Here is a 103,083-nt window from a genome sequence, read left to right as displayed (position 1 = left end):
CCATGGTATCGGCGGCATCCTGGGCGGCGTGCTCACGGGCCTGTTCTGCGTGCCGGAGCTCTCGTGGACCGGTAAGGGCGGCCTGTTCTACACGTCAGGAGCTTCACGAAATCAATCAGATCGGTCATGGGCATCACCTCCCGTCGCATGGAGGGCGCTGCCCGGCACATGGAACTGCCGTCAACAACTGCCATTCTATCAAAGCGCGGTCATAAATACGAATATATGTTCGATAATAACAGCAACGTGATTCCCTCGAATAGCAGCCTTTCGTAAGGGCGGCAGAAGACGGCGCTGGGCGATTGGGGCTAGACGCGCAGGTCTTCGTCACCGAAAGCCCGTTTGATTAACCAGCCCTCTGTAGGTACACTGCATATTGATGGGCCCGGGATGACCGCTGATTCAAGTCACCGGGCCTAAATCTTTTTCATGCATTTGAATAGAGCGGGCGACTCCCTTGGTGCCGTCTGTGTGGCGAGTGCCTGGCGCATGGCATTGCGTCCCGCTTTCATGTCCGCACGGGCGCCTATCTTTACGGCAATGTAGCCGCCTATGTAGCAAGCGGCAAGCAACGGAGAAAGGCCCTAACCGTGTCAGCTGAAAAGATGCCGGGTATCTCGGCTATCGATACGACGAACTTTGCGCGCCAGATTGTGCTGGACTTTGAGTTTGCGCCGGTGCCAAAGCAGCGCCAGCGCCGTGGACTGCGCAATGAGATTATCGAGGTCGGCGCCGTCAAACTCGATTACCACGGCAACGTTATGGGCGAGTTCTCGCAGTTTGTGCAGACGGAATTTACCGAAGGCGTTGCGTTTCCCGTCCGCGAGCTCACAGGGATATCGGCCGTGGACACCGCGATGGCCGATCCACTCTATGTGGTGATCAAAAGGCTCAGTGATTGGATCGGTCGCTACTCCGCCCAGGTGGTCTGTTGGAGCGGGGCGGACCGTCGACAGCTTTTGACCGAGTGCCAGGCAAAGCACATCGACCTTTCCGCATTTCCTGCGGATTGGGCCGACCTGCAGGCGTTTTACACCTCGATCATGGACGTGGGTAGCCACGGGCGCGTCTCGCTGGGCGACGCGGCAACGTGGTTTGGCATCGAGTTCGACGAGTCGACGGGCCACGCCCACAGCGCCCTTGCCGATGCGCGCGTGACCGCCAAGCTTCTCAAGCAGATGATGGAGGGGAACTATCACGTGAGTCCGCACGCCCAGGAGATCCGCCAACGATGGGGGATGGGCGAGCGACCCCAGACGCGTCTTTCCAGCAAGTGCCCCGAGCTGGGCGACCTGCTGCTGAAGCTGAAGGCGGAGGGGAGGTAGGGGGCGTTCAGTTGGTAGCCGAGGCAGTTGGGACGGTCGAGGTCGCGCTAACGAAAATCCATTTGTTAAACCTGCTAGCCCTGGGTACACTGCATATCGATGGGCCCGGGATGACCGCTGATTCAAGTCACCGGTCCTAAATTCATATCTATAGGTTTAACCGAATGGCTGACAAGCCTACGGGACCTAAGATTCCATGGCATCGCGAATGGGCAGAACGTTGACTCTCGACTTCCCCTTCTATCTGCGTCAGATGGTCATTGGCTTCTGTTCCTTTGCTAGAATCAGAAGCACATTTGTATTGCATCATGCAATCGCGGGGGTTGCCAATGAAATACGCCGAGCTTGTCGACGGAGAGGCCAAGACAGGCGAGCTCAAGAGCTTTCTTGTGGATGGCGAGAACGTTGCCGTGACCATCCGCATACCTAAAAACATGCGTGATGCGGCGAAGGACGCCGCTGCGCTTTCTGGCATCAGCTTTACCTCGCTGGTAAAGATGAGCCTCATCGAATATCTGACCAAGAAGGAGAAATAGCAGTGGCGGATAGCGACGATCTTATCAAGGCCGTTGGCGCCAATATTCAAGAGAAGGCATCTCTCATTTGGAGTGCCGCCGATACCCTGCGTGGCCCCTACAAGCCTCATGAGTACGGCCTGGTCATCCTTCCTATGACCGTTATCAAACGCTTCCACGACTGCCTTGAGCCCACGCACGATGCCGTTCTCGCCGCAGCTGAGAAATACAAAGCCTTTTCCGTGAAGGACGGCTTTTTGCGCGATGCCTCCGGCTACCCCTTCTACAACACCTCTAAGTTCACCTTCGAGACGCTCAAGGCCGACCCGGAGAACATCGAGGACAACTTCAAGGACTACATCAACGGGTTCTCGGACAACGTGCAGGACATCTTGGCACGCATGAAGTTCGCCGACCAGATCGAACGCCTCTCCGACCCAGACGCCCCGCTGCTCTACCAGGTCGTCTGCGACTTCTGCAAGCCGCAGGCCGACATGTCGCCCGACAAGATCAAAGCTGTGGACATGGGCTACATCTTCGAGAACCTCATTCAGCGCTTCTCCGAGTCCTACGACGAGGACGCCGGCGCTCACTTCACGAGCCGCGACATCGTGTACCTCATGACCGACCTGCTCATTCAGGCGGACCCGCACGTCTTCGACGGCGACCGCATCACGAAGACCGTCTACGACCAGACCATGGGAACCTCGCAGATGCTCGGCTGCACCGAGGAGCGCCTGCGCCAGCTCGACGCCGAGGCCCGTGTAACCTGCTACGGTCAGGAGTTCAATCCCTTCACTTTCGGCATCGCGAAGGCGAGTGCGCTAATTCGTGGCGAGGACGACGCCAACATGCGCTTCGGAGATACCCTCTCCGCCGATAAGTTCGATGGCTTCAAGTTCGACTACTGCATTTCCAATCCACCCTTCGGTGACCCGTGGAATCCTCAGGCCCCCTCGGTGGAGAAGGAATTCAAGACTGCCGGCGGTGGACGCTTCCCCGTTGAGAAGCTTCCCGCCAAGGGCGATGGTCAGATGCTCTTCGTGCTCAACGGCCTGTCTAAGCTCAAGGACGACGGCGTGATGGCGATTGTCCAGGACGCGAGTCCGCTCTACAAGGGCAAGCCCGGCAGCGGCGAGGACAGCATCCGCCGATACGTGTTGGAGAACGACTGGCTCGACGCGATCGTGCAGCTGCCCTGCGACTCGTTCTACAACACCGGCATCGCCACCTACGTTTGGCTCTTCAGCAAGGCGAAGGCACCGGAGCATCGCGACCACGTGCTGCTCATCGACGCCTCCCGGTGCTTCGAGAAGCGCCGCAAGGGCATTGGCGACAAGAAGAACGACATCACCAAGTCCTGCCGCGACCTTATCGTCCAGGCGTACTCCGAGTATCGCGACGGCACTTGGACGGGCGCCGGGTCCAACGGACTAGAGGTCTCCGTCGAGGCGCGCCTGATGGAGACGGTCGAGTTTGGCTTCAACCGCGTTGCCGTGGAGAGCCCCGTCGTCGACGAGGACGGAGAACCCGTCCTTAACAAACGCGGGAAAATGCAGGCGGACAAGGCCAAGGAGGACACCGAGGACATCCCGCTCACTCAGGACATTGACGCCTATATCGAGCGCGAGGTACGCCCGTACAACAAGTACGCCTGGGTGGACAAGAAGAAGACCAAGGTGGGCTACACCGTCCCGTTCACGCGCGTGTTCTACAAGTACGCCGAGCTGGAGCCAGCTGACGAGATCGCCAAGCGCATCCTCGAGCACGAGAAGACGCTCGAGAAGAGCCTCAAGGCCCTCTTCGGAGAGGTGCGTTAGCAATGCGGGAGATGAAGGACAGTGGCGTCGAGTGGCTCGGCGAGGTCCCCTCGAGGTGGAAATTGCATAGGGCTAAGCGCCTGTTTAAACTCACCAACGACAGGGGCAACGATGACCTTACGCTTTTGGCAGCGACCCAGAAGCATGGCATGTGGCCTCAGGATAGGCTTGAAGGTGTTGTTCGCGTTAAGGACGATACCGACCTAAGTAGATTCCGTACGGTTCACAGGAATGATTTTGTAATCAGCCTGCGCAGCTTCCAGGGCGGCTTCGAGCGCTCCGACTTCGAAGGGGTCTGTTCGCCTGCTTACCAAACGTTTCGCTCAATAAAGCCAATCGACTATCAGTTCTATAAGTACTTGTTTAAGTCGCCGTCGTTTATTGACCATATGAATTCACTAACGTTGGGCATCCGCGAAGGCAAAACAATCAAGTTCGAGGACTTTGCAGCCCAAGTGCTACCCATGCCTCCCCTCGATGAGCAGCGCCGCATCGCGGAATACCTGGACGATAAGTGCGCCGAAATCGACCGCGCCGTCTCCACCGCCGAGCAGTCTATTGAAGAGTACAGGGCGTATCAAAACGATGTGGTTAAACGAGCCATTGTTTACGGTACGTGTAACGCTTTCAAAGTGAAAGAAAGCGGAGTCCCGGCGATAGGAAAAATGAATGCGAACTGGGGCCTCGTGATGGTGAAGCGTCTCGCTGTATTTCTCAACGGAGATAGAAGTGACAGCTACCCTTCAGGCGACGACATTCAAGAGGCTGGAATTCCGTTTATTACGTCTGGCGACCTCAATGGTCGTTATCTTCCCGACGTCTTTTCGAAGTACATTTCGCAAGATAAGTACGATTCACTTAAGGGTGTGAAGCTACGGCGCGGTGATGTCGTCTTTTGTTTGCGCGGAAGCGTTGGCAAATGCTCGTTGAACCGAACGGAGAACTGCGGCACGGTTGCTTCTTCGCTGACTGTCGCTAGACCCATTTGCTGCGCTCCCGAGTGGCTTAGCTATGCGCTTACGTGCTCATCTACCACCAATCAAGCCATGGCTACTGCCATTGGTGCAACGAGCGCAAATCTTGCCGCTAACGTATTGGCTCGGGCGTTTGTGCCATTGCCCCCTCTCTCCGAACAGCGTCTCATTGCGGACTACTTGGACGAGAAGTGCACCCAGATCGATGCCGATATCGCTGCCAAGCAGGCTATCATCACCGACCTCAAAGCGTACAAGCAGTCGCTCATCTACGAGACCGTCACCGGAAAGCGGGAGGTGTAGCCAATGGGCGATTCCTATCGTCTTCCGGGCATCGTGCTGGAGGCGTCGTCGTCGAAAACGTGGGATATTGCCGTTTCCGAATGGCACGTGGTGGGGTGCCATGACAATGGGAACACCTCCGGAGAGTGTCTTTGCGGGCATGAGGGCATCAGGTATGAGTTCACAATCAAAAATTCCGTCAACGGGAAAGAGCTCTCGCCAATAGGCTCCACCTGCATCCTTAAGTTTGAAAATGATGAGCTCAAGAACGAGGTTGAGGGCTGGAAGGCAGCGATCAAGCTGCTGGAAGCCCTTGAGGCGAGGAAGCCGGGCGTGCGACTCGATGGCATGAACAGGGATCTGTTTTCTCGACGCCTCTACGCTTTCCTTTACGAGAGGGGCGCCTTTCCGGCCAATAGGTACAACGGTTATGACGGTCGAAACGATTACGAGTTCATGGTGGATATGTTCAACAAGAGGACGGCACCGACGGAAAAGCAGCGCGCGAAGATGTACATGGTGCTAAACAAGAGCATATTTCCGTGGCTCGCTCTCTTTGGTCGCGAGTTGAGAGAGATGAGGTTGTAGCATGCCTGCGCAGACAAAGGAAAAGAACCTCGAAGAGGACATCGAGTCGTTTCTCTGCTCGCCTGAGGGCGGTTTCTTCAAGTGCGACGACAGGCATTCGCTCCTCTACGTCGAGGACGGCACCTATCAGATGGTCGGCGGCGGCTACATGGAGCATCGTGACCGTGCGCTCGACGCCGCCACCCTGGTCAACTTCATCCAGACGACGCAGCCCAAGGCGTGGGATCGCTTCGAGCGCATGTGCAACTCCGATTCCACGGCGAAGTTCGCCAAGGTCTTCAACGACGCCGTCGACCGCCTGGGTATGGTCGCGGTGCTCAAACACGGCTTCAAGCACCGAGGAATTCCTTTCAAGGTCGTATTCTTCAAGCCGGAGAGCGGGCTTAACGAAAGCGCCGCCGACCGCTATGCCAAGAACGTCTGCCGCTGCATCCGCCAGTTCCACTTCGCCGAGACGGGCAACCAGACCATCGACATGGTCCTGGACGTGAACGGCATCCCCCTGGTGAGCATAGAGCTCAAGGACCAGTTCACCGGCCAAGACGTTGAGAATGCCATGCGCCAGTGGCGCGAGGACCGCGACCCGAGGTGTCGCTGTCTCAAGTTCAACACGCGCATGGTGGCCTTTTTCGCCGTCGATCTCGAAAATGTCTACATGACCACCAAGCTGGAGGGCGCGAAGACCTTCTTCCTGCCGTTCAACCAGGGCTCCGCCGGGGCGGGAAACGACGGCGGCGCCGGCAACCCCGCAAATCCCGACGGTTATGCCACGAGCCACTTGTGGGAGGTCGCCCTGCAGAAGGACAGCCTGCTCGATATCGTCAACAAGTTCCTCCACCTGGAGGTCAAGGAAGAGACAGAGCTCGATGCGCGCGGCAACGAGGTGAAGCGCAAGAAGGAGCGCATCATCTTCCCCCGTTACCACCAGCTCGACTCCGTGCGTAAGGTCATCGCCGACGTGCGCGCGAACGGGACGGGCAAGAACTACCTCGTGCAGCATTCGGCGGGGTCGGGCAAGTCGAACAGCATCGCCTGGACGGCCTATCGCCTTGCATCCCTCTTTGTGGATGACACCCCGCTGTTCGACTCCGTGGTCGTCGTCACCGACCGCCGAGTGCTCGACAGCCAGCTGCAGGAGACCATCTCGGGCTTCGATCACGCCATCGGCTCGGTCGTGACCATCGGCAAGGACAAGACCTCGGCCGACCTGCGGGACGCCATCAACGGCGGCGCTCGTCTCATCGTCTCGACCCTTCAGAAGTTCCCCGTGATCTACGAGCAGGTCGAGAGCAAGGGTAAGCGCTTCGCCATCATCGTCGACGAGGCACATTCGTCCCAGACGGGAACGAGCGCGCTCAAGCTCAAGAGCGCCCTTGCCGACAAGCGCGACGCGCTCGAGGAGTACGCTGAGATCGAGGCGGAAGCCGAGGACGCCGCAGCCGATTGGGAGGACCAGCTCGCCGACGAGCTCGCGAGCCACGGCCGTCACAAGAACCTGACCTTCGTTGCCTTTACCGCCACGCCAAAGGAACAGACGCTCGAGATCTTCGGCGATGAGTGGCCTGACGGGTCCTTCCACCCGTTCCACGTCTACTCGATGCGCCAGGCGATAGAGGAGGGCTTCATTATGGACCCCCTCGCCAACTACGTGAGTTATTCGGAGGCCGTCGAGCTCGCACGCACGGTCCCCGACAATCCCGACGTACCGAGCAGCCCCACGCTCAAGCTGCTCCGCAAGTATAAGGAGCTGCACCCCTATGCCCTCGGCCAGAAAGCCGAGATCATCGTGGAGACATTCCGCAATGTGACACGCACCAAAATCCGCGGCAAGGGCAAGATGATGGTGGTCACGGCCTCGCGCCTCGCGACGGTTCGCTACTACCACGAGATCAAGCGCTACATGCAGAAGAAGGGCTACGATGATATCGAGGTGCTGGTGGCGTTCTCGGGCGCCATTAGCGACCCGGCTGACGGCCCCGACGGTCCCGAGTACACCGAGCCGGTCATCAACGTCGGCCACGATGGACAACGCGTCGCCGAGAGCCAAACGAAGGCCGAGTTCCACAACTATGGGGACGTGCTTGTTGTTGCCGAGAAGTACCAGACGGGCTTTGACGAGCCGCTGCTGCACACGCTGGTGGTGGACAAGAAGCTCAAGGACGTGAAGGCCGTCCAGACGCTCTGCCGCGTCAACCGCATCCACCCGGACAAGGAGGACACCTACATCCTCGACTTCGTGAACAAGCCCGAGGACATCCAGAAGGCTTTCGAACGCTTCTACACCGAGACGTCGCTTTCCGAGCAGATTAACACCGACCTCCTCTATCAGGTGCAGACCGATATTCGCGGTTACGGGCTCTATGACGAGTCTGACATTGAGGCCGCTGCCGAGATAGTCTTCACCGATGGCAAGGGTAAATCGCAGAGCAACGTGCAGGGTAAGCTCGCGGCCGTTTTGAAGCCGGCGGTCGCGCGTTATAACGAGTTGAACGACGATGAACGCTATCAGGTTCGTCGCAAGGTGCGTAGCTTCTGCAAGTGGTACACCTACATCACCCAGATCGTGCGCATGTTTGACCGAGACCTGCATAAGGAATACGTGTATTTAAGCTATCTGCGCCACCTCCTCAAGGTCGAGAAGATCCCCGTCGAGGCTGTGGACGACAAGGTCGAGATGCGCTTCTACAAGCTCAAGCAGGAGTTCGAGGGCAGCATTTCGCTTGAGCCTGGCGGCGGCGTGCTCGATCCCGGTGGCGCGGCCAAGACCGTGACGCCCGATAAGAAGCGCGACCCGCTGCAGGTGCTCGTGGATAAGTTCAACGAGCAGTGGGCTGGCAACTTCACCGAGGGAGATCGTGTGGTTATCGACACGCTGTGGAAGCGTATCGCCGAAAACCCGCAGGTCGCCGACACCATCCGTCGCGACGGCAGACAGGTCTTCGAATCAAGCCTGCTGCCCAAGGTGTTCGATGAGGAGGCTCGCCGCGCCTATGTGGAGAACACGGACTCCTTTACCAGCCTCTTTGAGGACAGTGAGAAGTATCGCGCCATGATGAGCGCCATCGGGCAGCTGCTGGTTGAGAAATTCAAGTAGGATTCCTGAGATTGATGTTGGAAAAAGGGGCAACCGCAAATGAAAGCAACCGAGGCAAATCTACTCGACCTTATGGGCGTGGCGAAGATGCAGTTTGTCATTCCCGTGTACCAGCGAGTTTACTCGTGGAGTGTAAAAGAGTGCGAGGTGCTTTGGGATGACGTCATGCGAGCGGGTCGTGATGGCGTATCGCACTTCGTGGGGTCAATGCTTTATATCCCCGAGTCCGAGAGCTCTGCCACGAGCATTTCGCGCGTGCTTCTGATTGACGGACAGCAGCGCATGACGACGTTTTCGTTGATGATTGCAGCTTTGGCTGACTATTTGGAGAGCAACCCCGACAAGGCTGGCTTCCTTGGCGACCTCAAAATCTCGGCGCTGAGGAAAAATTACCTCTTTAACGATGACGACTACAACGGTCTGGCACGCTACAAGCTGGTGCTCTCGCAGGACGATAAAGAGACGCTGTTCTCCATCGTGTCTGGGGCTCCCGTGCCAGATGAAAAATCGGATCGGATTGTCGAGAACCATGCGTTCTTCCGCGAGAAGATGCGTGGTAAATCATTTGACCCGGCAAGGCTTTGGGCGGGGCTAAACCGCGTGCAGGTCATCGACACTAAGCTCACCGCTGGCGTTGATAATGCCCAGCTCATATTTGAGTCCATGAACTCCAAGGGCAAGCCGCTCACGCCCATTGACCTCATCCGTAACTACGTTCTAATGTCGCTTCCCAACGACGAACAGACCAAGCTTTATGAGGGTTATTGGCATCCACTCGAGTGCTTGTTCGGAAAAGGCGGCGAGGACGAGTTCAATGCATTTATCTGGTACTGGCTGTGGCTTAAAGTTCCCAATAGGATGCCGAAGGAGAACGAGGCCTACTACGAGTTTAAGCGCTATTTCGCCGACGACTACGATGGTGACACCGAGGGCCTGCTTAAGGAGCTGCGCGGGTATGCACATAGATACGCCAGTCTGTTCCTTGGTAAGGAGAAGGACGACGGACTGCGCCGAGTGTTCGGCAGAATCGTAAGCCTCGACGTGAAGCAGATAAGGCCCCTCTTAATGTTGCTTTATTCGGTTTACGAGGGGAATGGACTAGACCGCAATGCGTTTTTACGTATCTGCGAGACTATCGAGTCGTTTCTGTTCAGGCGAGCGGTTTGCGGCAGACTTACCACGGGCCTAAATAATTTCTTTGCCGGCATGTATCGCAATCTCGAGCAGCAGGACGATATCGAGGAGTACGTTACGGCGATGCTCCTTATCCACAGCAGCGGTATGACCGCATACTTTCCGACAGACGAGCATTTTGTCGAGGAGTTTAAGGCGCGTGACTGCTACAACCGCTTCTCTAAAAAGCGCTATTACCTGGAACGCATGGAGAACTGGCACCACCCGAAGGAGTCCATCTCAGCCGACGATTACCAGACCGAGCACATCATGCCCCAGACGATTGATGATGAGCACGGCTGGAAGGAATCGCTTGGTGAGAACTGGGAAGACGTCCACGACAGGCTGTGCAACAACTTGGGAAATCTTACGCTGACGGGCTACAACCAGGAGTACTCAAACCGGTCGTTCTCGGACAAGCTCAATCTGCCTGACGTCGGATTTAAGTGCAGCCCGCTCTACCTAAACAAATCGATTGTCTCGCATGAAAAATGGGGTGAGGAAGAGATTGGGCAGCGCGCGGACGAGCTGGCGAAAGAAGCGTGCGAGATATGGAAGTATCCCGACCTTCCGGCAGACGTCGTCGACAAGTACCGTCCTTCTCGTGGGGAGCCTGACGAGGCTCCTGTCTGGACTCTGCATGAGAACCACCCCACCTTTGCCGAAGGTGGGCTCAACCAGAAGCTTTTCGATGAGGTGCGCGAGTCCGTTCTGAGTGGTAACCCTTCGTGGGAGTCCTACATAGCCAAGTACTATGTAGGCTTCAGGTCGGGCAAGCGAAAACTGCATGCCGTGTTAGAAGGTAGGACCAGCAACGGTGGCTGGATTGCCGTCGGCCTGGCAAAGAGCGTGGATGACCTAATTGATCCAGAGGACATGTGCCAGGACAAACGTACGCAGGGTGGATTTGGCCCAGGCCTACCGACCTATGTTGCTCTTCGTAATGCCGATGACATTCCCGCGGTGCTCGATCTTATAAAGTAGTGCTAGGTTAAAGGCCGGGAATCTAATTCCCGGCCCTTGCCATCTCGGAATTGCCGATGGCTTATCTGCCCACCTACACCCCCGCAATCCCGCGCGCCGCGCTCAGCAGCTCGTACTCCCTCTGGCTCCACTGGTGCAGCTCGGCCGCGTGCACGGCGTCGCGACACAGGTCCAGGAACACCTCGGCGCCCTCGCAGAAGCACTCGCGGGCAAAGGCGCCGGATCCGTCCGCAACGCACGCACCGTCGGCAAAAAGCTTCCAGCTGGACGGCTCGCGCGAGCCGTCTCCGAGCAGCTTGATCTGCAGAACATGTGGGCCGCCAGCGGCACATGGCCCTTCTTCCAACGCCTGCACCGTAAAGCGCATCTGGAGGGACAGAGTATAAAATCCGGAAAAGTGTCGAAATAGGCACCTTAAAACTTCGGAAAAGTGTAGCTGGATGACAAAACAGCACTAAGAAGCTGGTGCTGGATGCGGGATCCTGTGGCCGCCTTCAGCCCTCGCTACTCGTCGTCCCCGTCGTTGGGGTCGCCCTTGAGGGTGTTGATGTCCAGGTACTGGTTATCGTCCTCTTTTTGCTGGGTCTCCGACTCCGCTTGGGTGGGGCCGCGGAACAGCTGGAATCCCTCAAATGCAATGACACCGAGCAGGGCAATGATAATGGCGATAAAGGCAACCTTGACTGCCTGCGGAAATTCCGAGAAACGCAGTGCCTTTTCCTCGGCGTAATAATCGGCGAAGCGCTCTTCGCCCGTGCTTTTGGTATACGCCGGCGCGGACGCGGCCTCCGGGTCATATTCCGGTGCGGGCGTGGCAGCGTACGGATCGTTGGGATAATCGCTCGACGCGGTGCCATAGTCCTCGGTCTCGATGCGACTGTTGCCAGCATAGCCATCGGAATAATCGGAATATGCCGTACCGCCCTCATAGTCTGCGGCGCTCGTGTTGGCGGCAAAAAGCGGGTTAACTGGAACGTCGAGCGCCGGCATGCCGGTAGAGGTCTCATCCAGATCGGTTGCAGCCCAGGAATCGTAGGCAACCTGATGGGCAACGGGCTCATCGAGCCTTGCGACCGGAGGCTTGCGTGCCGCAGGAACAGGCAACTGCTGGGCGCTGTACATAACAGTGCTGTCGGCCGATTTGCCCTGCGTCGCTGCTGCGAGAAATGCCGCCGTCTCGGATGGGTCACTTGCGGGGCGGGGAGCGGGCGTGGGCGCCGAAGTGGGTGCGGGTGTAGGCGCGGGCGTCGAAACAGCCGACTGCGCAGGAGTCGGCGCAGATGCGGTCTTAGGCGCAAGTGCGGGATTGGGGCTTGACGGGCGAGCCGCGCCGCCGCCCATGAGTTCGTCGGCGGTCCACGGGCGATCATCCATCACATCGCCAAGGCTCAGCGAAAACAGGTCGTCTTCACCCTCATCGAACATGCGGTGCACATGTCCACCAATTGCCGGAATCAATCCGCGACCGGTGCATGATGCCTTGCTCAACGCCATTCTGTTCCATCCTTTCGAAATACTAATGACATCGATTATATGGAACTTCCCAAGTGGCTCGGTCTTGGATTCGTGCTTTCCAGAACTCGCGCCCAAAAGGGGAGGGGCAATCCAGGCGAGCGCCTACTTGTCGCCGGCCGCCGCCTTGGCCTCATTGAGGTAGCTATAAAAACTGTACTTGGAGATGCCAAAGAACTCGCAGGCGCGCTCGCTCGACTTGGAAATGAGGAAGGCGCCGCGACGGTCGAGGTAGCCAATGGCACGAATGCGCTCGTCTTTGGTCATGAGTGCCGCGGGCTTGCCCACAAACTGCTCGCACTCGTGCAGCAGGTCCTCGAGCAGGTCGCCGATGTTCTTGGTAATGGGCTCGGGCTCGGTATAGCCCGTGCCGCCGGTGCCGGTAAAGGCGTCGAGCGAACGCTCAAAAGCCTTCATGAGCGTAATGTCAAAGTTAATGCCCAAAATGCCGACGGGCTTGCCTTCGTCGTTGCGGATAAAGATCGTCGACGATTTGAGCAGCTTGCCATCGGTGGTTTTGGTGAGGTATGGCTCGCGGTCGTGCACGTCGGTGGTGCCCTCGTGCATGGACTCAAACACGATATGGCTGGGGCCGTCACCCAGTTTGCGCCCGCTGACGTGGCCGTTTTCGATCACTACGATGGAGTGGTCCACGTCCTCGGTTTCCAGATCGTGGACGACGACTTCGCAGTTGGGGCCAAATTGGAGCGCCAGGCCGTGTGCTAGGCGCTTGTAAAACTCAATCTGTGCGGGGGTCATGGGTGCCTTCCTAAAAATTAGTTTGGGCACACTTTGCCATAAACCACACTTGACCGCAAACAAATCCATCAACAAGGCAATTCATGACCGTTCGGCGGCGAAAAAGTACCGATTACGGCAACAAACAATTCGTTAGGTACGCCAATCAAAAAGTGTGATAGAACATTACTAACAAACTTTTTGTTTGGCATCCACATAAAAGTTCAGCCGTGTGAATGGGATCGGGCTGAAACGCGTATGCGGGGGCCGGCAAGAGAGGACTTAAGGAGTTCACCGTATGGCCGATAAGATCCAGTGGGCGGGCAACACGATGCCCAAGAGCGATGACAAGCACTTGGGAATCATGAGCCTCGACCACGTGAAGAAGGCCCGTGCCTTCCACCAGTCGTTCCCTCAATATACCGTCACTCCGCTTGCCCGTCTGGACGGTCAGGCTGCGCGCCTGGGCCTGTCCAACCTGTGCGTTAAGGACGAGAGCTATCGCTTTGGCCTCAACGCCTTTAAGGTTCTGGGCGGCTCGTTTGCCATGGCCAACTACATTGCCGATGAGACCGGCAAGGACGTTGCCGACTGCACCTTCGATTACCTGACTTCCGATCAGCTTGCCAAGGACTTTGGCCAGGCCACCTTCTTTACCGCCACCGACGGCAACCATGGCCGCGGCGTGGCATGGGCTGCCAACAAGCTGGGTCAGAAGGCCGTCGTGCACATGCCCAAGGGTTCCACCAAGCCCCGCTTCGACAACATCGCCGCTGAGGGCGCCACGGTGACCATCGAAGAGGTCAACTACGACGAGTGCGTGCGCATGGCCGCCGCCGAGGCCGACGCCTGCGAGCGCGGCGTCATCGTTCAGGACACCGCCTGGGAGGGCTACGAGAAGATCCCGTCTTGGATTATGGAGGGCTACGGCACCATGGCTTCCGAGGCTGCCGAGCAGCTGCGCGAGATGGCCATCAACCGCCCGACGCACGTCTTTGTCCAGGCCGGTGTAGGCTCGCTCGCCGGCGCCGTGGTGGGCTACTTCACCAACCTGTATCCCGATAACCCGCCCACCTTCGTCGTGGTTGAGTGCGCGCCTGCCGCCTGCCTGTACAAGGGCGCTGCCGCCGGCGACGGTGACCCGCGCATCGTGGACGGCGACATGCCCTCCATCATGGCCGGTCTGTGCTGCGGTGAGCCCAACATCCTGGGCTGGGATATCCTGCGCAACCACGCCACCGCCTTCGTGTCCTGCCCCGACTGGGTCACCGCTCGCGGCATGCGCACCCTGGGCGCTCCCGAGAAGGGCGACCCGCGCGTCATCTCCGGCGAGTCCGGCGCTGTGACCACCGGTCTGGTCGAGACTCTCATGCTCGATCCCGAGTACGCCGAGCTCAAGGAACTCATCGGCCTGGACAAGACGAGCTCCGTGCTCTGCTTCTCCACCGAGGGCGATACGGATCCCGACCAGTATCGCCGCATTGTTTGGGAAGGCGAATATCCCACTTGCTAATCGTTGGGGCGGAGTAAATAGGTATCGCTCCGCCACCTCAAAGGTAGATTCCTTCGTTTGAAAGGTTATGAACAATGGCTAAAGAACTCGATTTCGACGCTATCAAGGCTGCTGCTGAGTCTCATCGTGCTGATATGACTCGCTTCCTGCGCGCTATGATCTCCCATCCCTCTGAGTCCTGCGAGGAGGGTGAGGTTGTTGCTTGCATCAAGGCCGAGATGGAGAACCTTGGCTATGACGAGGTCAAGGTCGACGGCCTGGGCAACGTTATGGGCTTTATGGGCGAGGGCGACAAGATCATCGCCATCGACTCCCACATCGACACCGTCGGCATCGGCAACATCGAGAACTGGGATGCCGATCCCTACGAGGGCTACGAGACCGATGAGATCATCTACGGCCGCGGCGGCTCCGACCAGGAGGGCGGCATGGCTTCTGCTACCTACGCTGCCAAGATGATGAAGGACATGGGCCTCATCCCCGAGGGCTACAAGATCATGGTCGTCGGCACCGTCCAGGAAGAGGACTGCGACGGCATGTGCTGGCAGTACATCTACAACAAGGACGGCATTAAGCCCGAGTTCGTCATTTCCACCGAGCCCACCGACGGCGGCATCTACCGCGGTCACCGCGGCCGCATGGAGATCCGCGTCGACGTTCACGGCACCTCCTGCCACGGCTCCGCTCCCGACCGCGGCGACAACGCCATCTACAAGATGGCCGACATCATCGCCGACGTCCGCGCCCTCAACAACAACGGCTGCGACGAGTCGACCGACATCAAGGGTCTCGTCAAGATGCTCGACCCCAAGTACAATCCCGAGCACTTCGAGGATGCCCGCTTCCTGGGCCGCGGCACCTGCACCGTCAGCCAGATCTTCTACACCAGCCCCAGCCGTTGCGCCGTGGCCGACTCCTGCGCCATCTCCATCGACCGTCGCATGACCGCCGGTGAAACCTGGGAGTCCTGCCTGGACGAGATCCGCAACCTGCCGGCTGCCAAGAAGTACGGCGACGACGTGAAGGTCTCCATGTACATGTACGACCGTCCGTCCTGGACCGGCGAGGTCTACGAGACCGAGGCTTACTTCCCCACGTGGATCAACAAGGAGACCGCTCCGCACGTCAAGGCTCTCGTCGACGCCCACAAGGCCATGTTCGGTGACGAGCGCATCGGCTGCGAGCCCAGCATGGACAAGCGCACCGGTCGCCCGCTGTGCGACAAGTGGACCTTTTCCACGAACTGCGTTTCCATCCAGGGCCGCTACGGCATCCCCTGCGTGGGCTTTGGCCCGGGTGCCGAGTCTCAGGCTCACGCTCCCAACGAGGTCACCTACAAGGACGACCTGGTCACCGCTGCTGCCATGTACGTGGCTGCCCTGAACCTCTACGATCCGAGCAAGGCCGATGGCGACGCCACCGTGTTCCGCGCCGGTCTGACCAACAACAAGATTGATTAGTCCCATTCCTCGATTTTGTTGAGCCGGGGGCTGCTCGTGTCCCCGGCACCCCCTGTTGACTTGGGGCCCGCGGTCGTTATCTCCCATGCTTCCTCAACGGTGGCGGGTCCTCGTCATGGTGCTCTGCATGTTCTAGCCACACGCGCATGCCGGAGCACATCTACTCATTGCGATCGTTTCATCTTTAGAAAGGACATTTCCATGGACGCTAAGTTTACCGAGCTCGTCGAGCAGCTGAACGGCCTCGATTTTAAGGGTATGTACGGCAGCGACTTCCTGCACACCTGGGACAAGACTACCGATGAGCTCAAGGCTCTCTACATCGTCGCCGACGCCCTGCGCGAGCTGCGCGAGAACAACGTCTCGTCCAAGATCTTCGACTCGGGTCTGGCCGTCTCCCTGTTCCGCGACAACTCCACCCGTACGCGCTTCTCCTTCTCTAAGGCCGCCAACCTGCTCGGCCTTGAGCTGCAGGACCTGGACGAGAAGAAGTCCCAGATCGCTCACGGCGAGACCGTCCGCGAGACCGCTACCATGATCTCCTTCATGGCCGACGTCATCGGCATCCGCGATGACATGTACATCGGCAAGGGCGACGCCTACATGACCGAGGTCTCTGAGTCCGTGCAGCAGGCCTACGAGGACGGCGTTCTGGATCACCGTCCCACGCTCATCTCCCTGCAGTCCGATTCCGACCACCCCACGCAGTCCTCTGCCGACATGCTCTACCTCATCAACGAGTTTGGCGGCCTCGAGAACCTCAAGGGCAAGAAGGTTGCCGTCACCTGGGCCTATTCGCCCTCTTACGGCAAGCCGCTGTCCTGCCCGCAGTCGCTGATCAGCCTGCTGCCCCGCTTTGGCATGGACGTCACCCTGGCTCACCCCGAGGGCTATGACCTCATGCCCGAGGTCGTCGAGCGCGCCAAGGGCTACGCCGCCGAGTCCGGCACCACCTTTAAGCAGGTCAACACCATGGCCGAGGCCTTCGAGGGCGCCGACATCGTGATCCCCAAGAGCTGGGCTCCGTTTGCCGCCATGGAGAAGCGCACCAACCTGTACGCCGAGGGCGACGACGCCGGCATCGCAGCGCTCGAGAAGGAGCTGCTCGCCCAGAACGCCACCCATCAGGACTGGTGCTCCACGACCGAGCTCATGGAGAAGACTGCCAACGGCCAAGACACCATCTTTATGCACCCGCTGCCCGCCGACATCTCCGGTGTTTCCTGTGAGCACGGCGAGGTTAACGCCGACGTCTTCGACATGCACCGCGTGGGCATGTACAAGGAGGCCAGCTACAAGCCGTACGCCATCGCTGCCATGATGTTCCTGCAGAAGGTTGCCGATCCCGCCGCTACCCTCAAGGCCCTCGACGAGCGCAACACCGCCCGTTGGCTCCAGGCCTAAAGCCGGGTTGAGGTAAGCCATGTAAAGGGGGCGCTCTGCCAACCGGCGGGGTGCCCTTTTTTGCATCGCGGGCGTGCGGGATAAGCGCTTTCGATGTGGATGCCCGCGGCGCGAGTTATGGGTACGATGGTTTCGGGGGAGGTATCACCATGAGACTTGGATGCGTCATTATGGCTTCGGGCGAGGGCAAGCGGTTTGGCTCTAACAAGATGCTTGCCGATATCTATGGCGAGCCGCTGATTGCCCGGGCCATCGATTCGGTTCCCCGGGGCTTTGACGTCGTGGTTTCGACGCGTTGGCCCGAGGTCGCTCAGATTTGCGAGGACAAGCATTGCCCGTGCGTTCTGCACGATGGCGAGCTGCGCAGCGAAAGCGTCCGTGCGGGCCTTTCGTGGGGAGTCGAACGCAACTGGAAAGGTTGCCTCTTTTTGCCGGGCGACCAGCCGCTTGTGAGCACGGACTCTTTTGAGGCCATGGTTCGCGCGTTTGACGAGCGTGGCCGCAAACATCCGGTGCGCTTGGCGTGCAACGGTGAGCCTTCGAGCCCGGTGCTCTTTCCGGCGGAACTATTCGATGCACTCATGCGTCTTGAGGGCAAGGACGGCGGGGGCTCGATTCTCAAGGACCGTACCGACGTGGTGCTGGTCGAGGCGCGTGCCTACGAGCTGTGGGATGTCGATACCGCAGAGGGACAGCGACGCATAACGGAGCATATCGCGGCCTGCTCGTATTTTGATCGCGTGGCCAACTGTATTAATCAATAAGGAGCAACATGATCATCATCAAAAACGGCGCGCTCGTGACGCCCCAGGGGCTTCGCCGCGCCGATCTTGCCATGGAGGGCGACAAGATTGTGCGGATTGCCGCGGCGATTGAGCCGGCCGAGGGCGATACCGTCGAGGACGCCGCGGGCTGCTGGGTGTTTCCCGGCTTTATCGACGGCCACACGCACATGCAGTGCTGGACTGGCATGGATTGGACAGCCGATAGCTTTGAAACCGGCACGCGTGCGGCTGCCTGCGGCGGTACGACGACCATCGTGGACTACGCGACGGCTGATCGCGGCGTGACCATGCCCGATGCCTTGGCCGAGTGGCATCGCCGTGCCGACGGAACCTGCACGGCCAACTACGCCTTTCATATGGCACTCGCCGAGTGGAATGAACGCAACCGCGCCGATCTTTCGGCTATGCGCGAGGCGGGCGTATCGTCGTTTAAGACCTACTTTGCCTACGATCATTTGCGCCTGGACGATGCCGAGACGCTCGAGGTGCTCGAGGAGCTCAAGCGTATTGGCGGCATACTGTGCGTGCATTGCGAGAACGGTACGCTGGTGAATGAGCTGCAGAAGCGCGTGTACGAGCAGGGGATTCATGGGCCCGAGGGGCATGCGCTCAGCCGCCCGGACGTGTGTGAGGCCGAAGCCGTGAGCCGCCTGCTGTATCTGGCGCACCTGGCCGGCGACGCCCCAGTCAACGTGGTGCACCTTTCGACCAAGTTGGGGCTCGGGGCCATTCGTGCTGCCAAAGCGCGCGGGCAGAAGAATATCTATGTCGAGACCTGCCCCCAATATCTGATGCTTGACGACACCTGCTATCTGGAGCAGGGCGAGGACGGCTTTGCGGGCGCCAAGTACGTGATGAGCCCGCCGCTGCGCCATGCCGGTGACCGTGCGGCACTGCGCGAGGCGCTTGTGGCCGGCGAGATCGATACGATTGCGACCGATCATTGCAGCTTTAACCTGCACGGGCAAAAGGACCGCGGGCGCGACGATTTCCGCGCGATTCCCAACGGCGGGCCCGGCGTGGAGCATCGTCCCGTCGCGATTGCCACGAGCTTTGAGGGACAGCTGGGACCCGAGGACCTCTGCCGCTTGATGAGCGAGAACCCGGCGCGCGTGTTTGGCATGTACCCGCGCAAGGGCTGTCTTGCCGAGGGTGCCGATGCCGACGTGTGCGTGTGGGATCCTTGCGCGCGTTGGACGATCAGCGCCGCGACACAGCATCAGGCCGTGGACTACACGCCGCTCGAGGGCTTTGAGGCACATGGCCGCGCCAAGGCCGTGTTTGTGAACGGCGTGCTGGCGGCACGCGACGGCGAGCCCACCGGAGCCCAGCCCGGCCGCTACGTCCCCCGCTAGCAGCAAAGATGCCGTGTCCCCTCCTCAGTTGCGGTGAAATACGGACTGTTTGCGGCCGTCGGGCGGCCAAACAGTCCGTATTTCACCGCAACTGAGGAGATGGGGCCGGCTACTTGAGGCTGCTGGCGACGACGGGGTGGTCGAGAGCTGCCTCGAAGCGGTCGGCCATCGTGGGGTCGCTGAGCGTGTCGACTTGGTTGAGCATGATGCGGGCATTGTTGAGGTTCAGCATCCGCAGCTCGGCATTGAGCACCTGGGCGACGCGCTCTGGGGTGGCAGTGTCGGTGAGCTCGCAGCCGCAACGCTCGCAAAAGAGCTCGGGGCGGTGGACAACCTCGGCGACGGGTTTGCCCAGTCCCGAGGTGCCGACGACCCAGACAACGTTTGCCGTGGCGGCGGGAATTACCGGCTCCCAGGCGGCATGCGCCTTGAGCGGGAGTCGCTTGCTACCGTCTGCCTCGGCCAACACATAGTCAAAGCGCTGTGCCAGCTCGCCGAGTGGCTCGGCGGGGGCGGAGAGCTTGCCTGTCTCCGGGTCCAAGATGCCTGCCTGGCAGATGCCTCCGCGTGCAAGCCCCGCGCAGGCCTCGCAGGTGCAGCCTGGGGCGTGTGGGGCACCTGGCTTCCAAGGCGCGGCGTCCAGGCGACGATTCGACCCGTCCCATGGCACGCCGGCAACGGGAAGCATATGCGTGGTGGTGCAGAGGAGCACGCGGCCGCCAGCGCGCATGAGCTCAAGACCCAGCGTTTTGAGCAACGTCGACTTGCCGCCGCTGCCGATAATCGCGGTAATGCCCGGCTCGATCCTGAGCGCCGAGGCAAGATTGCCGCTAACCGTTTCCATCTGTTCACCGCCGTATAATACTGTGATAATAAATAATCATCAGAGTAGCGGTCGAACCGCTTTTGCTCTGCTCAAACCGTAGCACAGGGAGGTGCCCCGGGAATGCTCGTTTATGTTCGCGGCGCCGGCGATATCGCCACGGGTGTCGCCGCTCGCTTGGTGCGCGCCGGCGTGTCGGTCGTTATGGCCGATATCGCGGTTCCCACGTGCATCCGCCGCACAATCAGTTTTTGCGAGGCTATTCGCCTGGGCGAGGTCCAGGTCGAGGGCATTCGCGCTCGCTTGGCGCAGACGCCGGCAGAGGCGCTCGAGATTACCCAAGCGGGGGATGTTGCCGTCGTGGTGGACCCTCAGGCCAAGATGCTCGATGAGCTTAAACCCGCGGCTGTGGTCGACGCGATTCTGGCCAAGCGCAACCTGGGCACCACGCGCGACATGGCGCCTACCGTCATCGCCGTGGGGCCGGGCTTTACCGCGCCGGTCGATTGCGACGCCGTGGTCGAGACCATGCGCGGGCATTTCCTGGGCCGTGTCATTACCCAAGGTTCACCCCAGCCCAACACGGGCGTGCCGGGCATTATCGCTGGCTATGGCAAAGAGCGTGTTATCCACAGCCCCGCCGCCGGCGTGTTTCGGTCCGACCGCGCAATCGGCGACATCGTGCGCGCCGGAGACGTGATTGGCTACGCGGGCGATACGCCCATGCGCACGCAGATCGATGGCTGTCTGCGCGGGCTTTTGGCGAACGGCGTGCAGGTGACCGAGGGCTTTAAATGCGCCGATGTCGATCCGCGCGGCGATGCCAGCTATATCAACTACATTTCGGACAAGGCGACGTCGGTCGGCGGCGGCGTGCTCGAGGCACTCGCTATGCTCACCGATATCTTTAGAGGATAGAAGGCGGCAATGGAAAAGCTCGATGTTGTGAATGCGGCGCTTGCCGCCCTGCGTGCTGGCGAGACGTGCGAGCTCGTGGTCGTGGCCGGCACGGCGGGGTCGTCGCCGCGCGGCGTGGGCGCCTGGATGGCCGTCTTTGCCGACGGCAGCCAGGCGGGCACTATCGGCGGCGGCAAGATTGAGCTCTTTGCGCTGGATGAGGCGCGCGAACTCCTGAGCGCGGGACAGTCGCGTCTGGTCCGCTACACCATGGGCGGCGAGAACTCCGATACCGGCATGATCTGCGGCGGAGCCATTTGCCTGTGCTATCTGCATCTGGATGCGACCCAGGCACCGTTGTTCCAGGAAATTGCCGACGTCTTGGTCTATCGGCGCATCGGCGACTTCGTCATCGACTTTGAGCCGTTTATCGCGAGCGCGCTCGAGGGCGATGTGGCCGAGTACCATGGCGAGGCATCGCGCCATACCATTGCGGGCTGCCCCGGGCTTTCACTGGTGGAGGAGGGGGGTAACGTCACCTACACTAACGCCGCCTCCGAGATTCCCGCGGCGCACGTCGAGACGCTCTGCCCCGAGGGCCTGACCTACATCTTTGGCTGCGGACACGTGGGCGCCGCGACGGCGCGCGTGCTCACGGCGGCGGGCTTTGCCGTCGTGGCCTGCGATGACCGCCCCGGCACGTTGACGCCCGAATGGGTGCCCGGTGTCTACGATCGTCGCCTGGTCGATTACAAGAACCTGAGCGAGCTGTGTCCCATCGGTCCGCGCGACTTGGTGGTCGTCGCCACGGCGGGTCACAAGTCCGATATCGACGTGGTGATTCAGGCCATGCGTGCCAAGCCTGCCTACCTGGGCTGTCTGGGTTCGCGCCGCAAGACGGCCTTTGTGCGCGCCCGCCTGGAGCAGGAAGGCTTTACGCAGGACCAGATCGACGAGCTGCACCTTCCGATCGGCGTTGCCATCGAGGCCGAGGACCCCGAGGAGATCGCCATCTCCATCGCCGCCGAGATGATCCACCTGCGCCGCACCAAACTCGTCCCCCGCAAGCGCTAATCGCATCCCCACCAATAAGTTGCGGTGAAATACGGATTGTTTAAGCCTGTTAGGCCGCCAAACAGTCCCTATTTCACCGCAACAGCTTTTTGGGACCCATTTGTGCGGGGGAGTTGTGGAGTTGTGCAGGCAGACGAGGTTTTTCTGGAAATACACTCCCGATGCGCGTATAGTACCGATTGTTTTGTCGGCTCCTGCTGTGTCGAGTCCAAACCGCAAAATGCCATGAGCGGCGCGGATGCAGCCAGGAGGCACGAGGACAACCCATCGTGGCCACGCCCCGTGCTTAAAACCCCAAGAAGGAGTGAACAATGGCAGAAGAGAAGTATGTGCCGCGTCTGAAGACCAAGTACAACAACGAGGTCAAGCAGCGGCTTCAGGACAAGTTCCAGTACGAGAACGTCATGATGATCCCCAAGTTTGAGAAGATTGTCGTGAACATGGGTGTCGGCGAGGCCGCTACCGATTCCAAGGCCATCGACGGTGCCGTGCGCGACCTGCGCGCCATCACCGGCCAGCAGCCGATGATCACCCGTGCCCGCAAGTCCATCGCTACCTTCCGCCTGCGCGCTGGTATGCCGATCGGCTGCAAGGTTACCCTGCGTGGCGACCGTATGTGGGAGTTCTTCGATCGTCTGACCTCCGTCGCGATCCCCCGTATCCGCGACTTCCGCGGCATCTCCGCCAAGAGCTTCGACGGCCGTGGTAACTTCTCCATGGGCGTCACCGAGCAGCTCATCTTCCCCGAGATCGACTTCGACTCCGTCGATCACCAGCGCGGTATGGACATCACTTTCGTGACCACCGCCAATACCGATGAGGAGGCCAAGGCCCTTCTGGACGCCTTCGGTTTCCCGTTCAAGAAATAGGTTCACCTGCCCTATAAGCGCCGTTCCCACAAGGGGGCGGCGCTTGGGGCGAACAATACTCTATGTGAGGAGGATATAAGTGGCTAAGACATCGATGATCGTCAAGTGCAATCGCAAGCAGAAGTTCTCTACTCGTGAGTACACGCGCTGCCAGCGCTGCGGCCGTCCGCACTCTGTGTACCGCAAGTTCGGCCTGTGCCGTGTCTGCTTCCGCGAGCTTGCACTCAAGGGCGAGCTTCCCGGCGTTAAGAAGGCCAGCTGGTAAGTCACTACCAGCGTTTCAAGCATCAGTTTGGAACAGGGAAAACGCGCTAAAAAGGCTTTGCCGTTAAGGGCGGCGAAGAACCAAGAGCGCGTGTTCATCAAGAACGAAGGAGAATCTGTATGAACCTTACAGACCCGATCGCAGATATGCTTACGCGCATCCGTAACGCTAACTCTGTGAACAAGGCCACGGTCTCCATGCCGAGCAGCAAGAAGCTCGTCGAGATCGCTCGTGTTCTGCACGAGGAGGGCTACATCGAGGGCTACGATGTCGAGGACACCGTTCCCCAGAAGACTCTGCACATCACGCTTAAGTATGGTCCCAAGAAGGCTAAGGTCATCAACGGCATCCGCCGCATTTCCAAGCCGGGCCTGCGTAAGTACACCGGCGTTGCCGACATGCCCCGCGTCCGCGGTGGCCTTGGTACCGCCATTATTTCCACCAGCCATGGCGTCATGACCGACCGCGATGCTCGCAAGCACAACGTCGGCGGCGAGATCATCGCTTACGTCTGGTAATTCGCTCGGTAGGTAGAAGGAAAGGAGATCACCGTGTCTCGTATCGGTAATAAGCCTGTCCAGATTCCCGCCGGAGTCGAAGTGGCAGTCAACGGCAACAACGTTGTCGTCAAGGGCCCCAAGGGCCAGCTCGAGCTCGATGTCTTTGAGAAGCTCGCTATCAACGTCGAGGACAACGTCCTCACCGTTTCCCGTCCCGACGACGAGCGTGAGACCCGTGCCCGCCACGGCCTCACCCGCGCCCTCATCCACAACATGGTTGTTGGCGTTTCCGAGGGCTTCGAGAAGAAGCTCGAGCTCGCCGGCGTCGGTTACCGCGTGCAGCAGAAGGGCAAGAACCTCGAGTTCTCCCTGGGCTTCTCGCACCCCGTGATCGTCGAGGCTCCCGAGGGCATCACCTTCGAGGTTCCCGACAACACCCACGTGAACGTCAAGGGTATCAACAAGCAGCAGGTCGGTCAGATCGCCGCTGAGATCCGCGGCCATCGTCCTCCCGAGCCTTACAAGGGCAAGGGTATCCACTACGTTGGCGAGCACATCCGCCGCAAGCTGGGTAAGGCCGCCAAGTAGTCGTAACCGACTCACTCGCATAAGACCAGCACCCCGTCAGGTGCTGGCAAGATCAACCTTTTTAGGAGTTTACGTATGAACAAGCATAAGGCGAAGCTGGAAGGCCTCAAGCGTCGTCAGCGTCGTGTTCGCGGCAAGGTCTCGGGTACCTCCGAGCGTCCGCGTCTTCGCGTGACCCGTACTAACGCCAACATCTATGCCCAGATCATCGACGACAGCAAGGGCTCCAGCCTGACGCTCGTCTCTGCCTCGACCCTCGAGGCCGAGTTCAAGGGCACCCACACCTCGAACAAGGAGGCTGCGGAGAAGGTCGGTCAGCTCGTTGGCAAGCGCGCCATCGAGGCCGGCATCACCAAGGTCGCCTTCGATCGCGGTGGCCGTATCTACCATGGCCGCGTCAAGGCCCTCGCCGACGGTGCTCGTGCCGCCGGTCTCGAGTTCTAGGAGGTATGTAGCACATGGCTCGTAATCAGAAGCAGCAGCGCGAGGCCTCCGAGTTCGAGGAGCGCGTCGTTTACATCAACCGCGTGTCGAAGACCGTCAAGGGTGGTCGTCGCATGAGCCTCGTCGCTCTCGTCGTCGTTGGCGACGGCAAGGGCAACGTCGGCGTTGGCATGGGCAAGTCCGCTGAGGTGCCCATGGCCATCTCCAAGGCGTCTCTCGATGCCAAGAAGAACATGTTCCACGTGCCGGTGACCGAGCAGGGCACCATCCCGCACGAGGTTCTCGGCCACTTTGGTGCCGGCCGCATCATCATCAAGCCCGCTGTCGAGGGTACCGGCGTTATCGCCGGCGGCGCTGTGCGTCCCCTCTTTGAGCTTGCTGGCATCAAGAACGTCCTGTCCAAGTCCCTCGGTACCGACAACGGCCTCAACATCATCAAGGCTGCCGTCGAGGGCCTCAAGGAGCTCTCCAGCCCTGAGGACGTCGCGGCTCGCCGTGGCCTGACGGTCTCCGAGATGTTCGTCGGTAAGGAGAACTAAGCATGGCTGACACCATCAAGATCAAGCAGGTCCGCAGCACCAATGGTTGCAAGCAGGACCAGGTCCGTACTGTCCGTGCCCTCGGTCTCCACAGGATCCGCGAGGTTCGCGAGATTGCTGACAACGAGTCCGTCCGCGGCATGATCTTCAAGGTCAAGCACCTTGTCGAGATTGTAGAGGAGTAGCAAATGCAGCTTCACGATCTTACTCCCGCGCCCGGTTCCACCAAGAACCGTAAGCGCGTCGGCTGTGGCAATTCTTCGGGTCACGGCACCACTTCTGGCCGCGGCCAGAAGGGCCAGGGTTCCCGCTCTGGCGGCACCAAGGGTGCCGGCTTCGAGGGTGGCCAGACTCCGCTGGCTATGCGCCTGCCCAAGCTTCCGGGCTTCCGCAACCCCCGTCGTATCGAGTACACCGCCGTTAACGTTGAGCGTCTCGAGCGTAAGTTCGAGGACGGCGCTGTGATCGACGGTGCCGCTCTTAAGGCCGCTCGCATCACCAAGAGCGAGTTCGAGCCCGTCAAGGTGCTCGGCAATGGTGAGCTCACCAAGAAGTTCACGGTCAAGGTCGACAAGGTCAGCGCTTCTGCGCAGGCCAAGATCGAGGCCGCCGGCGGAAAGGTCGAGCTGCCGTGCTAAATGGTCTTAAGAATGCTTTCCGCATCAAAGAATTGCGCGAAAAGATTCTTTTTACCATAGCTATGCTCGTCGTGTACCGCATTGGTGCGCACGTTCCTGTGCCCGGCATTCCCTTCCAGGGGATGCTGGGCCTTTTCTCGACCGATAACAATTCGGTCGCCGCAGGTGCTATGGCCCTCCTGAATCTTTTCTCTGGCGGCGCGTTGAGCTATGTGTCGGTGTTTTCGCTGGGCATCATGCCTTACATCACCAGCTCGATCATCCTCCAGATGCTCCAGGCCGTTGTGCCTTCCCTGCATGAGCTTGCCCGCGAGGGCGAGGTCGGTCAGACCAAGATCACGCAGTATTCGCGTTACCTCACCCTGGCTCTGGCAATCCTCAACTCCGTGGGTTACCTCTTCCTCTTTAAGAGCTTCGGCATCAGCTTCAATGGCGCCGGCGCTCCCGAGATCATCTTCGACCTCATGATCGTCGGCACGCTCACTGCGGGCGCCATGCTGATCATGTGGATTGGTGAGCTCATCACCCAGCGCGGTATCGGCAATGGCATGTCGCTGATCATCTTCGCGAACATCATGGCCGGTCTGCCGCAGGCTATCTTCTCCAGCACCGAGGGCAATGCCGGTTGCATCATCACCATGGTGATCATCTGCGCCATCATCCTGCTGGTTATCCCGTTGATTGTTTTCCTTGAGCGCGGCCAGCGCCGCATCCCGGTCTCCTACGCTAAGCGCGTCGTGGGCCGTCGCATGATGGGTGGCCAGACCACCTACCTGCCCATCAAGGTCAACACCGCGGGTGTCGTGCCGATCATCTTCGCTTCGGCGCTGCTGTACTTCCCGGCTCAGATTGCCGTGTTCTTCCCCGGCATCGGCTGGATCCAGGCAGTTGCCTCTGCGCTTTCGCGCGGCTGGCTCAACTGGGTGCTTAACGTTGTCCTCATCGTGTTTTTCGCGTACTTCTACACGTCCATGGTGTTCAACCCCGATGACACGGCCGACAACCTTAAGAAGCAGGGCGGCTTTATTCCGGGCGTGCGTCCGGGTAGGGCTACCGCGGCCTACATCAAGAACGCGCTCAACAAGATTACGCTTCCCAGCGCTGTCTTTTTGGCGCTCATCGCCATCGTGCCTTCGATCATCTTCTCCTTTACGGGTAACCAGCTAATCCAGGCATTTGGCGGCACGTCCATCCTCATCATGGTCGGCGTCGTGCTCGACACGGTCGATAAGCTCGAAGGCCAGATCAAGATGTATGATTACGATGGATTCTTTAAATAGGCTAGAGGAGGATTGCTCATGAACCTCGTATTGCTCGGAGCTCCGGGTGCCGGTAAGGGTACCGTCGCACAGGAGCTCGTCGCCGAGTTTGGCGTCGCTCACATTTCCACGGGCGACCTGCTGCGTGCTGCCGTCAAGGGTGGCACCGAGCTTGGTATTCAGGCTAAGAAGTACATGGACGCTGGCGAGCTCGTCCCCGATCAGCTCGTGATCGACCTTGTCAAGGAGCGCCTTGCCGCCGATGACGCCCAGCAGGGCTTCATCCTCGACGGCTTCCCGCGCAACACCGCCCAGGCCGTGACGCTCGATTCCGAGCTCTCCGCCATGGGTCGCGAGATCGACTGCGCCCTTCTGGTCGATGTGGCCCCCGAGGTCATTATCGATCGTCTGTCTTCGCGTCGCACCTGCCGCGCCTGCGGTTACACCGGCACCGCTGCCGATGCTACCTGCCCCAAGTGTGGCGGCGAGATGTATCAGCGCGACGACGACAAGCCCGAGACCATCAAGAACCGTCTCGACGTCTACGAGAAGTCCACGAGCCCGCTCGTCGACTACTATCGTGGCCAGGGTCTGCTCAAGTCGGTCAACGGTGACCAGGCTCGCGAGACCGTGTACGGGGATGTCAAAGAGGCTCTCGGTCTATGATCAAGATTAAGTCTGCAACGCAAATCGAGCAGATGAAGAAGGCAGGAGCGCTATCTAAGATGGCGCTCCGCCACGTTGGAGCCATGGTGCGCCCCGGCGTTTCGACTTTTGAGCTCGATCAGCTCGCGGAGCAGATTATCCGCATGCATGGTGGCACCCCAGCCTTTAAGGGTTACGGCGGGTTTCCCGGAACCATTTGCGCATCGATTAACGATGCCGTGGTACACGGTATTCCCAACCCCGACATGATCCTGCGCGATGGCGATATCATCTCCATCGATACGGGAGCCGTTGTCGACGGTTGGGTCGGCGATAACGCTTGGACGTTTTTCGTCGGCACCCCCACGCCCGAAGCCAAGGCTTTGTGCGAGATCACGCGCGATTGCCTTAAGGCTGCCATCGAGCAGGCTGTTCCCGGTAACCATATCGGGGACGTCGGTTATGCCGTTCAGTCCCTCGCCGAGTCTCACGGTTACGGCGTGCTTCGCGATTATGTGGGCCATGGCATTGGCCGCGCGATGCACGAGGACCCCAACGTTCCTAACTATGGAAAGAAGGGGAGGGGCGTTCGCCTCCAGGCCGGCATGGTCATTGCCATCGAGCCGATGGTTACGATGGGTTCCAACCATGTGAGCACGGGCTCCGACGGTTGGATCGTCACGACCAACGACCACCTGCCCGCCGCGCACTACGAGAACACCGTCGCCATTACCAATGACGGCCCGGTGATTCTCACCACGGATGCGCAAGGTGCTTGGTGTTCGCTCCAAGGCGGAGAAATGTAAAAGTCGCCGCCTCCTGATGCCCAACCTCGCCTTTCAATTTCGAAGGCATGACCCCAAGGTCTATGCCTTCTCATTTCAAGGCGATCTTGGGCATCAGGGAACGGCTTTGTTTTACATTTCAAATGTAACAAGTTCCACTTAGTTGTGGAGCCATTACGAAGTTATTACGATGCGTACATACGTGTTGTAGAATACTCAATCGCTGTCGTTTTCTAGAGAAAGATGATTGCTTGTGAAGAAGGAAGACGCAATTGAGCTCGAGGGTACGGTAAAAGAGCCGCTGCCCAACGCCATGTTTAAGGTCGAGCTCGAGAACGGTCATTCGGTTCTGTGCAACATTTCTGGCAAGATCCGAATGAATTACATCCGCATTCTCCCCGGTGACAGGGTTGTCGTGGAGCTTTCCCCGTACGACCTGACCCGCGGCCGCATCACCTATCGCTATAAATAGCGGCACGCATACACGCTCTTTTCCGACTGCAGGCTTAGCTCAACCTACGGTCGGTTTGCGTGTGAAGACCAGCCATAGTTTTAAACGCCTGCGGCTGGGCGAGTAGATAGTAGGGAAGTAGTTTGAGCGCTACCGAAAGGAAGAACGATGAAGGTACGTCCTTCGGTCAAGAAGATGTGCGATAAGTGCAAAATCATTAGGCGCCATGGCAAGGTCCTCGTCATTTGCGAGAATCCCCGTCATAAGCAGCGTCAGGGTTAAGAGAGGAGACTACGTTGGCCCGTATTAATGGTGTCGACCTCCCGCGTGAGAAGCGCGTTGAGATCGGTCTGACCTACATTTACGGCATCGGCCGCACCACTGCGACGAAGATTTGCGTCGAGTGCAACGTTAACGTGGATACGCGCGTTAAGGACCTCACCGAGGATGAGGTTAACGCCATCCGCGATTATATCGATAAGAACCAGATCATGGTTGAGGGCGACCTCCGCCGTGAGCGCAACCAGAACGTCAAGCGCCTTATGGACATCGGCTGCAACCGCGGCCTTCGTCACCGCAAGGGCCTCCCGGTCCGCGGCCAGCGCACCCACACTAACGCTCGTACCCGCAAGGGTCCGAAGCGTCAGATCGGTGCTAAGAAGAAGAAATAAGGAGCGCTAGATAGATGGCTACTGCTAAGAAGAACGTTCGCGCTGCCCGTCTGAAGCGCGCGGACCGTAAGAACATTTCCGTGGGCCAGGCTCACATTCGTTCTACGTTCAACAACACTATCGTTTCGATCACCGATCCCCAGGGCAACGTCATTTCCTGGAAGTCGGCTGGCCAGGTGGGCTTCAAGGGCTCCCGTAAGTCCACGCCGTTCGCTGCCCAGATGGCTGCCGAGGCTGCTGCCAAGCAGGCCATGGAGCACGGTATGAAGAAGGTTTCCGTCTTCGTCAAGGGCCCCGGCTCCGGTCGTGAGACCGCCATCCGCTCCCTCCAGGCTGCTGGCCTCGAGGTCTCGAGCATCCAGGACAAGACCCCCATTCCGCACAACGGCTGCCGCCCCAAGAAGCGTCGCCGCGTGTAACTGAAAGGATCGTATCAATATGGCAATCGACAGGACTCCTGTTCTTAAGCGCTGCCGTCAGCTCGGGATCGATCCCGCTGAGCTCGGTTACAGCAGCAAGAAGGAATCTATCCGTCAGCCCAAGCGCCGTCGCAAGGAATCTGAGTACGGCATGCAGCTGCGCGAGAAGCAGAAGGTCAAGTTCATCTATGGCGTTCTGGAGAAGCAGTTCCACGGCTACTTCAACAAGGCCCGTAAGATGAACGGCGTCACCGGTGAGAACCTCATGATCATTCTTGAGTCTCGCCTCGACAACGTCGTCTTCCGTCTTGGCTTCGCCCGCACCCGCAAAGAGGCTCGTCAGTCCGTCCGTCACGGTCACTTCACCGTGAACGGCAAGCGCGTGGACATCCCGTCCTACCGCGTCAAGGCCGGCGACGTCGTCGCTGTCGGCGAGAAGTTCCGTGACCTCCTCCCCATCAAGGAGGCTCTGATTTCCTCCGAGCGCTTTGAGGTCCCTGGCTGGCTCGAGGTCGATATCGAGAAGCTGTCTGGTAACGTGCTCGCTCTGCCGACGCGTGAGCAGATCAGCGGTGATATCAACGAGCAGCTCATCGTCGAGCTCTACTCTAAGTAGTCCATCCGGGCTGCTGAGGCTGGAGGTAATACATGTCAGAATTCATTAGGCCTCAGGTTCAGGTCGAAGAGATCAACGAGACGTCTGCTCGTGTCTCCGTCGAGCCGCTCGAGCGTGGCTACGGCGATACGCTGGGTAACTCCCTTCGTCGCGTTCTTCTGTCCTCGCTCGAGGGTGCCGCCGTCGAGGCTATTCAGATCGATGGTGCGCAGCACGAGTTCATGACCATCCCTAACATGGTCGAGGATGTCACCGACATCGTCCTGAATGTCAAGGGTCTTGTCTTCAGGGCTCTCGGCACGACCGACGAGGCGACCGCCACCATTTCGGTTGACGGCCCCTGCGAGGTCACCGGTGCGGACTTCTTTATTCCGTCCGAGTTTGAGCTGGTCAACCCCGAGCAGCACATCGCTACGCTCACCGAGGGTGGCCATCTCACCATGAGCATGCGCATCGGCTATGGCCGCGGCTATGTTTCTGGCGAGGCCAACAAGCGCGATAACGATCCCATCGGTGTGATCCACGTCGACTCGCTGTACTCGCCGGTTTCCCGTTGCGCCAAGCTCGTTGAGGCTTGCCGTGTCGGTCAGCACACCGACTACGACCGCCTTGTCCTCGAGATCGAGACCAACGGCTCCATCGCCCCGCGCGACGCCGTGGTCCAGGCTGCCAATATCATTAACCAGCATATGGCTGCCTTTATGAACCTTGCCGAGACCCCCGAGGTCGAGGAGGAGGCTTCGATCTTCGCTCCCGAGGTCACCAACGACAACGCTGAGCTGGACAAGCAAATCGAGGATCTGGACCTTTCCGTCCGTTCTTACAACTGCCTTAAGCGCGCCAGCATTCACTCGGTCCGTCAGCTCGTTGAGTTCTCGGAGAACGATCTGCTCAACATCCGTAACTTCGGTGTTAAGTCGATCGAGGAAGTGAAGGACAAGCTTGAGTCCATGGGCCTGAGCCTGAAGGCTTAATGCTTCGCATATTTGAGGAGAAACTAGACCATGCGTCATAACGTTAAGAAGGGCCTGAAGCTCGGCACCGATGCGAGCCACACCAAGGCCATGAAGAAGAGCCTTGCTAAGGCCCTCTTCGAGAACGACCGCATCAAGACCACCGAGACCCGCGCTAAGGCGCTGCGTTCGGTCGTCGATCCGATCATCACCTGGGCCAAGAAGGGCGACCTGCACTCTCGTCGTCTGGCTATCGCCAAGCTCGGCGATAAGCAGCTCGTTGCCGAGATCTTCGACAAGGCTGCTCAGGGCATGTGGCAGGACCGCAACGGCGGTTACACCCGCATCATGAAGCTCGGTAACCGCAAGGGCGACAACGCTCCCATCGTTATCATGGAGCTCGTCACCGAGCCTTGCACGCCTAAGGCTAAGAAGGCTGCTCCGGCCCCCAAGAAGGCCGCTGCTCCCAAGAAGGTCGAGGCTGCCGAGGAGGCTCCTGCTGAGGAGACCGCTGAGTAGACAATCCGTCTGCATAGGCTATATTCGAGGGGTACGTTCGCGTGCCCCTCTTTTTTTGTCGCGATACCGTTGCTTGTTTGTTGGGAGCGCCCATGACTGCGCCGTCTGATTTCAATTCGATTTCCGAGCTTGACGCCACGCTCGTATTTCGCGTGGCCTATGATGGCTCGTCGTATAGCGGATTTGCCGAGCAGCCGGGACAGACGACGGTTGCGGGTGAGCTACGTCGAGCTATTGAGACGCTCCTGCGCCGTCCGATCGACCTGACGTGTGCGGGACGTACCGATGCCGGCGTGCATGCGGTGGCACAGTTTATCAGCGTGCCCGTAACGGACGCTGAGTTGGCTTTGACGCGCCGTAGGTGGCTGAGGGCTATGGATGCCCTCCTGCCCAAAGATATCGCCATAAACGAGGTCTACAAGGCCCGTAAAGGCTTTTCTGCACGCTTTGATGCGCGTTCCCGTACGTATACGTACCGTATTGCCGATCGCGACGCGCGCCCTGTGCTTTCGCGCGGTGCGGTGTGGTGGCATCGCTACCCATTGGATGTTGAGGCGATGTCTGCGGCCTGTCCCGCGCTGCTGGGCGAGCAGGACTTCAAGAGCTTTTGCAAGGTGGCGTCTGCCGTGGGCAAGCCCACGCACCGCTGCGTGATGCGTGCCGAGTTTGGCCATGAGGTTGCGTTTGGCGAGGACATCCTGACGTTTACCATCGAGGGCAATGCGTTTCTGCATTCGATGGTCCGCACGATCGTGGGCACGCTTGTCGAGATTGGCATGCATCGCCGTGAACCCGAGTGGATGCGCGAGGTCATCGATGCTTGCGACCGTACCGCTGCGGGCCCCACGGCTCCTGCCTGCGGCCTTACGTTTATGGGCGTGGATTACGATCCCGCCGAGCTTGTCGTGCTCGACTAGGGGAGGGCTCGGCGCGTCGTGCGTCGGCACCTGTCATCTGTGGGCTGCGCGTGTGCAACATCTGTTCTTGGCGTGCAATACAACCGGTGTCTCATTGCTTTTATTGCCGGGGTGTACCATGAACGACAGTTTGATTCACTGCTGTCGAGAGGACGGATAACTTGGTTCGACGTGTCTCGCATCCGCGACTTTCGGTGATCCTTGTGGTAGAAGGTTCGCCCAGCTATGCGATGCGTGCGCTCGAGAGTATCCAGAACCAAGACCTCTACGATTTGCAGATTGTCGTTGTCTGCCGCGATGCTGCGCCCGGTGTGCGCCATTCGCTTCAAGTTGCTGCCGACAGGGACATCCATATTGATTTGATTGACGTCGAGGACGCGAAGCGCGGCGCTTGTCTTCGTGCCGGTTTTGCTGCCTCGCGCGGCTCTCAAATCATCGCTATGAACGCCGATGAGTGGTTTGCTCCGCAGTCCCTTTCCAAGATGGTCAATATCGCGTGCGATACTACGGCAGACATAGTGCTCCCCACGGTGTCGCTCGACCGCTATGATGCACATCGAGAGCGCCATTCGCGCGTCTTGGATGCTGCTCATATTTCCATTGATAGCAAATCTTCGATGGTGGCCGGGCTGCCTCAGTTGATTTTAGGCGGCCTAGTCGTTCAGACCTCTGGTGTGATGTACAGCCGCTCGCTGTTTGAGGCATGCCTTTTGTGCGACAAGGTGTTTCGCACAGTTGGGTTTATGGCATGCGCGCTTTCGCAGACACGATGCGTGTCCGGCTGCGGCGATGCTTGTTTCCACACGGCGGCACCTAAACTTACAGATGCCTTTGATCCCACCATGTATGCCAAGGTATCCGATGACACTCGAGCGCTCGACGAGCTTGCGGACTCACTCTCGGAAGCAGACAGCGGTGGTCGGCTCAAGCTGGCAAGCCAAAAGTTCTACTTTGCCGGACTGGTCGCCTGCATCGAGAATTTGTGTCTGAGCCCGCATGGGGTGTCGTCAATCGAGCGTTCCGCCCGCATGCGTGATATGCTCGATGCGCCTCGAACCCGTCAGATGGTCGCCGCGCTCAAGGATAACCATCGGGGGCTCGGTCTGTTGTTTGGGCCGATCGCCAGCGCCAAGCCCGCGCGCTGCGTGATGTGTACGCATCTGGCAGCTTTTCTTAACCGGACGGGCGCAAAAACCGCCTAAACGGCTCATTTCGAAACAAACTTGCATAGAATTGTTTCGAAATGCGTTCTTATACACAAAAGCCTTCAAATAGCGTTAAACTATTCAATCACTGATTGATTGTCTCCGCCATCTTTTGGAGAGAGGGTTTGTATGGCTAAAAAACGCAATGGGCGCCAGGATGCCATTAGAGATATTGTGCGCAATAAGGACGTCCGCACGCAGCGCGTGCTGGTCGATGAGCTCCGCGCTATGGGCTTTGATTGCACGCAGGCGACTGTCTCTCGCGATATTGCCGACATGGGGCTGCGTAAGCTCCCTGAGGGCATCTATGTTCTGGCAGAGGACCTGCACCTGCAGCGTATGGTTTCCGAGCTTGTAACGGGCGTTCTGCGTACCGATAATCTGGTTATGATCAAGGCTCAGCCTGGCACGGCTTCCGGCATCGCCGCCGCCGTTGATGCGGCAGAGTTGCCCGATGTGCTTGGCTCGCTTGCCGGCAACGATACGATTTTGGTTATTGCCCAGACGGCCGAGGACGGCGAGCGTCTTGAGGCGCTGATCAATAAGCTGAGCAATTCTCGCAAGTAGGCGTGCGGGTCGTGCGCTCGGCACTGTGCGCGTGACATGGTGGCTTGTAAGGGGTATCGACGTTGGTCGGTACCCCCCCCTTTTTTTGTTTGCCGGTATAAAGACCGTCCACCAGGTCACTTTAAATTAAAAGGCCCCCGAGCACTTTAATAAGCTGCTCGGGGGCCTTGTTGCTTATGGCCGGATGATTTCTAGCCGACCGTATCGTCAGGCGTGGGCGAGGGGTCGGGAGTAGGCGTAGGCGTAGGCGTAGGCGTGCCGCCATCGCCGCCGGTCGAACCACCAGTTGAGCCGCCCGTCGAGCCACCGGTCGTACCGGTGCCGCCGGTGGTGTCGCCACCCGTGGTCTCGGTGGTCGTGGTCGTCGTGGTAGTCGTTGTGGTAGTTTCCTCTTCGTCCTCGTTCTCGTCCTTGTCGTCGTTCTCCGTCTTCTTGGCGTTGTTGGTGCCGTAGAACTTCCAGACGCTGTTGTTCTTGTAGGTGGGCGCCGTTCCGGTCGCAAACTCCTCGCGCTCGGTACCGGTCAGAACGGTGTTCATAAACCGCTTAAAGACAGGCAGGTTGGTGCTGTCGCCCAGCAGGTCCGTGCCGTATTTTTGGATGGGGATCTCACCTGCGGAATAGCCGGTCCACAGGGCGCACGCCAGCTGCGGGGTATAGCCGCAGAACCACAGGTTGGTGGTGTTGTCGGTGGTGCCCGTTTTGCCGGCATAGGGCTGGTTGACGCTCAAGGCGCCGGCAGCACCCGTACCGCTGCCCTGCATGACGCCGGACAGAACATCGGTGACCGCGGCGGCCTCGCCCTCGGTAAGCACCTGTGAGGGATTGTCCGTGTGCTGGTACAGCACCGAACCGGTACGAGAGTCAATCTCGGTGATGGCGATCGGCTGGCGATAGTAGCCGCCGTTGGCAAACGTCGCGTAGGCGGCGGCCATCTCGAGCGGCGAGATCGAGCCGGTGCCGAGCGTCATGACGGGAACGTCCTCGATGTTGTCCTTGGCGGGATCGATGCCGAGCTTTTTGACGAGCGAGATGATCTTGCTGTTGCCGACGGCTTCCGCCACCTGGATGTAGCCGGTGTTGGAGGAGTATGCCGTCGCCTGCTTAAGCGTGATGTTGCCATAGCTATGGTTGGCGTAGTTTTGGACCTCGGTCGTGGTGCCCTTGGCCTTGAGCGGCGAGTTGCAGTTGAGGGTGACGTTGGGGTTCATGCCGTTTTGGATGGCAGTTGCCAGCGTAAAGGCCTTAAAGGTGGAGCCGACGGGACGCTTGGCCGTGGCATGGTTTACGTGGTTCTCGTCGGCGTTGTAGTCATAGCCGCCCACCATGCACTTGATGTAGCCGGTCTTGGGGTCGACGACGACCATGCCCATGTCCAGGCCGTCGAGCGAGAGCGTGTCGAGCTGCTCGCGGACGGCATTCTCTGCCACCTGCTGCATCGTGGGGTCGATGGTGGTCTTGACGGTCAAGCCGCCCTTAAAGAGCACGTCGGTCGAGAACTCCTGCTCCAGCAGCTGCTTAACATAGGCGACAAAGTAGGGCTGCGAGTATACGTCGACGCCGCTGCCCGAGATTTCGGTCACGTTGAGGGTGATGGGCTCGGCCTGTGCGGCATCGTGCTCCTCCTGCGTGATGTGGCCCAGGCGCAACATGTTGTCAAGGACCTTGTTGCGACGGGACAGCGCCAGGTCGGGGTTGACCGTGGGGTCGTACTGCGAGGGCGAGTTGGGAAGGCCGATCAACAGTGCGGCCTCGCTCAGGGTGAGGTCGGCGGCGCTCTTGGACAGATAGGTCTCGGCTGCGGCCTCGATGCCGTAGGCGCCGTGGCCGTAGTAGATGGTGTTGAGGTACATCATGAGGATCTCGTCTTTGGAGTACATGTCCTCCATCTTGACGGCGATGTAGGCCTCGCGCACTTTACGCTCGATGGTCGAGTCGAACTGCTCCTCCTGCAGGATGGTGTTGCGCACCAGCTGCTGGGTGATAGTCGAGGCGCCTTCGTGACCGCCGCCGAGGGTTGCCACCGCAGCGCGCGCGATACCCCACAGGTCGATACCGCCGTGCTCGTAGAAGCGCTCGTCCTCGACGTCAACGGTGCCCTGCAGCACGTAGGGGGAGACCTCGTCCTTGGTGATGGACTTGCGGTTTTGCGTGTAGAAGCTTGCGATCTTGTTGCCGTTGCAGTCGACGATCTCGGTGGGCTCGCTCACCAGATACGCGTTGGCGTCGGTGTAGTCGGGCAGATCGGACAGCCAGCGGTTGACGTTGCCGACCATGCCGATGCCAAATGCCACGCCCGCGATAAGCAAAAAGCCCAAAAACGAGAGCAGGATTATGGGCAGAGCATGCGTCTTTGAACGGCTGCGTCCCTGTCGTTGGCGAGGACCCATATATTGACCTCCAGGTATGTCGTGCCGGACGGTGGATGTGCCGTCGGGGCAGGATGGACATAAGTTATTACACGATAAACCAAACGGGGCGCGCGAGGCCTCGTGTATGCTGGAAGATGGCATTTTTCAGAGTGAATGCATACCTTGGTAAGGAGTTTGTCGATGGCGATTCGGGCGATGAGGCCGAGCGGACAACACGAGACTGGATTGGATGCTGTCGGTGCGGCGCTGCCCGAGCTGCTGGCGCCGGCGGGCGGACTCGACCAGATGCTTGCGGCCATCGCCGCGGGCGCCGATGCCATCTATGCGGGGTTGGGCGGCTTTAACGCCCGTGTGAGTGCGCACGGTTTTAGCGATAACGAGTTTGCGCGCGGCTGCGCCGTGGCGCATGCCCATGGCGTGCGTGTGTACGTGACGCTCAACGTGTTCGTGTTTGACGATGAGTTGTCCGACGCGGTGGCGTTGGGAGCTCATGCACTGGAGCTGGGCGCCGATGCTCTGATTGTCGCCGATGCCGGGTTGGCCTGCGCGCTGCGCGCGGCGATTCCCGGGGTCGAGATTCACCTGTCCACGCAGGCGGGCGTTCATAGCGAAGGCGCCGTGCGGCTTGCCGCCGATGAGCTGGGGGTCGAGCGCGTGACGACGGCACGCGAGCTGACGGTCGACGAGATTGCGGCGCTATGTGCCACGGGCGTGCCCATCGAGGTATTCTGCCACGGTGCGATTTGCATCGGCTATTCGGGGGCGTGCGAGTTCTCGGCCCTGCGGCGTGGGCGCTCGGCGATGCGCGGCGACTGCACACAGCCGTGCCGTCTGGCGTACGACTTAGTGGACGAGGCGGGGCAGAGTGTTGTTGCTGTCGAAGGGGACCGTCTGCTTTGTCCGCGTGACTATCTGGGTATTGCGCATCTGCCCGAGCTTGTAGATGTCGGGGTGGCGTCGCTCAAGATCGAGGGGCGCATGAAGAACCCCGATTACGTATTCAATGTGGTGCGGGTGTGGCGCCGGGCACTCGATATACTGTGCGACGGCGCGTGGGACCCCGGTGCCGTGGAAGAGCTTGAGCGCGAGCTGGGAAGGTCGTTTAACCGTGGGTTTACCGATGCGTACCTGCGAGGGCGTTCGGGTGCCGAGCTGATGAGCTTTGAGCGCGCAATTAACCAGGGCGTGCGCGTGGGGCGCTTGGTCGCTGTGGGCCACGAAGAGGTGACCGTTGAGCTCGATGCCGCCGTGGCGGCGGGTGACACGCTCGAGATTCGGTTCTATCCGGGTGCCGACGCGCGTCCCGATGTGCCCAAGCGCTGGCCGCAGGTGCCTTGCCCGGTGGATGCCGCAGCGGGGAAGCGCGTCGTCGTGCATTGCAAGCGTAAGGTGGACACGGGCTGCGAGGTGTACCTGATTCGCAGTGCCGGCGTGTTGGATCAGACGGCGGCGGTGTTGGAGCGCATGCGGGCCGAGGCGAATGCGATTGCGCCCGTTGCGCGTGCTGTTGAGGTGCTGCCCTTTGAGGACGTTGCGGTGGATGGCGGTGCGTCGACGGAGTTGGTGGAGCGCGCGGTTCCCGCTCGCATGGTTTTTGCTTGGCAGCTGATGGATGACGACCCGCGCGGAGAACTCGATTTGTCCGACGCCGTTGTGGTGCTTGACGAGGCGTGCCGCACGGGTGACGTTGACCGGACCCGCTCACTGATGCAGCGTGCCGGGCGCGTCGTCTGCCGCAACCTGGGACAGGTGGTGATCGCTCGCGAGCTGGGCGTGACGTTTGACGTGGCGGCGCCGGTGTTCTGCGCGAATCGGGCCACGCTTGCCTGGCTGCGGGGCCTTGGGGCGGGGCGGGTATACTTGCCTGCCGAGTTGCTCAGCAATGATAAGGGACGTATTGCCGAGCTGGCTGCTGAACCCGGCGTCTTGGGTCCGGTCGACGCTGACCGTCCCGAGCTTATGGTGTGCGAGCACTGCCTACTGACCGCCGAGGGCGTCTGCACCACCGATGCGACGGGGCAGGTCAGTTGTCGCGACTGCTTGCGTCGTCGGCAGGTGCGCTATCTGGTCGAGCGTGACGGTACACGTCTGCCAGTTGCCATCGACGCGTGCGGCAGGACGAGGATTTTCCTGTCGTAGGTGCCGCGTCGCGTCAGTTTGTTATCATAAGAGAGTTTATGGACTTCCAGCACCGCCGTTTTCGGCGAGGGTGCTATAGCAAAAGGAGGATACCCAATGCTGTCTGTTGACGAGCAAATGCGTATCATCACCTCGGGCGCCGCGCAGATCGTTCCCGAGGCCGATCTTCGCAAGAAGCTTGAGAAGGGCGAGCCCCTCAACATCAAGCTCGGCGTCGACCCTACCAGCCCCGACCTGCACTTGGGCCACGCCGTGCCGCTGCGCAAGATGCGTCAGTTCCAGGACCTGGGCCACAACGTCACCCTCATCATCGGCAACGGTACCGCGCTGATTGGCGATCCCTCGGGCAAGAACTCCACCCGTCCGCAGCTTTCGCAGGAGCAGATCGAGGCCAATGCCGAAACCTACGTGAGCCAGGCCATGAAGATCTTGGATCCCGAGAAGACCACCATCGTGCACAACGGCGATTGGATCCTTTCGATGGACCTTGCCGGCCTGCTGCAGGTGTGCTCCAAGTTCACCGTCGCCCGTATTCTCGAGCGCGACGACTTTACCAAGCGCTACCAGTCTCAGACGCCGATCGCCCTGCATGAGTTCCTGTATCCCGTGATGCAGGCTTTCGACTCCGTGCAGATCAAGGCTGACGTGGAGATGGGCGGCACCGATCAGCTCTTCAACCTGCTCGCCGGCCGTGAGCTCATGGAGAAGATGGGCATGGAGCCGCAGATTGCGCTCACCATGCCGCTGCTCGAGGGCACCGATGGCGTCCGTAAGATGTCCAAGTCCTACGGTAACTACATCGGCCTGACCGACGCGCCCAAGGATATGTTCGGCAAGACCATGTCCATCCCCGACGAGATGATTGGCAAGTACTACCGCCTGGCGAGCTCGCTCACCCCGGCCGAGGTCGACAAGATCGACGCTGCTCTGGCCGACGGCTCTGCCGATCCCTATGAGCTCAAGCGCGCTCTGGGCCGCGACCTGTGCGACACCTACCACGGCGCCGGTGCCGGCGACGAGGCCCAGGCCGAGTTCGACCGCGTGTTCAAGGAGGGCCAGCTCGCCGACTTCCCCGAGAAGCATGTTGAGCTGACCGTCAACGACGAGGGCCAGATCTACCTCGCCGGCCTGCTCAAGGACCTGGGCCTTTCGGCCAGCGCCGGTCAGGCCCGCCGCGACATCGACGGCGGCGGCGTCAAGATCAACGGCAAGGCCGTGGCTCCCAAGAGCTACAACATCGACCCCAGCGCCCTCAAACTGGGCGACACCCTCTCCGTAGGCAAGCGCAAGGGCTTTAAGTTGATTTAGTTCCGCCGTTCTAACGAACGGCGGACCGGCCGACGCTGCGCGGGCCGCATTTGGACAATCTGACGTTCAACTTCAAGGGCGCGACCAGAAGGTCAGCGCCCTTTCGTTTCACGTCACCTTGTCTCAAATGCGGCCCGCTCGCTGGCGTTGCCAAAACATCGGCGCTTCCGTTGTTGGCACTTGGGGACGTTCCTTTTGTGCCGGCACTTTGGGACACTCCTTGTCATTGGTGCAAAGCAACCTGTCCCCATTGCACCAAGTGGCGGATGCCGTTAAACGGAGGGCCGTATTGCTGACCCATCGTTTGGGCATACAATGGCTGTTGGCTTGCTGCGGTGAAGGCTCGTCCGCTCCGCAGTTATTTCTACAGTTAAAGGAGTATGTATGTCCGTTGAGGTCATGAGGTCTGTGATCGATGCTGCCGAGGGGCGCGTGCCCGTCGACACGCTGTTTACCAATGCACAGATTGTCGACGTATATGGCCAGCGCGTGGCACCCGGTAGCGTTGCCGTCAAGGACGGTGTAATCGTCGGCGTGCTCTACGATGGTCGCGACGATGCCGCTGGCACCTACGAGGCAACTGAGGTCATTGACTGCCAGGGTCGCTATATCGCCCCCGGCTTTATCGACGGACATCTGCACATCGAGTCTTCGAACATCCGTCCCGCCGAGTATGCTCGCATGGCCGCGACGCGCGGTACCACCACCGCCATTGCCGACAGCCACGAGATTGCCAATGTCGCCGGTCTCGACGGCTTGCGCTTTATGATTGAGGACGGCCGCCGCGCACCCATCTCCATCAAGTACATGATGCCTTCGTGCGTGCCCGCGCTGCCCGACGAGCAGGCCGGTGCCGTTATTTCGGCTGCCGATATGCAGGCGTTTTTTGCCGAGCATCCAGGCGATGTCTTTGGTCTGGGCGAAATGATGAACCTGCCGGGCGTCTTTATGGCCGACCCCGAGACCTGTGCTCGCATCGATGCTGCCAACCAGACGCCGTCCAAGCAGGTCGACGGCCATGCGCCGCTCGTTGCCGGTAAGGACCTCAACGCCTATGCCGCAGCGGGCATTATCGCCGACCACGAGTCGACGATTCCTGAGGAGGCGCTCGACAAGCTGTCTCGCGGCATGTACGTGATGCTGCGCGAAGGTACGTGCAGCCATGACCTGGCCAACCTGTCTCCGATGCTGCTGGAGAATCCTGCCCGTGCCCGCCGCTGCTGCTTTGCGACCGACGACCGCGCTCCTTCCGATGCGCTTGCGACCGGCATGATCGACAACGCCTGCCGCGTGGCTATCGAGGCCGGCATCGACCCGGTGGTCGCCATCTCTATGGCGTCCCTTTCCACGGCTGAGGCATTTGGCCTGGACCACGGCTGTCGCGACCCGCATGAGCTCCGTGGCGCGATCGCCCCGGGCAAACGCGCCGACCTGCTGTTGCTCGATGACCTGACGTTTGCCAAGGCTCCGCATCGTGTCTATGCCGCCGGTGCTCTGGTGGCGCAGGACGGCACCTTTGTGGGCGAGATTGCACCCGAGATGGCCGAGGTTGCGGCCCTTGCCGATGAGCTGCGCGCTTCCGTTAAACTGCCGAAGCTATCGCTCGACGTGTTCGACTATGCCTTTAAGCCGGGCGAGGCCGTGATCGACGTGGTGCCGGGTAAGGCCATCACGGGTATGGCTCGCCCCGAGAGTGCCGAGGGCCTGCGCCGCATTATGCTGATCGAGCGCCACGGCCGCGGCGTGTCGCTGCAGGCCGAGGGCGCCGATGGCGACGGCCCCGCTGGCCTGGGCCTGGTCGGCAAGCATATCGGTCGCGGCTGGGTGCGCGGCTTTACCATCACGGGCGGTGCCATCGCCTCGACGATCGGCCACGACTCGCACAACGTGTGCGTGGTGGGCGACAGCGCGGCTGATATGATGGCTGCCGTCGAGGCCGTGGGCCAGGGCGGCCACGTGCTGGTGCGCAACGGCAAGGTCGTGGCGCGTATTCCGCTGGCGCTCGGTGGCCTTATGAGCGAAGGCACGGCCGAGGACGTTGCTGCGCAGCACGACGACTTTATGGTCAAGGCGCGCGCCATGGGTATTGAGCCGCCGCTCGACCCCATCATGGGCATCATCTTCCTGCCCCTGCCGGTCATCCCGACGCTCCGCATCCGCCCCGAGGGCATGTTCGACGTCACAACCTTCACCTACGCCGACTAGTCATCGGGGACGTTCTTAAACGACTAGTCATCGGGGACACTCTTTGGCGGGCTGCCTGACGCCGCGACCGTAGGACCTCTGGCATGTGTGAGCTATTTGCCAGGTCCTTGTAACGTTTACGCCCGCGGAGTCTTATTTGAGCTCCCTTTGGGTACGTTGGAATCGGATACGCGTTTGATTCCAACAAGCCCGAAGGGAGCTTTTCTATGTTTAAACTGATTGCATCCGATATGGACGGCACACTGCTTGACGAAAACGGCCAGGTGCCTCCTGAGACCTACGAACTGATTCTGGCGCTACACGAGCATGGCGTGCATTTCGCCGCATCGTCAGGTCGTCGCTACGATCGCCTGTGCGAGTTCTTTGCGCCCGTTCGCGACAAGATGGACTTTGTCGCCGCTAACGGCGCCCAGGTCTACGCCGACGGTAAGATGGTAGACCGTGAGGTGTATTCCCACCTGGCGATTCGAAGGCTCGCCCAGGCCGTCAGGACGTTTCCCAATCTGCATCTTGCGCTCTTTGACCGAACCAAGTCCTTCCTGCTCGATGACGAGTGCAAGTTCGTGCGTGAGGTCGATAAGGACCTTCCCAATGCCGAGCGCATTTGGGAGCTGCCCGATCCCAACGTAAATATCATCAAAGCGAGTATCTTTTGCGACGACAGTGCGGTTATGGACAGTGCGTACGTGCTACAGCGCGAACTTGGTCAGCTCTTTACTTTTGCGCCTTCGGGCAACGCGTGGATCGATGCCATGCAGCCTGGTGTGTCGAAGGCCTCGGGTATCGCGCAGCTCGCGGAGCATTACGGCATTGGACGCGACGAGGTCATGGCGTTTGGTGACTCGATGAACGACTACGAGATTATTCGCTTTGTCGGCACGGGCTGCGCGATGGAAAACGCGCGCCCCGCGCTCAAGGCGGTGGCCGATCGCGTCGTAGGCTGCAACCGCGACCACGCCGTTCAGCATGAGCTCCGTCGCGTGCTGGAGAGTCTCTCCTAATCCGGCAGATGGGGACGTTCCTTTTCTGCCGACAGTGGGGGACAGTCCTTGCAGCTTTTTGCGAAGAGTGTCCCCAGTGACTAGTCGTTTAAGAATGTCCCCAATGATTGATCAATGACTAGGCGAGGGCGGCCATGATGGTGCGGGCGACGCCGTCGTGGTCGTTGTCGTATTCGGTGATGGCGTCGGCGGCCTCGCGATCTTCGGGCTCGGCGTTGATCATGGCCATGCCGTGGCCCGCTGCCTGCAGCATGGGGATGTCGTTGATGTTGTCGCCGAACGCCCAGGCGTCGGCGAGACGCTCGCCCAAGTGCTCGCATAGCCACGTGAGGGCCGTCCCCTTGGTGGCGCCCTCGCCCATGACCTCGATATTCATGGCGTACGAACGCGTGACCTCAATGCCTTCGAGCGTGTCGAGCGCCGCCGCGATGGCGTCGCGATCGGCCGGGTCGTGCCAGTACATGGCGATGCGTTCGAGCGTCTCGACCTCGTCGATCTTGCTGTCGATATCCATGTCGATCGGTGTTCGTGTGCGCTTGAGCGAAGCCGCGATGTGGGGGTCGCCGCCACAGAACTCATCCAGACGCCCGTATAGCGAGCGGGGGAGGAAGCACTGCCCATCCGCGAAGATATCGAAGGTCACATCGTGGCCGGCGGCAATGCGATGGATGCGGTGGGCAATGCCACGGTCGAGCGGACGGCTCAAGATGCACGTGGCGCGCGAGGCGTCGATGGGCGTACCGGCGTCGAGCTGCCAGACGCTGGCACCGTTGGCGCAGACCGCGTAGTGTACGGCGGGGTGGGCGAGGATGGGCTCAAAGATGCCTGACAGCGGGCGCCCCGTGCAGGGCACAAACTCAACACCGCGGCGCGCAAGCTCGTCGAGCATCGCCCAGGTGGCGTCGCTCATCTGCTTATCACTCGTCAGCAGCGTTCCATCCATATCGGAAAACACAATCATTCGATGCAGCCCTTTCTACTGGCATAAAAAGCGTGGCCGAGGGCGGTGATGCCCTGACCACGCTCGAGTTCTATAACGGTCCGCGTCCTAGCGGTCGGCGAGCGGCTTGTACTCCAGCGGCTCGATCACCGGACGATAGGCGGGGCGGATGATACGGTGCGCGCAGAAGAGCTCTTCCATGCGGTGCGCCGACCAGCCGGCCATGCGGGCGACGGCGAATAGCGGCGTAAAGAGCGTCTCGGGCACGCCGAGCATCTTGTAGATAAAGCCCGTGTACAGGTCGATGTTGGCGCAGATGGGCTTGGTCATGCCGTGGTCGCGCATCACCTGCGGTGCCAGGCGCTCGATGCGCTCGATGAGCGCGAACTCCTCGCCCAGGTCCTTCTTGGCGGCAAGCGTGCGCGCGTAACGACGGCACACCTCGGCACGCGGGTCGCTCAGCGTGTAGACGGCGTGGCCCATACCGTAGATGAGACCCGTGCCGTCGAAGGCCTGCCTGTCGAGGATCTTGCCCAGGTAGGCCGCGACCTCGTCCTCGTCCTCCCAATTGGAGACATGCGCGCGGATGTCCTCGTGCATAGACACGACCTTGGCATTGGCGCCGCCGTGGCGCGGGCCCTTGAGCGAGCCGATAGCCGCGGCGTAGGCGGAATACGGGTCGGTGGCCGATGAGGACAGCACGCGGCAGGCGAACGTGGAGTTGTTGCCGCCGCCGTGCTCGGCATGCAGCATGAGCATCACGTCGAGCAGCATGGCTTCGTCGCGGGTGAATGCCATGCCGCCGCGCAACACCTGCAGGATGGTCTCGGCGGTGGAGAGGCCGGGTGTGGGGTGCGGTACATGAACCTCGGAGCCGCGGCGCTTGGCGACCGAGGCCATATGCGCGAAGGCGGCGATGCGGGGGAGACGGGCGAGCATGGAGATGGCGACGTCGATTTCGTGCTCGGGTGTAATGGCGTCGGGCTCGGCGTCGAAGGCGTAGAGCAGCAGCACGGCGCGCTGAAGCACATTCATGATGCTCGACGACACCGTGGTCATGGGGAACTCGCGGACGTATTCGTCGCTCAGATGTCTAAAGGCACCTAGGCGCTCGCAGAAGCCGTCGAGCTCTTCCTTGTTGGGCAGCGAACCCGTGATAAGCAGATAGGCGACTTCTTCGTAGCCGTAGCGATTCTCCGCCTGGGCATTGTTGACCAGATCCTCGATGCTGTAGCCGCGAAGCGTGAGCTTGCCCTGATCGGGCACGACCTTTCCGTCGACCTTGTTGTAGCCGTGCACATCCGAGATACGAGTGAGGCCCGCGACCACGCCCGAGCCGTCGGCATTGCGCAGGCCGCGCTTGACATTGTGCTCGACAAACAGGTCCTCGTCATAAGGGTCGGTCGGCAGGCCGTGGTAGAGGCTTTCACTCTCAGACGAAATCTGGCGGCTTGCTTCGTAATCCAGAACCAGTCGGCTCAAGTGGTCATCGAAGCGGTAATAGATTTTCTTGGCGTCGTAGGCCATGCGCGCTCCTCTCCGGGCCGCATCGGGGTGGCTTGCATTGGCATGCGCGCGTCAGGCTATCCCCAGCGGCTTGTTCGCTACAGGCGGTACATAAAGTTAAAGACGTCCTCGCGCTGGATGGACACGTTGACGCCCGAAAGCTCGCCGGCCTCGGCCAGGGCCTTCTGCAGCTCAGCGAAGTCGAGCTTGGACTCGGCGGTATCGGCCAGCATGGTCATGGTGAAGATGTCCTCGATAATGGACTGCGTGATGTCGCGGATGTCGACGTTGGCCTCGCCCAGGACACGGGTGACGCCGGCGACGATGCCGGGGCGGTTCTTGCCAAGGACGGTGATGACGATACGGGAGGACGAGATCTCGGCCATGGGAAACCCTTTCGCGTGGTTGCGGCGCGCGCGGGCGCTCCGCTACGGTACAGTGTTCATCATTGTACCTGTCTGGCGCCAAAAGGGGTGTGCTTACTGCGGCGTTACACGTCTGCAACATGGGAGAAGGGGCAACAGGGTGCGTGTCCGCTGCGGTTGGCCACGCCGTGTTGCACAAAGACCGTGAACCTTTTGTGGGACGCGCGGCGCTGTGGTACCATAGCCGAGTTTGTTGTCTTGGTCGGAAACCAAGACGCCTTATGCGCTGATCGGTAACCAGCGCCTGACCAATAAGGAGTCCTACCATGAAGCAGGGTATCCATCCCCAGTATGTCGAGTGCACGGTGACGTGCTCCTGCGGCAACACCTTCAAGACGCACGCTACCGTGTCCGAGATGAAGGTTGAGCTTTGCAACGAGTGCCACCCGTTCTACACCGGCCAGCAGAAGTTCGTCGACACCGGTGGACGCGTCCAGCGCTTCGCCGACAAGTTCGGTGGCGCCGCTGCCGCCCAGCTCAAGAAGGCCGAGGAGGCCAAGGCTGCCAAGGCTGCCAAGGCTGCTGAGGCCGAGGCCGCTCGCAAGGCCGCCGCTGAGGCTAAGGCTGCCGAGAAGGCCAAGCGTGCTGCTAAGTTTGCCGAGGAGGCTGCCAAGCAGGCCGCCGAGGCTCCCGCAGAGGCTCCCGTCGAGGAGGCCGCTGCCGAGGCCGAGACTACCGAGGCTGCTGAGTAAATAGCTCGCCGCGGAATCACTCGCATTCATGGCATAAGGGCCGCGCATCCGTTTGGGTGCGCGGCCCTTTTCTTTTTATTGGTGCAGGCTAACCCGTTCCCATTGCACCAGATTGGTGCGAAGGGGACGGGTTGGTTTGCACCAAATGGCAGAGTGACGGCGTTTTCCCAGATAAAACCTGCCAAAATAAACCAGTCCCTTTTTGGCAGGTCGGTCGGGTCGTAGTTATTACGTGGCGGTCGAGGTCGACCGTATAGGCCGCGCCTTGTTTGGCTAAAGTACAATCATCTGTGTTTAACTCGCCCGCAGCTGCACGGCGTGGGCGATGGCCAAAAAGGAAAACCACATGGGATTCATGTCAAAGCTGCTGTCCTTTGGATCCGATAAGGACCTTAAGCGCTACTACAAGATCGTCGACCAGATCAACGGTCTTGAGCCCCAGTTTGAGAAGATGACCGAGGAGGAACTCCGCGCCCAGACCGATAAGTTCCGCGAGCGTTACGCCAACGGCGAGTCGCTCGACGACATGCTTCCCGAGGCCTTTGCCACCGTGCGCGAGGCTTCCAAGCGCATCACGGGCATGCGCCACTTTGACGTACAGCTCATCGGCGCCATGGCGCTTCATGAGGGTCATATTGCCGAGATGAAGACCGGCGAGGGCAAGACGCTCGTCTCCACCTTGGCCGGCTACCTCAACGCTATCGCCGGCAAGGGCGTGCATGTCGTTACCGTCAACGATTACCTGGCAAAGCGCGACTCCGAGTGGATGGGCCGCATCTACAAGTACCTGGGCATGACCGTCGGTCTGCTCCAGAACAACATGCCGCTCGAGCTCAAGCGCCCGGCCTACCAGGCAGACGTCACTTACGGCACCAACTCCGAGTTCGGTTTCGACTACCTGCGCGACAACATGGTCACCCGTCCCGAGCAGCGCGTGCAGCGCGGCCACCATTACGCCATCGTCGACGAGGTCGACTCCATCCTGATCGATGAGGCCAGAACGCCGCTCATCATCTCGGGTGCCGGCACCAAGTCCGCCAGCACCTACAAGGACTTCGCGCGTGCCGTGCGCGGCCTTGAGCGCGGCGAGGACGTGTCGCACGACATGCTCACCGCCACCGAGGACGTGGAGCCCACGGGCGACTATGTCATGGACGAGGCCAAGCACACCATTGCCGCCACCGAGCGCGGCCTTAAGAAGATCGAGCGCCGCCTGGGTATCGAGGACATCTATGCCGACCTTTCGGGCCAGCTGGTCAACCACCTGCAGCAGGCGCTGAAGGCCCAGTACATGTTCCATCGCGACAAGCAGTACGTGGTCACCAACGGCGAGGTCAAGATCGTCGACGAGTTCACCGGCCGCATCATGGAGGGCCGCCGCTATTCTGAGGGCCTGCACCAGGCCATCGAGGCCAAAGAGGGCGTGCTCGTACGCGAGGAGAACCAGACCCTGGCCACCATCACCCTGCAGAACTACTTCCGTCTGTATGACAAGCTTTCCGGTATGACCGGCACGGCACTTACCGAGGATGCCGAGTTCCGCGAGATCTACAAGCTGCCCGTCGAGGTCATCCCCTCCAACAAGCCCGTGCAGCGCGTGGACCACGAGGACCTGGTATATCGTACCATCCAGGCCAAGTACAACGCCGTTGCCGACGACGTCGAGCGACGTCACGCCAAGGGACAGCCGGTCCTGGTGGGCACCGTCTCCATCGAAAGCTCCGAGAAGCTGTCCGCCGCCCTTACCAAGCGCGGCATCGCGCACGAGGTTCTCAACGCCAAGCATCACGAGCGCGAGGCCCACATTGTTGCCCAGGCCGGACGCTACGGCGCCGTGACCATCGCTACTAACATGGCCGGTCGTGGTACCGACATCCTGCTGGGCGGCAACCCCGACGAGCTGGTGCGCGAGCGCCTTGAGTACGAGGGCCTGACCATGGAGGACGTGACGCCCGAGCAGCTCGAGCAGTTTAACGCCGAGGCCAAGGAGACCTGCAAGGCCGAGCGCGAGCGCGTGCTTGCCGCCGGCGGCCTGACCGTTATCGGAACCGAGCGCCACGAGTCCCGTCGTATCGACAACCAGCTGCGCGGCCGCTCCGGTCGTCAGGGCGATCCGGGCGAGACCCAGTTCTACCTGTCGCTCGAGGACGACCTCATGCGCCTGTTCGGCGGCGACAAGATGGACCGCGTCTCCAAGATGATGGTCACGGCCGACATGGGCGACGACATGCCCATCCAGCACAAGATCATCTCCAAGGCCGTCGAGAGCGCCCAGCACAAGGTCGAGAGCATCAACTTCTCCATGCGTAAGAGCGTCCTTGAGTACGACGACGTCATGAACAAGCAGCGCCAGGTCATCTACGCCGAGCGCAATAAGATTCTGGACGGCAAGGACCTGACCGACCACATCACCGAAGTCATGCACGACACCGTGTACCGCTGCGTGCAGGAGTTCTGCACCAAGGACAGTCACGATGGCGAGCGCGACCTGGAGGGCCTGCGCAAGTGGGTTGTGGAGCTCACCGGCCACATCGATACGCCGAAGTTCCCCGACGAGGATTATGAGGCCCTGGCTGCCGATGTCCTGGCTTACGTAGAGAAGTGCTACAACATGAAGGCCGAGCGCTTGGGCGAGGACCTGATGCGCGAGCTCAACACCCAGGTCATGCTGCGCGTCATCGATACCCGCTGGATGAACTACCTGCAGGAGATGGACTACCTCAAGACCGGCATCGGCCTGCGCGGCTTTGGCCAGCGCGACCCGCTGGTTGAGTACAAGACCGAGGCCTACGGCGCGTTCCAGATACTCGTCGATACCATGTACGAGGATTACCTGCGTACGGTTCTGCGCATCGAGATCAAGGCTGCCCCGCGTGCCGTGGAGCACAAGGAGGAGCCCGCGCTCGAGGGTGCGCACTTCTCCGGTCCTGCCGAGGTCGATGGTGACAACGGCGGCTCGGTGCTGCGCAAGCAGGCGCAGGTGCAGGCCCGCACAGCTGTCCAGGGTGGTCCGGCTGCCGTCAACAACGGTGGCAAGGTGACCACCTATCGCAAGTCCGAGAGCGACGATCCGTACGTCAACGTGGGCCGCAACGACCCGTGCCCCTGCGGTAGCGGCAAGAAGTTTAAGTACTGCCACGGCAGGAATCGTTAATGGCTGAGGCTTTAGAGGTAACGCCCGCCGAGCTGGACGCGTTTGCGGACCGGCTCGGTGAGGTCGAGTCGTATCTCCACCTGGACGAGAAGCGTACCCGCGTGTTCGAGCTCGAGGCCAAAAGTGTTGCCCCTGGCTTTTGGGATGACGCCGACGCCGCCCGTGCCACCATGGAGGAGATCGCGCGCACCAAGGAAGATATCGCTGCCGTGGACACCGCGCGCGGCGAGCTTTCCGATGCCCGCGCCGCGCTGGAGCTTGCCGAGGAGATGGGGGATGACCCCGACGCCGCCGCCCTTCGCGAGGAGGCTGCAGCCACGGCTGAGCGCCTGGCCCGTGCCATCGATGAGCTTGAGCTTTCGAGCTGGTTTACCGGTGAGTTCGATCACGGCGATGCCATTGTGACCATCAAGCCCGGACAGGGTGGTCTGGAGGCCCAGGACTGGACCTTCATGCTCTTTAAGATGTACATGAAGTACTGCCAGCGTCGCGGCTGGAAGGTCACCATCAACGACTGTCCCGCGGCCGAGGTCATCGGCATTGACCGTGCGACCTTTACCGTCGAGGGCAAGGACGCATTTGGCATGCTGCGCGCCGAGGCCGGCGTCCACCGCTTGGTTCGCATTAGCCCCACCGACGACAAGAAGCGCCGCCAGACCACGTTTGCCGGCGTCGAGGTCATCCCCGTGCTACCCGATGATATCGACATCGAGATCAGTCCCGATGACATCCGCGTGGACGTGTACCACGCGAGCGGCCCGGGCGGTCAGGGCGTCAACACCACCGACTCCGCCGTGCGCGTGACGCATTTTCCCAGCGGCATTGTGGTCACCTGCCAAAACGAGCGCAGCCAGATTCAGAACAAGGCCGCGTGCATGCAGATCCTCAAGGCTCGCCTGTACGAGATTGAGCTCGAGAAGCGCGCCGAGGCGCTCGATGAGATCCGCGGACCCAAGACCACGATTGGTTTTGGCAACCAGATTCGCAGCTACGTGCTCTACCCGTACCAGATGGTCAAGGACTTACGCACGGGCGTGGAGACCAGCAATGTCGAGGCCGTCCTTGACGATGGCGACCTGGACCCGTTTGTTATTGGCTACCATCGCTGGGCTACCGGCAACGCCGATGCAGAAGGCTCGGAGGTCTAAAACATCGGGTGGCTTCAAGCCGATGCCAAGCCCAACGGTTGGACGGGTTTGTATCCAGAATAAACCCTGCGCAGGGGTGGTTTTTGTCCGGCGGATCGGTAGAATCGAATACAAGAAGAAGTTCAAAGCGCATCCGTTTGGGTGCGCTTTTTTGAGGGAGGTAGCATGGCATATCGTCTGGACATCAAGCGCATTCTATCGATGAACTTCTTTCACGACCTGCCCCAGATTATGTTGGGGTGCGCTCTGGCCGCTATTGCGACCGACCTGTTTTTGATTCCCAACGGCCTTGCTGCCGGTGGTGTTACGGGCCTTGCCACCATTATCCAGGCGGTCGGCGCATCGCGCGGCATATCGCTTCCCGTTGGTATTCAGACGATCGTGATGAACGCCTTGCTGTTGCTGGTCGTTATGCGCGAGGGCGGCATGTTCTACGTGGTGCAGACCGCGACGGGCTTTGTGCTGCTGGGCTTCTTTACCGATCTGTTCGCCCCGTTTGTAGCACCTCTGGCGGATGCGGACCTGATGCTCCCTGCCATGTGGGGCGGCATTATTACAGGCATCGGTTACGGCATGGTGCTGCGCGCCGGCGCCAACACCGGCGGCTCGGACACGATTGGCCAAATCATCTCGCGTAATACCTCGCTGCCCGTGGGCTCGACCGTCATGGCGATCGATGTTGCCGTATGCGCGCTGTCGGCTCCGGTCTTTTCAATCGAAAATGCACTATATGCAGGCCTTTCGATGGTCATTAGCGGCTACGTGATCGATGCCGTGGTCGATGGTGGCAACAAACGCCGTATGGTACTCATCATCTCGGACAAGTTCCCTGATATCGCTGCCGATATCATGTATGGCCTGGGTCGTGGTTGTACCAAGTTTAAGGCGACTGGCATGTATTCGGGTGCCGAGAAGCCGGTGATCATGGTCATCGTGAACCGTCGAGAGCTCAATACCCTCAAGACGATCGTGCGCGAGCGCGATCCTCACGCCATTGTGACGGTCGCCGACGTTACGGAAGCTTTCGGCGAGGGATTCAAGGACATTAGCGCGTAGGGCCGACCGCGTCCCATCCAAAAGACGTTCACATTGATAAACCGTTTCATCAGCGGTTCTGCCTGCTAAATTGTTCAAATAATGATAAAAACTCTGGTAAAGCCATCAGTTTCCAGCATAATGAATGACGTACGTGCATTGCGGCTGTGTTGGGATTACCTTCGGTGCCGTGCGCATTTTGTCTAATGAGGATGAAAGGAAGGCACAATGAGCGACGAAGAGCTCAAAAAGGTTGCCAACGAGGTAAGGAAGGGCATCGTCACCGGCGTGCACGCTGCCAAGTCCGGCCATCCGGGCGGTTCGCTCGGCGCTGCCGACATCATGACCTATCTGTACTTTGAGGAAATGAACGTCGACCCGGCCCATCCCCGCAAGGCCGACCGCGATCGCTTTGTGCTTTCCAAGGGCCACTGTGCACCTGGTCTGTACGCTGTGCTCGCCGAGCGTGGGTTCTTCCCCAAGGAGGATCTTGAGACGCTGCGCCACATCGGCAGCCACCTGCAGGGTCATCCCAACATGAACGACACTCCGGGCGTTGACATGTCCACCGGTTCGCTCGGCCAGGGCATCTCCGCCGCCGTGGGCATGGCCGTTGCCGCCAAGCACTGGGGCGATACTTATCGCACGTACGCCCTGCTGGGCGATGGCGAGAGCGAGGAGGGCCAGGTCTGGGAGGCCGCCATGTTTGCCGGCAACCAGCAGCTCGATAACCTCTGTGTGATCGTCGACCACAACGGCCTGCAGATCGACGGTCCCGTCGAGGAGGTCAACGACCCCATGCCGCTCGCCGACAAGTTCCGCGCCTTTAAGTTCCACGTGGTGGAGCTTGCCGACGGCAACGATTTCGATCAGATCCGCGCCGCCTTTGCCGAGGCTCGCGCCACCAAGGGCCAGCCGACCGCCATTATCGCCGAGACCCTGAAGGGCAAGGGCGTGTCCTTTATGGAGAACCAGGTTGGTTGGCACGGCAAGGCCCCCAATGATGAACAGTTTGAGCAGGCCATGGCAGAGCTCACGGCCGCCGGAGAGGAGCTCTAGGATGGCAGACGTCAAGAAAATCGCCACGCGCGTAAGCTACGGCGAGGCCCTCGTCGAGCTCGCCAACGAGCACGATGACTTTGTGGTCCTCGACGCCGACCTGGCCGCCGCCACGCAGACCGGTAAGTTTAAGGCCGCCTGCCCCGACCGTTTCTTCGATGTGGGTATCGCCGAGAGCAACCTGATGGGTGTTGCCGCCGGTATCGCAACCACCGGTCGCGTTGCCTTCGCGAGCACCTTTGCCATGTTCGCCGCCGGCCGCGCCTTTGAGCAGGTCCGTAACTCCATCGGCTACCCGCACCTCAACGTTAAGATCGGTGCCACGCACGCCGGTATCTCGGTGGGCGAGGACGGTGCTACGCATCAGTGCTGCGAGGATATCGCCCTGATGCGCGTCATCCCCGGCATGACCGTTATCGTTCCGGCCGACGATGTCGAGGCCCGCGCCGTGACGCGCGCCGCCTACGAGTGCGACGGCCCCGTGTACATGCGCTTTGCCCGTCTGGCCTCGCCGGTTATCAACGACCCCGAGACCTACAAGTTCGAGTTGGGTAAGGGCATTGTCATGCGCGAGGGCGCCGATGTGACCATCATCGCCTGCGGCCTGATGGTCGGCGAGGCTCTCGAGGCCGCCGAGCAGCTTGCTGCCGAGGGCATCGATGCCGAGGTCATCAACATGCACACCATCAAGCCCATCGATGCCGACCTGATCGTCAAGAGCGCCACCAAGACCGGCCACGTCGTGACCGTCGAGGAGCACTCTGTGATCGGTGGCCTGGGCAGCGCCGTTGCCGACGTCCTGTGCGAGCAGTGCCCGACGCCGCTCAAGAAGATCGGTGTCAACGACACCTTCGGCGAGTCCGGCCCGGGTGCCGAGCTCCTGCACAAGTACGGCCTGGACGCCGCCAACATCGTGGCGACCACCAAGGAGTTCTTGGCATAAGGCAAGACGAGGCAAAGTATCGTCTCAACAACCACATCCAAGCCAGAACAGGGGTATCCCCAAAGAGGGCGCCCCTGTTTTTGTTGAATTTAAATTAGAGTCCTGCCAAGCAAAGGTCCCATGGGGAAACGGGCCCATCCCAACAAAGTGCAATTCAGACCCTTCCAACTTTGTATGCGCAGCATCTCAAGTTGGTGCGTCGGCCCCATAGTAGCCGCAGGCCGGGCGCAGGGTTACCTCCCAAATCTTTCCGCAGCGCATGGCCGGCGTTTGTCCGCAGCTCCGCAGGAGCAGGACAAATGCCGGCCATGCGCGAGGACGATTTGGGAGGTAACCCTGCGCCCGGTCGGTGAGACCCAAACCCCGCCATGCTTCTTATGTGCAGCAAAGCTAATGCTGCTAAAATACAAAGCGCTCATGTAGTTTAAACGCACGACGATAAGGAGCACCAGTGGGTAACCACTTCCGTACCTCCGGTGCGGGCGATGATGCCCCCAAGACGCAGACAGGCGTCCAGGGCAGTCGTTTCGCCACTCCGGATTCAGAGGGCCAGCCTGTTGCTCAGGCCCCCGCTCAGCCGGCAGATCAGGCACAGCCGGCATCCGATCCCTTTGCCTACAATCCCACCAGCGATGTCGCGCTTTCCGGCACGGCGGGTTTTGAGCCCGTTCAGGCCGTGACCGCTCGCGTGGAGCAGCCTCAGGCTGGCGCCGCCACGCCGCAGCCTACCATGGCCGGCATTCCCGACCCCATGGCCCCTGCGACGCCGGTTCCTCAGCCTGCGCAGTCCGGTCTCTTTGCCGCTATTCCCGATCCCACGCAGCCTGCTGCCCCGGTGGTCGAGAGCGATCAGGCCGCCGAGGTCGCAAGCCTCGATAACGCGCTCAACAACCCCGATTTTACGTCGGTGTTTGCGCCCATCGATCCGCAAGCCAGCCGCAAGAAGATGGCCAAGCAGGCCGGTGTCGAGCCCGTCATCCTTATGGAGCATGTCACCAAGATCTATCCGGCACAGCCCAACAAGCCTGCACTCGACGACATCAACATCGAGATCTATCCGGGCGAGTTCGTCTTCCTGGTCGGTCATTCCGGCTCGGGTAAGACCACGCTGCTGTCGACGCTCAACCGCGACGTCAAGCCGACGAGCGGCCGCATCTTGGTTGCCGGTCAGGACCTCATGAAGATCAAGAACCGCAAGGTTCCGTTCCTGCGCCGTCAGATTGGCGCCGTGTTCCAGGACTTTAAGCTTCTGCCTCAAAAATCCGCCTACGAAAACGTGGCGTTTGCCCTGCAGTGCATCGGCAAGCCCAAGGGTGTCATTCGCAGCCAGGTTCCCGAGGTGCTGCGTCTGGTCGGCCTGGCCGATCAGATGGACTCGCTGCCCGATCAGCTTTCCGGTGGCGAGCAGCAGCGCGTTGCCGTTGCCCGCGCCATGGTCAACCGCCCGCCGCTGCTTATCTGCGACGAGCCCACGGGCAACCTCGACCCGGCGATCTCGCTGGGCATCATGAAGCTGCTCGAGCGTATTAACCGCACCGGCACCACCGTGATCGTCGCCACGCACGACCGCGAGATGGTCGATAGCATGCACCGTCGCGTGATCGCCCTCGAGGGCGGCCACGTTATCCGCGACCAGGAGAGGGGAGGTTACGGCAACTATGGCACCAACTAACGTGGGCTACTCCTTCAAAGAGGCAATCAGTCACTTCTTCCGTAACTGGACTACCTCGCTCGGCGCCGTCATCACGATCTTCCTTTCGCTGTTTATCATCGGCCTGTTCATCATGGGCTCCGCGATGCTGAACTCCGTGATCGGCACCGTCGAGGATCAGGTCGTCATCAACGCCTTTATTAGCGATGACGCCGATCAGGCCGATGTTCAGGCTTTTGAGGCTGAGCTCAAGACGTGGAGCAACGTCAAGTCCGTGACGTACAAGGACAAGGACGACGCGCTGGCCGAGTATACGAGCAAGATGTCGGGCAACGCCGACGCCACCATGAGCGCGCTCGATGGCCAGAACCCGCTGCCGGCTTCGTTTGCAATTGAGATGGACGATCCGTCCAAGGTCGAGAGCACGGCCCAGAAGCTCAAGAAGAACGCCGACTTCCAGAAGATCGCGGATGACGGCGACGTCAACGCGAGCGTGCTGTACGGCCAAGAGGAAGTGAGCCGCCTGTTCCAGGTGACCAACTACATCCGCATCGCCGCCGTGGTGCTCGTTGGCCTTTTGACCTTTATCGCATTCATCTTCATCAACAACACGATTCGCCTGTCCATCACGGCGCGTCGTCGTGAGATTGCGATTATGCGTCTGGTCGGCGCCAGCAACGGCTTCATTCGCGGCCCGTTTATCACCGAGGGCGTACTGCAGGCCATTTTGGGCTCGCTGCTTTCCATCGGCGTTCTGGAGCTGCTGCGCAATCTGATGATTCCGCGTTTGCAGGAGAGCATCGGCTGGATGTCGTTTGCCCTGCCGATGCAGTACTACCTGGTGACCTATGCTGCGCTGATTCTGGTCGGTGTGATTATCGGTCTCTTTGGTTCTGCCATAGCCATGCGCCGCTACCTGCGCGTGTAGGCATGCCTGGAATTCATCCCTTCCAACGGGTCGTCTCTTATGGGGCGGCCCGTTTTTTGATCTCTAGGGGACGGCAGGAAAGCGAATCATTTGGGTAGACTCTTTGGAGTTCGTCATCGATAGCAAGGAGGCGCCATGGGGCGCAATAACAAGCATAAGCGCGGTGCTCGCAATAAGCGTGGGCCGGTGCGCAGCGAACGCCGTCCGAGCCTGACCGGGCGCGTGCAGCTCCATGAGCATGGCGCCTATGTCATAACCGAGAGCGGCGACTACAAGGTTATGGGCCGCGGTAAGCGCGAGATCATGGACGGCGACACCGTTGCCGTGAGCATTAAGAACAGCCCGCACGGTGAGCGGCGCGCCGTGATCGAAGGCGTGGTTGAGCGCGCAGCCATAAGCGTGGTGGGTACGTACCAGACCGCTGGTCCGCTCGGTGTGATCGAGCCGCTCGATTCGCGCCTGAAGGCCGACTTCTTCATTCTGCCCGAGGATACCTCGGCGGATCGTCTGGGCGTCCACCCGGGTGATGCCGTTGTCGCGCGCATTTTGACCTACCCGACGCGCCTGGAATCGGGCACCGTGACGATCGAACGCCGCATTGGCGGAGATGACGCGCCCGATTTGGGCGTTCAATACGTGATGGCGCGTTACGGCTATACCGATAGCTATCCCGAGGCCGCGCTGGACGAGGCCGAGGGGCTTTCGCTCGATGTGTCCGCGGCGCTTAAGGACCCGCTCCGCCGCGATCTGCGCGACCGCTTTGTCATCACGATCGACCCGGTCGACGCGCGCGACTTTGACGATGCCATTTCGCTTGAGCGCACGCCCGAGGGTGGCTACAAGCTGGGTGTGCATATCGCTGACGTTTCTCACTATGTGGCTTGGGACGGGCATATCGATCTTGAGGCTCGCCATCGTACGACATCGGTGTATCTGGCCGATCGCGTGCTTCCCATGCTGCCCGAACGCCTGTCCTGTGACCTATGCTCTCTTCGCCCTGACGAGGACCGTCTTGCGTTTACCGTTGACATTGAGCTCGATGCGCAGGGTCGCGTGCGGCATTACGATCCGTACCCCAGCGTGATTCGCTCGCGTGTGCGTATGGACTATGACGGCGCCGAGGCGCTGCTGGTGCGTGCCGACGCTGTTGAGTATTCGGTGCTGGAAGGCGCCGCTGAGGATGTTGCGGCTGCTGAGGCCTCGCGCGAGGAGGCGCTTGAGCGCGGTCTTGCGTGCGAGGAAACTGCTCGCGGCTATAACGTCGACCTCGGCGATTTCCTTGTCGCCGCCAACGAACTCGCCGAACTTCGCCGTCGTATTCGTCGTGCCCGCGGCTCAGTCGATTTTGACACGGCCGAGATTCGCGCTCTATTGGATGAGGACGGAGTGCCCGTGCAGATTGTGGCGCGCGAGCGTTCGTGTGCCACGTCGCTTATCGAGGAAGCCATGCTACTCGCCAACGAGTGCGTTGCAGAGTGGCTGGCAGACCGTGATATCGAGGCCTGCTATCGCGTGCATGAGGATCCGAGCCCCGATAGCCTGCACGGTGCCGCCGTTGCGCTGGCGCAGCTAGGCATCATCGACGATCGCCGTGCTGCCGGTATCGCCCTGGGGAGTCCCGATGAGCTACAGGCTGCAGTCGATGCTGCCGCCGGTACGGCCAACGCACCGCTCGTCAACACGCTGCTTCTGCGCAGCATGCAGCGCGCACTGTACAAGCCGCGCAACGAGGGTCACTTTGCGCTCGCCGCGCCGTGCTACTGTCACTTTACGAGTCCCATCCGTCGCTACCCCGATCTGGTGGTGCACCGCGTGCTCAAACTGCAGTTGGCCTATGAACAGCTCGGCGGCAAGGACGCCCTGGTCCGTACGCCGCGGCTGATCGGCAAGGGGCGCGAGTCGCTGCCGCGCATTCTGCCGCAGATCTGCCGCGCATGCAGCGATGCGGAGCGTGCGGCCGATGCCGCCAGCCATGCGACGCAAAAGATCAAGATTGCCCAGTACTATGAGGACCGTCTGGGCGAGCGCTATGCCGGAACCGTCTCGTGGGTTAGCAGCATGGGCCTCTTTGTGCGCTTGGACCTAACGCAGGTCGAAGGCTTGGTTTCGATCAAGAGCCTGGGCAACGAGTGGTTCGAGTTCGACGAGGATGCGCTTACGCTGACGGGCGCCGACACGGGGACTCGCTATGAACTGGGCCAGCGCGTGATTATCGAGGTCTCGCGCGTCAATACCACGCGTGGGCACTTGGACTTTAAGCTTATCCATTAGCCAAATCTCGACTCATGGCGGGAGAGCGGAGGGCGGTCTTTCGGGGCCGCCCTCCGCATTTGGATCATGGCTACCTTGCCGTCTGCTCGGCCGCCCGCTTACCTGCTATTTGAGAGGTAAAACCTACCAAAATAAACCTGTCCCTTTTTGGCAGGTTTACAAGAAAGCGGGGATGAGATGGCGACGGTGTATGGTTATGCGCGGGTGAGTTCGCGCGATCAGAATCTTAATCGGCAGCTGGATGCGCTGGGCGCCTATGGCGTGGGCTCGGCGAATATTTATGCCGACCATGCGAGCGGCAAGGACTTCGATCGACCGCGCTATCGCGAGCTGCTGCACGTCCTGGGAGACGGGGACGTGCTGGTGGTGCTTTCTATCGACCGACTTGGTCGTAATTACTCCGAGATTCTTGAGGAATGGCGACGCATTACCAAGGAGCTCGGGGTTGCCATTGTGGTGTTGGACATGCCATTGCTTGACACGCGCGCCAGGGCAAGCGGCACGCCGGATGTGACCAATACCCTGATTGCCGATATTGTGCTGCAACTGCTGAGCTACGTGGCGCAGGTGGAGCGCGAGAATATCCATCGGCGCCAGGCGGAGGGAATTGCAGCGGCGCGGGCGCGAGGGGTTCGTTTCGGTCGACCTCGCAAGCCGTGCCCTCCTCAGTTTGATCTGGTACGCGATAGCTATGAGGCGGGCGATATTACCCGCAGCCAGGCAGCAAAGTGCCTGGGCGTGTGCGTGGGGACGTTCGATCGCTGGATGCGCGAGGCGGGGTAGGGGTTTGCGTCGCTTTGTCGCTTCCTGTTGCGATTCAAATTTTGATACGGTGGCGATGTCATTCGGGGCTACACTCGCTGATATTCAAAAAAGGAGGTAGGCCCTTGGCGCGCGTAAAACAAATAATCGGATGGACCGCGATCGTTCTGTTCGCTGCAACGCTGGCGGGCATCTGGGTGCTGACGGAGCAAAATGCGGTGGAGACGTCGTTGCTGAGCGAGTCCACCGCGCGTGTGGTGGAGGGTCAGGCTACGGGCGTACAGGCTGCCGATGTCGCGGGTGAAGCTCAGGCCGAGAACGGGATGACAGGGGGCACCGATTCGGCTGCTTCGAATGTCCGGTCTGGCCGACTTGCTTCCATTCGCATGTGGGTGGGCACGAACGTCCGTCGCGTTGCCCATACCGTAGAGTTTTTCTTCGTCGGATTGTTCGCCTCGGTGGTCGTGGTTTGCTTTTCCAGGCGTCCGTGGAGCGTATGCTCCCGTTGCGTGCCCGTGTTGCTCTTTTGCGCCGTCTGCTCCGTTGGCGATCAGGTACATAAGATCTTTGTTCCCGGCAGGCATTTCGACGTTATCGATTTAGGATTCGATGCTGCGGGCTATGTCACCGCCATGCTGTTGGTATTGCTGGTCTCCGCATGGGTGCACCACGAGACGCGCCCCATCGGCGCCCATGCGAGGCGCTAGCCGGTAACAAACCCGTTTCTGATCATGCGACCTTGTTGAATTATTTTGTGTCGCGCGTATTTCCGAGCGGTCGGATTTGAGGGGCGAGCGGTAGAACGCTCGTCCTTTGTGCGCCACGATGCGGCACAATGTACCGTAAAAGCTGTTTGTATCCGGTACGAATCGTTCGTTGGTCTTTAATTCTTCTCAACGGAGGTGTTTGAGATGGCAAACGGATTGCTTTTGCGGCTTCGCGAGCGTGAGCTCAGCGCGAGCCCGGCGGAACGCAATGTCATCGCATATGTAAGCGCTCATCCGCACGAGGTGGTCGGGCTGTCCGTCCGCGGTCTTGCCGATGCCACGTTCTCCTCGCCCTCGAGCATTTTGCGCTTTTGCAAGCGTTTGGGTTTTGCGGGCTACAAGGAGTTCCAGCGCGAACTGATTGCCGAGCTGGCGCTCTTAGGTGACAAGAAAGACGTAGCCCTCGAGGACATCTCCATGGATGACAGCGTCGAACGTATCGTGGGGAAGGTGATGAAAAGCAACGTGCGCACGATCGAAGCGACGGCGCGAACGCTCGATTACACCGTCTTGGAGCGATGCGCGGCCTATCTTAAGCGGGCACGCGCAGTCAATCTGTTCGGTATCGGTGCCTCTCGTTTGGTCGCGCACGATCTGGCGCAAAAGCTCATGCGTGTCGACAAAGAGTGCCATCTGTACGACGACTGGCATGATCAGCTCTTGTGTGCCAAGAACATGCATGAGGGCGATATGGCAATCGCCTTTAGCTACTCGGGCTTGACGCAAGAGGTGCTGGACTGCACCGCCGAGGCCCAACGTCACAACTGTCCCGTTGTGGCCGTGACCAAAGTAGATGGATCATCCAAGCTTGCCACCATGGCCGATGCCGTGCTCGGCGTCGCTGCGAGTGAGCCCTTGGTCCGCAGCGGTGCCATGGCTTCGCGTATGGCCCAGCTTATGGTTGTCGATGCCCTGTACGCTGCTTACGTTGCCAGCGACTACGAACGGGCGACGCATGTCATTAAGCAAAACTACATCGAGAAACAGGAAAGATGAGGTGAATGAAATGCTCGATTTAACAAAATTCACGACCGAAAAGCGTAATCAAAGGTCTATGGACCTCGATACGATGACATCGCTGCAAATCGTTACGACGATGAACGATGAGGATCTTCGTGCCGTCCAGTCGGTCACAAAAGTGTTGCCCCAGGTTGCCACAGCAATCGACTGGGCTGCTGAGGCACTCGAGCGCGGCGGGCGCGTCTTTTACATGGGCGCAGGCACCAGCGGTCGTCTGGGCGTACTCGACGCTTCGGAGTGTCCGCCCACGTTTGGCGTGTCACCCGATCTGATTGTCGGGCTCATTGCCGGAGGCGAGACGGCGTTTATCAAGGCTGTCGAAGGTGCCGAAGACAGTGAGGAGCTCGGCGCGAGCGACCTGCGGGGGCGTGGACTCTCGGACAAGGATCTTGTCGTTGGCCTGGCGGCAAGCGGTCGTACTCCCTATGTGGTGGGCGGCCTTGTATACGCCAAGGCAACTGGGTGCAAGACGATCGCAATTGCCTGCAACCAAGGGTCGAAGATCGGGGAGAGCGCAGATCTTGCCATTGAACCCGTGCCCGGTCCCGAGGTGCTGACCGGCTCAACGAGGCTCAAGGCGGGAACGGTTCAAAAGCTCATTCTCAACATGATTTCGACCGGTGCCATGGTCAAGATCGGCAAGGTATACCAAAACCTGATGGTCGATGTGCAGCAGACGAACGAGAAGTTGGTGGTGCGCGGCCAGAACATCGTGATGGAGGCGACCGGCTGCACGCGCGAGCGCGCTATTCAGGCGCTTGCAGATGCCGGCGGCCACGTAAAAACCGCTATTGTCTCGGTACTGCTGGACTGCGATGCCGAGCAGGCTGCGGTAGCTCTTGAGCGAGCGCGAGGCCATGTCCGTGCTGCGGTGAGTGGCCATGAGAAGAGCGATGCCGATGCCCAATAGGTGTGCGGCGTGAGCTGATATGACATCCAGACGAGATACCCAATACAAGGAGGAGTTATGACGAACAAAGAGCTGGCTCAAAAGCTGCTGGACCTTTTGGGCGGTAAAGACAACGTGCTCGCAAACGCGGCGTGCATGACGCGCCTGCGCGTGACCGTCAAAGACGCGGGCAACGTCGACACGGAGGGTATTAAGGCACTCGACGGCGTGATGGGCCTGGTCGAGGACGACACGATGCAGATCGTGCTGGGGCCGGGCAAGGTGAATAAGGTGCTCGAGGAGTTCTCCAAGCTCACTGGCCTTGCGAAAGGCGTTGCCGACGAGAGCGTGGTTGACGCTGCGGCCACAAACAAGGCCGCGCAGAAGGCCAAGTACGAGTCTAAGCCGGTTCAGGCCTTCCTCAAGAAGATTTCCAATGTCTTCGTCGCCCTGCTTCCCGGCATCATTGCGGCTGGCCTCATCAACGGTATCTGCAACGTCATCAACGTCTCGACGGCAGGCGCGCTTGCAGGCGAGTGGTGGTACCAGGGCATTCGTTCCATGGGCTGGGCCCTGTTTGCCTATCTGCCCATCTTGGTGGGCTATAACGCGGCACGTGAGTTTGGTGGCTCCGCTGCGCTGGGCGGCATCGCCGGCATGATGTGTATCGCCAACAGTGCCATGCCCCTGCTTGCGCCTGGCGCGGCCGATCCTGCCACTGCCATTCTGCTGCCGCTCACCAATGCGCAGTACAACCCCGCAGCGGGCGGCATGATCGCGGCTCTTATCGCCGGCGCATTTTTTGCCTGGATGGAGCGTCAGATTCGCAAGGTTATGCCCAACGCACTCGACACGTTCTTGTCCCCGCTGCTGGTGCTCATCATCGGCGCCTTTGCTCTGATGCTCGTCATCCAGCCGGTTGGCGCATGGCTGACGACTGCCATCTTTAGCGTTTTGACCTTTATCTTCGAGAAGCTGGGCGTCCTGGGCGGCTATATCCTGTCGGCAGGTTTCTTGCCACTGGTGTCTGTCGGCCTGCATCAGGCGCTCACGCCGATCCACGCTATGCTCAACGATCCCGACGGCGCTACCAAGGGCATCAATTACCTGCTTCCCATCCTTATGATGGCTGGCGGCGGTCAGGTCGGTGCCGGTCTGGCGCTGTACTTTAAGACCAAGAACGCCAAGCTCAAGAAGTACGTCGCCGAGTCCATTCCCGTTGGAATCCTGGGTGTGGGCGAGCCTCTGATGTATGCTGTTGCGCTGCCGCTCGTTCGCCCGTTTGTGACGGCCTGCCTGGGTGCCGGATTTGGCGGCGCGCTCGCGGCGCTGCTTCACATCGGCACGGTTTCTCAGGGCGTTTCCGGTCTGTTTGGCTTGCTGATCGTCGTTCCTGGCCAGCAGCTCGGCTACGTTGCCGCTATGCTGCTTGCCTATGCCGCCGGCTTTGTCCTGACGTGGTTCTTTGGCGTCGACGAGCAGAAGATCAACGAGTTCTTTGGCGAGTAGTTTGATATCGCGAGCCGTGTTGCTCAGAGCTCGCGGCGCGCAGCAGATTTCTTGATGCTATGGTTGTGCCGGCGGGGCTAACTGCTCCGCCGGCCTTTTTTAAAGGAGCGTTGAAGCGTGAAAACGGGTATTTCGATTTATCTTTCCAGCCCTCTGCAGGATATTGAGCGAACGATTGAGCGTGGCGCCGCGGCGGGTGCACGCTATGCGTTCACCTCGCTGCATATTCCCGAGGATGGGGGAGCGGCGTATGCCGATAAGGTCCGTCATGTACTGTCGCTGCTTTCCGCCCGCGGCATTGCGCTCATTGCCGATGTGGGACCGCGCACGTGCGATTTGCTCGGGCTTGAGCGCATCGAGGACCTGCGCGATCTGGGGTTGGAATACCTTCGTTTGGACTATGGCTTTAGCGCCCGGCGGGTCGCGGAGCTGTCCGGTGTATTTCGCATTGTGGTCAATGCATCGACGGTGAGTTCTGATGAAATCGCATCGTGGCGTGAGGCCGGTGCCGATGTGACTCGTTTTGCCGCCTGCCACAATTTTTACCCTAAGCCTTATACCGGTTTAGCTCTGGAGGACATTGCTCGGACGAATCTTCGTCTTGCGGCGCTTGGATTCGAAATCATGGCTTTTGTGCCGGGTGATGCCAACGTTCGCGGGCCGGTATTCGAGGGACTTCCGACGGTCGAGGCACATCGCGGTCGCGCGTCAAAGGTTGCCCTCAACATGCTTGAGCTCGCACATGGCGCCGATTGCGACATTGTGTTGGTCGGCGACCCCGATCTTTCCGATGCGGGCTGGGCGCAGTTTGCTCAAGTTTCCGCCGGATACGTGGACCTGCAATGCGAGCTTGAGTCCGGTTATGCCTATGTACGTGGGCAGATTCATCACGACCGGCCCGATTCGAGCGTCCTCATCTTTAGGTCTCAGGAGTCGCGCACGACGCTTAAGCCGGATTCCGTGCCGACGGATGCCGGAGCCGGCCTGCCGCGAAAGGCGGGGTCGATCGCTGTGAGTAATAGCGGCTATGGGCGCTACGAAGGCGAGCTTGAGATTGCGCGGGTCGATCTTCCCGGTGGCGAGCGCATGAACGTTGCGGGCCATATCACGCCCGAGGCAATGGAGCTGCTGCCGTTCATCAAACGCGGATTCGGGGTACGGTTCGTTTAGCGTGTGACCCGTGGGCTACAATTGGCCCATCATACGAAGGCGCCTCGTGTGGCGTGTGCCTGCGTTGGCCGATCTATATTCGGAGGATTCCCATGACCGTACTGTTTGTTGAATATCCCAAGTGCTCGACCTGCAAGAAGGCCAAGGCATGGCTGGACGAACACGGGGTAGAGTATATCGACCGCGATATCGTTTTGGACAATCCCACGGCTGATGAGCTTGCGACCTGGATTGCTCGTTCGGGGCTGCCGGTGCGGCGCTTCTTTAATTCGTCGGGCATGAAATATCGAGAGCTGGGTCTGAAGGCGCGTCTGGATGCGGGCATGACGGATCAGGAGTGCTACGAGCTGCTGGCGACCGACGGCATGCTGGTTAAGCGCCCACTGCTGGTGGGCGACGACTTTGCGATTCCCGGCTTTAGGGAATCGGCTTGGGCCGAGGCGTTGCTGTAGCGGCTGCGGAAAGCGCGACCCGTTTTGAGTGCTCAGGGTGGGACGTGTTTTCCATCGGCGGGCTCGCTCGGCTCAATCCTCGAGCTGTGCCCATTCGTGCGGATTGTAGACCTTTACGTGCTTGTTGGGCTTGCCGCTCCAGTACTCCTCGTCCATAAAGGGCAGATATGCCTGAACACCGGGGCAGATAAAGGGAATCCGCTGCTGTTGCAGTCGCTCGCGCTGTCGCTGCTCCAGGTGCGCCTCGGATATGACAGTCGGCATACCGGACAGCTCGACGAGGCTTGCCTGGATTCGCTTAAGGTCGGGGAGTCCCGCGTGCCATGACATCCGCATGATCAAAAAGGATGCACGGCGGTATTTTGCCTGCATCACCGTGATGGCGGGGCGCAGGGTGGGATGGATTTTGTCCCGTTCGGGCCAAAGGTCAGCAGTGATCTCGAGGCCCAGGGTCTCCCATAGGTAATCAAGCTCTTCGTCCATGGCGCCTCGATATCTACGTGATCATTGATACTTCGATTGTGTTGCCTGGTGCTATCGTTTTCGCGGTAGAATCTGCCAACGGTTGACGGCTACCGCTCGCGGCGTTTTGCCCTTCGTGTGCAGCGGTCGACTTCACAGGTCCTTCACGTGTCGGCCGTATTTGACTGAATTTCAAAAAATTCAAAATTGGGGCTTGCGTCACGGCCGGACTTCCCGTATATTTCTTTCTTGCGCAAAGGCACAGCCGAGCGCAGCGATGCAGTCATTGGGATGTCGTCTAATGGCAGGACAGCGGATTCTGGTTCCGTCAATGGGGGTTCGACTCCCTCCATCCCAGCCATTGCATTTGCTACATATGGCCCGTTCGTCTAGCGGTTTAGGACGCCGCCCTCTCAAGGCGGAGATCACCAGTTCGAATCTGGTACGGGCTACCCACAAAAGAATGCCCGGGCCTCGCAAGAGACCCGGGTTTTGTGTATCGACCGTTTATACGGCGCCTGCCGTGTTTCGCTCAGATCGAGGAGTAGCCATGGATCTGCCCATCAGCTTGCAAGACATCACGTATGCCGAGAACTATCTGGCGCAGGGCGACCTGGCTACGGCGACGCCGCTGCTTGAGCGTCTGGTGGAGCTCGCCGAGGAGTATATCGACGCTGAGTGCAAGACGGAGGAGAAGCGCCAGTACTTTAGCTTCGACAGCAAGTTTGAGCGCCTGGCCTATCGCCGCGTGGAGAAGGATCCGCGCGAGCTGGTGCAGGTCGAGGTTCCCTTTGACCGCCTGTACTCCGACATGGCGTTTGCCTACATCCGCCAGCAGGATTATGTGAGTGCTCGGAATGCCCTGATGCAGGCCGTGCGTTGGGATCCCATGAACTGCAACTATCGCTTGGACTTGGCCGAGCTGTTCCGCGCGCTCGAGGACAAGCAGGAGTGGGCATCGCTCTCGTTCTCGGTGCTGGAGCGCGCGAGCGACGGTAAGTGCGCCGCACGCGCCTACACCAACTTGGGTCAGTACTTCTTGGAGCCCGAGACCGAGAACATTTCGGCTGCCGTGGGCTGCGCGCGTCTGGCGCTGCGCCTGGCGCCCAACGATGCGCATACGACGCGCCTGCTCAACAAGATCCATACCACCTATCCGGATGCCGCGGACGAGAGTGACGACCATGTGATGGGTGAGCTCGCCCTGCAGGGCGTGCCGACCTCGCCTTCGGCCGAGATTGCCATCTGCCTGATCATGTGTGCGACCGACGCTGCGAGCGACGGCGACAAGCAGGAGGCTACGCGCCTGACGGTCCGTGCCCGCGACCTGGTGGGCGAAGAGGCGTGCGCGGCGATTATCAAGCTGGTGCGCGAGAGTGATGCCGAGCTTAACGCCGAGCGCAAGGCAAAGCGCGAGGCTGCGGGCTCAAACGCCGATGGCGCCAAGGAGGCCGGCGATGCCCAGTAAGCGCGAGCGCAAGCTCATTTCCAAGAATCGCTCGGCTCATCACGAGTACTTTATCGATGAGACGTTTGAGTGCGGTATTGAGCTGAGCGGTACCGAGGTCAAGTCGATTCGCGAGCGCGCGTGCCAGATTACCGATACCTTTGCACTGATTCGTGGCGGCGAGTGCTGGCTCGTGGGCCTGCATATCCACCCTTATAGCCATGGTGGCGTGTGGAACCGCGACCCTGATCGCCGCCGTCGTCTGCTGCTGCACCGCAAGGAGATTGACTTTCTCGACGGTAAGCTGCGCAACCGCGGCTATGCGCTGGTGCCGCTGGAGCTCTACTTTAATACCGACGGCCGCGTAAAGCTGCTGCTGGGCCTAGGCCGCGGCAAGAAGCTTTACGACAAGCGCGAGGATATGGCCAAGCGCGATGTCCAGCGCGAGATCGACCGCGCCCTCAAGGAGCACAATCGCTAGGCGTTCTGTATAAGTTGCGGTGGAATACGGACTGTTTTGCCTGTTTGAGGGGCTATTCAGTCCCTATTTCACCGCAACTGCGGGCGTCTCATCTTTCTTACTGTTCTGACACATATGTCTCAAAGGCGGCATCCGTTATGGGCGCCGCCTTTTTTGTGGGTACATACATCCATGAGGTTCCAACCCGGGTTAGGGGAGTGATCGTTATGGACAAAACTGCGTTCTTTACCATGCCGAGCGGTCTGTACGTGGTGAGCGCCGCGGCAGACGGGCTGCGCGCCGGCTGCGTCATCAACACTGCGGTGCAGGTGACGTCCATGCCGCCGCGCATTTCGGTTGCCGTGAACAAGGACAACGTCACCTCGGGCGTCATCGCATCGGCCAAAGCGTTCGCGCTGACCGTGATCGATCAGACCGCCGACATGCTCTACATCGGTAACTTTGGGTTCCGCACCAGCAGCGATTATGACAAGTTTGCCAAATACGAGACCCGCGAGACGGCTCTGGGCATGCCCTATGTGCCCGAGCACGCGACGGCCCTGTTTAGCTGCCGTTTGATCGACACTGTGGATGTGGGCACGCATCTACTGTTTATCGGCGAGGTCGAGGATGCCGAGCACCTGAGCGACGAGACGCCGCTCACCTACGATTACTACCATAAGGTCCTGAAGGGCAAGACGCCTCCGAAGGCGTCCTCGTATCAAGGCTAGAAATGTTCTAAAAATACTTGCATTATATTATTGATAACATATACTAATAAGCGAAGTACATCACCAGTCGCGTTCGAGAGGAGAACATCATGGCTGAGGAGAAGAAGACGTATAAGTTCGTGTGCATCGTTTGTGGCTACGAGGTTGAGGTCGACACGCCCGAGCTGCCCGAGGACTACGTGTGCCCGGTCTGCGGCGTCGGTCCCGATCAGTTTGAGCTCGTCGAGGAGTAGCTCGCAGACACACGGCGAAAGCCGAACATAGCTCTGTCCAAGGGCCTCGGTCGAATTCTCGCCCGGGGCCCTTTTCCTCCGCCCCCAAGGGATCGCGGTTGCTGTTGGCCGATCCTGTCTGTTGTGAGTCCGGCCGACCTTTTGTCTCAATCTGTAACATCTAACGGTGGAAATTTGGCCCACTTGTTACAGATTGAGACAAACGGAGCTGACCCTCGGAATGATCTCGATCTGTAACATCTAGACATCAAAAGCGGGTCTAGATGTTACAGATCGAGACGTTTGCCTGAGTAGGTGCCCCGCCCCATTACATCCCTGTCAACAACACGACATCGAGAATCGTCACGATGGCACCGATCCCTACGAGCAGCGCGTTGAGTGGACGCGAATTGGCGTATTTGCCCATGACGCGGGGTGAACTGGTGAGCCGTATAAGCACAAAGACCGTAATCGGTAGCTGAAGCGACAGCAGTGCCTGACTCCAGATGAGACCTTCAAAAGGATTTGGGACGACCAGGCACGCCGTCACTGCGCCGACGAAACAGGCCGCCACCCCGATCGAGGAATGTCGGTCGTGGATATCGTATTCCTCGTCGAACATGCCCGCAGTGATGGTCCCCGCCGCCATGCCCGCCGTCACACTACTCGATATACCCGCAAACAGCAGTGCCACCGCAAAGATGGCCGAGCTTGCCGGGCCCAGAATGGGGGAGAGCGTGGCCGCTGCGACTGCGAGGTCGTCTACGACAATGCCGTGCGCAAAGAAGGTCGTTGCGGCCAGGATGACCATGGCCGAGTTGATTGCCCAGCCCACGCCCATCGAAAAGAGCGTGTCGAAGAGCTCGTAGCGCAGACGTTCCTCGATAACTTGCTCGCCTTGGCCTTCGAAGTGCATGGATTGGATGACCTCGGAGTGCAGAAAAAGGTTGTGGGGCATAACGACCGCACCCAGGACACTCACGATAATCGCGGCAGAGCCAGTGGGCATACTGGGCGTGATCCAGCTTGCGGCGGCTTGCGGCCAGTCGACCTTGACTAGCGCAAGCTCGGCCAAAAACGAGAGTCCTACCACGCCGACGAAGGCGATGATCCAGCGCTCGGCACGCTTGTAGGAGTTCGTCATGAGCATTGCCATCGATGCCGCGGCCACGATGACGCAGCCGGCGCGCACGGGCAGTCCAAAGAGCATCTGGAGCGCGATCGCGCCGCCCAGGACCTCGGCCATAGCGGTGGCGATGGTCGCGAGGTAGGCACTGGCGAGTACCGCGCGTCCCACGATGCGGGGGAGGTAGCGTGTCGTGGCCTCGGCAAGACAGGTGCCCGTGGCGATGCCCAGGTGCGCCGCGTTGTGCTGCAACGCGATGAGCATAATCGTGGACAGCGTGACGATCCACAGCAGCGCGTAGCCAAACTGCGAGCCCGCGGCCATATTGGAGGCCCAGTTGCCCGGGTCGATAAAGCCGACGGTCACGAGCAGCCCGGGGCCGATGTGCCGCGCAATGTCTAGGCCTCCGTGACCACCGGTGCGTCGGGAGCCAAAGTGTTGTTTGAGATGGTTGAGCATGGTGCGCTCCTGTGTATGGGCGGCGTGGCGTCGCATCTGGGTCATGCGGCGCCACGCGTCGGGTTTGGGTTGGGGTTACCTGCGCGCCTTGCCTTGGTTGGCCACGTCGTCGATCTTGGCGGCGATGGTCGCCGGGTCGCCGATGTAGCGCTTGTCGAGGACGTTGAAATCGGTGTCGAAGGTGTAAACGAGCGGCACGCCGGTGGGGATGTTGACCTTGAGGATCTCCTCGGGCGTGAGGTGCTCGAACTTCATGACGAGAGAGCGCAGGGAGTTGCCGTGTGCGGCGATGAGTACGCGCTTGCCGGCGAGCATCTGGGGGCGAATCTCGTCTTCGAAATAAGGCCAGGCACGGGCTATCGTGTCCTTGAGGCACTCGGTGTAGGGCAGCTGGTCGGGTGCGACATCACGGTATTGCTCCTGGGTGTGGGGATCGCGCGCGTCGTTCGGCTCGAGTGCCGGCGGGCAGATATCGAAGGAGCGGCGCCAGATGAGCACCTGTTCGTCGCCGTGCTCCGCCGCGGCATCGGCCTTGTTGAGACCCTGCAACGCGCCGTAGTGGCGCTCGTTGAGCTTCCAGGATTTGATGACGGGCAGCCACTCGCGATCCATTTGGCCGAGCACGATGTTGAGGGTGTGGATCGCGCGCTTGAGGCGCGAAGTGTAGCAGACGTCAAAGTCGAAACCGGCTTCTTTGAGGGCTCGACCGCCTGCGGCGGCTTCTTCGCGGCCCGTGTCGGTGAGCTCTACGTCGGTCCAGCCGGTGAACAGGTTGAGTTTGTTCCACTCCGACTCTCCGTGGCGGATAAGGACGAGTTGGATCGTCTGCCGGTCTGTCTGGTTTGCCATAGGGGCCTCCTTAATGTGGCACGGCATGCGTGCCGTTTGTTTGACGCCGCAAAGGATACCCGTTTTAGGCTAAAAAGTTAATCAAAGCTAACAAAATTGTTGTATTTGAATAGGATGGTGAAAGGGGGGTTACCGAAATGTCTTGATCTGTAACATCTAGGCGCCAAAATTGGGTCTTCCTGTTACAGATCGAGATGTTTGAAGCGGCGAGCTTACAGGCCGAACTTGGGGCCTATGTTGTCGCCCTTGAGGTCGGTGGTGTCCACTCGCAGGGCGCGCGTTACGCGATTGTTTCGAAACGGGCGGGAAACACAACGGGCCGGCTATGCTCCTAGTATGCCTAGTCAACTGACTGTCTAAATATCTAGGGGAGGATCGCGATGCAGGCAGATTCCGCTCAGCAGCAGGGCCTTTATCGCCCCGAATTCGACCACGACGCATGTGGCATCGGCGCGCTTGCCGATATCAACGGTGAGCGCCATCACCAGATTCTGGACGATGCGCTGTCCATTCTGGTCAACTTGGAGCACCGCGGCGGCACGGGACTCGAGAAGAACACTGGCGACGGCGCTGGCATCCTGTTCCAGGTTCCGCATCACTTTTTCCGTAAAGAGGCTCAAAAGTGCGGCCAGATTCTGCCGGCAGAGGGCGACTATGGCGTGGCCATGCTGTTCTTTCCGCAGGACGACAAGGGCGTAGAGGATGCCCGCCGCGTGTTTGAGGAGGGCTGCGCCGAGGCCGACGTGCCGCTGCTCTTTTGGCGCGAGGTGCCGGTCGACCCGCACGACCTGGGCGAGACGGCCCGCGCCTGCATGCCCACTATCCTGCAGGCCTTCCTGGGCCGTCCGGACGACACGCCCGCCGGCGATGCCTTCGAGCGCCGCCTGTACGTGTGCCGCCGCACCATCGAAAAGAAGGCCGACGCCGAGTTTGCCCTGCGCGACAAGATCTTCTACGTGTGCTCCATGAGCTCGCGCACCATCGTGTACAAGGGCATGTTGGTCGCCACGCAGATGCGCCGCTTCTTCATCGACCTCAACGACGCCGCCGTCAAGACGGCCGTGGCGCTCGTCCACTCGCGCTACTCCACCAACACCACGCCCAGCTGGGAGCGCGCGCACCCCAACCGCTTTATCATCCACAACGGCGAGATCAATACCCTCAAGGGCAACGTCAACTGGATCCGCGCCCGCGAGCCCAACCTGTACAGCCCCGTGCTGCAGCATGATCTTGAGCGCGTGATGCCCATCATCAACCGCGAGGGTTCCGACTCCGCGATTCTGGACAACGTGCTCGAGTTTTTGGTTATGAACGGTCGCCCGCTTACGCGTGCCGCGTCCATGTTGCTGCCCGAGCCGTGGGACCATAACGACAGCCTGAGTGAGGAGCGCCGCGCCTACGACGCTTACCAGTCCATGCTCATGGAGCCGTGGGACGGCCCTGCCGCCATCGCCTTTACCGACGGCCGTACCCTGGGTGCTGCTCTCGACCGCAACGGCCTGCGTCCCGCCCGCTACTATGTGACGCGCGACGGTCGCTTTATGCTGGCAAGCGAGGTGGGTACCATCGAGGTAAGCCCCGAGAACATCCTGACGAGCGGCTGTCTGGGGCCGGGCCAGATGCTCGAGGTCGATTTTGCCCGCGGCCGCGTCATCTACAACGACGAGCTGCGCGCCCGCTATGCCAAGGAAAAGCCTTACCGCGACTGGATTGCCGAGGAGACGCTGACCGTTGACGCGCTTGATGAGCCCGTTGCGACAACGCCCGCCGAGGACGCCGAGGTACCCGTCGCCGTGCGTATGGCCAAGCTCGGCTACCACTGGGATGACGTTGACGAGGTCGTGCGTCCCATGGCCCAGCAGGGCAAGGCGCCGCTCGCCTCGATGGGCATCGACGCGCCGCTGGCTTGCCTGTCCAAGAAGACGCGCTCGTTCTTTGACTACTTCTATCAACTATTCGCTCAGGTCACGAACCCGCCGATCGATGCCCTTCGCGAGCATATGGTGACTTCGACCACGCTCTATCTGGGCAACCACGGCAACCTGCTCGAGGATTCCCGCACGGCCTGCCAGCTGGTGCGCTTGGAGCGCCCGTTGCTCAACGAGGAAGAGTTTGACCGCATCTGCGCCATCGACCGCGTGGGCTTTAAGACTCGCCGCTTCCGTGCCGTCTACCGCCGCGACGCCGGCGAGGGCGCACTGCAGGCTGCGCTCAAGCAGCTTGCCGAGGACGTTGAGGCTGCGGTCCGCGACGGCGTGAACATCGTGGTGTTGAGCGATCGTGCCGCTGCGGGCGAGGTGCCCGTGCCGTCGCTGCTCGCTGTGGGCTGCGTGCACAACCACCTGATCCGCGCCGGCGTGCGTACCTTTGCCGACATCGTGGTGGAGTGCGGCGACGCCGTGTCCCCGCATGACTTTGCGGCACTGGTGGGCTACTCTGCGAGTGGCATCTATCCGTACAACGCACATGCGTGCATCCGAGATCTGGCTGCACGCGGCGACCTGGACGTGACGGCCGAGCAGGGCATCGCCAACTACAACAAGGCTGCGACGGCGGGCATCGTCTCCATCATGTCCAAGATGGGCATCTCCACGGTGCAGAGCTACCACTCTGCGCAGATCTTCGAGGCCGTGGGCTTTACGCCGGAGTTCGTCAACGCGTACTTCGCCGGCACGGTGAGCCGTGTGGGCGGTATGGGCGTCGAAGATGTCGAGCGCGAGCAGAATGAGCGCTATGACGCCGCGCTCGCCATCCTTAAGAGTCCGGCTCCCGATCAGCTGCCCACACTGGGCCTGACCAAGTGGCGCCCGCTCGGCGGCGAGGATCACCTCATCGATCCGCAGACTGTCTACTTGCTGCGGACCGCCTGCCGTGAGGACAGCTACGACACCTTTAAGGAGTACAGCGCCCGCCTGCACCGCACCGGCCGTGCCGTGCGCCTGCGCGACCTGCTGGACTTTGATGCCAGCGGTCGCACTCCGGTGGCACTCGACGAGGTGGAGCCCGCGCTCAACATCGTCCGCCGCTTTAACACCGGCGCCATGTCGTACGGCTCCATCAGCAAAGAGGCGCACGAGTGCATGGCTATCGCCATGAACCGCCTGCATGGCCGTTCCAACTCGGGCGAGGGCGGCGAGGACCCGCGTCGCGAGACCCCGCTGGCCAACGGCGACTCCAAGAACTCCGCGATCAAGCAGGTGGCAAGCGCGCGCTTTGGCGTGACGAGCCGCTACCTGTGCAGCGCCTTCGAGATTCAGATTAAGATGGCCCAGGGCGCCAAGCCCGGCGAGGGCGGCCACCTGCCCGGCAAGAAGGTCTACCCCTGGATCGCCGAGGTCCGTCAGTCCACGCCCGGCATCGGCCTGATCTCGCCTCCGCCGCACCACGACATCTACTCCATCGAGGACCTGGCAGAGCTGATCTTTGACCTTAAGAACGCCAACCCCGGCGCGCGCGTGTCGGTCAAGCTGGTCAGCGAGGCCGGCGTCGGCACCATTGCTACCGGCGTGGCCAAGGGTGCCGCCGACAAGATTTTGATCAGCGGCCATAACGGCGGCTCGGGTGCCGCGGCGCGCGATTCCATTTGGCACGCCGGTCTGCCGTTGGAGCTCGGCCTTGCCGAGGCCCAGCAGACGTTGCTGCAAAACGGCCTGCGCTCCCGCGTGGTGCTCGAGGCCGACGGCAAGCTCATGGACGGCACCGATGTTGCCGTCGCCTGCTTGCTGGGCGCCGAGGAGTTTGGCTTTGCAACCATGCCGCTCATCTCCATGGGCTGCCTCATGCAGCGCGACTGCCAGCAGGATACCTGCCCGGCCGGCATCGCGACGCAAAACTGCCGTCTGCGTCACGGCTTCCGCGGTAAGCCCGAGCACGTTGAGCACTTTATGCTCTTTGTTGCCGAGCAGCTGCGCGAGGTCATGGCGACCCTGGGCTTCCGCACCGTCGACGAGATGGTCGGCCATCCCGAGTGCCTGCGCCAGATCGAGGTGCCGGGCAACCGCAAGGCCAACCTGCTCGATCTGTCGCCCGTGCTGGCGAGCGCGACCTGCGAGTTCGGTGCCCATATCCCGGGTGCCGACGGTCGCCACTTCCTCCCGCAGATGGCCGCGGACAGCGAGCTCGACAAGACGCTCGACTCCACGTTGTTCGTGCCCTATACGGCCGATGCCCGTGCGCACCTGCGTCCGATTCGCTTCCGCGCCGATATCGCCAACGTCAACCGCTGCGTGGGCACCATCCTGGGCAACGCGGTGACCAAGGCACATCCCGAGGGCCTGCCCGCCGGCTCCATCACCATCGATTGCGATGGTTCGGCCGGTCAGAGCTTTGGCGCCTTCCTGCCGCGCGGCATTACGCTCAACGTGTGCGGCGACGCCAACGACTACTTTGGCAAGGGCCTTTCGGGTGGCGAGGTGTCGGTGCGCCCCAACCCGCATGCGACCTACAAGTTCGACGAGAACATCATCGTGGGCAACGTTGCGTTCTTTGGCGCCACGAGCGGCCGCGGCTTCATTAACGGTCTTGCCGGCCAGCGTTTTGCCGTGCGCAACTCCGGCGCCACCGTGGTAGTCGAGGGCTGCGGCAACCATGGCTGCGAGTACATGACGGGCGGTCTGGCGCTCATCCTGGGCGAGGTCGGGCAGAACTTCGCCGCCGGCATGACGGGTGGCGTGGCCTATGTCTTTGACCAGTACGGTACGCTCGATGCCCGTGTGAACCACGAGAGCGTTGAGCTCAAGGCCCCGACGGCCGGCGAGCTGGCGCAGATTCGAGAACTCATCCAGGAGCACGTGGACGCGACGCAGAGCCCGCGCGGCATTAAGCTGCTCTACAGCTTTGAGACGATGAGCAAGCACTTTGTGAAGGTCATTCCGACCGAGTACGAGCGCGTGCTGGCGATTGTCGCTGCGGGCGAGGCTGCCGGCAAGACGCATGCGCAGGCAGAGGAGCTGGCGTTTGACATTGTGACCGGTCGCGCGAGCGCCGCGGATGTCGCTCGCTTTGATGTCGCGGGCGGTGCCGCGGACGCTGCGTCCGTGGCTGCCAGCTCTGTTGCTTCGACCAAGAAGGAGGCGTAAGTGCCATGGGTAAGCCCGGTGCTTTTCTTGATATCGATCGCGTGACCCACGAGCTTCGCCCCGTGGAGGAGCGCAGCCATGATTTTGACCCGCTGTACGTGGAGCTCGATGACGACGCGCGCCGTGCCCAGGCGAGCCGCTGCATGATGTGCGGCGTGGCGTTTTGCCAGATGGGCGCGAGCTTTGGCAAGGCGCGCCCGAGCGGCTGTCCGCTGCACAACCTGATTCCCGAGTGGAATGAGCTGGTGTACCGCGGCCGTTGGGACGAGGCTGCCGAGCGCCTGTCGCTCACCTCGCCCATGCCCGAGTTTACGAGCCGTGTGTGCCCGGCGCTGTGCGAGGCCGCGTGCAACTTGGGATCGGTCGACGGCCAGCCCACGACGATTCACGATAACGAGCGCGCAATCAGCGACCACGAATGGGCAAACGGTGGCCCGCGTCGCTTTGAGCCGGCGGGGGAGGACGCGCCCTCGGTCGCCGTGGTTGGTTCTGGCCCGGCTGGCCTGGTGGCTGCATGGGAGCTTGCGCGTCGCGGTGCCCGCGTGACGGTGTTTGAGCGTGACGTCCGCCCGGGCGGCCTGCTCATGTACGGCATTCCCAACATGAAGCTCGAGAAGTCTGTGGTCGAGCGTCGCGTGGCGCTCATGCGCGAGCTGGGTATCGTCTTTGAGCTGGGCACTGACGCTACGAACCCTGCGGTGGCGGCCAAGCTCAATGGTTTTGACGCTGTCGTGGTGGCAGCTGGTGCCCGTGCCCCGCGCGGGCTTTCGGCTGCGAACATTGACGCTCCCGGCGTGGTGTATGCCGTGGACTACCTGACGGCTTCGACCGTCTCGGTGCTCGATGGCGGCGAGCCCGCAGTGAACGCGCGCGGCCTGGACGTTGTGGTCATTGGCGGCGGCGATACCGGCAACGACTGCGTGGGTACCGCGGTGCGCCAGGGCGCGCGCAGCGTGCGCCAGTTTGAGTTTTTGCCGGCCGCGCCTGATGCGCGCGCAGCGAGCAACCCCTGGCCGCAGTGGCCCAACGTTAAGAAGACCGATTACGGCCAGCAGGAGGCTATCGCTGCCATGGGCGGCGAGATGCGTGCCTGGGGCGTGGATACGCTCGAGGTGCTGCTGGACAAGAAGGGCGCGGCAGCGGGCCTGCGCGTGGTCGATCTGGATTGGTCGGCCGGCAAGCCCGAACGCATCGCGGGCTCCGAGCACGAGGTGCCGGCCCAGCTGGTGCTCATCGCCTGTGGCTTTACGGGTCCGGAGCGCAGCGTGTTCGAAGCTGTCGGCGTACCTGTTGCCACGGCGGGCCGCCCGCTGCCTGTGATGGTCGCCGAGGGCTCGCATCTTGCGGCGCGTGTCGACGGCGTCGCCGCAGATGCCGCGCCGGTGTATGTGGCCGGCGACGCCCGCAACGGCAGCTCGCTCGTAGTGAGCGCCATGGCCGACGCCCTGGCCTGCGCTGCCGAAGCCGCCGCGGCGCTGGAGCTGTAAGGCGGCTGTCCACAGCTGAATCGTCAAGGGCTGTCCCCAACGGCCGGCCCAAAAGGAACGTCCCCAAGTGCCGGCAGCTGGGGGCGTTCCTTATGTGCCGGCATTCGGGGACACTCCTTGCGGGTTTGCGGGCGACTTTGTCATTTGTCGACGTACAAGTATTCATTCGTCGACGTTTGCGACTGTGGTGCTCTGCTGTTTCTGTGGTGGCAGCGGGCATCTGGCTCAAAATGGCGGGTCAGCTGTCTATATCTACCTGCCGTTTCTTTGCGGTGCGCATTTTCGGTCAAGCATCCCGTCAAGTGTTTGGTCGGCAGTTGGTTTGCAGCCGGAGGCCTATTTTGTCCGTGCTGACAGTGGCTGCCCACCCTCCTCGTAAGCTCAAATTGAGGTTCATCAGTTTGAGGAGGATGCCGTGACTGACCACGTTTTAGACCGAGCGCAGCTAGCCGAAGCCGTCGGCAACGATATTGCCGACATGGCCCATTTTTGGATGCTGCGGAAGTTCCAGTTTTTGGAGCCGGCGCGCGAACAGTTCGAGATCATTGTCGACCCGTGGCTCAGCTATTGCACCGAGCCTTCGCAAAACGAAATCATGGCCTACAACATGGCATTTACCGATTGGCTGCTCTTCGAGCGCCCCTATCGCCATGGCAAGACGCTGCTCGAGCTGTATGTTGAAGAGCCGCCGACATCGCTTTCGCCTGCCGCGCTCAAGCGGCTCGAGCAGGTACGCGACACGCAGTATTTCTCGCGCTTTGGCATTTTGGACAAGGATCCTGCGACTGGTATGGTCGCGCTGAAGGACACGCGCGCCGACCGTCGCTTTGATGTCTACGACCCGCATATCGTGCAAAAGGAGCATTGGAGCGACGGAGCGATTGCGGTGCGCCTCGCCTGCGTCGACGATGTCTGGCTGACGGCGGGACAGCTCTATCTGTACGACATCGCGCGCCTGAGTGACACGGCAGTCGATGGGCCGGGTGCGGTGCATCCGGAGGACCTGCAGGATGGCTTTGACACCTCGTGCATCAGTTTCTTCTTGCGCCTGGTCCGCGACATCATGGGCGCCCGGGGGCGGTACGTAAAGTCGCTCAACATCTACGAGCAGGAGTGGAAGTAGGGGATGGGCAGCTGTCGCCTGCCTTGCCCTCTGTCTTTATGTCTCGATCTGTAACGTTTAGGGACCTGGAGAACGTCTACCTGTTACAGGTCAAGACGTTTGGCACCTGGTTGGGGGGGATGTCTCAATCTGTAACATCTAGCGGCCAAAAGTTGGTCTTCCTGTTACAGATCGAGACGTTTGTCGGCGGCGGCAACGGTGACGATGGTCCAGTTGTCCGATGTGGTGATGGAAGTGTCTAATACCGTTTTCAAACACAAGCATACGACTCGCAACACGTTGGCGCGGAGCAGGATGCTCGCGCGGCTCACGGAGGCGACCGAGCAAGGTGCACTGCTCGCAACGCATGACAATGCCGAGCTCATGTGGCTGCGACGCCATGTCGGAACCGACGATATCGCGGAGCCCGAGTCGTATCTGTTCTGTTTTCAACATGATTGGGATACGTTGACACCGGCGGAGCGAGCGCTGCGTACCATCAAAGGGCTTGCAGAGTTTCATCCCGATTGGGCGTTTTGGGGTTATGACGCGGCACTTTTGTGGGGTTTGGAGGTGCCGAATGATCTGCTTGGGCCACGATATCTTGTTAAGACAGGTTGCTCGGTGACGTTGAGCAGCGGCTGCAGGTTGTTGCGTCCGCAGATGGCGGGCACGCTCGAGCGTGTTGATGGCGTGCGGGTGACGTCGTTTTGGCGCACGGTGAAGGATTGTCTGCTGCGTGCGCCGTTTTCGTATGGTCTGGCGATCGCCGATTCTGCGCTGCGGGCGAAGGGCATATCGCGCGACGACCTCTGCGAACGGCTCCAGGCCGATTGCGAGGGCAGACGCGGGTATCGCAGAGCTCAGGTGATTGCGTCGCATGCGGACGGGCTGTCCGAAAACGGTGGCGAGTCTCGGTTCCGGGCGTTCTTTATTGCATACGGTTTTCCGGTGCCAGAGTTGCAGGTGGAGTTTCGTGACCCGCTTGATTCGAGCCAAGTGTTTCGCGTTGATTATTTCTGGAGGCTCGAGGACGGGACGTGCGTGATTGGCGAGCTCGATGGAAAGGGAAAGTATGCCTTACAGAACGACGAGGGTCGGGAGTCGGTCGACCCATTCGTGGCAGAACGTCAGCGAGAGTCTCATCTGACGATGCTCGGACATAAGGTGCTGAGGTTTACGTTTGATGAGCTCAAGAACCCAGGGAAGCTGGCTGAAAAGATGAGGCTGGCGGGTATTTCGCAGCGGGCCGATTTGGCTGAGGGATGGAAGCGTCAGTGGTATGGGTGCTAAGGGGTGCAACTGACGCGAATGTGGTTGTTTCTGCCGAGTTTGTCTCGATCTGTAACAACAAGGGGCCGTTTGGCCTCGTAGCTGTTACAGATCGAGACAGAAGGTTGGCTGCCGCTAAAAGATCTCAATCTGTAACATCTCGAGGCCGAAAACCTGTCTACTTGTTACAGATTTAGATGTTTGACGACAGGGCTGGAGAATATCTTAATCTGTAACATCTAACGGCCAAAAACCGCTCTAACTGTTACAGATCGAGACAAAGGTTGGACGCGGTGCCGAAAGATCTCGATCTGTAACATCTGGCTGCTAAAACCCGGTCTACCTGTTACAGATCTAGACATTTTCCTGATGTCGCTGGGGTGGGACTGCAACGCATTTCGTTCCCCGCATCTCCTTCTTGCTCCGTTAACCGATATGTCCGCAGCAATTCCGCCGCGCTAGGTAATAATGGACAAATGTTCAAGTTAATCGTGAGGGAGGAGCTCGATATGGCGTCTGCCGATCGTTCTACGTTGTTTATCAATGCGACCATTCTGGATGGTTCGGAGCATATGGAGCCGCAACCCGATATGGCCGTGGCCGTTGAGCGCGGTGTCATCACATGGATGGGGCCGAGTGCTGTGGCGCAGGCGCCCGCGGGTGCCGAGGTTATCGACCTGGGTGGTGCGTATCTCATGCCCGGTCTCATCAATATGCACGTGCACCTGTGCGGCTCGGGCAAGCCTGTCTCGGCCGGCGATGCGGGCGCGCTGATGAAGAAGCTCGATAATCCCGTGGGCCGCACCATCGTCCGCCGCATCCTCAAAGGCAGTGCCCAGCAGCAGCTAGCAAGCGGCGTGACCACGGTGCGCGGCGCGGGCGACCCGCTGTTTGCCGATCTGGCCGTGCGCGATGCTATCGATGCCGGCAAGTATCAGGGTCCTCGCCTGGTGGCGCCGGGAACGGGCATCACGGTGCCGGGCGGCCATGGTGCGGGCCTGTTCGCCCAGGTGGCCAACAGTCCCGCCGAGGCAGCCGAACAGGTGCGCGACCTGTATGCGCGTGGTGCCGACGTCATTAAGCTGTTCGTGACGGGCGGCGTGTTCGATGCGACCGAGGTGGGCGAGCCGGGCGTGCTGCGTATGCCAGTGGAGGTTGCCGCGGCGGCATGCAAGGCGGCGCACGATATGGGCCTTCCGGTTATGGCCCATGTCGAGAGTACCGAGGGCGTGAAGGCCGCGCTTGAGGCCGGCGTTGACACGATTGAGCACGGCGCTCCGTTGACACCCGAAATCTTGGAGCTGTACCGTGGCGCCGCGGGCACGCAGCTCGAGGGGCGTGCTCCGAGTGTGACCTGCACTATCAGCCCGGCGCTGCCGTTTGTATTGCTCGACCCGGAAAAGACCCATTCTACCGATACGCAAAAGAAGAACGGCGACATCGTGTGTTCGGGCATCATCGAGAGCGCCCGCGCCGCACTGGAAGCTGGCGTTAAGGTGGGCCTGGGTACGGACTCGAGCTGCCCGTTCGTGACGCAGTACGACATGTGGCGCGAGGTTGCCTATTTTGCCAAGTATGTCGGCGTGAGCAACGCCTTCGCGCTGCATACGGCTACGCAGGTCAATGCCGAGCTCCTGGGGCTGGGCGGCGAGACCGGTACGATCGAGTGCGGCAAGGCCGCCGATATCCTGGTGACGCGCAAGAATCCGCTCGATGACCTGTGCGCTCTGCGTGAGCCGATACATGTGATGTGTCGCGGTGATCTGGTACGCAAGCTCAAGGTAAAGCGTATTCCCGAGGTGGACGCCGAGCTCGACGCGATTATGGCCATGCCGGCCGAGGCGCTGGCCGAGGAGCTCGCCCGCGACGGTGTGGCATAGGTGTGACAAAGGTGTAGCTCCGTTGCCACATACAAAAAGCCGAGGTCTCAACACGAGGCCTCGGCTTTTTTATCGAACAAATACTTAAGATTTGGGACAAACAAACCTGATTAATTTGTCCCGCGTGCGGGCGCTAAGAGCGGGTTTCCATCTTGGCGTGGCACTTGGGGCAGGTGACGCGGATCTTGCCTTTGCCCTTGGGGACGGAGAGCATCTGGCCGCAGTTGGGGCACTTGAGGTATGCCGTGGTTTTGCGGCCCTTCCACATCTTCTTGGCCGTGCGCTTGGCACGCTCAAAGTCTTCCTTGCTGGTACCGGCCGTGCGCGAGGCGTTGGCAGCCGCGGCGCCGCTACCCAAGCTCGCTACGAACTTGCCCAGGCCGGGGACGTTAGCGGTCGCGGCGACAAAGGCCGCGTTTTCCTTGCGGCGCGCGTCGATGTTTTTGGACAGGCCGCGCAGCACGCCGAGTACGATTACGGCGATGGCGATCCAGCTGAGCCACTGGATGTGAGCCATCGATCCGACCATCGCGAAAATAATTCCTATGAAGCCCAGCACGATGGTGAGCTCGTCGGCGCCGTTACGACCCTTCATAAAGTCATTCATGCGAATTGCCTTTCGTTCGATATGCTGCACGCCTTTATACCCCTTTTGGTGCATTGGGGACGGGTTAATCTGCACCAAGGTGGTGCAAACGTACCTGTCCCCGAACACCAAGACGGTGCAAAGAAGTTTGTTCCCAATGCACCAATTACTTGGCGAGCTTGTCGACGACGCGCTCTATCTCGGTGAGCTTGGCGGCTTTGAGCTCCTCGTCGCCCGATTCGATGGCCGACGCGACACAGCCCTCGATATGCGCCTTGAGCACGTCGGCGTTAATGCGGGCGATGAGTGCCTGCGTGGCCATGAGTTGCGTGGAGATATCGACGCAATAGCGATCCTCCTCGACCATCCGCAAGATGCCGTCAATCTGGCCGCGCGCCGTCTTGAGCATGCGGGTCACCGATTTGTGGTCTGCCATCATGGCGGGTCCTCGTTTCTGGTCGATCTTTCGGATGTCCCCGTCAGTTGCGGTGAAATACGGACCGTTCAAAGGCCTAGGGCGGCACAACAGTCCGTATTTCACCGCAACTTCTGAGGATTGAGTAGGCAGCGTCTGCTACGCGGCGGTCACCGAAAGGGCGTGGAACTTCTCGCCGGCGCCCTCGACGGCGGCAGTGAGCTGTTCAGCGGTCACGGTGTCGGCGCACTCCACCTGTACGGTCTGAGTCTCGTGATCGGCATCGGCGTCGGTCACGCCGACCACGTTGAGCAGCGCGGTCTCGACGGTGGCATCGCAATGGCCGCACATGAGGCCGGAAGTCTTGATTGTGTAACGCATGGATATTCCTCTCTGTTGTGTCGGCTTTCCCAGGCACCCGACCTTGACCTTCAAGCCGTCGCTCGCGTACCAAAGTACGCGTCGCCCCTCTTTCAGGTCAATCTCGGGCACCTGGAAAACCCGTTCTAAATGGACTTAATGGTGAGCTTATTTTGCCACTTTGGGTTTAAAGGATTTCAGGCGCAGGGCATTGGACACGACACATACGCTCGACAGGCTCATCGCCGCGGCGCCAAACATGGGCGAGAGCTGCCAACCGGTGAGGGGGAAGAACACGCCCGCCGCCAGCGGAATGCCGATGCCGTTGTAGAACAGCGCCCAGAACAGGTCCTGCTTGATGTTGCGAATTGTGGCGCGCGACAGCTCGATGGCACGGGCGACGTCCATGAGGTCGCTGCGCATGAGAACCACATCTGCCCCTTCTTTGGCGATGTCGGCGCCGGTACCGATGGCAAGGCCCACGTCGGCGCGCGCCAGGGCGGGGGAGTCGTTGATGCCGTCGCCCACCATGGCGACCTTGCTGCCCGCATCCTGCAGCTCGCGCACGTGGCGTTCCTTGTCGGCGGGGAGGACGTCGGCGATGACCTGCTCGCTGCTCAGTCCCACGCGGCGGGCGATCGCTTCGGCTGTCGCGCGGTTGTCGCCGGTGAGCATGCGCACGTCGACGCCAAGCGAGCGCAGTGCGGCGATGGCCCCGGCGCTCGTCTCCTTGACCTCGTCCGCCACGGCGATGGTGCCGACAAGCTCGCTGTTCTTGGCAAAGAACAGCGGCGTCTTGCCCTCGGCCGCGAACTGTTCGGCAAGGCCGGCGGGAACCTTCACGCCCAGCTCGTCCATCAGACGCACGTTGCCGGCGGCGATGACATTCTGCCCCTCGCGTGCCGTAACGCCTCGCCCGGGCACGGCGGCAAAGTCCTCGACCATGCGTGCGACGATTCCGCGCGCCTCGCACTCGGCCATAATCGCCTCGGCCAGCGGGTGCTCGCTTGAGCGCTCCAGCGCAGCGGCCAGCTTGAGCAGCGCCTTTTCGCTCATGGCGGGCGATCCGTCGGCACGCGTGGCTACCACGATATCGGTCACGGCAGGCTTGCCGCGAGTGACCGTTCCCGTCTTATCGAGCACCACGGTGCCCACGCTGCGCAGATTCTCCAGCGCCTCGGCGCTCTTGAACAGAATGCCCATCTCGGCGCCCTTGCCGGTGCCGACCATAATGGCGACGGGCGTGGCCAGACCCAATGCGCACGGACAGCTGATCATCAGTACGGCCACGGCGGAGGTGAGCGCCTCGTTTATGCTGCCGGTCAGTGCCATCCACGCCGCAAAGGTCACAGCCGAGATCACGAACACCACGGGCACGAACACGCCGGCGACTTTGTCGGCCATGCGGGCGATAGGCGCCTTGGTGGCGTTGGCGTCCTCGACGAGCTGGATAATCTTGGCGAGCGACGTGTCGGCGCCCACGCGTGTGGCACGGAAGGTAAACGAGCCGGTGCGGTTGACAGTGGCGGCGTTGACGGTGTCGCCGGCGGTCTTTTCCACGGGGATGGACTCGCCGGTGAGCGCGCTCTCGTCCACGGCCGAGCTGCCCTCGAGCACCACGCCATCGACAGGGATGGACTCGCCGGGGCGCACACGCAGCACCTGGCCGGGCAGAATGGTATCGACGTCGACGGTGGCCTCGCTGCCGTCCTCTGCCACGACGGTCGCGGTCTTGGGTGCTAAGTCGATGAGCGCCTCGATAGCGCCGCCGGTCTTGGACTTGCTGCGCGTCTCGAGGTATTTGCCCACGGTGACGAGCGACAGGATCGTGCCGGCGCTCTCAAAATACAGGTTGTCCATGCCCGTCATCATGGCCTCGTGGATCTGACCTGCGGCTAGCTGGTCGGCCATGATGAACATGGCGTAGAGCGACCAGGCAATGGAAGCGGTGGCGCCCACGGCGATGAGCGCGTCCATGGTGGGTGCGCCGTGTACGAGCGACTTGAAGCCGTTGATAAAGTACGCGTCGTTGACGTAGACGATGGGGATGAGCAAGACGAGCTCGGTGAGCGCCAACGTCATGCTGTGGGTGTGGTCGGTGAAGACGCTGGGCAGCGGCCAGCCAAGCATGTGTCCCATGCCTATGTAGAACAGCGGGATGAGGAAGATGATCGAGATGATGAGGCGGGTGCGCATGGCGGAGGCGACGGCCTCCAGCTTTTTGGTGGGCGACTCCATATGGGCGGCGCCGGACCTGGCTTGCGCGCTGCCGTTGGGGGCGGTTTCGGTGCCCGTACTGACGGGCGAGGCCGAGTAACCCGCGCGATCGACAGCGGTGCAGATGTCGTCGGGGGAGACCTGCGCGGGGTCATAGTCCACCAGCATGGAGCCGGCGAGCAGGTTGACGGCGACGCTTTGGACGCCGTCGAGCTTGCTGACGGCGCGGTCCACGTGCGCCTGGCAAGCGGCGCATGTCATGCCGCCCACGTCGAACGTATCTTGAGCCATGGCTTCTCCTTTCTGTAGTTCGGTGTTGGAATTGTTAACCCGCAGATACTATACACCCATACCCCCAGGGGGTGTCTAGTAATAGTTGGAATGTATGACTTTTCATTACAGATGAGGGTGGCGGCTCGATCAATGGTCGCCTCTGCCAAACATCTCAATCTGTAACGTCTGGACCGGTTTTTGAACCATAGCTGTTACAGATTTAGACAAACATTTCAGCCGAAAACTAACGTCTCGATCTGTAACAACTAGACCCCGTTTTACCGAGTATTTGTTACAGACCAAGATAAACAGTTGGCGGGAAACTCAATGTCTCAATCTGTAACATCTAGCAGCAAATATGACCTCTAACTGTTACAAATCGAGACAGGCCGTCCGCGGTCAACTCAAATGTCTTGATCTGTAACATCTAGAGAGGTTTTTGACCCCTTACTGTTACAGATTGAGATGTTGTCTCGCGGGGCTGGGGTTTGTCTCGTTCTGTAACATCTAGACTTGTATCTGCCGAGCTAGTGTTACAGATCGAGACAATTGCCGGGGAGGGGTTCCGTTACGGCAAGACACCCGCTCCCTAGAGGCAGAACCCGGGGATCACGCAGGTCCGTTTGTCGGGTTTGCTTGCGGGCGTGGCGTACATAAAGGCGTCGCCGTCGTGGCCCACACGGTTCATGTAGAGCGTGCCTTCGCTCTCCGATGTGTCGGGACTCACCGTGCGCTCCCACCAACAGGTGTCTTTGCCCTTCCACTGGCGAACCATCGTCTCGTTCGTGGAATACGGACTCACTTTAAGCTCGCGGAACAGTTGGTACTCCTTGCCCTCGCCGTTGTAGATGTCGGCCAAAAAGTGATAGCCCTCGGCAAACGAATAGGGCGGTTGCGTACCGCACAGCTCGACCATGGCGGGCAGCCAAAGGGTTGCGGACAACTCGCTCAGACACGATGCGCTTCTGGCGGCGCCAACGTTATTCGAGATCTTTTTGACAGACTTGATGAGCACGCGCAACTCGTTGGGCAGCAGCTCAAGGCCGTCGTTGTCGAGCCATTCCCGCAGCTCGCAATCTGCCCAGCCGGCGCTCAATGGTTGGGCCGCGGCGTCGCGTTCGGCAATGCCGGCATCGAACATAAACGTCAGTCCGGCCTTGCCCGTCCCGTCCAGAAGCTCGTCGTGGCGGATGCCCACGAGTTGTGCGCCGACCTCCAGCCCGTTGGTGAGCGTGACGCGCTTGGTGCACGGATAGGGGATATGCCCATCGGCATCGAGCAGATGATAGCGCTTGGCAATCTCGCGTGCCTCGCTACGGGTCCCGGCGGCCTTAATCATGAGCGAAATTTCCTGCAGCTGAGCCCAGGTGTAGTCGTCAAGCGAGCTGCGGATACCGTCCAGGTAGTCGGGGATGCCAAAGCCACGGGTCGCCGCGCCAATGACGCCGAGCCCCGCAACGACTGCAACGACGCCGCCGATAATAAAGCGACGGCGGGTCATGGCATCGTGACAGGCCTGCTCCAGGATCTCTCGTGCGCGCTCGCCGGCGACGTCGACCTTAAGGTGCGTACCGGAGTCGATGTCGATTACGGCGTCATTGCCCGCGCCCTCGCAGCCCTCAGATTCTGCAGCGGGGAGGTATGCCGAGAGCGCCTCGAGCATCTGCTGCTCGGTGGGGCGATCGCCCTGTTCAACCGAGATACCTTTCATGATGATCTGGACGAGTGCCTCGTCGTCATTGCATCGCGGCTCGAGCGGTGCCGGCTTGGTCTTGGTCTTTATGAGGCAGAACGAGCCGGTTGCCGCGGCACCCGTCGACTCGACATCGAACGGTTTGCGACCGCTGTAGAGCTGGTACAGAATACTCGAAAGCGCATAGACGTCGATCGCGGGCGAGCGGCGAAGGGCCGCGATGCCTTCGATATCCTGCGTGAGCATCTCGGGCGCGGCGTATGCGGGCGTGGCAAAGCGCCAGATGTCGGCGCGCCGGGTGATCGTGTCGTCGCCGAGGGCCATGGTCGCGGAGCCCATGTCGATGAGGCAGGGGTCAAAGGAGCAATCGACGATCTGCTACTCGAGCGTTCGGCTGGTGGTGCGGAACATGATGTTGGCAGGCGACAGGTCGCGATGGACGACCGGATTCACGAGCCCCTGGGTCATCAAGAGCGCGCGAAGCACGGCGTTTCCGACGGCGGCGACCATCTGGGTGGTCAGCCCGCCCGAGGCGTCGCGCGGAAGCAGGGGCAGCGCCTGCTTGAGCGAGGTGCCCTCGACCCACTCCATGAGGATGAGCGGGTCATCCTCACACGATCCGTAGCCATAGACGCGCGGAAATCCGCGCAGGTGCGAGACGGTACACAGATGACGGTACTCCTCGAACAGAGCGGCGGTGTTGGCCAGGTGCGCGGCCGATTGCTCGGCGGAGCGGTCGAGGGCTTGGCCGGAAAGGATGGCGTTGTCCTTGAGTAGCTTGACGGCAAAGGCTTCGCCGCTCGTGTTGGTCGCGCGCAGTACGTGCCCGATGTTGCCGTTGTTGCGACGGGTCGTTTGAAGAATAAGCGTCATAAACCGACGCTTGGCGTCGTCCTCGGCGCTGGGGTTGACCGCCACGGCGGTATCGAACGTATCGAGACGGATGAGTTTGTCGCCATAGGCGCTATCGGTAGTATCCATGGCGTTCCTTTGTCTGGCATGGGTTGCCGCGCGTATACGTGGGCAGTGCGGATATCGATAAGGTACTATGATAGCCGCGCTGCCCACGTATACCGTTGAGTATTGTCGTTTACGACGCAGAAGGTAGAAGACGAAAGACGGGCGGCGACCGTCTTTCGATCGCCGTCCGCACTAGGTGTTGTGTGCCATGACGTTGTTGACGCCGACGATGCGCGACATCGGCGGCAGGCCCCCGCAGGCGCTGTGCGGCCTGCCCCAATTGCAGTTGACCCTTGTCCCGGGCAGCTATCGTGAGTTTATCTTCCGGCCTTTAACGCTTCTTTAGAAACGGCCTTCACCCTAGGAATTGCAAGTAAGTAATCCTTGGGATGGAGGCTCTCATGGCATACGTATTGGAGACGCGCGGGCTCACGAAGCGGTTCGGCCGCGGCAGCCGCGCGCAGATGGCGGTCGACGGCGTGAGCCTGCACGTGGGGGAGGGGCGCGTGTACGGCCTGCTCGGCCCCAACGGCGCGGGCAAGTCCACCACGCTCAAGATGGTCACGGGGATGCTGCGCCCCACCTCGGGGCAGATCCTGGTCGATGGCCATCCGTGGAGTCGAAACGACCTGTATTCCATCGGCTCGCTCATCGAGCAGCCGCCGCTCTACCCCAACCTCACGGCGCGCGAGAACCTGCTCGTGCGCACCACGTTGCTGGGCATCCCCGAGGGTCGCATCGCCGAGGTGCTCGAGACGGTTGACCTTAAAGACACCGGGTCCAAGCGCGCCGGGCGCTTCAGCCTGGGGATGAAGCAGCGGCTCGGCATCGCGATCGCGCTGCTCGCGAGCCCGCGGCTTCTCATCCTGGACGAGCCCACCAACGGGCTCGACCCCATCGGCATCGAGGAACTGCGCGGGCTCATCCGCAGCTTCCCCAAGCGCGGCATCACGGTCATCGTATCGAGCCATATCCTGGGTGAGGTGGAGCAGACGGCCGATGACATCGGCATCATTACGGGCGGCCGGCTCGCCTACCAGGCGCCGCTTCAGAGGGGCCAGGACCTCGAGGCCCTGTTCATGGACGTGTGCCGACGGACGGGGGTGGCCGCATGAGCCGGTCTGCTGCTGTGTCCGAGCGCGTCGAGAAGCCGGTGCCGCAGGCGGGATCAGCGCGCCGTCCCGGCCTCTTCCGCGCCCTGCGCTCCGAGGCGCTGAAGAGCTCCCACGGGGCGCCGGTCAAGGTCGCCATCGCGCTTGCGTTGCCGTTCCCGTTGCTCTTCGGCCCGCTCTCGGGGCGCTTCGGCATGAGTGCCGGGCTCTCGTTCTCGGCATGGAACTACTACTACGTGCTGCTCTTGCCCGTGGCGCTCACGCTCATCTCCGCGTGCGTGGCCAACTACGATGCGCGGCTGCGCGGCCACGTGCCGCTCTCCAGCCCGGCTCCGCTCGGACAGGCCTGGTGGGCGAAGGCGCTCTGGTGCCTCGCGCTCTCGGCGCTCTCGAACGCTTGCGTACTCGCCGTGTACCTCGTGGGTGCCGTCGTGAACCCGGGTGGGCCATCGGTTCCCGCGATGGCGGCCGCTGCGGTGACGAGCGTCATCGCGACGTCGTGGATGATTCCGGTGACGCTCTTCCTTGTCTGCCGGGTCGGCATGCTCGCTGGCGTACTGGGCCCGCTTGCGGTGCAGATCGGCGGGGGCTTCGCGTGGTCCGCGGTGGGAGGCCTGTGGTGGGCGCTTCCGCCGGCGGCCTCCGTCATCATGCCGAGCGCCTTCTTGCCTGTGCTGCCCACGGCCGAGCCGCTCTCGGCGTCGCCCGGGCTCGCGGCTGCGATCGGGTCCTTCGGGCCTGTTCAGGCGGCGGCGCTCGCGGTTTGCGCGGCGGCGTTCGTGCTGCTCACGTTCGTCGGTGCGGTCTGGTTCAGGGGATCGGAGGAACTGTGATGGGAAGCGGAAGGCATGTTGGCTCGAGCGTTGGCCAGACGTCCCGGATGTCCCTATGGCGCGCCGTGCTCTCGGAGTGCGTGCGGCTCAAGCGCTCCCCGTTGATCGCGCTGCACCTGGCGTGCGGCCTTATCGCCGGCGTTGCCTGCGGGGCATACTTCGGCGTGGCGCCGTGGGATCCGCGACTTGGAACGGACGCGTTCGTCCAGCTTATCGGCGCGCTCATGCCCCTCATGGTCGCGATCGTGTGCGGCCTGGATATCGACGGTGAGCGCGAGGCGTCCGGCCTTTCCAACCTGCTCGCGTTGCCGTCGAGGCGCATCGCCCTCGCCGCGCGCGTGCTCGTGCTGTGGCTGCTCGGCATCATTGCGATGGCGGTGGCGCTCGGGTCATTTGCCGGCGTGATCGGTGCCTTTGGGCGCGACGCGTTCTCGGCAGGGGTCTACGCCCGCGCCGCCGCGGGCATGGCGGCGGGCTCGCTCGTGCTCTACGTCGCGTCGGCCTGGCTCGCGCTCGCCCTCGGCAGAAACGCCGCCATCGGGGTCGGCGCGGCGGGCCTCGCCTGCGCCCTCTTCGCCGTGGGCGGCCTCGCGCACGGGCTTGTCACCGGCGAGCTCACCGCGGCCTCGTCGGGTGTGCTCGGCTACGTGCCGTTCGCCTGGGCGGAGCGGCTGGGGTCGCTGCTCGTGGAGCTTGGGCTTGCCACGGATACGGGTTTGCGCGCGGTGATATGGCAGCTTGAGGTGACTTCTGTCCTTGCCTTGGTGGTCACGGCGATTTGCCTTGTCGTCCTTCTCGTCTGGATTGGCTTCTTCGAAGAGGGGAGGAAGGGCGAGTGAGCTCGCGGGGGTGCCTGCCGTTCCGCTCGCCACGCGTCTGCCATCGTTCGATCTCGCACGGGTAACATGAACTAGGATGGAACGAGCAAATCCGCTATTGAGGGGGAGTGTGATGGCCCGCATCCTTGCGGTCGACGACGACCGCGCCATACTTCAGCTGCTCGAGCGGGCTCTCTCCCGCGACGGTCACAAGGTCGAGTGCGCCGACGACCCAACGACGGTCCCTGCGATGGATCTCTCTCGTTACGACCTTATCCTCACGGACGTGATGATGCCCGGTCTCGGTGGCTTCGAACTGGTCCGCCTCGTCCGGGGCCGCTTCGACGGGCCCATCATGTTCCTCACGGCCAAGGTCACCGAGGACGACGCGGTGCTGGGCCTCGGCCTCGGCGCCGACGACTACGTGCGCAAGCCCTTCGGCGTGGCGGAGCTGCGCGCGAAGGTGGCTGCGTCGCTCCGCCGCGAGCGCCGGGTGCGCCGGAGCGTGCTCGACCTCGGACGTGCACGCTTCGACCTCGGGGCGCGCGAGCTCAACGTGACAGCTCCCGACGGCTCGACCGGCGCGCCCGTCCCCCTCACGCCTACCGAATATGGCATCTGCGAGTTTCTCGCCAAGCATCCCGGTCGCGCCTACAGCCGGTCGCAGATTCGCGAGGCGGTGCGGGGCTGGGAGAGCGAGGCGGATGACGCGGCCGTCTCGGTCCACGTGGGCAAGGCGCGTGCCAAGCTCCGGGCTGCGGGCGTCGACCCCATCGCCACCGTGTGGGGTGTCGGATATAAGTGGGAGGCGGGGAGATGAGCCGTCTTCGCGGTTTGGACGGCCGCATTCGCGTCCCGCTTGCCCTCGTAGTCGGTCGCTACTTCGCCCTCGTCCTGTTCGGGGCGCTGCTGACCGTGGGCGGGCCCTGGGCACTGTTCTTCGGCGCGATGGCGCGCGGCGAGGTGCTCCCGGCGGACTGGGGCTCGACCCATGCGGACGAGACTGTCGGCGACATCGCTTCGGCGGGTCATCTTGATCCCGACTCGCTCTCCACCGCATACCGCGTGGCGCGGCTTTCGGCCGTGGGCAGCGTCCTCTTCTCGGACATGGGGGAGGAGGCACTCGCCAGCGCCCAGACGTCGGTCTCCTCCGCAGCTGCCGCCGGTGAGACGTCCGCCCGCCCCGGCCCCGACGTCTCGTCCGGCTCGTACGCGCGGGTGGCGGCCGTGAAGCTCGCCGATGGTACCTGGGCGGCAATCTCCTGGGACATGATGCCCCACTGGGCCGACCGCGCACGGGACGCGTCCTGGCCGAACCCCCAGGACCTCTGGCTCGCCTCGACCATCATCGGCACGGTTCTCATGGTCGTTCTCGTCGCCCTGCGCGCCGCGCGCGTGCTCACGCGCAAGATGGAGCCGCTCGTGGCGGCGGCGAACGCCGTTGCCGCCGACGACCTCGACAGGCCCGTCGGAACGAGCGACGTTGCCGAGGTCGACGACGTGCTCGCCGCGATGGAGCGCATGCGGGTCTCGCTTAAACGCTCGCTCGAGGAGCAGATGGCCTCCGAGGAGACCCGGCGCGAGCGCATGGAGACGCTCGCCCACGAGCTCAAGACCCCGCTCACCCTCATCCAGGGCAACGCCGAGCTCCTCGCCGCCGACCTCGAGGAGGGGCGGCTCCGGGGCGAGCAGGCCGACGAGGCCCGCGCCATCCTCGATGCCACCCACCGCCTGGACGCGGCCCTCATCGACATCATCGCCGCCTGGCGGGAGGACGAGCGGGACGGCGAGGGGCGGTCGGAACCCGATGCGGATTCGCGAGGCTAAGCTCCGAAGTGCGCAACAGTGAAATAGAACCGATTGACGGGGATGCCTGACTGCCCCAGCCGACTCTTCATCCATATCGGATGTGGGCGTGCGCAGCGAGGGGACTTTACACCCTTGTCTCTCCGTCTTACCATAGACGTACGTAAAAGCGTACGCTTTTGGGAAGGGAGGCCGCATGACTTCTATTACGGCAACGGCGGCACGCAAGGACCTGTACAACGTTATCGCGCGCGTCAACGAGGACTGCGCTCCGGTGGCCATCACGAACAGTCGCGGTAAGGGTGCCGTGCTCGTCGGAGAGGATGAGTGGGCCTCTATCGAGGAGACGCTCTATCTCATGGGTGTTCCCGGCGTTGCCGAGTCGATTGTTGCAGGGAAGGCGGAGCCGGTCGAGAATTGCGCCACCGAAGACGCGCTGGACTGGTAGCCATGTGGCTTGTCGTGTTCACCGAGCAGGCCCAGAAGGATGCAAAGCAGCTCAAGGCGGCGGGGCTTGCCGGCAAGGCGAAGGCGCTCGTCGCGGCAGTGCGGGAGGATCCCTTCAAGGTTCCTCCGCGCTATGAGGCCCTCGTTGGCAATCTATCTGGCCTCTACTCTCGCCGCATCAGCCTGCAACACCGCTTCGTTTACGAAGTAATCAAAGAGGAGATTGAGAGGGACGGCGCCCTCTATGAGGGTGCGGTCAAGGTCGTTCGCATGTGGACGCATTATGACGGGGTGCGATAACGGCTGGACGCTGTACGCGACCCTCATCGACATCATCTCCGCCTCTGAAACCCGCTGTCACCCTAAGGTGTCAACCGGCCCAGCGGCGCCGGCTCCGTGCCCCTTCCGCGAAAGAATGTAACCGCGCCGACAGAGACGGCGCGTACGAACGCATTCACAAGAAGGGGACACGATATGACTTCTCAGGTACTGGAACGTCCGGCGGGGACGGTCGAGGGGGCGCCGGCGCCGGCCGCCTCGGGCGAGTCCCTCGCCGTATCCACCCGCGGGCTCACCAAGCGCTACGGCGACGCGACGGTCGTGGACGACATGGACCTCGAGGTGCCCGAGGGCGCGGTCTACGGCTTCCTCGGCCCCAACGGGGCGGGCAAGTCCACCACGATGAAGATGCTGCTCGGGCTCGTGCACGCATCAGGCGGCGAGGCCGTCGTGCTCGGGCGGGAGATGACCCCGGACAACCGCCTCGAGGTGCTGCGCGAAGTGGGCTCGCTCATCGAGGCCCCCAGCTGCTACCCGCACCTCACGGCGCGCGAGAACCTCGAGATCGTGCGGCGCCTGCGCGGGCTGCCCGAGAGCTGCATCGACGAGGTCCTTTCGGTCGTGCGCCTGGACGACGCGAAGACGCAGCGGAAGCTCGTCGGACACTTCTCCCTCGGCATGAGGCAGCGCCTGGGCATCGCCGCCGCGCTCATGGGGCACCCAAGGCTGCTGCTCCTGGATGAGCCGACGAACGGCCTCGACCCCTCCGGCATCCACGAGATCCGCCAGCTCGTGCGCGAGATGCCGGGGCGCTTCGGCTGCACGGTCATCGTCTCCAGCCACCTGCTCTCCGAGATCGACCAGATGGCCGACCACGTGGGCATCATCAACAGGGGCCGCATGGTCTGGCAGGGGAGCATGGCCGACCTGCACGCCCGCGCGCGCCGATGGCTGGCGCTGCGCACCACGGACAACGCCGCGGCGGCGGGGGCGCTGCCGGGCGCGGTGGCCGACGGGGAGTGGCTGCGCATCAAGGCCGTGGACGACGCGACCGCCGGGCAGGTGACGCTCGGGCTCGCGAAGCGAGGCATCGGCGTCGTGCGGCTGGAGGAGCGCGCCGAGTCGCTGGAGGACATATTCCTTAAGCTCACGGGGATGGAGGCTACGCTGTAGCGGCTTCGCTGCGGCTTCCCCTGGTACCGCACCTTGCCCATCAAACCGTTGCTCGCGTACCAAAGTACGCGTCGCTCCTCTTTCGGGGCAATCTGCGGCACCAGGAAAACCCTTCGCATGGAACATCGCAGTTCACATTCTTCGACTGGAGGAAGACATATGCCATCTCAAGTTGTTGCATCGGACACCGGCCAGCCCGGCCTCGTCCAATCCGTCGCGCTCGAGTTCGCCAAGGCGCGCCGCAAGCACCTGTGGCTGGCGAGCCTGGGCCTGCTCGCGTTCCAGTTCGCCTGGCTCGTCGCGGGCGCCTCCAACACCGTGCGCCACAACCCTGACTTCGACGGCATCCTCTACATGCTGCCGCAGCTGAACGCCATCGTCCTGCCGCTGCTCTGCGCCATCGTGGCCTCCACCGTCACCGACGTGGAGAACCGGGCGAACATGTGGAAGCTGCTGCTCACCATGGAGGACGGCGGGCGCGTGGTCGCGGCCAAGTGGGCGGCGTGCCTCCTGATCCTCGCCGTGGTCGTGGGCGTCCAGACGGCGGGCGTCGCGGCGGTCGCGTACGGGATCGGGTTCCAACAGAACCTGCCGGGGCCGGCCCTGCTCGCCCGCTACGCCATCAGCACGTTCGTCGTGTGCGCCATGCTCATCACCATCGTGCAGGCGGTCTGCCTCGCCACCGCCAACCAGTTCGCGCCGATGATCGTGGGCGTGGGCCTGTGCTTCCTCGGGCTCTTCATCGCCTACCTGCCTCCGGTGTTCAGCTGGTTCGTGCCGAGCGCGTACTTCTTCGTGTGTCGCCTCGTCGACGGCGCCTACGACGCCTCGCAGCACATGAGGTTCTGGGCGGCGCCGTTCCCGGCCGCGGGGCTCGCCGTCTGCGTCGCCGTGACCGTCGCCGCGTTCATCGCCTCCAGGCGCGCCTTCGCCGCCCGCGAGCTGTAGGGAGGTTTGATCATGCTTGCATCCTGCATATCCGCCGAGTTCATCAAGATGCGCCGGGCGCCCGTCTGGGCCGCCTTCGCCGCGCTGCCCGCCGTCTCCGCGCTCATCGGGAGCGCCAACTACGTGGCCAACCTCGACCTCCTCACGCCCGGCTGGGAGAACCTCTGGACCCAGCACACCCTGTTCATCTGCTACTTCTTCCTCCCGGCGCTCATCGGCGCGGGCGCGAGCTACCTGTGGCGGCTCGAGCACATGGGCTCCAACTGGAACGAGCTCATGGTCGCCCCGGTGCCCGCGCGCGACGTGTTCGTCGCCAAGCTCGCGGTCCTCGCCCTCCTGGACCTCGTCGCGTTCGCGGCCATGACGGCGTTCTTCGTCGCGAGCGGCATCGTCCTGCACGTGCCCGGCGCCTTCCCGGTGGCGTCGTTCGCCGAGCAGGTGGTGCTGGGCTGGATTGGGAGCCTCGCCATCTGCGGCATACAGCTCGTCGTTTCCATGCTCGTGCGCAACTTCGCCGTGCCGGTGGGCGTCGGGCTGGGTGGCGGGATCTTGGGGATCATGGCGGCGATGGGCGGCCTTGGCTACGTCTTCCCGTACGCGCTCATGCAGTCCGGGATGAACAGCAACGCCCTCGTGGTGCTCGACGCGCCGCACATCGCCCAGATCGCCGTGTTGAGCGTCGTCTACGTGGCCTGCTCGGTCGCCTTCGCCTCGGCCTGGCTCCGCACGCGCGACGTCGTCGCGGCGAAGTAGCGCCCGGCGTGCTCGTACAATGTGGTGTCGGGATGTGAGGTGATGGGATTGGACGTGAGGCCATGCGGGCCGGGCCTTTCCGGCGCCGCCGCGCCGTTGGACGCGTGGGACGACGCGCCCCTTCTGCGGCTCGCCGCGCCCGTGCTCTGCGTGGCGTGGGAGGCGGCGATGTTCGCCCGCGTGGTGTTCGCGGGGGCGGACCCCTCGCTGTCGGCGCCCTCGTCCCAGGCCGCCCTGTTCGTCCTCATGGCCGTCGGCTGCGCGGCGCTGTTCCTGCGCTACCGCCTTCCGGTCGTCTCCGTGCTCTTCGAGTCGGTCGTTGGCCTGCTGGCCTCGGTGATGGGCGCGCTCGCGTACGTGTACTTCCTCCCGCTCGTCGCGCTCTACGCCTGCGTGGCCCGCGCGCCCCGGCGCGAGGCGGCCGCGGGCGGCGTCGCCGCCGTTGCGGCCGTCGCGCTCTCCGCCGTGGTCGACGGGTTCGCGGGTGCCTCCGCATCGCCCTCCCCCTCGCTTGCGATGACGCTCGCCGGCATCGGGTACCCGCTCATGCTGGTGCTCGGGGCGGCGCTGCTCTCGCGCTTCCGCTTGCAGCGCCTCCGGGAGGCGGAGGCGGCCGCCCGCGCCGAGGCGGAGCGCGACCGCGCGCTCGCCAAGAGCCGCATCGCCGCCGAGCTGCACGACTCCGTGGGACACGACCTCACGGCCATCGTCGCGCTCTCGGAGGGGCTCGCCGGCGCGACCGGGGACGAGCAGCTCGACCGGGCCATCGCGAGCATCAACGAGCTGGCGCGCTCGGGGCTCGCCGACACGCGCCGCGCCGTGCGGGCGCTGGCGGGCGAGGCGAGGAGCACGGCGGCGCCATCCGCTCTGCCGGGTTCCGCGCCCACCGAGAAGCCGGCCGAGCGGCATCGCTGGGACGAGATCGCCGCTCTTCTTGGGTCCGTCCGCGCCGCCGGCGTCACGGCCGCCCTCACGGAGACGGGCGTGCGCCCGGACGACCCCTCCCAGGCCGGCCTCGCCTTCCGCGTCTGCCGCGAGGGCGTCACGAACGCGCTGCGCCACGCCGCGGGGCTCTCGCGGCTCACGGTCTCGGTGGACCACGGCGGGGATGGCTCTGCCGACGTCGCAATCCGCGACGATGGAACCCCTGGCGAGGGGGCCGGGGGTCCGGGCACCGGCATGGGCCTCTCCCGCCTGCGCAGAGAGGTCGGGGAATCGGGCGGAACCCTCTCCGCCGGTCCGGTCGGCGAGGGCGGCTGGTGCCTCAAGGCGCATCTGCCGTCATTGGTGGGGGCCGGCGAAGGGGAGGGGGAGCCCGATGGCGACGAATAGCGGCATCGCGGGAGCGGCCGCGTCCGCGCGCATCCCCGTCATGATCGTCGACGACCAGCCCGAGACCCGCCTGGGCCTCGCGCTCATGGTGCGGCGCGACCCGGGCCTCGCCATCGTGCTCGAGGCGGAGGACGGCCGTCAGGCCATCGACCGCATCGAGCGGGCCGAGGAGCTCGGGCGCGACCTGCCTCGCGTCGTCCTCATGGACGTGCGCATGCCCGTCCTCGACGGCATCGACGCCACCGCCGCGATCACGCGCCGCTGGCCGGGCGTCCGCGTGCTCATGCTCACCACCTACGACGAGGACGACTTGGATTGGCAACACCTATTTGGACGATTCCGGGAGGGACAGCCCCGCCTTTCTGAACTCGACCGGCGACATGTAGCCCAGCGTCGAGTGGATCCTGAAGTTGTTGTACCAGTGCACGTAGTCCGAGAGCTTGGCTCGGAGCTCGCGCGTCGTGCCGAACGTCTCGCGGTGGACGAGCTCGGCCTTCAGTATCCTGTTGGTCGACTCGTCGACGGCGTTGTCGTAGGGGCAGCCCTTGGCCGACAGCGACCTCTCTATGCCGAAGGCCTCGAGCATCAGGTCGATCTCGGCGTTGTCGAACTCGCTGCCGCGGTCCGTGTGGAAGACCTCGATGTCCGAGATGGGGAAGGAGAGCGTCGCGAACGCCGACTTGACCAGCCGGGCGTCCTTCCTGGGCCCGGCGGAGTGGCCGACGATCTCCCTGTTGTAGAGGTCGACGAGCAGGCAGACGTAGTTCCACGAGGCCCCGACGCGCACATAGGTCAGGTCGCTGCATATATGGGTGCGCGGCGCCCTGCCGCCGAAGCCGCGCGCGACGACGTTCGGCACGTCGGCCTCGTTGACCGCCCCGGGGTGCACCTTGAACCTCTTCCTGGCGTATGCGCTGACCAGGCCGTTCTCCCTCATGATGCGGCAGACCCGGCGCCGGCTGACGGTAACGCCCGACCTCTCGAGCGACGCCTTTATCTTGCGCGAGCCGTACCGGCCCTTGCTGGCGGCGTGGGCCGCGACCACGGCCGGCGCGGCGGGGTCCGGCGCGGCGGGCCGGTCGGGCCGCGAGCGCATGGAGTAGTACGTCGACCTCGCGACGCCGAGGAGCCTGCACTGCGCTGGTATGGGGTAGCGGCCCTCGTTGGCCGCTATGGCCCTCACTTTCGAGCGTATATCAGCGCCGCTTGTTTTAAGACGTCGACCTCCATCCGGAGCCTGCGGTTCTCGCGCTCGAGCTCCAGGATCCGGTTCTGCTCGGGCGTGCGGTTGTCCGCGGCGCGCGGCGAGCCGGTCGCGTTTATCGACTTGATCCACCTCTCCACGGTGCTCTTGCCGAGGTCGTACTCGTCCATGATCTCGCGCTTGGGCTTGCCGGCGTTGTAGAGGTCGACTATCTGCCTCTTGAACTCGTCGGTGAAATGCCTCGGGTGCCTGGGGTCCCTCATATACGGCCCTCCCGTCTCTTGCGCCCCTCCCGGAACTGTCCACACCAGTGTAGCCAATCCAACACGAACGCCGCAGCCTGTCGCAGGAAGCGGGTGCGGGCGCCCTCGCCCATGGCGTACAGGTCGCGGCCCGCGACCAGCACACGACCCTCGTCCGGGGCGTCCAGCCCGCTCATGCAGTACAGGAGGCTCGTCTTGCCCGCCCCCGACGGCCCCACGATCGCCGTGAGCCCGCCCGCGGCCGCGAGCGAGCAGCCCCTGAGGACCGGGACGCGCTCCTCGCCCGTGTCGGCCCAGCGCTTGACGCCCTCGGCCCTCACCTCCGCCGCAGCCATGCGCGGCACCTCCCTTCGGGCGGGCGCTCCGCGCCCACCGACTCGTCCGTTCGACGCCACCCATGGAACCACCGCCCGTGCGCCCCGACGCCGCGCGCCAGTCGGTTGCCATCTCCAGATGGCAGTCTCGGTCTCGGTTCTGGTGCCACCACACCAGCGTGGGTGGGGGATACAGTTGCAAGTGGAGGTCATAAGCTGCGTCGAGGAAGGAGCCGGAAAATGAATCGCGCCGCATCTCCCTCGATTCTGAGAGCTTCTAGATTACAATGTTAAAAATTTGCATTAGATGAAGATCTTTCACATGGAGGCGTGATGATTATCCGTCAAAAGTACCTTGACCAGCTTCTCGCCTTTCGGGATCGAGACCTCGTCAAGGTCGTTACGGGGGTTCGTCGTTGCGGGAAGTCGACCCTTCTGGACATGATGCGCGAGCATCTGGCAAGGGAGGGCGTTTCCCGGGAGCGACTTCTCACGTTCAAGATGGAGTCCATGGAGTTTGATGGCTTGGATTATCGCGGGCTTTACCAGCTTGTTCGCAAACGGACAGAGGGAATCGTCCATCCCTATCTCTTTTTTGACGAGCTCCAAGAGATCGAGGGTTGGGAGCGCGCGATTAATTCCCTGCACGTTGACCTTGATTGCGATATGTATATCACGGGGTCCAACGCCTATCTGCTGTCGAGCGAGCTTGCCACGCTGCTCTCGGGGCGTTATGTGGAGGTCGAGATGCTGCCGCTCGTCTTCTCGGAGTTTCTCGATTTCCGGGGAGCGTCACTGTCCTCTCGCGCTGCGGCTGGGATGGATGTCTTCGAGTTGCCGGATGGCTCGCTTAGCACGGCGGTTGGCCTGTTTGATCATTATCGTCGCTACGGCGGGCTGCCGTACCTATCCTTGGGTACGCTAGACGGGGCGGTTCATAAGGCCTATTGCAGGTCACTGTACGAGACGGTCGTCATCCGGGATATTCTCGAGCGCGATCGCAGGCGTGGCCGCAGGCAGCTCACAAGCCCTGATTTGCTGGAGCGGACATGCCGCTTCCTTGCAGACAATATCGGTAAAGAGAATTCTGTCAACAGTATTGCCGGAGCGTTGCGGGCTGACGGCGTCGAGGCTGCGAACGGTACTGTTGACGCATACATGGGGGCGCTTGATGAGGCGTATCTCTTCTATCCTGTTCGGCGCTATGACATCAAGGGCAAGGATCTCCTGAAGACGGGTGGAAAGCGTTACATCGTGGACACGGGAATCCGCAACTATCTGCAGGGCTACCGTGATTCCGATCAGGGGCGTGTCTTTGAGAACATGGTCTATTTGCAACTTCGCTACGAGGGCTTTGAGGTGAGCGTTGGAAAGCTGCGCTCAGGTGAGGTGGACTTCGTGGCGTCGAGGTCAGACGGGCGTGCGTACATTCAGGTAACCGAGGATATGACTGACTCGGCCACCATGGAGCGTGAGCTCAGGCCGCTGCGCGCCATACGGGATGCATATCCGAAATTCGTAATTGCTGCCCGGGGGAGTTATCCAAGGGAGATTGACGGGATTCGTATCTTAGATGTTATGGATTTCTTTTTGCAAAGAAGGCCACTACTGGCGTAGAAGGATTTTTTTCATCTATGAATTTTTTTTCAGATAATTATAGAATCTAGCAATAATGGAATCCCAATATGGTCATTTGCTTTTCCGGCGGCAGTAGGCAGTGGATATCTAGTTAGCTATGGAGAGAATAACATCGTAGAGAATCGTTCCTCCGATTCGATATCAAAATAACAGTACAACTTCGTTCATGCTTTGATGTTATGAGCGTTTCGATGTCTATCATCACTATTGGAATCAGGCCTCGTTCCGGAATCGTCGTTAACCGATACGGTGGACAGATCTCTTGGGTGCGCTGAAATCGGAGAAGCGATTGGCTTGGTGCTTTTTGAGCGAAAGCTACTGAAGAAAACTCATGGCTCAATTTGAATGGGATAGAGATTCTGAGTTGCACACACTCAGTTTCATAATGGTTACTCAAGATACTGACGCTTCAGATTGAATGCTTGGGTCTTTTTTTGAAAGGCCCCATGGCAATATGAACTGCCTCCCATTTCTTGGACACAAGAAATGGGAGGCCTTTTTATGGCTGGAAACGCTTTGTACGACGTCGGAATGAGACTGCGAGCGGCAGAGCTGCACGACGAGGGGCACGGCCGCGCGGCG

97 protein-coding genes, 2 tRNA genes and 1 pseudogene are annotated in these 103,083 nt (G+C 61.3%); 80 read left to right on the top strand and 20 right to left on the bottom strand.

All coding sequences use genetic code 11. The features are described 5' to 3' along the window. The 8 genes from AAAX31_RS03880 to AAAX31_RS03845 form a co-directional block, all read left to right on the top strand. Positions 1-250, top strand: a 250-nt coding sequence (locus tag AAAX31_RS03880; RefSeq protein ID WP_349076216.1) for a hypothetical protein, incomplete at its 5' end; no start/stop codon positions are given. A 340-nt stretch (positions 251-590) separates the two neighbouring features. Next, positions 591-1,325, top strand: coding sequence for a 3'-5' exonuclease (locus AAAX31_RS03875; protein WP_349076215.1), 735 nt, complete (start codon positions 591-593; stop codon positions 1,323-1,325). A gap of 329 nt (positions 1,326-1,654) precedes the next feature. After that, positions 1,655-1,861: a hypothetical protein gene (locus tag AAAX31_RS03870; protein ID WP_117769397.1), complete on the top strand. Its 207-nt coding sequence runs from the start codon at positions 1,655-1,657 to the stop codon at positions 1,859-1,861. A gap of 2 nt (positions 1,862-1,863) precedes the next feature. After that, entirely contained in the window at positions 1,864-3,660 is a 1,797-nt protein-coding gene (locus tag AAAX31_RS03865; RefSeq protein WP_117769399.1) for a class I SAM-dependent DNA methyltransferase, read from the top strand. Positions 3,661-3,662: 2 nt separating this feature from the next. After that, the gene (locus tag AAAX31_RS03860) at positions 3,663-4,937 is read left to right on the top strand and encodes a restriction endonuclease subunit S (RefSeq protein ID WP_117848312.1); all 1,275 of its coding nucleotides are present in this window, start codon (positions 3,663-3,665) and stop codon (positions 4,935-4,937) included. Between the two features lie 3 nt (positions 4,938-4,940). Continuing rightward, entirely contained in the window at positions 4,941-5,504 is a 564-nt protein-coding gene (locus AAAX31_RS03855; RefSeq protein ID WP_117769403.1) for a hypothetical protein, read from the top strand. Between the two features lies 1 nt (position 5,505). Beyond that, the gene (locus tag AAAX31_RS03850; RefSeq protein ID WP_117769405.1) at positions 5,506-8,598 is read left to right on the top strand and encodes a DEAD/DEAH box helicase family protein; all 3,093 of its coding nucleotides are present in this window, start codon (positions 5,506-5,508) and stop codon (positions 8,596-8,598) included. 39 nt (positions 8,599-8,637) lie between these two features. Next, positions 8,638-10,755 (top strand): DUF262 domain-containing protein, encoded by a 2,118-nt coding sequence (locus AAAX31_RS03845; RefSeq protein WP_349076214.1) that lies wholly within the window; start codon positions 8,638-8,640, stop codon positions 10,753-10,755. A 73-nt stretch (positions 10,756-10,828) separates the two neighbouring features. Here the strand turns inward: AAAX31_RS03845 and AAAX31_RS03840 are convergent, their stop codons facing one another. The 3 genes from AAAX31_RS03840 to AAAX31_RS03830 all read right to left on the bottom strand — a co-directional run bounded on the left by AAAX31_RS03840 (position 10,829) and on the right by AAAX31_RS03830 (position 13,026). Beyond that, positions 10,829-11,110 carry a hypothetical protein gene (locus AAAX31_RS03840; RefSeq protein WP_147332627.1) on the bottom strand — a complete coding sequence of 94 codons (282 nt, stop codon included), beginning with the start codon at positions 11,108-11,110 and terminating at the stop codon, positions 10,829-10,831. A 149-nt stretch (positions 11,111-11,259) separates the two neighbouring features. Beyond that, positions 11,260-12,249 (bottom strand): hypothetical protein, encoded by a 990-nt coding sequence (locus AAAX31_RS03835; RefSeq protein ID WP_349076213.1) that lies wholly within the window; start codon positions 12,247-12,249, stop codon positions 11,260-11,262. A gap of 123 nt (positions 12,250-12,372) precedes the next feature. Further along, the gene (locus tag AAAX31_RS03830; RefSeq protein ID WP_022094290.1) at positions 12,373-13,026 is read right to left on the bottom strand and encodes a helix-turn-helix transcriptional regulator; all 654 of its coding nucleotides are present in this window, start codon (positions 13,024-13,026) and stop codon (positions 12,373-12,375) included. 277 nt (positions 13,027-13,303) lie between these two features. On the opposite strand from AAAX31_RS03830, the gene dpaL reads away from it, so the two are divergent. The 5 genes from dpaL (at position 13,304) to hydA (ending at position 19,522) form a co-directional block, all read left to right on the top strand. Further along, complete coding sequence (dpaL, locus tag AAAX31_RS03825) at positions 13,304-14,518, top strand: diaminopropionate ammonia-lyase (RefSeq protein ID WP_117769413.1); 1,215 nt, start codon at positions 13,304-13,306, stop codon at positions 14,516-14,518. Positions 14,519-14,592: 74 nt separating this feature from the next. Then, positions 14,593-15,978: a YgeY family selenium metabolism-linked hydrolase gene (locus AAAX31_RS03820; RefSeq protein WP_117769415.1), complete on the top strand. Its 1,386-nt coding sequence runs from the start codon at positions 14,593-14,595 to the stop codon at positions 15,976-15,978. 201 nt (positions 15,979-16,179) lie between these two features. Continuing rightward, positions 16,180-17,382 (top strand): knotted carbamoyltransferase YgeW, encoded by a 1,203-nt coding sequence (gene ygeW, locus AAAX31_RS03815; RefSeq protein WP_349076212.1) that lies wholly within the window; start codon positions 16,180-16,182, stop codon positions 17,380-17,382. 149 nt (positions 17,383-17,531) lie between these two features. After that, positions 17,532-18,146: a nucleotidyltransferase family protein gene (locus AAAX31_RS03810; protein ID WP_195232232.1), complete on the top strand. Its 615-nt coding sequence runs from the start codon at positions 17,532-17,534 to the stop codon at positions 18,144-18,146. 8 nt (positions 18,147-18,154) lie between these two features. Then, entirely contained in the window at positions 18,155-19,522 is a 1,368-nt protein-coding gene (hydA, locus tag AAAX31_RS03805) for a dihydropyrimidinase (RefSeq protein WP_349076211.1), read from the top strand. Between the two features lie 109 nt (positions 19,523-19,631). On the opposite strand, the gene yqeC is transcribed toward hydA, so the two are convergent. Further along, a complete protein-coding gene (gene yqeC, locus AAAX31_RS03800; protein WP_349076209.1) occupies positions 19,632-20,366 on the bottom strand; it encodes a selenium cofactor biosynthesis protein YqeC in 735 nt (244 codons plus the stop codon). 102 nt (positions 20,367-20,468) lie between these two features. On the opposite strand from yqeC, the gene yqeB reads away from it, so the two are divergent. From yqeB to AAAX31_RS03685, 23 genes are all read left to right on the top strand, one after another. Beyond that, positions 20,469-21,263 carry a selenium-dependent molybdenum cofactor biosynthesis protein YqeB gene (yqeB, locus tag AAAX31_RS03795; protein WP_349076208.1) on the top strand — a complete coding sequence of 265 codons (795 nt, stop codon included), beginning with the start codon at positions 20,469-20,471 and terminating at the stop codon, positions 21,261-21,263. A gap of 9 nt (positions 21,264-21,272) precedes the next feature. Next, the gene (locus tag AAAX31_RS03790) at positions 21,273-22,316 is read left to right on the top strand and encodes an XdhC family protein (protein ID WP_349076207.1); all 1,044 of its coding nucleotides are present in this window, start codon (positions 21,273-21,275) and stop codon (positions 22,314-22,316) included. A gap of 311 nt (positions 22,317-22,627) precedes the next feature. Continuing rightward, positions 22,628-23,185 (top strand): 50S ribosomal protein L5, encoded by a 558-nt coding sequence (rplE, locus tag AAAX31_RS03785; protein ID WP_349076206.1) that lies wholly within the window; start codon positions 22,628-22,630, stop codon positions 23,183-23,185. A 79-nt stretch (positions 23,186-23,264) separates the two neighbouring features. Continuing rightward, positions 23,265-23,450, top strand: a complete 186-nt coding sequence (locus AAAX31_RS03780) for a type Z 30S ribosomal protein S14 (RefSeq protein ID WP_022094280.1) — start codon at positions 23,265-23,267, stop codon at positions 23,448-23,450. Between the two features lie 119 nt (positions 23,451-23,569). Further along, positions 23,570-23,968, top strand: coding sequence for a 30S ribosomal protein S8 (rpsH, locus tag AAAX31_RS03775; protein WP_006235262.1), 399 nt, complete (start codon positions 23,570-23,572; stop codon positions 23,966-23,968). Positions 23,969-24,001: 33 nt separating this feature from the next. After that, complete coding sequence (gene rplF / locus AAAX31_RS03770) at positions 24,002-24,538, top strand: 50S ribosomal protein L6 (protein WP_006235263.1); 537 nt, start codon at positions 24,002-24,004, stop codon at positions 24,536-24,538. A 75-nt stretch (positions 24,539-24,613) separates the two neighbouring features. Then, entirely contained in the window at positions 24,614-24,982 is a 369-nt protein-coding gene (rplR, locus tag AAAX31_RS03765) for a 50S ribosomal protein L18 (RefSeq protein ID WP_006235264.1), read from the top strand. Between the two features lie 14 nt (positions 24,983-24,996). Further along, positions 24,997-25,521: a 30S ribosomal protein S5 gene (gene rpsE, locus AAAX31_RS03760; RefSeq protein WP_006235265.1), complete on the top strand. Its 525-nt coding sequence runs from the start codon at positions 24,997-24,999 to the stop codon at positions 25,519-25,521. A gap of 2 nt (positions 25,522-25,523) precedes the next feature. Then, on the top strand, positions 25,524-25,706 hold the full coding sequence (rpmD, locus tag AAAX31_RS03755; protein WP_006235266.1) for a 50S ribosomal protein L30: 183 nt from the start codon (positions 25,524-25,526) through the stop codon (positions 25,704-25,706). Between the two features lie 3 nt (positions 25,707-25,709). Continuing rightward, positions 25,710-26,159, top strand: a complete 450-nt coding sequence (rplO, locus tag AAAX31_RS03750) for a 50S ribosomal protein L15 (RefSeq protein WP_349076205.1) — start codon at positions 25,710-25,712, stop codon at positions 26,157-26,159. After that, on the top strand, positions 26,153-27,439 hold the full coding sequence (secY, locus tag AAAX31_RS03745; RefSeq protein ID WP_349076204.1) for a preprotein translocase subunit SecY: 1,287 nt from the start codon (positions 26,153-26,155) through the stop codon (positions 27,437-27,439). Before rplO ends, secY begins: the two co-directional genes overlap by 7 nt. Before the next feature lie 18 nt (positions 27,440-27,457). Further along, a complete protein-coding gene (locus tag AAAX31_RS03740) occupies positions 27,458-28,084 on the top strand; it encodes an adenylate kinase (RefSeq protein ID WP_006235269.1) in 627 nt (208 codons plus the stop codon). Continuing rightward, on the top strand, positions 28,081-28,869 hold the full coding sequence (map, locus tag AAAX31_RS03735; RefSeq protein ID WP_349076202.1) for a type I methionyl aminopeptidase: 789 nt from the start codon (positions 28,081-28,083) through the stop codon (positions 28,867-28,869). Before AAAX31_RS03740 ends, map begins: the two co-directional genes overlap by 4 nt. A gap of 232 nt (positions 28,870-29,101) precedes the next feature. Beyond that, the gene (gene infA, locus AAAX31_RS03730) at positions 29,102-29,320 is read left to right on the top strand and encodes a translation initiation factor IF-1 (protein WP_035137443.1); all 219 of its coding nucleotides are present in this window, start codon (positions 29,102-29,104) and stop codon (positions 29,318-29,320) included. 147 nt (positions 29,321-29,467) lie between these two features. Next, positions 29,468-29,581: a 50S ribosomal protein L36 gene (gene rpmJ, locus AAAX31_RS03725; RefSeq protein WP_006363204.1), complete on the top strand. Its 114-nt coding sequence runs from the start codon at positions 29,468-29,470 to the stop codon at positions 29,579-29,581. Positions 29,582-29,595: 14 nt separating this feature from the next. After that, entirely contained in the window at positions 29,596-29,970 is a 375-nt protein-coding gene (gene rpsM, locus AAAX31_RS03720) for a 30S ribosomal protein S13 (RefSeq protein WP_022094275.1), read from the top strand. Positions 29,971-29,984: 14 nt separating this feature from the next. Next, complete coding sequence (gene rpsK, locus AAAX31_RS03715; protein ID WP_006235274.1) at positions 29,985-30,389, top strand: 30S ribosomal protein S11; 405 nt, start codon at positions 29,985-29,987, stop codon at positions 30,387-30,389. A 19-nt stretch (positions 30,390-30,408) separates the two neighbouring features. Further along, complete coding sequence (rpsD, locus tag AAAX31_RS03710; RefSeq protein ID WP_006235275.1) at positions 30,409-31,005, top strand: 30S ribosomal protein S4; 597 nt, start codon at positions 30,409-30,411, stop codon at positions 31,003-31,005. A 32-nt stretch (positions 31,006-31,037) separates the two neighbouring features. Continuing rightward, complete coding sequence (locus AAAX31_RS03705) at positions 31,038-31,979, top strand: DNA-directed RNA polymerase subunit alpha (RefSeq protein ID WP_006235276.1); 942 nt, start codon at positions 31,038-31,040, stop codon at positions 31,977-31,979. 30 nt (positions 31,980-32,009) lie between these two features. After that, positions 32,010-32,477, top strand: coding sequence for a 50S ribosomal protein L17 (rplQ, locus tag AAAX31_RS03700; protein ID WP_055287451.1), 468 nt, complete (start codon positions 32,010-32,012; stop codon positions 32,475-32,477). Positions 32,478-32,569: 92 nt separating this feature from the next. Continuing rightward, complete coding sequence (truA, locus tag AAAX31_RS03695; RefSeq protein ID WP_195620968.1) at positions 32,570-33,394, top strand: tRNA pseudouridine(38-40) synthase TruA; 825 nt, start codon at positions 32,570-32,572, stop codon at positions 33,392-33,394. Between the two features lie 161 nt (positions 33,395-33,555). Further along, positions 33,556-34,596: a glycosyltransferase gene (locus tag AAAX31_RS03690; RefSeq protein ID WP_349076201.1), complete on the top strand. Its 1,041-nt coding sequence runs from the start codon at positions 33,556-33,558 to the stop codon at positions 34,594-34,596. A gap of 132 nt (positions 34,597-34,728) precedes the next feature. Then, positions 34,729-35,166, top strand: coding sequence for an ArgR family transcriptional regulator (locus tag AAAX31_RS03685; protein WP_006235280.1), 438 nt, complete (start codon positions 34,729-34,731; stop codon positions 35,164-35,166). Between the two features lie 191 nt (positions 35,167-35,357). Here AAAX31_RS03685 and AAAX31_RS03680 read toward each other — a convergent pair whose 3' ends face one another. After that, positions 35,358-37,556 (bottom strand): PBP1A family penicillin-binding protein, encoded by a 2,199-nt coding sequence (locus AAAX31_RS03680; RefSeq protein ID WP_349074848.1) that lies wholly within the window; start codon positions 37,554-37,556, stop codon positions 35,358-35,360. Between the two features lie 162 nt (positions 37,557-37,718). Here AAAX31_RS03680 and AAAX31_RS03675 point away from each other — a divergent pair, with 162 nt between their 5' ends. The 4 genes from AAAX31_RS03675 to AAAX31_RS03660 all read left to right on the top strand — a co-directional run bounded on the left by AAAX31_RS03675 (position 37,719) and on the right by AAAX31_RS03660 (position 44,191). Next, a complete protein-coding gene (locus tag AAAX31_RS03675; protein ID WP_349076200.1) occupies positions 37,719-39,677 on the top strand; it encodes a U32 family peptidase in 1,959 nt (652 codons plus the stop codon). 96 nt (positions 39,678-39,773) lie between these two features. After that, the gene (gene tyrS, locus AAAX31_RS03670; protein ID WP_006235283.1) at positions 39,774-40,985 is read left to right on the top strand and encodes a tyrosine--tRNA ligase; all 1,212 of its coding nucleotides are present in this window, start codon (positions 39,774-39,776) and stop codon (positions 40,983-40,985) included. 384 nt (positions 40,986-41,369) lie between these two features. Beyond that, the gene (locus AAAX31_RS03665) at positions 41,370-43,190 is read left to right on the top strand and encodes an adenine deaminase C-terminal domain-containing protein (RefSeq protein ID WP_349076199.1); all 1,821 of its coding nucleotides are present in this window, start codon (positions 41,370-41,372) and stop codon (positions 43,188-43,190) included. Positions 43,191-43,396: 206 nt separating this feature from the next. Beyond that, on the top strand, positions 43,397-44,191 hold the full coding sequence (locus AAAX31_RS03660; protein WP_217108038.1) for an HAD family hydrolase: 795 nt from the start codon (positions 43,397-43,399) through the stop codon (positions 44,189-44,191). A 118-nt stretch (positions 44,192-44,309) separates the two neighbouring features. On the opposite strand, the gene AAAX31_RS03655 is transcribed toward AAAX31_RS03660, so the two are convergent. From AAAX31_RS03655 to AAAX31_RS03645, 3 genes are all read right to left on the bottom strand, one after another. After that, the gene (locus AAAX31_RS03655) at positions 44,310-45,152 is read right to left on the bottom strand and encodes a Cof-type HAD-IIB family hydrolase (protein ID WP_217108037.1); all 843 of its coding nucleotides are present in this window, start codon (positions 45,150-45,152) and stop codon (positions 44,310-44,312) included. 87 nt (positions 45,153-45,239) lie between these two features. Next, positions 45,240-46,658 (bottom strand): citrate synthase, encoded by a 1,419-nt coding sequence (locus AAAX31_RS03650; protein WP_217108036.1) that lies wholly within the window; start codon positions 46,656-46,658, stop codon positions 45,240-45,242. Positions 46,659-46,735: 77 nt separating this feature from the next. Continuing rightward, on the bottom strand, positions 46,736-47,023 hold the full coding sequence (locus tag AAAX31_RS03645; RefSeq protein WP_006235289.1) for an ACT domain-containing protein: 288 nt from the start codon (positions 47,021-47,023) through the stop codon (positions 46,736-46,738). A 305-nt stretch (positions 47,024-47,328) separates the two neighbouring features. Between AAAX31_RS03645 and rpmE the strand changes: the two genes are divergently transcribed. The 16 genes from rpmE to AAAX31_RS03565 all read left to right on the top strand — a co-directional run bounded on the left by rpmE (position 47,329) and on the right by AAAX31_RS03565 (position 66,512). Continuing rightward, the gene (gene rpmE, locus AAAX31_RS03640; protein ID WP_006235303.1) at positions 47,329-47,754 is read left to right on the top strand and encodes a 50S ribosomal protein L31; all 426 of its coding nucleotides are present in this window, start codon (positions 47,329-47,331) and stop codon (positions 47,752-47,754) included. A 346-nt stretch (positions 47,755-48,100) separates the two neighbouring features. After that, positions 48,101-50,908 carry a preprotein translocase subunit SecA gene (gene secA / locus AAAX31_RS03635; protein WP_195521202.1) on the top strand — a complete coding sequence of 936 codons (2,808 nt, stop codon included), beginning with the start codon at positions 48,101-48,103 and terminating at the stop codon, positions 50,906-50,908. Continuing rightward, positions 50,908-52,056: a peptide chain release factor 2 gene (prfB, locus tag AAAX31_RS03630; protein WP_195521201.1), complete on the top strand. Its 1,149-nt coding sequence runs from the start codon at positions 50,908-50,910 to the stop codon at positions 52,054-52,056. The genes secA and prfB overlap by 1 nt, the downstream gene beginning before the upstream one ends. Positions 52,057-52,221: 165 nt before the next feature. Further along, a complete protein-coding gene (locus AAAX31_RS03625) occupies positions 52,222-53,112 on the top strand; it encodes a YitT family protein (RefSeq protein WP_117746564.1) in 891 nt (296 codons plus the stop codon). A 207-nt stretch (positions 53,113-53,319) separates the two neighbouring features. Then, a complete protein-coding gene (locus AAAX31_RS03620; protein ID WP_117634793.1) occupies positions 53,320-54,150 on the top strand; it encodes a transketolase in 831 nt (276 codons plus the stop codon). A gap of 1 nt (position 54,151) precedes the next feature. Next, positions 54,152-55,093, top strand: a complete 942-nt coding sequence (locus AAAX31_RS03615) for a transketolase family protein (protein ID WP_006235309.1) — start codon at positions 54,152-54,154, stop codon at positions 55,091-55,093. Positions 55,094-55,544: 451 nt separating this feature from the next. Then, the gene (gene ftsE / locus AAAX31_RS03610) at positions 55,545-56,765 is read left to right on the top strand and encodes a cell division ATP-binding protein FtsE (protein WP_117773345.1); all 1,221 of its coding nucleotides are present in this window, start codon (positions 55,545-55,547) and stop codon (positions 56,763-56,765) included. Next, complete coding sequence (gene ftsX, locus AAAX31_RS03605) at positions 56,752-57,672, top strand: permease-like cell division protein FtsX (RefSeq protein WP_099432018.1); 921 nt, start codon at positions 56,752-56,754, stop codon at positions 57,670-57,672. The genes ftsE and ftsX overlap by 14 nt, the downstream gene beginning before the upstream one ends. 135 nt (positions 57,673-57,807) lie before the next feature. After that, positions 57,808-59,943 (top strand): RNB domain-containing ribonuclease, encoded by a 2,136-nt coding sequence (locus AAAX31_RS03600; RefSeq protein ID WP_117735979.1) that lies wholly within the window; start codon positions 57,808-57,810, stop codon positions 59,941-59,943. Between the two features lie 177 nt (positions 59,944-60,120). Beyond that, positions 60,121-60,726 carry a recombinase family protein gene (locus AAAX31_RS03595; RefSeq protein ID WP_117773343.1) on the top strand — a complete coding sequence of 202 codons (606 nt, stop codon included), beginning with the start codon at positions 60,121-60,123 and terminating at the stop codon, positions 60,724-60,726. Positions 60,727-60,830: 104 nt separating this feature from the next. Further along, complete coding sequence (locus tag AAAX31_RS03590; protein ID WP_164473284.1) at positions 60,831-61,412, top strand: VanZ family protein; 582 nt, start codon at positions 60,831-60,833, stop codon at positions 61,410-61,412. Positions 61,413-61,616: 204 nt separating this feature from the next. Next, positions 61,617-62,468, top strand: coding sequence for a MurR/RpiR family transcriptional regulator (locus AAAX31_RS03585; protein ID WP_099432014.1), 852 nt, complete (start codon positions 61,617-61,619; stop codon positions 62,466-62,468). A gap of 10 nt (positions 62,469-62,478) precedes the next feature. Further along, a complete protein-coding gene (murQ, locus tag AAAX31_RS03580; protein ID WP_117773494.1) occupies positions 62,479-63,402 on the top strand; it encodes an N-acetylmuramic acid 6-phosphate etherase in 924 nt (307 codons plus the stop codon). Between the two features lie 57 nt (positions 63,403-63,459). Beyond that, positions 63,460-64,890 carry a PTS transporter subunit EIIC gene (locus tag AAAX31_RS03575; protein ID WP_117773337.1) on the top strand — a complete coding sequence of 477 codons (1,431 nt, stop codon included), beginning with the start codon at positions 63,460-63,462 and terminating at the stop codon, positions 64,888-64,890. Positions 64,891-65,007: 117 nt separating this feature from the next. Then, positions 65,008-66,060, top strand: a complete 1,053-nt coding sequence (locus AAAX31_RS03570; RefSeq protein ID WP_161194478.1) for a MupG family TIM beta-alpha barrel fold protein — start codon at positions 65,008-65,010, stop codon at positions 66,058-66,060. 92 nt (positions 66,061-66,152) lie between these two features. Beyond that, entirely contained in the window at positions 66,153-66,512 is a 360-nt protein-coding gene (locus tag AAAX31_RS03565) for an arsenate reductase family protein (RefSeq protein ID WP_124786017.1), read from the top strand. A gap of 72 nt (positions 66,513-66,584) precedes the next feature. Here the strand turns inward: AAAX31_RS03565 and AAAX31_RS03560 are convergent, their stop codons facing one another. After that, positions 66,585-66,995 carry a hypothetical protein gene (locus AAAX31_RS03560; RefSeq protein ID WP_124786018.1) on the bottom strand — a complete coding sequence of 137 codons (411 nt, stop codon included), beginning with the start codon at positions 66,993-66,995 and terminating at the stop codon, positions 66,585-66,587. Between the two features lie 266 nt (positions 66,996-67,261). Here AAAX31_RS03560 and AAAX31_RS03555 point away from each other — a divergent pair. The 6 genes from AAAX31_RS03555 (at position 67,262) to AAAX31_RS03530 (ending at position 69,845) form a co-directional block, all read left to right on the top strand. Beyond that, positions 67,262-67,335, top strand: a tRNA-Gln gene (locus AAAX31_RS03555). 17 nt (positions 67,336-67,352) lie between these two features. Then, a tRNA-Glu gene (locus tag AAAX31_RS03550) sits at positions 67,353-67,426 on the top strand. 98 nt (positions 67,427-67,524) lie between these two features. Further along, a complete protein-coding gene (locus AAAX31_RS03545) occupies positions 67,525-68,442 on the top strand; it encodes a hypothetical protein (protein ID WP_099432008.1) in 918 nt (305 codons plus the stop codon). Next, on the top strand, positions 68,432-68,902 hold the full coding sequence (gene smpB, locus AAAX31_RS03540) for an SsrA-binding protein SmpB (protein ID WP_124786019.1): 471 nt from the start codon (positions 68,432-68,434) through the stop codon (positions 68,900-68,902). The genes AAAX31_RS03545 and smpB overlap by 11 nt, the downstream gene beginning before the upstream one ends. Before the next feature lie 206 nt (positions 68,903-69,108). Continuing rightward, complete coding sequence (locus AAAX31_RS03535) at positions 69,109-69,612, top strand: flavin reductase family protein (RefSeq protein ID WP_124786020.1); 504 nt, start codon at positions 69,109-69,111, stop codon at positions 69,610-69,612. A gap of 89 nt (positions 69,613-69,701) precedes the next feature. After that, the gene (locus AAAX31_RS03530; RefSeq protein ID WP_117638060.1) at positions 69,702-69,845 is read left to right on the top strand and encodes a rubredoxin-like domain-containing protein; all 144 of its coding nucleotides are present in this window, start codon (positions 69,702-69,704) and stop codon (positions 69,843-69,845) included. A 307-nt stretch (positions 69,846-70,152) separates the two neighbouring features. Here AAAX31_RS03530 and AAAX31_RS03525 read toward each other — a convergent pair whose 3' ends face one another. Both AAAX31_RS03525 and gpmA read right to left on the bottom strand, forming a co-directional pair. Next, positions 70,153-71,454 (bottom strand): Nramp family divalent metal transporter, encoded by a 1,302-nt coding sequence (locus AAAX31_RS03525; protein WP_349076196.1) that lies wholly within the window; start codon positions 71,452-71,454, stop codon positions 70,153-70,155. A gap of 30 nt (positions 71,455-71,484) precedes the next feature. Continuing rightward, a complete protein-coding gene (gene gpmA / locus AAAX31_RS03520; RefSeq protein ID WP_195568665.1) occupies positions 71,485-72,258 on the bottom strand; it encodes a 2,3-diphosphoglycerate-dependent phosphoglycerate mutase in 774 nt (257 codons plus the stop codon). A 380-nt stretch (positions 72,259-72,638) separates the two neighbouring features. On the opposite strand from gpmA, the gene gltB reads away from it, so the two are divergent. From gltB to AAAX31_RS03495, 5 genes are all read left to right on the top strand, one after another. After that, on the top strand, positions 72,639-77,336 hold the full coding sequence (gltB, locus tag AAAX31_RS03515) for a glutamate synthase large subunit (protein ID WP_349076194.1): 4,698 nt from the start codon (positions 72,639-72,641) through the stop codon (positions 77,334-77,336). Between the two features lie 5 nt (positions 77,337-77,341). After that, the gene (locus AAAX31_RS03510) at positions 77,342-78,823 is read left to right on the top strand and encodes a glutamate synthase subunit beta (RefSeq protein WP_250786803.1); all 1,482 of its coding nucleotides are present in this window, start codon (positions 77,342-77,344) and stop codon (positions 78,821-78,823) included. Positions 78,824-79,238: 415 nt separating this feature from the next. Beyond that, positions 79,239-79,946 carry a hypothetical protein gene (locus tag AAAX31_RS03505; RefSeq protein ID WP_250786804.1) on the top strand — a complete coding sequence of 236 codons (708 nt, stop codon included), beginning with the start codon at positions 79,239-79,241 and terminating at the stop codon, positions 79,944-79,946. Between the two features lie 204 nt (positions 79,947-80,150). Then, positions 80,151-81,218: a hypothetical protein gene (locus AAAX31_RS03500; protein WP_349076192.1), complete on the top strand. Its 1,068-nt coding sequence runs from the start codon at positions 80,151-80,153 to the stop codon at positions 81,216-81,218. A 488-nt stretch (positions 81,219-81,706) separates the two neighbouring features. Then, positions 81,707-83,077 carry an amidohydrolase family protein gene (locus AAAX31_RS03495; protein WP_349076191.1) on the top strand — a complete coding sequence of 457 codons (1,371 nt, stop codon included), beginning with the start codon at positions 81,707-81,709 and terminating at the stop codon, positions 83,075-83,077. Between the two features lie 133 nt (positions 83,078-83,210). On the opposite strand, the gene AAAX31_RS03490 is transcribed toward AAAX31_RS03495, so the two are convergent. The 6 genes from AAAX31_RS03490 to AAAX31_RS03465 form a co-directional block, all read right to left on the bottom strand. Further along, positions 83,211-83,684: a hypothetical protein gene (locus AAAX31_RS03490; protein WP_250786807.1), complete on the bottom strand. Its 474-nt coding sequence runs from the start codon at positions 83,682-83,684 to the stop codon at positions 83,211-83,213. A 145-nt stretch (positions 83,685-83,829) separates the two neighbouring features. Beyond that, a complete protein-coding gene (locus AAAX31_RS03485; protein ID WP_349076189.1) occupies positions 83,830-84,102 on the bottom strand; it encodes a metal-sensing transcriptional repressor in 273 nt (90 codons plus the stop codon). A gap of 135 nt (positions 84,103-84,237) precedes the next feature. Beyond that, positions 84,238-84,459 (bottom strand): heavy metal-associated domain-containing protein, encoded by a 222-nt coding sequence (locus AAAX31_RS03480; protein ID WP_343000661.1) that lies wholly within the window; start codon positions 84,457-84,459, stop codon positions 84,238-84,240. A 147-nt stretch (positions 84,460-84,606) separates the two neighbouring features. Further along, positions 84,607-86,946 (bottom strand): heavy metal translocating P-type ATPase, encoded by a 2,340-nt coding sequence (locus AAAX31_RS03475; RefSeq protein WP_349076187.1) that lies wholly within the window; start codon positions 86,944-86,946, stop codon positions 84,607-84,609. A 571-nt stretch (positions 86,947-87,517) separates the two neighbouring features. After that, positions 87,518-88,945: a DUF6273 domain-containing protein gene (locus AAAX31_RS03470; protein WP_250786810.1), complete on the bottom strand. Its 1,428-nt coding sequence runs from the start codon at positions 88,943-88,945 to the stop codon at positions 87,518-87,520. Between the two features lie 54 nt (positions 88,946-88,999). Then, positions 89,000-89,602: a hypothetical protein gene (locus tag AAAX31_RS03465; RefSeq protein WP_349076186.1), complete on the bottom strand. Its 603-nt coding sequence runs from the start codon at positions 89,600-89,602 to the stop codon at positions 89,000-89,002. A gap of 380 nt (positions 89,603-89,982) precedes the next feature. Between AAAX31_RS03465 and AAAX31_RS03460 the strand changes: the two genes are divergently transcribed. From AAAX31_RS03460 to AAAX31_RS03405, 12 genes and pseudogenes are all read left to right on the top strand, one after another. After that, on the top strand, positions 89,983-90,696 hold the full coding sequence (locus tag AAAX31_RS03460) for a lantibiotic protection ABC transporter ATP-binding protein (RefSeq protein WP_250786813.1): 714 nt from the start codon (positions 89,983-89,985) through the stop codon (positions 90,694-90,696). Beyond that, complete coding sequence (locus tag AAAX31_RS03455; RefSeq protein WP_250786814.1) at positions 90,693-91,526, top strand: bacteriocin ABC transporter permease; 834 nt, start codon at positions 90,693-90,695, stop codon at positions 91,524-91,526. Before AAAX31_RS03460 ends, AAAX31_RS03455 begins: the two co-directional genes overlap by 4 nt. Further along, entirely contained in the window at positions 91,526-92,365 is an 840-nt protein-coding gene (locus AAAX31_RS03450) for an ABC transporter permease (protein ID WP_250786815.1), read from the top strand. Before AAAX31_RS03455 ends, AAAX31_RS03450 begins: the two co-directional genes overlap by 1 nt. Positions 92,366-92,477: 112 nt before the next feature. Then, positions 92,478-93,164 carry a response regulator transcription factor gene (locus tag AAAX31_RS03445; protein ID WP_250786816.1) on the top strand — a complete coding sequence of 229 codons (687 nt, stop codon included), beginning with the start codon at positions 92,478-92,480 and terminating at the stop codon, positions 93,162-93,164. Further along, complete coding sequence (locus AAAX31_RS03440; protein ID WP_250786817.1) at positions 93,161-94,171, top strand: histidine kinase dimerization/phospho-acceptor domain-containing protein; 1,011 nt, start codon at positions 93,161-93,163, stop codon at positions 94,169-94,171. Before AAAX31_RS03445 ends, AAAX31_RS03440 begins: the two co-directional genes overlap by 4 nt. Before the next feature lie 175 nt (positions 94,172-94,346). Further along, positions 94,347-94,598 carry a type II toxin-antitoxin system Phd/YefM family antitoxin gene (locus AAAX31_RS03435; protein ID WP_250786818.1) on the top strand — a complete coding sequence of 84 codons (252 nt, stop codon included), beginning with the start codon at positions 94,347-94,349 and terminating at the stop codon, positions 94,596-94,598. Positions 94,599-94,612: 14 nt separating this feature from the next. Beyond that, entirely contained in the window at positions 94,613-94,897 is a 285-nt protein-coding gene (locus AAAX31_RS03430) for a Txe/YoeB family addiction module toxin (protein ID WP_349076183.1), read from the top strand. Between the two features lie 174 nt (positions 94,898-95,071). Beyond that, positions 95,072-96,049 (top strand): ATP-binding cassette domain-containing protein, encoded by a 978-nt coding sequence (locus tag AAAX31_RS03425; protein ID WP_250786820.1) that lies wholly within the window; start codon positions 95,072-95,074, stop codon positions 96,047-96,049. Between the two features lie 159 nt (positions 96,050-96,208). Further along, a complete protein-coding gene (locus tag AAAX31_RS03420) occupies positions 96,209-96,997 on the top strand; it encodes an ABC transporter permease (protein ID WP_250786821.1) in 789 nt (262 codons plus the stop codon). Positions 96,998-97,009: 12 nt separating this feature from the next. Further along, positions 97,010-97,750 (top strand): ABC transporter permease, encoded by a 741-nt coding sequence (locus tag AAAX31_RS03415; RefSeq protein ID WP_118335422.1) that lies wholly within the window; start codon positions 97,010-97,012, stop codon positions 97,748-97,750. A 42-nt stretch (positions 97,751-97,792) separates the two neighbouring features. Continuing rightward, the gene (locus AAAX31_RS03410; RefSeq protein WP_250786822.1) at positions 97,793-99,082 is read left to right on the top strand and encodes a histidine kinase; all 1,290 of its coding nucleotides are present in this window, start codon (positions 97,793-97,795) and stop codon (positions 99,080-99,082) included. Further along, positions 99,069-99,380: pseudogene (locus AAAX31_RS03405) on the top strand (response regulator transcription factor); the annotation flags it as partial. The gene AAAX31_RS03410 and the pseudogene AAAX31_RS03405, both read left to right, overlap by 14 nt. Positions 99,381-99,407: 27 nt before the next feature. On the opposite strand, the gene AAAX31_RS03400 reads toward AAAX31_RS03405, so the two are convergent. The 3 genes from AAAX31_RS03400 to AAAX31_RS03390 are packed head-to-tail and all read right to left on the bottom strand — an operon-like array spanning position 99,408 to position 100,884. Then, positions 99,408-100,265 (bottom strand): IS3 family transposase, encoded by an 858-nt coding sequence (locus AAAX31_RS03400; protein WP_250786823.1) that lies wholly within the window; start codon positions 100,263-100,265, stop codon positions 99,408-99,410. Next, entirely contained in the window at positions 100,262-100,549 is a 288-nt protein-coding gene (locus AAAX31_RS03395) for a transposase (RefSeq protein WP_205163146.1), read from the bottom strand. The genes AAAX31_RS03400 and AAAX31_RS03395 overlap by 4 nt, the downstream gene beginning before the upstream one ends. Beyond that, complete coding sequence (locus tag AAAX31_RS03390) at positions 100,546-100,884, bottom strand: ATP-binding cassette domain-containing protein (protein ID WP_349076182.1); 339 nt, start codon at positions 100,882-100,884, stop codon at positions 100,546-100,548. The genes AAAX31_RS03395 and AAAX31_RS03390 overlap by 4 nt, the downstream gene beginning before the upstream one ends. Positions 100,885-101,196: 312 nt before the next feature. On the opposite strand from AAAX31_RS03390, the gene AAAX31_RS03385 reads away from it, so the two are divergent. Further along, on the top strand, positions 101,197-102,480 hold the full coding sequence (locus AAAX31_RS03385; RefSeq protein ID WP_349076181.1) for an ATP-binding protein: 1,284 nt from the start codon (positions 101,197-101,199) through the stop codon (positions 102,478-102,480). Positions 102,481-103,083: the final 603 nt, after the last annotated feature.

Origin of the sequence: Collinsella sp. CLA-ER-H5 (assembly GCF_040092375.1) — a bacterium.
Lineage (GTDB): Bacteria > Actinomycetota > Coriobacteriia > Coriobacteriales > Coriobacteriaceae > Collinsella.
Note: the sequence above shows the minus strand (reverse complement) of the source record. Positions and strands in the feature narration are given on the sequence as shown.

Coding starts and splice junctions, on each gene's coding strand:
- AAAX31_RS03870 (WP_117769397.1), top strand. CDS start 1,655: ATGAAATACGCCGAGCTTGTCGACGGAGAGGCCAAGACAGGCGAGCTC.
- AAAX31_RS03860 (WP_117848312.1), top strand. CDS start 3,663: ATGCGGGAGATGAAGGACAGTGGCGTCGAGTGGCTCGGCGAGGTCCCC.
- AAAX31_RS03855 (WP_117769403.1), top strand. CDS start 4,941: ATGGGCGATTCCTATCGTCTTCCGGGCATCGTGCTGGAGGCGTCGTCG.
- AAAX31_RS03850 (WP_117769405.1), top strand. CDS start 5,506: ATGCCTGCGCAGACAAAGGAAAAGAACCTCGAAGAGGACATCGAGTCG.
- AAAX31_RS03845 (WP_349076214.1), top strand. CDS start 8,638: ATGAAAGCAACCGAGGCAAATCTACTCGACCTTATGGGCGTGGCGAAG.
- AAAX31_RS03835 (WP_349076213.1), bottom strand. CDS start 12,249: ATGGCGTTGAGCAAGGCATCATGCACCGGTCGCGGATTGATTCCGGCA.
- AAAX31_RS03830 (WP_022094290.1), bottom strand. CDS start 13,026: ATGACCCCCGCACAGATTGAGTTTTACAAGCGCCTAGCACACGGCCTG.
- dpaL (WP_117769413.1), top strand. CDS start 13,304: ATGGCCGATAAGATCCAGTGGGCGGGCAACACGATGCCCAAGAGCGAT.
- AAAX31_RS03820 (WP_117769415.1), top strand. CDS start 14,593: ATGGCTAAAGAACTCGATTTCGACGCTATCAAGGCTGCTGCTGAGTCT.
- ygeW (WP_349076212.1), top strand. CDS start 16,180: ATGGACGCTAAGTTTACCGAGCTCGTCGAGCAGCTGAACGGCCTCGAT.
- AAAX31_RS03810 (WP_195232232.1), top strand. CDS start 17,532: ATGAGACTTGGATGCGTCATTATGGCTTCGGGCGAGGGCAAGCGGTTT.
- hydA (WP_349076211.1), top strand. CDS start 18,155: ATGATCATCATCAAAAACGGCGCGCTCGTGACGCCCCAGGGGCTTCGC.
- yqeC (WP_349076209.1), bottom strand. CDS start 20,366: ATGGAAACGGTTAGCGGCAATCTTGCCTCGGCGCTCAGGATCGAGCCG.
- yqeB (WP_349076208.1), top strand. CDS start 20,469: ATGCTCGTTTATGTTCGCGGCGCCGGCGATATCGCCACGGGTGTCGCC.
- AAAX31_RS03790 (WP_349076207.1), top strand. CDS start 21,273: ATGGAAAAGCTCGATGTTGTGAATGCGGCGCTTGCCGCCCTGCGTGCT.
- rplE (WP_349076206.1), top strand. CDS start 22,628: ATGGCAGAAGAGAAGTATGTGCCGCGTCTGAAGACCAAGTACAACAAC.
- rpsH (WP_006235262.1), top strand. CDS start 23,570: ATGAACCTTACAGACCCGATCGCAGATATGCTTACGCGCATCCGTAAC.
- rplR (WP_006235264.1), top strand. CDS start 24,614: ATGAACAAGCATAAGGCGAAGCTGGAAGGCCTCAAGCGTCGTCAGCGT.
- rpsE (WP_006235265.1), top strand. CDS start 24,997: ATGGCTCGTAATCAGAAGCAGCAGCGCGAGGCCTCCGAGTTCGAGGAG.
- rpmD (WP_006235266.1), top strand. CDS start 25,524: ATGGCTGACACCATCAAGATCAAGCAGGTCCGCAGCACCAATGGTTGC.
- rplO (WP_349076205.1), top strand. CDS start 25,710: ATGCAGCTTCACGATCTTACTCCCGCGCCCGGTTCCACCAAGAACCGT.
- AAAX31_RS03740 (WP_006235269.1), top strand. CDS start 27,458: ATGAACCTCGTATTGCTCGGAGCTCCGGGTGCCGGTAAGGGTACCGTC.
- map (WP_349076202.1), top strand. CDS start 28,081: ATGATCAAGATTAAGTCTGCAACGCAAATCGAGCAGATGAAGAAGGCA.
- rpmJ (WP_006363204.1), top strand. CDS start 29,468: ATGAAGGTACGTCCTTCGGTCAAGAAGATGTGCGATAAGTGCAAAATC.
- rpsK (WP_006235274.1), top strand. CDS start 29,985: ATGGCTACTGCTAAGAAGAACGTTCGCGCTGCCCGTCTGAAGCGCGCG.
- rpsD (WP_006235275.1), top strand. CDS start 30,409: ATGGCAATCGACAGGACTCCTGTTCTTAAGCGCTGCCGTCAGCTCGGG.
- AAAX31_RS03705 (WP_006235276.1), top strand. CDS start 31,038: ATGTCAGAATTCATTAGGCCTCAGGTTCAGGTCGAAGAGATCAACGAG.
- rplQ (WP_055287451.1), top strand. CDS start 32,010: ATGCGTCATAACGTTAAGAAGGGCCTGAAGCTCGGCACCGATGCGAGC.
- truA (WP_195620968.1), top strand. CDS start 32,570: ATGACTGCGCCGTCTGATTTCAATTCGATTTCCGAGCTTGACGCCACG.
- AAAX31_RS03685 (WP_006235280.1), top strand. CDS start 34,729: ATGGCTAAAAAACGCAATGGGCGCCAGGATGCCATTAGAGATATTGTG.
- AAAX31_RS03680 (WP_349074848.1), bottom strand. CDS start 37,556: ATGGGTCCTCGCCAACGACAGGGACGCAGCCGTTCAAAGACGCATGCT.
- AAAX31_RS03675 (WP_349076200.1), top strand. CDS start 37,719: ATGGCGATTCGGGCGATGAGGCCGAGCGGACAACACGAGACTGGATTG.
- tyrS (WP_006235283.1), top strand. CDS start 39,774: ATGCTGTCTGTTGACGAGCAAATGCGTATCATCACCTCGGGCGCCGCG.
- AAAX31_RS03665 (WP_349076199.1), top strand. CDS start 41,370: ATGTCCGTTGAGGTCATGAGGTCTGTGATCGATGCTGCCGAGGGGCGC.
- AAAX31_RS03660 (WP_217108038.1), top strand. CDS start 43,397: ATGTTTAAACTGATTGCATCCGATATGGACGGCACACTGCTTGACGAA.
- AAAX31_RS03655 (WP_217108037.1), bottom strand. CDS start 45,152: ATGATTGTGTTTTCCGATATGGATGGAACGCTGCTGACGAGTGATAAG.
- AAAX31_RS03650 (WP_217108036.1), bottom strand. CDS start 46,658: ATGGCCTACGACGCCAAGAAAATCTATTACCGCTTCGATGACCACTTG.
- AAAX31_RS03645 (WP_006235289.1), bottom strand. CDS start 47,023: ATGGCCGAGATCTCGTCCTCCCGTATCGTCATCACCGTCCTTGGCAAG.
- rpmE (WP_006235303.1), top strand. CDS start 47,329: ATGAAGCAGGGTATCCATCCCCAGTATGTCGAGTGCACGGTGACGTGC.
- secA (WP_195521202.1), top strand. CDS start 48,101: ATGGGATTCATGTCAAAGCTGCTGTCCTTTGGATCCGATAAGGACCTT.
- prfB (WP_195521201.1), top strand. CDS start 50,908: ATGGCTGAGGCTTTAGAGGTAACGCCCGCCGAGCTGGACGCGTTTGCG.
- AAAX31_RS03625 (WP_117746564.1), top strand. CDS start 52,222: ATGGCATATCGTCTGGACATCAAGCGCATTCTATCGATGAACTTCTTT.
- AAAX31_RS03620 (WP_117634793.1), top strand. CDS start 53,320: ATGAGCGACGAAGAGCTCAAAAAGGTTGCCAACGAGGTAAGGAAGGGC.
- AAAX31_RS03615 (WP_006235309.1), top strand. CDS start 54,152: ATGGCAGACGTCAAGAAAATCGCCACGCGCGTAAGCTACGGCGAGGCC.
- ftsX (WP_099432018.1), top strand. CDS start 56,752: ATGGCACCAACTAACGTGGGCTACTCCTTCAAAGAGGCAATCAGTCAC.
- AAAX31_RS03600 (WP_117735979.1), top strand. CDS start 57,808: ATGGGGCGCAATAACAAGCATAAGCGCGGTGCTCGCAATAAGCGTGGG.
- AAAX31_RS03595 (WP_117773343.1), top strand. CDS start 60,121: ATGGCGACGGTGTATGGTTATGCGCGGGTGAGTTCGCGCGATCAGAAT.
- AAAX31_RS03585 (WP_099432014.1), top strand. CDS start 61,617: ATGGCAAACGGATTGCTTTTGCGGCTTCGCGAGCGTGAGCTCAGCGCG.
- murQ (WP_117773494.1), top strand. CDS start 62,479: ATGCTCGATTTAACAAAATTCACGACCGAAAAGCGTAATCAAAGGTCT.
- AAAX31_RS03575 (WP_117773337.1), top strand. CDS start 63,460: ATGACGAACAAAGAGCTGGCTCAAAAGCTGCTGGACCTTTTGGGCGGT.
- AAAX31_RS03565 (WP_124786017.1), top strand. CDS start 66,153: ATGACCGTACTGTTTGTTGAATATCCCAAGTGCTCGACCTGCAAGAAG.
- AAAX31_RS03560 (WP_124786018.1), bottom strand. CDS start 66,995: ATGGACGAAGAGCTTGATTACCTATGGGAGACCCTGGGCCTCGAGATC.
- AAAX31_RS03545 (WP_099432008.1), top strand. CDS start 67,525: ATGGATCTGCCCATCAGCTTGCAAGACATCACGTATGCCGAGAACTAT.
- smpB (WP_124786019.1), top strand. CDS start 68,432: ATGCCCAGTAAGCGCGAGCGCAAGCTCATTTCCAAGAATCGCTCGGCT.
- AAAX31_RS03535 (WP_124786020.1), top strand. CDS start 69,109: ATGGACAAAACTGCGTTCTTTACCATGCCGAGCGGTCTGTACGTGGTG.
- AAAX31_RS03530 (WP_117638060.1), top strand. CDS start 69,702: ATGGCTGAGGAGAAGAAGACGTATAAGTTCGTGTGCATCGTTTGTGGC.
- AAAX31_RS03525 (WP_349076196.1), bottom strand. CDS start 71,454: ATGACCCAGATGCGACGCCACGCCGCCCATACACAGGAGCGCACCATG.
- gpmA (WP_195568665.1), bottom strand. CDS start 72,258: ATGGCAAACCAGACAGACCGGCAGACGATCCAACTCGTCCTTATCCGC.
- gltB (WP_349076194.1), top strand. CDS start 72,639: ATGCAGGCAGATTCCGCTCAGCAGCAGGGCCTTTATCGCCCCGAATTC.
- AAAX31_RS03510 (WP_250786803.1), top strand. CDS start 77,342: ATGGGTAAGCCCGGTGCTTTTCTTGATATCGATCGCGTGACCCACGAG.
- AAAX31_RS03500 (WP_349076192.1), top strand. CDS start 80,151: ATGGTCCAGTTGTCCGATGTGGTGATGGAAGTGTCTAATACCGTTTTC.
- AAAX31_RS03495 (WP_349076191.1), top strand. CDS start 81,707: ATGGCGTCTGCCGATCGTTCTACGTTGTTTATCAATGCGACCATTCTG.
- AAAX31_RS03490 (WP_250786807.1), bottom strand. CDS start 83,684: ATGAATGACTTTATGAAGGGTCGTAACGGCGCCGACGAGCTCACCATC.
- AAAX31_RS03485 (WP_349076189.1), bottom strand. CDS start 84,102: ATGATGGCAGACCACAAATCGGTGACCCGCATGCTCAAGACGGCGCGC.
- AAAX31_RS03480 (WP_343000661.1), bottom strand. CDS start 84,459: ATGCGTTACACAATCAAGACTTCCGGCCTCATGTGCGGCCATTGCGAT.
- AAAX31_RS03475 (WP_349076187.1), bottom strand. CDS start 86,946: ATGGCTCAAGATACGTTCGACGTGGGCGGCATGACATGCGCCGCTTGC.
- AAAX31_RS03470 (WP_250786810.1), bottom strand. CDS start 88,945: ATGGCCCTCGGCGACGACACGATCACCCGGCGCGCCGACATCTGGCGC.
- AAAX31_RS03465 (WP_349076186.1), bottom strand. CDS start 89,602: ATGGATACTACCGATAGCGCCTATGGCGACAAACTCATCCGTCTCGAT.
- AAAX31_RS03460 (WP_250786813.1), top strand. CDS start 89,983: ATGGCATACGTATTGGAGACGCGCGGGCTCACGAAGCGGTTCGGCCGC.
- AAAX31_RS03455 (WP_250786814.1), top strand. CDS start 90,693: ATGAGCCGGTCTGCTGCTGTGTCCGAGCGCGTCGAGAAGCCGGTGCCG.
- AAAX31_RS03450 (WP_250786815.1), top strand. CDS start 91,526: ATGGGAAGCGGAAGGCATGTTGGCTCGAGCGTTGGCCAGACGTCCCGG.
- AAAX31_RS03445 (WP_250786816.1), top strand. CDS start 92,478: ATGGCCCGCATCCTTGCGGTCGACGACGACCGCGCCATACTTCAGCTG.
- AAAX31_RS03440 (WP_250786817.1), top strand. CDS start 93,161: ATGAGCCGTCTTCGCGGTTTGGACGGCCGCATTCGCGTCCCGCTTGCC.
- AAAX31_RS03435 (WP_250786818.1), top strand. CDS start 94,347: ATGACTTCTATTACGGCAACGGCGGCACGCAAGGACCTGTACAACGTT.
- AAAX31_RS03425 (WP_250786820.1), top strand. CDS start 95,072: ATGACTTCTCAGGTACTGGAACGTCCGGCGGGGACGGTCGAGGGGGCG.
- AAAX31_RS03420 (WP_250786821.1), top strand. CDS start 96,209: ATGCCATCTCAAGTTGTTGCATCGGACACCGGCCAGCCCGGCCTCGTC.
- AAAX31_RS03415 (WP_118335422.1), top strand. CDS start 97,010: ATGCTTGCATCCTGCATATCCGCCGAGTTCATCAAGATGCGCCGGGCG.
- AAAX31_RS03410 (WP_250786822.1), top strand. CDS start 97,793: ATGGGATTGGACGTGAGGCCATGCGGGCCGGGCCTTTCCGGCGCCGCC.
- AAAX31_RS03395 (WP_205163146.1), bottom strand. CDS start 100,549: ATGAGGGACCCCAGGCACCCGAGGCATTTCACCGACGAGTTCAAGAGG.
- AAAX31_RS03390 (WP_349076182.1), bottom strand. CDS start 100,884: ATGGCTGCGGCGGAGGTGAGGGCCGAGGGCGTCAAGCGCTGGGCCGAC.
- AAAX31_RS03385 (WP_349076181.1), top strand. CDS start 101,197: ATGATTATCCGTCAAAAGTACCTTGACCAGCTTCTCGCCTTTCGGGAT.